Below are 91,415 nucleotides of genomic sequence, written 5' to 3'. Positions count from 1 at the left end.
GTCCCCCTGCGACCCGCCCGCCACCCCGCGCGCCCGCCTCGGCTGGGCGCTGGTCACCCTCGGCCTGCGCCTCGCGATACCACCGGCCGCACGCCCCGCCCTCCGGTGACCGCCGACGCCCTCGCTCCCCCACGCGACCGCCGCCCGCTCGCCCTCACCCTCGCCGCCAACACCGTCTCCATCACCGGCAACGCCCTCACCCTGATCGGCGTCCCCTGGTTCGTCCTCCAGACCACCGGCTCGGCGACCCGGGCCGGGGTGGTCGCCCTCTGCGCGACACTCCCCGTCATCGTCTCCGCCCTCTTCGGCGGTCCGCTGATCGACCGGATCGGCCGGCGCCGGGCCAGCGTCCTCTCCGACCTGGTCTGCGCCCTCGCGGTCGGCGCCGTCCCGCTCCTGCACCACCTGGACGCGCTCCCCTTCTGGCTGCTCTGCGCCCTGATGGGGACCAGCGGCCTCTTCCACGCCCCCGGCGAGACCTCCCGCAGCTCCCTCCTCCCGGCCCTCGCGGCCCGCGCGCACACCCCGATGACCCGCGCCGCCAGCCTCTACGACGGGGTCTCCCGGGGCGCGAGGATGCTGGGCGCGGCCCTCGGCGGTGTCCTCATCGCGGTGCTGGGCCCGACCTCGGTCCTCGTCCTGGACGCGGCCACCTTCGCCGCCTCCGCCCTGCTGATGGCGTACGGCTTCCGGGACGTACCCGAGGCGCGGCCCCTCCCCCGGACCGCCCGCAACGGCTCGTACCGGGCCGAACTCGCCGAGGGGTACCGCTACTTGGCGCGTACGCCACTCCTCCTGGCGATCTGCGCCATGGTCATGATGACCAACGGCCTCGACCAGGGCTGGTCCGCCGTGCTGCTCCCCTCCCACGCCGCCACCCACCTCGGCGGCGCCACCCAGCTCGGCATGCTCTCGGCGCTGTGGGGCGCGGGCGCGCTGACGGGGACGTTCCTCTACGCGGCGTTCGGGCACCGGCTGCCCCGGTGGCCGGTCTTCACCGTCTGTTTCCTGCTGATCGGCGCGCCCCGGTTCGTCACCGCCGCCTTCACCGACACCGCCCTCCCGCTCGCCGTGCTGCTGCCGCTGACCGGGCTCGGCGCGGGCGCCCTCAACCCGATCCTCTCCACGGTGACCTTCGAGATCGTCCCCGAGCGGCTGCGCACCCGCGTCCTCGGTGCCACCACCGCCGCCGTCCTCCTCACCACCCCGCTCGGCGGCCTCTTCGCCGGCCTGATCACCGACCACCTCGGCCTGCGCACCGCCTTCCTCGTCGTCGGCACCGGCTACTTCCTCGCCACCCTCGGCCCGCTGGTCTTCCCGGTGTGGCGCACCATGGACCGCACGGGCCCCGGACCCGCCACCACGGAACGGAAACCGGTGGACACCCCCGCCCCCGCACGGTCGGATGGTGCCCCATGAGCACCCCTCCCCCCACCCTCCCCCTGGTCGACGAAGCCCTCGTACGGCGGCTCGTGGCCGCCCAGTTCCCCGAGTGGGCCGGGCTGCCGGTCGAGCGGTTCCCGTCCGGCGGGACGGTGAACGCGATGTTCCGGCTGGGCGGGGAGCTGGCCGTCCGGCTGCCGCTCACCGAGGGCGGGGCCGGCGACGTCCCGCTGGAACGGGAGTGGCTGCCCCGGCTCGCGCCCCTGCTGCCCTGCCCCGTGCCCGAGGTGGTGGGCACCGGGGAGCCGGACGAGGGGTACCCGTGGCCGTGGTCGGTCGGGCGCTGGCTGCCCGGGCGGAACCCGGAGGCGGGCGCCGTAGCTCAACCCCGCGCGCTGGCCGAGGACTTGGCGGAGTTCGTGCGGGCGATGCGCGCCGTCGGCCTGCCGGGCGCCCCGGTCGCGCACCGGGGCGGGCCGCTTGCGGCGCTGGACGCGGAGACCCGGAAGGCGCTGGCGGTGCTGGGCCGGAACCCGGAGGAGGGCGTGGACGCGGACGCCCTGACCGCCCTCTGGGACGAGGCGCAGAGCCTGCCCGGCCCCTCCGGCCCTCCGGTGTGGCTCCACGCCGACCTGATGCCCGGCAACCTCCTGGTGGACGGCGCCGGGCGGCTGAGCGGCGTCATCGACTTCGGCTGCCTGGGCGCGGGCGACCCGGCCTGTGACCTGTTCCCCGCCTGGAACCTGCTCCCGGCCGAGGCCCGCCCGGTCTTCCGCGAGGCCCTCGGCGTGGACGAGGCGACCTGGCTGCGCGGCCGGGCCCGGACCCTCTCCCAGGCCGTGATCGCCCTGCCGTACTACCGGCGCGGCCGGAACGAGGCGATGGCCGCCAACGCGCGCCACGTCCTCCGCGAGGTGCTGGCGGAGCGCTGACGGGCCTGGGCCCGTGCCCACACCCGTACCCGGGCCGTCAGCAGGCCGGGACCTTGCCGCCGTGCTCCAGTGCCCGCAGCGAGTCGATCGCACCGTTCAGCGTGGTGACCGGGATGAGCCGCATCCCGGAGGGCAGCTCGGCCTGCGCGTCCCCGCACTCGGCCTTCGGGACGAGGAAGACGGTGGCGCCGTCGCGGGAGGCGGCGCGGGTCTTCAGCGAGACGCCGCCGACCGCGCCGACCTGGCCGTCGGCGGTGATGGTGCCGGTGCCCGCGATGGAGCGGCCGCCGGTCAGGTCGCCGCCGCTGCCGTCCCCGTCCAGCTTGTCGACGATGCCGAGCGAGAAGAGCAGCCCGGCACTGGGCCCGCCCACGTCGGCCAGCTCCAGCCGCACGTCGACACTGCCGGGCTCGCGGCCGAGCTGCTTCAGGGCCGCCTCGACGGCGACGTTCTGCGACTGGACCATCTGGTCCCGGTTGTACTGCTGGATCTCCTTCGGGGTGTCCCCGCTCGGGTAGACCGCGTCCACCGGCATCACCGCCTGGTCGGTGCGGAACCAGCCGTCCACCACCTGCCCGATCCGCACCGGGGTCTGCGGCCCGGTCGCCTCGATCGTGGTCATCCGCAGTTCCCCGGTGGTCTTCCGGGGCTCCTCGCCCTTGATCGTGATGACCTCGGTCCCGTCCCGGGAACCGAGCACGTCGGCGGTCATCCCCGGCTGCGCCACCGCGAACGGCAGCGGCGCGAGCGCGGTCACCGCCAGCAGCGCCACCGCGGGCGCGGCGCAGATCGCGAGGGCACGGGGGCGCGGAAGAGCGGCGAGCTTGGAGAACACGCGCCCCAATCTAGTCGCCCGGGTGCGCGGGCGCGGGCAGGGGCGTGGGCGTCGTGAGGCGGGCCCACTCCCAGGGGTCGTGCGCGCTGAAGACGGTGACCCGGTCCCCGTGGTCGCGGCGCAGGGCGCGCAGCCGGTCGCGCGTGGCCCGGACGGCCCCGGCGTCGGTCTGGGCCCCCTGCTGGACCGGGGCGAAGGCGGGGTGGGCCGACGGCGGGGTCCGCTCGATCTCGCCGTGGTACAGGTACGCGTCGCCCGCGTGCAGGAGCCACCGGCCGGCCCCGTCGCGGACGGCGACGCCCGCGTGCCCCGCCGAGTGGCCGGGCAGCGGCACCAGCAGCACCTCGCCGGCGAGTCCCGCCACCCGCGCCGCCCCCGGGAAGCCGAACCATTCCGCGCTCCCGTCCGCCACAGCGGGTGTCAGCAGCGGGCCGTGCGCCCGGTGCGCCGGCAGGAAACGGTCCAGGCTGTGCCGGTGGTGCGGGTCGGCGGGGTCGGTGACGGCGCGGTACTCGGCGGGGTGCACATGGACCCGCGCGCCCGGGAAGTCGGGCAGTCCGCCGGTGTGGTCCCGGTGCAGGTGGGTGAGGACGAGGTGCCGCACGTCGCGGGGGTCGAGGCCGAGCCGCACGATCTGCCGCAGGGCGCTCTCCTCCGGGTCCCGGGCGGGCTGGGCGTACGCCACCCACTCCGCGCCCAGGCGCCCCTCCGGATCGTGCCGGTCCGCGGTGCCGAGACCGGAGTCGACCAGGACCAGCCCGTCGGCCTCCGTCTCGAGGAGCAGGCAGTGGCAGACGGCACGAGGGCCACTAACCCCGCCGCGCCCCTACCTGGTGGGCCACGCCGGTGGCCACCGCGAGCAGCAGGGCCGCGACGGCCAACTGCCCGCCTACAGGGGCCAGTAGAGACGCCGGGCCGGTGTCCGCCGAGAGGAGGTGCAGGAGCCGGTTGACGGGCGGCAGGCCCTGCGTGAACAGAGCGGCCAGGACGAGACCGAGGGCGGCGGCCGGGGCGTACCCGGGCCGGGGCAGCACCTGCGGGGAGCAGAGCACACCGACGGCGCACCCGGCGAGCGCCGCCGTGGCCTGCGCCGCCGCGCCGACCAGCAGGCCCGCCGGCGTCACCTCGTACGAGCCGGTCCACAGCGGCAGCAGCAGGCCCGGCACCATCAGGGCGGTGCAGCAGGCCAGCGCCGTGGCGACGGAGGCGAGCAGCACCTTCCACGCCCCGCCCGCGCTCACCGCGAGGATCGCCCGCCGTGCCGGGTCGTCCAGGCCGGTCACCACCACGGTCAGCCAGGTCGCGCAGAGGAAGAGGGCTCCGGCCGAGGAGGCGTAGGCGGAGGGGAGGGAGCCTCTCCCGTTGACGGTCAGCACGGTGAGGACGCCGGTGAAGAGCAGGACGGGGGCCAGGTAACGCTGGCTGTGCAGCAGGGTGGCGGCCGTGCAGCGGACGAGGGCGATCACCGGGCGGCCTCCGTCACCCGGGCGACCGACCAGCCCTCGCGCAGGGCGGCGAGGAGCAGGGCGTCGGCGTCTTCCCGGGGGACCCGCAGGGCGAGTTCCCCGTCCGGGCCGGGCTCGGCGCGTACGCCCGGAAGCGCCGCCGGGGGCCGGGGGCCGGAGCCCCGCCAGGCCAGGAGGACGTCCACCAGGTCGCGGGGTCGGCTCTCCCCGTACGGCGTGACCCGCCCGTCGGCCACGTGCAGGCTCCGGGTGGCATGGGTGCGGGCGACCGACTCGCGGTGGTCGGTGAAGAGCACCGTCCCGCCGCTCGCGGCCACCTCGGCGAGCAGTCCGGCGAGGACCTCGTGGGCGGAGGCGTCCAGGCCGGACCACGGTTCGTCGAGCACCAGGAGGCCGGGCGGGACGAGGAGGGCCTGGGCGACGGCGACCTTCTGCGCGTTGCCCTTGGAGAGGGTGGCGAGCGGCGCGTCACGGTCGCCGGAGAGCGCCAGCCGGTCCAGCAGTTCGCCGGCGCGGGCGGCCGACCGTGCCGTGCCCAGTCCGCGGACCCGGCCGAGGTGGGTCAGGTAGGCGGTGGCGGACATCCGCCCGGCGGGCGGGAAGCGGTCCGGTACGTACCCGACCACGCGCGGCCGTCCCGTGACCGTGCCCCGGGTGGGGCGGGTGAGCCCGGCCGCGAGCCTCAGCAGCGTCGACTTGCCCGAGCCGTTGCGGCCCACGACGGCGACGGTCTCCCCCGCCCGGCACGCGACGTCCACGCCCCGGAGCACCCAGCCGCCCCGCAGGCCGTACCGCTTGCCGACCCCTTCCAGCCGCACCCGCAGCCCTTTCCCCGCTCAGCGCAGCGCGTCGGCGACCTCGCGGGCCGCGTCCACGACCCGGGGGCCGACCCGCTCGGGTACGGCGTCGGACAGCATGACCACGCCGACGCTGCCCTCGATCCCGGTCAGCCCGAGCAGCGGGGCGGCGGCGCCGCAGGCCCCAGCCTCCAGTTCGCCCTGGGTGAGGGTGTAGCCGGGGTCCGGCAGCTCGTTCTGGCGGACGGCGAGTATGGCCCGGCCGGCCGCGCCCCGGTCGAGGGCGTGCCGGAAGCCGGTGCGGTAGGCGACGTGGTAGTCGGTCCAGGTCGGCTCGACCACCGCGACCGCCAGCGCCTCGGCGCCGTCGACCAGGGTGAGGTGGGCGGTGGCGCCGATGTCCTCGGCGAGCGACCGCAGGGCGGGCAGTGCCGCCTCGCGCACCAGCGGGTGGACCTGGCGGCCGAGCCGCAGCACCCCGAGCCCGACCCGGGCCCGGCCGCCCAGGTCGCGTCTGACGAGGGCGTGTTGTTCGAGGGTGGCCAGCAGTCGGTAGACCACCGTGCGATTGACGCCGAGCTTGTTGGACAGCTCGGTGACGGTCAGGCCGTGGTCGGTGTCGGCGAGCAGCTTGAGGACCCTGAGGCCCCGGTCGAGCGTCTGAGAAGTCTCCGCGGTCACGACGCCCACTCCTTAGGTGTGAGGGTGCGGCAGTGGTGAGGTGCGGCGGCATCCGGGTGGGGCGGCGGCGCCGGTCCCAGCGGCGACGCGCGTCAGAGGCCGCCGAGCGCAAGGCACCGGCTGCGCTCCGCGGCGACGCTGCCACGGGGCGTGTACGTTGCCGGGAATGTAGCGAGCGGTCCCGCTCAGCGGAAGGGTCCGTCCAGAATCCGGGCGATCACCGGGGAGTGCGCCCCGGTTTGCCCTCGGTGTCCCCGGCCGCCGGCGAAGGCCGGATCGCCGCAGGCCGCTCGTGGCCGAGCGCCGAGGTCGCGGCCAGCAGCACGTGGTCCCGCGCGTTCTGCCCGTCCCAGCAGGGCCGGGCCTGCGGGTCCGCGCGCCCCATGTCCTCCAGCATCTCGTTGTGCTGGACCGCCTGAGGGTCACGGTCCGGGCGCCTGAAGGCGGCGGCGCTGAGCTGTCGCGGCCCACGCACCCGGAGCGAGGAACCGGGCGGATGCCTGTGCAGTTCCTCCTCGGTGACCCGCTGCACGGGCGCACTCCCGGCGGCGGCAGCCGGGGCCGGGGTGCGCGGACTGACCGATCAGGAAGGGCAGAAGCTGCAGCAGATCGTGCGCCGAGGCAGTACCGGGCTCGGTGCGCTACCGGCGGGCGATGATGCTGCCGGCGTACGCCGGCGGGAACCGCGTACCGGTGATCGCGCAGCTGGTCCAGGCCGACGAGGACACGATGCGGGAGGTGATCCACCGGTTCAATGAGATCGGTCTGGCCTGCTTGGACCCACGGTGGGCGGGAGGCCGTCCCCGCCTGCTCAAGCCTGATGACGAGGACTTCGTCGTGGCGACGGCCACCACCCACCCGCCAAGCCCGGTCAGCCCTTGGCCCGTTGGTCGATCCGCAAACCCGCCGCCTACCTGCGCCGCGTCCAGGGACGTGCCCGGTGCCGCTTTGTGTACGACCAAGTCACCGCGGTCATCAGGGCCGGGATGGCGAACAGCGGGGCGAAGGCGACCCCCCAGACGGCCTGTGCCGTACCGCTCGACATGTACGTCTGGCTCTCGACGGTGAAAGCGACCACGAGTTGCCACAGTGCCACCAGAACCAGGACGCCCGAGGCGGTCCAGGCGAGCGGAGCGAGGACCCTGGGGTGCAGCGGCCTCCACCGGTCGTTGACGAGCAGCAGCGGAAACATAGCGGCCAACTCAGCGAGGACGGAGAGGCCGACGACGTATGCGATGCCCCAGCCTGGGATGTCGAAGACATCACGCAGCACCTGGTCGCTGTAGCCCACATGGACACCGGATGCCATGGCGATGCGCCACAGGCCGGACGGGACGGCGCACAGAGCGATGGCGTGGGCGACGCGGCGAGCCCAGACAGGCGCAGGTGCGGAGGCGAGGAGAGGAGCGGTCGCTGTCGTCATGACGTACATGCTGGCCCTGGGCATGGCGGCCACGCTTCATCCGCTACGGCGGACCGTATCCGCCCTGCGGATGAAGGTGCACCCGCTGAGGGAGACCCGAGAAGGACTCGATCGCCGGACGGTCTGGGCCATTCAACCGTCCAGCGATCGAGGACATCGCGACCAACCCGGTGAACGTTCGCGGGCACAGCACTAGGGGTGTATCGAAAGTGGCTGGTTGTGACTCTGTGGCCTGTGTTTCTATGCCGGAGTGAACATCGAGTGCTCCGGGGTGCCGGATGAGAGGCCGAGCCGCTGGGTCCGGCAGAGGGCTGATGGCGATGTGGAGGAGTGCGTGCGGGTCCTGGCGGAGGTCCATGCGCGCGACGGCTATCCGGTGAACTGGCCGGATCGGCCCGGCGAGTGGCTGTCACGCGTTCCCCTGCTGGGCTCCTGGGTTGCCGAACTCGAAGGCGGCCTGGTCGGGCATGTCAGTTTGTCTCAAGGCGGCGAGGGCGATCTGGCCCCGATGTTGTGGAGCGAGCGGAACGGGGCGACGCGGGGTATGACCGCCGTGGTCAGCAGACTGTTCGTCGCCCCGCAGGCGAGGGGACATCGGATCGGTGGACTGCTGATCGGCCGGGCAGTGGAGGAAGCGCGGCGTCATGGCCTGCATCCGGTGCTCGACGTCGTCGCATCCGATGCCGCGGCGGCAGCCCTGTACGAGCGGCTGGGCTGGGAGTTGATGGCCACAGTCGACCAGCAGTGGAGTCCGCACCAGACGGTGGCCATCCGCTGTTACGCAGCGCCATCGTGACGTGGTCAGTCACAGCCACTCGTTGATGGCCGCGACGAGGACGGTCGCCTCGTAGCGGACCGCGAGCTTGTCGTACCTCGTGGCCACGGCCCGGTGCCTTTTGAGGCGATTGATGCCGCACTCGACCGCGTGCCGAGCCTTGTAGTCCTGTGGGTCGAACTTCGGCGGCCGGCCGCCGTGCGAACCGCGTTTCTTGCGGTTGCCGGCCTGGTCTGCCTTGTCCGGAATGGTGCAGCGGATCCCGCGCCGCCGCAGGTAAGCGCGGTTCTTCCGGGAGGCGTACGCCTTGTCGGCCCGCACGCGATCGGGCCGGGTGCGCGGCCTGCCCGGCCCAAGACGCGGGACACGGATCTTGTTCAGGACGGGCTCGAACTGCGGGGAATCGCCCCCCCTGCCCGGCCGTGATCACGATGGACATGGGCTTCTGGCCCTGTTCGACGGCCAAGTGCAGCTTGGTGGCCAGGCCGCCGCGCGAGCGCCCGAGCCCGTGGTCGTCCGGCTCGACGGCGACGCCGCCGGGCGGCTCCTTCTGAAGCTCCCCTTTTCCTCGCCCCGGCGGCGTGCTGGTGGGCCCGGCCCACCGTGGAGTCGACGTTGATGTCCCAGGTGATCAGCTCTTGCGCGTCCGCCCGTGCCTGCAGGTCGGTGAAGATCCGATGCCAGGTGCCATCCCGTTGCCAGCGCCGGAACAGGTCGTACGCCCGGCCCCATGGCCCGTACTCGGCGGGCAGGTCCCGCCACGGGATGCCGGTGCGGACCCGGAACCGTATGCCGTCGATCAGCTGCCGTCTGGCCCACGTCGCAGGTCGTCCGGGCTTTTCACCCTTCGGCAACAGCGGTGCCAGCGCCGCCCATTGGGCGTCCGTCAGGTCTCCACGTGCCACGAAACAAGATCATCCCACGGTCAAGATCCACTTTCGATACACGCCCTAGGAGCCCACCCGCCCGTCGACCAGTTCCCGCACCACGTCCAGGTGCCCGTTGTGCCGGGAGGTCTCCTCGACGAGGTGGAGCAGAATCCAGCGCAGATCGACGTGCCGCCCGTCCCGGATGGGCCGCTTCGCCTTCGCGTCCAGGCTGTGCCCGGCCACGAGCTCCCGGAACCGCGAGCTCTGTTCCTCGTACTCCGCGACCAGCTGCGGCAACGGCACCTCCACCGCCGTCCGCATCTCGGGGTCGGGGTCCTCCTCGGTGGCATGGACCAGCGGCCCGGCCTCCTCCCCGTCGAGGAACACCTCCTCCAGCCAGTAGTACTCGACCCACCGCAGATGGCTGATCAGCCCACAGAGCGTCATGAGCGGCGAGCCGGGCAACGGCGCCTTCACCGCGCCCTCGGCCGACACCCCCTCACACTTGGCGACCGCGGTGGCCCGCGCGTAGTCGAGGAAGGTGGTGAGCTGGGTACGTTCGTCCCAGGCGGCGGGGGTGTCGGTTCGTTGAGTCGTCATCGCGTGGAGTCTGGCCTACGGGGTGCTCTGCGGCGAGCGAATAATCGCACCGGCACGCCCCGAGCACACGAAGAGGCCCCGCCACGCACCTTGCCGGTGCGCCGGCGGGACCTCCACCGAACCGATCAGACGGCCCGAAACGCACCGTCCTTGACCCCGCCCACGAAGGACGCGAACGCGACAGCGGGGAAGCCGAGCACCGGCCCGGCCAGATCCTTGGAGTCACGGACGGGAACCAGGCCGTCCGTGGCGACGAGGTTGGTGGCCACCTCGACGCACTGGCCGCCGTTCTCGCTGTACGAGGACTTGAACCAACGGGGGGATTCACTCGTCACGATGTGCCCTTTCGTAACTGGCTGATCATGGCCACGGACGCCGCTCGCGTCAGGGCCTCGGCCTGAAGCTGATGGTAGTCCGTCAGAAGAGGCAGGACTGAGTCACTATCTCGTTCAAGATGGCCCCTGTTGGCGGACTCGGCATACGACATGACCGAGCGGTCAGGCATCGTGAGCAACGTCACCGGCAGTGTCATGGGACGCCGGACTCCGATGTCGAACGGGGCCACCTGGAGGACCGTGTTCGGCATCTCGGCGAACTCGATAAGCCGGTTGAACTGGGCGTCCATCAGAGCTGCGTCACCGATGGGACGGCGTAGGCAACTCTCATCCAGCACGACGAAGATCAGCGGCGGCGGTACCCGAGCTATGCAGGCTTGCCGACGGGCGATGAGCGCGACGCGTTCGTCGGCCTGATCCCTCGTGACCACACCTCGCCTCACGGCACTGTCACCGAGCGCCGAAGCGTACTCCTGAGTCTGGAGCAAGCCGGGTATCACCCCGACCTCGTACAACCGCACCTCCATGGCTCGTTCTTCGTACCCGATGTACTGCGGAAAGCCCTCGATGAGCGCCGTGTGCCGGACCGCCTGACTCTGGCTCACCAGGCGCCCACGCGCACCCAGCGCCTGGTCACACCTTGCCGCGAGCCGCTGGGTTGGTGGACGTCGACCAATTTCCAGCGCCGAGATGTGGGCTCCCGAGCAGCCCACGTGTTCGCCCAGTTGATCCTGGGTCCAGCCGCGTTCGTCGCGCAGCCTGCGGAGAAGCACGCCGAAGGCCGCGCTCGGCGACCGCTCGGGGTCCAGCTCTCTACGGTTGACCATGGTGCACCCAACTCGTCTGCCGTTTTGCGTCAGTTGATGACGCTCTGAACGATAGGCCAAGCTGTGCGCTCCCGGTAGCGAAATGGCTACAGAGAGGAGCATTCATGCCTGTGGAACCCGAGCGTCCGGCCCCTTGCCACACCTGCCAGGAGTTCGCGCTCGCCGAAGCGGTGGCCAACGGGGAACGTGACTACAGCAGGGGCACCGACTGTCGCGTTCTCCTCAAGCGTCACCAGCAGAGCGGCACGTGCACGGCACCCCAGGAGGAGGGGTGACCGGCGAGGAGCCGGCGCCCGCACAGGGGCCGCCGGAGTTCAATCCGCTCCGCTACCCGCCCTGCGCGTGCCCGCGCCACTCCCCGGGACCCGGCCTCGAACCGGACAAGGACGATGCCGAAGACTCCGCCCTCCTGCGCGAACTCCGCACCCGGATGAACGAGGAGAACCGCTTACGCCGGTGGGCGCGGGGGCAGTCGTGACCGGCGTCGAGCACGTCGAGTACCTGGCAGACGCGCACGGCGGGAGTGGCGCCCGGAGCGTCTTCCTCGGGGGAACCCTCGCCCCGACCCGCCGCCTCGCCCTCCGCTGGCTCCGCCGCCAGGCCCATCGCCTCGCCGACGCCCTCGACCCTGACCCGCGCACCACCCATCTCCCGGCCGGCGCCCTGCGCCCTGCACCACCCGGAGCGGAGCACGCGCCCTCCCAACTCCGTTTCTGGGCAGCCGACCTGACGTATGCCGAGGACGTCACCGACCGCCTCGCGACCGGCTACCCGTACTGCTTCACCGCCCGTGAGGGCCCGGCCTGGTACCGGCTCACCGCACGCCCCCTCTTCACGACGGCGCGCCCCTCCCACTTCGCCCGGTCGTCGATGTGACGGTCGCCGGCCCGGCGAGGCTCGTAAACACACACAACACGCAACACCCCACACACAAGGAGAAGCATGAAGACCGACCTGCACGCGAGTGGCGGCGACGACGGCCTGCCCGGCGAGCCCTACCCCGGACCGCACCAGCCGCCGAGCCCGGACGGCGGTCCGGGCGTGCCGAACCCGCCCAAGAAGGCCGCGTGACCGTGGCCGACCACGTACAACAGGGACGCCCCAGCCACACCGGGCTGGGGCGTGCCCTCATGGCCGGCGGGGCCCTCACGCCCGACTGGTTGCCCGCCTTCACCGAGGTGCCGCGCTCGGCGTTCCTGCCCGAGCTGATGTGGCCCTTCGCCATGGAGGCGGCCCGCAGCGTCCCCGTCTCACGGTCCGGCGATCCGGAGTCCTGGCTCGCGTACGCCGACGCCGACGTGCCGATCGTCACCCAGTGGGACGACGGACGGCACCGGGGTACGGAGCCGGGTCAGGTGTCGACCTCGTCGGCGTCCATGCCCAGCGTGGTGTTCCGGATGCTGCGCGCGCTGGACGTGCGCGCGGGGCAGCGCGTGCTGGAGATCGGCACGGGGACCGGGTGGAACGCCGCCCTGCTCGCACACCGGACCGGCGCCGGGAACGTCGTCACCGTGGAGGTGGACGGCGCCGTGGCCGAGCGGGCCCGGCGGGCCCTGCGTGCGTCCGGGGCGCCGGTGCGCGTGGTGCACGGCGACGGGTTCCGGGGCTTCCCGGAGGGTGCGCCCTACGACCGGATCGTCGCGACGTGCGGGCTCCGGTCGCTCCCCTTCGCCTGGGTGCGCCAGGCCCGGCCCGGCGCCGTCATCGTGGCCCCCTGGGGGACGCACTACAGCAACGCGGACGCGATCGCCCGGCTGGTCGTCGCCGAGGACGGGCGCAGCGCGTCGGGGACCTTCGCCGGGCCGGTGGAGTTCATGAAACTCCGGTCCCAGCGGCTGCCACCCGTGGAGCACCGCGCGTACGTGCCGGACACGGTGGCCGTCGGTGAGGAGACCACGTCCATGGCGGCGGAGGAGGCGTTCACCGGGGACCGATTCGGAGCCGGGCGGTTCGCGCTGGGGCTGCGCGTCCCCGCCTGTGTGAACGTGGCCGCCGAGAAGCGCGACGGCGCCCGGCCGGTGTGGTTCTACGGGCTCAGCGACCGTTCCTGGGCGTGCGCGATGTTCCGCGACGGCGACACGGCCCGCGTCTGGCAGTCCGGCCCGCGCCGGTTGTGGGACGAGGCCGAGGCGGCGCTCGCCTGGTGGGAGGAGCGGGGCCGGCCGGGCCATGAGCGCTTCGGGCTGACCCTGACCGAGGCGGCGCAGTCGGCCTGGCTGGACGACCCTGCCGACTCCTGGGAGGTCTGATCCCCCCCCCAGGAGCCTGCCGGGTCAACCCCCCTGCCCCCGCCTCCGTGCCGCGTACGTACGGGACTTGTTGCGGTTGCCGCAGACCTGCATGGAGCACCAGCGGCGGCTGCGGTTCTTCGAGACGTCCCAGAAGACCCAGGCGCAGGTGTGCTCCGCGCACCGCTTGAGGCGGGCGGCGTCCCCCGTGGCGACCAGGCTGCTCCAGGCGATCGCCAGCCGGGTCAGGGGCAGGCGGTCCGCCGGGGTTCCCGGGGCGGGTCGTAGTGCGCCGGTGACCGAGACGGCGACGGGGTGTGCGGCCAGTGCCTCGTCGGCCGCCGCCAGCAGGGCGGGGTCGGGGACGTCGCCGACCCGGGCCCCCATCTCCTCGCGGAGACCGGCGCGGAGCGCCAGGTAGTCGCGGTGGGCCTCGGGCGAGATCGCGTCCGGGGCGTCGAGCTCCTCGTACTCGCGGAGCCAGGCGGCGAGTTCCTCCGGGGTGGCGAGGGCGTCCGTCACCTCGTCCACGTCGAGGGTGTTGGCGAACGCCTCCACCAGTGCCGCCAGGGCGGGCGTTGCGAGCATGACCTGCGCCTTCCGATCGCCGTTCCGCGTCCCCCATCGTCCCGCACTCCCACCCACACTACCGGCTAACCGTTTTACCGGTTGCGGAGCCGGGCGCCCCCGTGCCATCGTCCACTCACCAGCTAACGCGATAGACGGTGAGCAGAGCCGACGAGCGTCGGAGCCAAGGGGGCGGCCAGGATGACCATCACGAGCACACCGGGGCGGACAGAACCGAAGAAGCCGTCGGAACCGGAGGGACCGGAGGCGCACGGCGACCGGCGGCCCGTACCGCCACCCGACCCCTCCCGCCGCAACGGCGCCGTGCTGGTCGGCTTCACCGCCGTCACCAACCTCGCCGACGGCGTGATGCGGCTGGCGCTCCCCCTCCTCGCGGTCCGCCTCACCGACTCCCCCGCCCTCGTCACCACGGCCTCACTCGCCCTGACGCTGCCCTGGCTGCTCACCGCCCTGCACATCGGCGTCGTCGTCGACCGCTTCGACCGGCGGATGCTGCTCTGGCTCGCGGGCGCCGCCCGGGTAGCCGCGATGGGCGGCCTGTTCGCCGCCGCCGTCACCGGCCATCTCACCCTCGGCCGGCTCCTGGCCGCCGGGGCCGTGCTCGGCGTCGCCGACGTGCTGGCCGCGACGGCCGGCTCCGCCCTGGTCCCGGCGGCGGTGACCCGCGAACACCGGCCCCGCGTCAACGCCTGGATGGTCGGGGCCGAGACGGTCGGCCAGGAGTTCGCGGGCCCCTTCGTCGGAGGGCTGCTGCTCGCCGCCGGTACCGGCCTGGCCCTCGGCGCGATCGGCGTCACCTACGCGGCGGCCGCCCTCCTCCTCGTCCTCCTGGCCGGCCGCTTCCGCCCCGCCGCCCCCGCCCCGGGCACGCCCGCGGTCCCGGTCAACACCCGCATCGCCGAAGGGCTCCGCCTCCTGTGGCGGGACCCCGTCCTGCGCACCCTCTCCCTGACCGCCGCCGCCCTCAACGCCGTCTGGGGCGCCTGGCTCGCCCTCATGCCGCTCCACGCCCACCAGGCGATGGGCCTGGGCCCCGGCGAGTACGGCTTCCTCCTCAGCGGCCTCGGCATCGGCGGCCTCGTCGGCGCGGCCACCGTGACCTGGGTCAACCGCCTCCTCGGCCCGCGCCGCGCGATGCTCGCCGACCTCCTGGGCACCTGCGCCATGACCGCCCTGCCGGCCCTCACCACCAGCCTCTGGGCGGTCGCCGCCGGCGCCTTCCTCGGCGGCATGGGCGGCACCCTCTGGGCCGTCAACAGCCGCACCCTCACCCAGCACAAGGTCCCCGACGCCCTCCTCGGCCGCTACACCGCCGCCTCCCGCCTGCTCTGCTACGGCGCCCTCCCGATCGGCACGGCGGCAGCGGGCCTCCTGGCCGAACTCCTGGGCACGCGAACGGTGTTCGCGGTCATCTCCGTCCTGGCCCTGACGACCGTGATCCCGTTCCTCCGCCGGGTGAAGGCGGCGGACCTGACAGGCACGAGCGCGCCCTGACCGCCCGGTCGCCATCAACCGACCAGACTCAGCCCGGCCGGCGCCTGAGGCCCGTTCAAGCCCGGCCGGCGTTTGAGGCCACCCCTCCGCAAGGCCCGCAGGGCCGAGCCGAAAGGCCGAGCCCCGCACAGGGCACCCCGTAAAAGGTCAGCCCCGCGTCGCCCATTCCCGCACTTTGTCGATCCGCTGCCGGATCTGCCCAGCAGTGGCCTCCGCGCTGGGCGGCCCCCCGCACGCCCGCCGCAGCTCGTTGTGGATGACCCCGTGCGGCTTCCCGGTCTGGTGGACGTACGCCCCCACCAGCGTGTTGAGCTGCTTACGCAGTTCCAGCAGCTCCTTGTGGGAGACGACGGGCCGGCGCTCGGCGGGCAGTTCGAGCAGGTCGGCCTCGCTGTCGGGCTTCTTGCGGCTGTGCGCGATCTGCCGGGCCTGCCGCTTCTGGAGGAGCAGCTGAACCTGGTCGGGTTCGAGGAGCCCGGGGATGCCGAGGTAGTCCTGCTCCTCCTCGGAACCGGGGTGGGCCTGCATGCCGAACTCGGCGCCGTCGAAGAGGACCCGGTCGAAGACGGCCTCGGACTCCAGGGCTTCGAAGGAGAACTGCTCCTGCTCCCCGGTGTCCTCGTCCTGCTCCTTGTTGGCCTCGTCCATCTCCTTCTCGGACTCGGCGTACGGGTCCTCCTCGCCGTCCTTCTTCGGCTTGTCGAGGACGTGGTCGCGCTCGACCTCCATCTCGTTGGCGAAGCCGAGCAGCATGGGGACGGTCGGCAGGAAGACCGAGGCGGTCTCGCCGCGCCGCCGGGACCGCACGAAACGCCCGACGGCCTGCGCGAAGAAGAGCGGGGTGGAGATGGTGGTGGCGTAGACGCCGACGGCCAGGCGCGGCACGTCGACGCCCTCGGAGACCATCCGGACGGCCACCATCCACCGGTCGTCGCTCTTGCTGAAGTCGTCGATGCGCTGCGAGGCGCCCGAGTCGTCGGAGAGGACGAGGGTCGCCTTGTTCCCGGTGATCTCGCGGATCAGCTTGGCGTAGGCGCGGGCCTGGTCCTGGTCGGTGGCGATGACCAGCGCCCCCGCGTCGGGGATGGCCTTGCGGACCTCGGTCAGCCGCTGGTCGGCGGCGCGCAGCACGTTGGGCATCCAGTCGCCGCGCGGGTCGAGCGCGGTGCGCCAGGCCTGCGAGACGGCGTCCTTGGTCATCGGTTCGCCGAGCCGGGCGGCGATCTCGTCGCCCGCCTTGGTGCGCCACCGCATCTGCCCGCTGTAGCTGAGGAAGATCACGGGGCGGACGACGCCGTCGCCGAGCGCGCTGCCGTAGCCGTACGTGTAGTCGGCGGCGGAGCGGCGGATGCCGTCGTTGCCCTCCTCGTACGTGACGAAGGGGATCGGGTTGGTGTCCGAGCGGAACGGGGTGCCGGTGAGGGCGAGCCGGCGGGTGGCCGGCTCGAACGCCTCCAGGCACGCCTCGCCCCAGGACTTCGAGTCACCGGCGTGGTGGATCTCGTCGAGGATGACGAGGGTCTTGCGCTGCTCGACCCGGTTGCGGTGGAGCATCGGCCGGACGCCCACACCGGCGTAGGTGACGGCGACGCCCTGGTACTCCTTGCTGAGCGGCCCGGCGCTGTACTCCGGGTCCAGCTTGATGCCTATCCGGGCGGCGGCCTCGGCCCACTGCTTCTTCAGGTGCTCGGTCGGGGCGACCACCGTGACCTGCTGCACGACGTGGTGGTGCAGCATCCAGGAGGCCAGGGTGAGCGCGAAGGTGGTCTTCCCGGCGCCCGGCGTGGCGACCGCGAGGAAGTCGCGCGGCTGCTCCTGGATGTACTTGTCCATCGCGGCCTGCTGCCAGGCCCGCAGCTTTCCGGCGGTACCCCAGGGGGCCCGTCCGGGGAAGGCGGGTGAGAGGTGATGGGAGGCGGAAGTAGTCACGGTCTCCGATTCGGTGCTCTCGGCTCGGGCCGGGTCGCGCCCCGGCCCACGTACGACAACCGGGCCACCCTACCCGTGCGCGGCCCCTCTCCCGTCCGCCGAACCGGGAGCGCCGGACGATGCGACAGGGGTCACAGCGATGCGGGCGCGGCCGGGCCGGGGCGCGGTTGTGTCGGCAGTGTGGCAGTCGCGTTGCGTGGCCGCCCGATCGCTTGAGGCCGCCTGCCGCACGGGCCTAACGTCGTGAGTGCGCCGGGGAGATCCCCCAGATTTCCCCGGTCAGGACCGTGTGCCCGAGAGGCTCAGGGACTCGTCTGCAAAGCGAGGAACGCGGGTTCGAATCCCGCCACGGTCTCGGTCCCGGCCGCCACCCGTCGACGGCCCCGCCCCAGGAGAAGGGGGCGGGGCCGTCGAGGTGTGCGGGGAGGCCGTGCGGGGACCCGGAATCCGGGCCCCCGTACCTCTCTCAGCTCTGGGCCACCGCCGCCTGCGGGCGGATCGGCAGGCGGTTGACAGGGCGGCCGGAGGCGGCGCGGACGGCGGAGGCGACGGCGGCCGGGGCGGTGACGACCGGCACGGCGCTGGCGGCCTTGGCGCCGAACGGCGCGACCACGTCCCGCTCCTCGACCAGGCGGACGATCCGGATGTCGGGGGCGTCCAGCGCGGTCGGCAGGGCGTACCCGGTGAGGTCGGGGTGGCGCAGGACGCCCTGGGGCGCGCGCAGGTTCTCGGTGAGGGCGGCGCCGAGGCCCTGGGTGAGCCCGGCCTCGATACGGGCGGCGATCTGGGCGGGGTTGAGGACCCGGCCGACGTCCTGGGCGACGGCCAGCTCGACCACCCGGACCGAGCCGATCTCCACGTCCACGTCGACCACGGCCCGCACGGCGCAGAAGACCAGGCCGACGAAGGCGTCCCCCTGCCCGGCGCCGTCCAGCGGCTCGGTGGGGTGCGGGCGGCACTGGGCGGTGGCCCAGAGTTCCTTGCCGTCCATCGCCTCGGTGACGGTGGTGGAGAGCACCCCGTCGTAGGAGGTGATCTTGCCGTCGGTGATCTGGAGGAGTTCGGTGGACATGCCGAACTGGTGGGCCAGCGGCTGGAGCAGCTGCGTACGGACCATCTTGGCGGCGCGCTCGACGGCTCCGGCGGAGACCCAGGTGTGGCGGCTGTGGCAGGAGGGCCCGGCGGGCGGCTGGTCGGTGTCGACGGGGGCGACGGCCACCTCGTCGATCCCAAGGGTCTCCTGGACGATCTGCCGGGCCAGCGTGGTGAACCCCTGCCCGGTCTCGACGGCGGCGCAGATGACGGTGGCCCGGCCGTCCTGGACGCGGACGGTGGCGGTGGAGACCTCGTCGGCGCCCTCGGCCCCGAGCATGTGGACCATGCCCAGCCCGTAGCCGACGCCGCGCCGCACGGCACCGGGCTCGCCGGCGCCCTCGGGGCCGCCGGGCAGCAGCCACTCCTCCTCGGGGGTGTCCTTGGGGAGCGCGGGCAGCGGGAAGTCCTGGACGGCCTGGAGGAGTTCGGCGACCGGCGCGGGGCAGGTCACGGTCTGGCCGGTGGGCAGCACGTCACCGGTGGCCAGCACGTTACGCGCCCGGACCTCGGCCGGCTCCAGGCCGAGCTTCTTGGCGAGCTTGTCCATCTGCGCCTCGTACGCCGCGCAGACCTGGAGGGCGCCCTCGCCGCGCACGTGCCCGGCGGGCGGGTTGTTGGTGCGCACCGCCCAGCCGTCGATGGTGGCGTGCGGGACGACGTACGGGCCGCAGGCGAAGGCGACGGCGGCGGCCAGCGACTCGCGGGAGGAGTCGGTGTACGCGCCGCAGTCCATCAGGATCTGCGCCTCGACCCGGACCAGCCTGCCCTCGGCGTCGGCGTGGTGGCGGTAGCGGAGCAGGGTGGGGTGGCGGTGGGCGTGGCCGAGGAACGACTCCTCGCGGGTGGCGGCCAGTTTGACCGGGCAGCCGGTGCGCATCGCGAGCAGGCCGAGCGGCAGCAGGAAGCCGGGGTCCTCGCGGTCGGCGGTGGCCCCGGGGACGCCGGTGACGACGACCTTGACCCGCTCCGGGTCGAGCCCGTAGACGGCGGCGGCCCGGTCGCGGTCGGCGTGCGGGTCGGTGGAGGCGGCGTACAGCTCGACGCCGCCGTCCGGGCGGGGCACGGCGAGGCCGGCCTCGGCGCCGACGGGGGCGGGGTCCTGGCGGCCGATGCGGTAGACGCCCTCGACCACCGTCTCGCCGGTGGCCTCCTGGTCGCCGTGGCGCAGCGGGATGTGGCGGACCACGTTGCCGTCGGGGTGGAGCGGTTCGGCGGTGAAGGCTTCCTCGGGATCGGTCTGGGCCGGGAGCACCTCGTACTCGACCATGATCGCGGCGGCGGCCATCCGGGCGGTGTCCGGGTGGTCGGCGGCGACGGCGGCGAGCGGTTCGCCGTGGTGGCGGACGACCTCGGAGGCGAAGACGGGCCGGTCGGCGCCGTAGCGGCCGTGCAGCCCCTCGCCGGGCACGTCCTCGTGGGTGACGATCGCGTGGACGCCGGGCATCCCGGCGGCCTGCCGGGTGTCGATCGAGACCACCCGGGCGTGCGCGTGCGGCGAGCGCAGCACGGCGGCCCAGAGCAGCCCCTCGGCCCACAGGTCGGCGGCGTACGGGAAGGTGCCCTCGGTCTTGGCGCGGGCCTCGGCGAGCGGCAGCGAGACCCCGAGCCCGTGCGGGGCCGCCTCGGCGTCGGCCTGGGCGGGGATACCGGTGGCGGTGTCGTGGCTCACGCCTGGCCTCCGTGCTGCTCGTGCGGGCCCTGCTCGTCGTACCCGTAGCCGTCCTGGCCGTGGTGGGGCGGGTAGCCGCCGGTGTCGTACGAGGGCGGGGGCTGCGGCAGGCCGTCGTAGCCGTCGGGCAGGGCGCCGTACGGGTGGCCGGGGGCCTCGCCGTCGGCGGGTCCCGCCTGGTGCGGGATGGCCACCTCGGCCTGGTCCGCCCCGGCGGGCTCGCCGTCCTCGGCCTCGGCGCTCGCGTCGTCGTGGGCGGCGACGTCGGCGGCGGCCTCGGCGGACGCCTCGCGTTCGCCGACGACGTCGCGGACCGACTCCAGGATGGCGCGGTAGCCGGAGCAGCGGCAGAGGTTGCCGGAGAGCGCCTGGCGGGTCTCCAGGTCGGTGGGGCGGGGGTTGCCTTCCAGCAGGTCGTGGATGGTCATCGCCATGCCGGGGATGCAGAAACCGCACTGCACGGCGCAGTGGCGGGCCAGCGCGCGCTGCACGTCGGAGGGTTCGCCGGGGCCGCCGTCCTCGGCGGCGCCGAGCCCCTCGACGGTGTGGATGTCGCTGCCCTCGGTGGTGGCGGCGGGCACCAGGCAGGAGGCGACGACGCGCCCGTCGACGCGGACCGCGCAGGCCCCGCACTCGCCCTGCGAGCAGCCGTCCTTGGCCCCGGCGAGCCCGAGCCGCTCCCGCAGCACGTGCAGCAGCGACTCGCCGATCCACGCCTCGGTGACGGGCCGGTCGATGCCGTTGACGTTCAGCGTGTACGAGACGACCGGCCGCTCGTCGTGGAGCCCGCCGGCCTCGGGAGCCTCCTCGCCGGCCGCCTCCACGGCGCCGCCGGGCTCCTCGCCCGCGCCCTCCGCCTCAGCTTCCGTTTCGGCTTCCGCCTCGGGCTCGGGTGCGGGCGCGTCGGCCGTCTCCGGGGCGCTGTCGGCTTCCGGGGCGGATTCCGCCTGCTCTTCCGCTTCGGGGCCGTCGGGGGCGCTCTGAGCCTCCCCGGGGGCCTCCTCGGCGCTCGCCTCGGGTGCTGCCTCCGGTGCCGGTTCCGGGGCGGTCGCCTCCGCCTCTCCGGCCCAGGGCGCCGTCGCCCCGCCGGGGAGCGTGGCGGGGGCCTGGTGGGTCGGGGCGGTGGCCCAGGCGCCGGTCCGCGGGGCGGCCTCGGAGAGCGGGTACTCGCCGGACTCCTCGGGCACGTCCTCCGGGGCGAGCGGCACCGCCCACTGGCCGGTCCCGCCCTGCGCGGGCGGGGCGCTCTCGCCGAGGGCGGCGGTGAAGTCCCAGTGCCCGGTGGCGTCCTGGCCGGCGGAGCCGGGCCCCTGCTGCTGGCCGGGGATGCCGGGCCGGCCGTGCGGCTGCCCGGCGCGCTCGGCGCCCCCGAAGGCGGCGCCGAGGTCGGGCCGGGGGCCGTCGGGGGAGAGCCCGGGCGGGATGGTCAGGGGGCGGGTGTCGCCGAAGGCGTCGGTGGCGGCGAAGGCGTCGGCCGGGGGCTGCCGGTAGCCGTCGGCGCCGGGGACCTGCGCGCCGTCCGGGTAGACGTCGGCGACGACCTGGCCGGGCGCGGCCTCGGGCACGTCCTGCGGCGGCAGCGTGCCGTACGGGTCGGGCCCGTGCCCGGCCTGCTGCGCGTACGGGTCGGGCGCGGGGGCGCCGCCCGCGACGGCGCCCGGGATGGACCAGACGCCGGTGGCGGCCGGGTCGGCGGGGCCGGTGGCGGGGGTGACGGTGATCGGGGGCACGTACCCCTGGCCGGGGGCGGCGAGAGGGATGTCGGCGATGCCCTCGGGGAGCTGGACGAAGGCGGTCGCCCCGTCGTCGTACTCCTCGCCGCCCTGGTGGGGGATGGCGCCCCAGCTCAGGGAGGTGCCGCGGGCCGCTCCGGTCCCCTCGCCCCGCTCGTCGTCGGTCATGACAGCGCTCTTCCCAGTGCTCGTCGGGCCAGCGCGGCGACGGTGCGCCGCAGGTGCAGTACGGCGGGCGGCAGCTTCGGCGGCTCGCCGCCGTCGGCCGGGACCTCCGGGTCCGGCACACAGGCCGTGGCCACGTACGTCCCGAAGGCGGTCAGGGCCTCCTGCGGCAGGCCCCGTTCGCCGTCCCAGTCGATGAGGGAGGCGGCCCAGCGTTCCGCCTCCAGGGGCCGCAGCGGCATCGGGGCGATGGCGCCGATGGCGCACCGCACCTCGCGCCGGGCCGGGTCGACGACCAGGGCGACGGAGGCGGTGGCGCGGCCGGGGCCGGTGCGGCCGGTGGCCTTGAGGAAGACCTGCGGGGCGTGGAGCAGCGGGACCCGGACCCAGCCGATGAGTTCACCGCCGCGCAACATGTCCATGCCCGCCAGCAGATGGGAGACGGAGACCTCGCGGCGCCCGCCGCCGGGCGAGGCCACGACGAGGGTGGCCTCCAGGGCGGCGAGGACGGGCAGGGTGTCGCCGGAGGGGGCGGCGGTGGCGATGTTGCCGCCGAGCGTCCCGGCGTTGCGGATCTGCGGGGGCCCCGCGGCGCGGGCGGCGGCGGCCAGCGCCGGGATGAGCGCGGCGAAGTCGGGGCGGCCCATGCGGGCGTGGGTCAGTCCGGCGCCGAGCAGGGCGTGCCCGTCGAGGTACTGCCAGCCCCGGATCTCGCGGACCCGGCCGAGGCCGACGAGAGCGGTGGGGCGCAGCTGCCCGGCGTTGACCGAGGTCATGAGGTCGGTGCCGCCCGCGACGGGGACGGCGGCGGGCGTGGCGGCGAGCGCGGCCACGGCCTCGTCCAGGGAGGCGGGCAGCGTCACCGACGCTGCCGCCTGCGGTGCGTGCGTGGTCAAAACCGGCTGCCCCTTCCGTCACCCCGCCTGGTCCCGGCTGTTGCGCCGTACGGTACGTCCTCACAGGCGGGACGTGGCAACTCTGGCACATCTTGCCGTTGCCTCGGAGCGGGGGTCCGCTAGGGGAGTTTTGCCCTTTCTGGCCACCACGTAAGGGGTTTCGCCGTTTTGTGCGGGCTGCGGAGAGGCGCCCCGGTTCCGCGATCGAGGGGGCGCACGCCGGGGGCGCGCGGGCAACCGGCGAGAGCCGCTCCCACTCCCCGGAGCGCGCCGGGCCGTGCGGTGCCGGCCGGGGCACCGCACGGCGTTCCGGTCCGGCTCAGCCCGGCTGCGGCGCGCCCTCGAACGGGCGGCCCAGGACGCCGGGGCGGCGCTGCCAGGGGTGCGGGCCGGACGGCGGGCGGTAGGCGACGCCGAGGGCGTCGAGGCGGCGGAAGTGGGTCTCCATCCGGACGTCGAAGCCGGCGAAGTCCCGCTCCTCGGAGGCGGGCAGCGGCGACCAGGCGACCTCGGCGAGGGCGGCGAGGCGCGGGTAGAGCTGGTAGTCGACGCGGTCCTGGTTCTCCAGCACCTCGGTCCAGACGTTGGCCTGGACGCCGATGACGTGCGCGGCCTCGGCCCCCGTCAGCTCCGGCGGGACGGGCTCGAAGCGGTAGACGTCCTCCAGGGTGCGGACGTAGCCGATCGGCACCGGCTCGTCGGGCCCGCCGTCCTCCCGGTAGTTCAGGTAGACCTGCTGCTCGGGGCACATGATGACGTCGTGGCCCGCGCGGGCGGCGGCGATGCCCCCGGCGTAGCCGCGCCAGGAGGAGACGGTGGCGCCCTCGGCGAGGCCGCCCTCCAGGATCTCGTCCCAGCCGACGAGGCGGCGCCCCCGCGCGCCGAGCCAGCGGTCGAAGTGCCGGATGAACCAGGACTGGAGGCCGTCCTCGTCACCCACACCCAGTTCGGCGATGCGCGCCTGCGCCGCCGGCGAACGCCTCCATTCGTCCTTCTCGCATTCGTCGCCGCCGACGTGGATGAAGCGGGACGGGAAGAGTTCCAGGACTTCCTCGAAGACCCCTTCGTAGAAACGCAGGGTGTCCTCGGTCGGCGCCAGCGCGTGCGGATTGATGCCCCAGGTGTCCCAGACGCCGAGGCTCGCGGTGTCCGTCACATCGGTGTTGCCGAGTTCCGGATAGGCGGCGATGGCGGCCTGCGAGTGGCCCGGAATCTCGATCTCGGGGACGACGGTGATGTGGCGTTCGGCGGCGTAGGCGACGATCTCGCGGATGTCGTCGTGGGTGTAGTAGCCACCGTGCGGGGTGTCGTTCCACAACTCGGAGGCGCGGTGCCCCCATTTGCTGCGCGGCCGCCAGCTGCCGGTGCGGACGAGTTCGGGGTGGCGGCGGATGTCGACGCGCCAGCCCTGGTCGTCGGTGAGATGGAAGTGGAAGACGTTGAGTTTGTGCGCGGCGAGCAGGTCGAGATGGCGCAGCACCCCGTCCTTCGGCATGAAGTGCCGGGCCACGTCGAGCATCATGCCGCGCCAGGCGAACCGCGGCGCGTCCTCGATCCTCACGTGGCCGAGCTGCCAGGCCCGCCCCGGGTTGAGCGGCGCCCGCCGGAACGCGTCGGGCCCCAGCAGCTGACGCAGGGTCTGCGCGCCCCAGAAGACTCCGGCCGCGTCACCGCCCTCGATCAGCACCCCCTCGGCGGAGACGGTGAGCCGGTACGCCTCGGCGCCCAGCCCGCCCGCCTCCCCCGTGATCCGCAGGTCGACGACGGGTCCGGGGTTCTCGGCGGCGGCCTCGGGCAGGGCGAGCCCGGTGGCGGCGCCCACGGTGGTACGCAGCCAGCGCGCGGCCGTGCCGGTGCCCTCGCCGGTGCGCAGGGCGGTGTCGGGGCCGAGGGTGAGCCGGGTCTCGGGGCCGCTCTCGGGGCGGTGGTGACGGGGGGCGGGGATGAGGTGGTGCACGTCAGTCCTTGACCGCGCCGCCGAGTCCGGAGACCAGGCGGCGCTGAACGAGTACGAAGAAGACGAGGACGGGAACGGTCATGACGGTGGACGCGGCCATGATGCCGCCCCAGTCGTTCTCCTCGGGCTTGAAGAAGAGCAGCAGCGCCATCGGGAGTGTCGACTGGGAGGTGTCGCTGATGATGAAGGACTTGGCGAAGAGGAAGTCGTTCCAGGTGCTGATGAAGGAGAACACACTCGTCGCCACCAGGCCCGGGAAGACCAGCGGGAAAAGGATCTGCCAGAGAAAGCGGGTACGGCTCGCGCCGTCGATGAGCGCGGCCTCCTCCAGCGCCTCGGGAACGGCCTTCACGAATCCCCGCAGCATCCAGATGGCGAACGGCAGCGAAAACGCGAGATGCGGCAGGATCAGCGCGCCGAGCGTGTTCAGCAGCCCGAAGTCCCGCATCTGGAAGAAGAGCGGAATGGTGAGCGCCTCGACCGGCACCATCTGCGCCACCAGGAACATGATGAGCAGCGTGGTCCGGAACCGGAACTTGAACCGCGTCACGGCCGTCGCCGCGAGGAACGCGATCAGCGCCGAGAGCACCACCACACTCCCCGCCACGAAAAGGCTGTTGAGGAAGTAGCGCCCGAATTCCTCCTGCTGGAACACCCGCCGGAACGAGTCGAGCGAGGGCGCCAGCGTCCAGGGCCGCGGCGTGTCCGACTGGATCTCCCCGGCCGGCTTGAACGCCGACAGCACCATCCAGTACAGCGGAAACGCCACGACGACGGCGGCCAGCAACGCGAACGCCTCGGCGGCCAGGCGCCAGGGGCGGTGGACGAGCTTCACAGTTCTTCTCCCTGGCGTCGCATCAGCCGGAGGTACACGAGGGTGACGGCGAGCAGGATGAGGAGCATGACGACGCCGATGGCGGCGCCGAGGCTGTACTCCGAGGAGGCGAACGCCTGCTGGTAGGCGTAGACGTTGAGGACGAGGTTCTGGCCGGCGATGCCGCCGCCGTCCGTCATGACGTAGATCTGGGTGAAGATCTTGAAGTCCCAGATCACCGACTGGATGGTGACGACCAGGAGGATCGGGCGGAGCATCGGGGCGAGGACCGAGCGCCAGACGCGCCACTGCGAGGCGCCGTCCAGCGAGGCGGCCTCCAGGACCTCGGTGGGGACGGCGCGGATGCCCGCGTAGACGGTGACCATCACGAACGGGAAGGAGCACCAGACCACTTCGAGCAGGACCAGGGCGAAGGCGCTGTAGCGGCCGTACGTCCAGGAGAAGTCGCCGAGGCCGAGGAGCCGGTTGACCGGGCCGAAGTCGGCGTCGAAGAGGAACATCCAGACCGTGGAGCCGGTGATGGCCGGGGTGGCCCAGGCGCCGAGCGAGGCGATGAGCAGGGCCAGGCGGGGCAGGGCGCGGATGCGGGTCAGCAGGACGGCGAAGGCGCAGCCGACGAAGAGCGTGGAGAGGACGCAGAGCGCCGCGAAGACCACGGTGGCGGTCAGGACCTGCCAGAACTGCGGGTCGGTGAAGAGCTGCCGGTAGTTGCCGAGCCCCTGGAACGAGGTCGGCTCGCCGCCGCTGACCTGGGCCTGGGTGTACTCCAGGACGGATATCAGGCCGAGCTGGTAGACGGGGTAGACCAGCAGGCCGGCGAGGACGACCAGGGCGGGGGCGAGGTAGAGCCAGGGCGTCCAGCCGGGGCGGCGGGAACCGGATCTCGGGGGCCGGGCGCCCCCGCCGCCCTTGCGGACGGGCGGGGTGGCCGGGGCGGTCAGGGTCTGGGTCACGGTGGTGCCGTTCTTCCGGTACGCGGGGGCGTCAGCCCGCGCTCGCGAAGGCGTCGTCCATCTTCTTGGCCGCGTCGCGGGAGGCTGCGGCCACGTCCTTCCGGCCGCTGACGATCTCCTGGAACATCGTCGGCAGCACCAGCGAGGAGTCGATCCGCGCCCAGGCCGGGGAGGCGGGCACGAAGGTCGCTCCGGCGTCGAGGGTCTGCACGAAGGGCTTGACGAAGGGCTCCTCGGCGGCGGCCTCGGCGCGGGTGTCGGTGAAGGTCGGCAGGAAGCCCATGGCGTCGAACAGCTCGCTCTGCGCCTTCTTCCCGGCCAGTTCCTTGACCAGGTCGACGGCGAGGGAGCGGCGCTCGGTCGACTTGAGGACGCCGAGGTTGTTGCCACCGGCGAAGGCCGGGGCGATCTCGCCCTTCTCGGTGCCGGGCAGCGGGACGACCGCGTACTTGCCCTTGACCTTGCCGTCCTCCATCGCCTGGTGGCTGAAGTCGCCGCCGATCGCCATGCCGGCCTTCCCGGCCGCGAACGCCGTCACGGTGTCGTTGCCGCCCATCTGCGCGCACTTGGCGGCCGGGCAGTTGTCCGGGCCGAAGAGGTCGGTGTACGCCGCGATCCCGGCCTGCGACTTCTTGTCGGCCAGCGTCGAGGTGTACACACCGTCCTTCTCCTCGGCGAGGCCGCCGCCGTGCGCCCAGAGGAAGGGCATGGCGCCGTAGGTGTACGCGCCGCCGACCGCGATGCCGTACAGCCCCGGCTCGGCCTTACGGATCTTCTTCGCCGCGGCCGCCACCTCGTCCAGGGTCTCGGGCACCGCGACGGAGTGCTTCTCGAAGAGGTCGGTGCGGTAGTACAGGGCGCGGACGCCGACGAAGTAGGGGGCGCCGTACGTCTTGCCGTCCACGGTGACCGAGGCGCGGGCCGCCTCGTCGGTGTCGGCGGCCTCGTCCCAGGCCGCGAACTCCTCGCTGATGTCGGCGAGTCCGCCGTCGCGGACGTACCCCGCGGTGTCGGTGTTGCCGTACTCGATGACGTCCGGGGCGCTGCTCGGGTCGTTGAAGGCGGCCTTGATCTTCTCGGCCCGGGAGTCGACGGGGATGTACTGGACGTCGACCTTGCTGCCCTGGTGGGCCTTCTCGTAGGCGGCCACGGCCCGGTCGACCACCTTGGCCTTCGGGCCGTTGTTGACCTCCTGGAAGAGCCAGACCCTGAGGTCCCCGGTCTTCTCGTCCTTGCCGGAGGAGGTGTCGGAGGTCTGCGGGGCACAGGCGGTGGCGGTGAGTCCGGCGAGGACGAGGGCCGCCACGGGGGCGGCCAGGCGGGGCAGGAGCTTCATCCGGGGTCCCTCACATAGGCACGTTGCATTCTCTGCAACGCTTGTTTCGCGCTGCACAACAGCAGGAGCGTAGGGCGGCTGTCGCCGCCCGACAAGGGGGGACTCGTCAGTAGGGGGTCAGGGGGGTGGGGGGAGTTGAGCTCCCGCTCTCAACTGGGGTGCGCTGTGCGGGCGTTCACCCGGGGGGCGCCCCCGGTCCGGCCCTCGCGGGCACATGGGGCTTGAGCCGCTTCCGGCCGCGGCACGAACGAACTCGGCCTGGCGGCCGGGCCGGGGGCCCTTCGGGCGCCTCCTGGGCGGGGCCGGCGAGGTGGCCTCAAGCGCCGGCCGGGCTGCGAGAAGGGGGCGGCCCGACCCCGCCGCCACGCGGCCTGAAGATGGCCTCAAACGCCGGCCGGGCTGGGAGCGATCCGGCTGCGCTCCGACACCCGCGCCCGCGTCACAGATGGCCTCAAGCGCCGGCCGGGCTAGGAATGACCCCGCTGGGCTCCGGCGCCTACGCGCACGTCAAAGACGGCCTCAAGCGCCGGCCGGGCTAGAAGGGTGAGGCCCGGTCAGGAGCGACGCGGCCGGACCGGCCGCCGCAAGGCGCGCGTCACAGATGGCCTCAAACGCCGGCCCGGCTCGGTGGCCTCAAACGCCGGCCCGGCTTGAGGAATCGCCAGCCGAACTCCGCCACAGAGCGCGGCTCACCGACGGCCTCAGTCGCCGGCCGGGCTTCGGGTCGACAGCCGGACACCCCACCCCAGCCCAATTCCAGCCCGGCCGGCGCGTGAGGCCAAAATCAGCCCGGCCGGCGCTTGAGGCCACTGAGCCCGGCCGGCGCTTGAGGCCACCCCACCCCAGCCCAGCAAAAAGCCCCCGGCAGCACCCCCCGTAAGGGGCGCCCCGGGGGCCGAGTCCGCGCGGGCAGAGCAGGGATGGGGAGATGGGGAAAGGGATACGGGAAAGGGGTCGAGGACGTGCAGAGGGGCCCGGTGAAAGGGCGGCCCTACTTCTTGTCCTTGTCCCCGCCGCCCTTGCCCTTGTCGCCGCCCGGGCCCATGGACTCGTAGATCTCCTTGCACATCGGACACACCGGGTACTTCTTGGGGTCCCGCCCGGGGACCCAGACCTTGCCGCAGAGGGCGACCACGGGAGTGCCGTCGAGGGCACTGGCCATGATCTTGTCCTTCTGGACGTAATGGGCGTAGCGCTCGTGGTCGCCGTCGCCGCTGGAGGTCTGCGGCGTCGGCTCTACGAGGGTCCCCGTACCTGCCCCGCGCTCGGGCTCAAGAGTGCTCATGGAGTCCAAGGGTACCCAGCCCCGGCGCGTCCCCGGGCTGGCGCCCGCCGCGTGGGGGCGGGTCAGTTCAGCGAGGGGTCGTCGGGGTAGGTCGCGATCATCGCCAGCTCGCTGCGCTGGCGGCGCAGGACCGCCCGCCACAGACCCTCGGGGCGGGGGGCGGAGATGTCCCCGGGCTCGGACTCCACGACGTACCAGGCGCCTTGGACCAGCTCCTCCTCCAGCTGGCCGGGGCCCCAGCCCGCGTACCCGGCGAAGATCCGCAGGGAGCCGAGGGCGGCGGCGAGGAGTTCGGGCGGGGCCTCCAGGTCGACGAGGCCGATCGCGCCGTGCACCGGGCGCCAGCCGAGCGGCGGGTCCGTGCAGCCGGGTCCGCCGGGGATGACGGCGACGCCGAGGGCGGAGTCGAGGGAGACGGGCCCGCCCTGGAAGACGACGCCGGGGTCGCCCGCCAGCTCGCCCCACCCCTCCAGGATGTCGCCGACCCCGACCGGGGTGGGCCGGTTGAGGACCACGCCGAGGGACCCCTCGGCGTCGTGGTCGAGGAGGAGGACCACCGCCCGGTCGAAATGCGGGTCGGCGAGTGCGGGGGTGGCCACGAGCAGTCGCCCTGTGAGCGAGGACACCTCGGTCATGTCGCCCATGATCCCGCATGGGGGGTGCGCGCGGGGAGCGCTCCGCGCCATCCGTGGGTGCGCAGCTCAGGGCGCACGGAGGCGCGGTGGGCGCGCACGCGGGCCGGTGACCGTCCGCGACCGGTTCCGAACCGTACGTGTTGTGGCGAATTCATGACGCTTCCGGGCACCCCTCGGCCTTACTCAAGGGGGGTGGCGGGCCATTACGCTTGCCTGGTGCCGTGGCAGGCGGTGTCCGCCCGCCGAGGAGCGGCGCCCGGGGCGGATCACGCGTGCCCGGGCCCGGTCCTCGGCGGGCGAGCGCCGCGTGCCGGGCACGGCCCTGCCCCTTTCATCGGAACGCGAGATTCATGACCGTCAACGACGATGTACTGCTGGTCCACGGCGGAACCCCGCTGGAGGGCGAGATCCGGGTCCGTGGCGCGAAGAACCTCGTGCCCAAGGCGATGGTCGCCGCGCTGCTCGGCAGCGCCCCGAGCCGGCTGGGCAACGTCCCCGACATCCGCGACGTCCGGGTGGTCCGCGGTCTGCTCCAGCTGCACGGCGTGACCGTGCGCCCCGGTGACGAGCCGGGCGAGCTGGTCATGGACCCGTCGCACGTGGAGAGCGCCAACGTCGCGGACATCGACGCGCACGCCGGCTCCTCGCGCATCCCCATCCTCTTCTGCGGCCCGCTGCTGCACCGGCTCGGCCACGCCTTCATCCCGGGGCTCGGCGGCTGCGACATCGGCGGCCGGCCGATCGACTTCCACTTCGAGGTGCTGCGGCAGTTCGGCGCGAAGATCGAGAAGCGCGCGGACGGCCAGTACCTGGAGGCCCCGCAGCGGCTGCGCGGCACCAAGATCGAGCTGCCGTACCCCTCGGTCGGCGCGACCGAGCAGGTGCTGCTGACCGCGGTGCTCGCGGAGGGCGTCACCGAGCTGTCCAACGCGGCGGTGGAGCCGGAGATCGAGGACCTGATCTGCGTCCTCCAGAAGATGGGTGCCATCATCGCGATGGACACCGACCGGACCATCCGGGTGACCGGTGTCGACAAGCTCGGCGGCTACCGCCACCGGGCGCTCCCGGACCGCCTGGAGGCGGCCTCCTGGGCGTCGGCCGCGCTGGCCACCGAGGGCAACATCTACGTGCGCGGCGCCCAGCAGCGCTCGATGATGACCTTCCTCAACACCTACCGCAAGGTCGGCGGCGCCTTCGAGATCGACGACGAGGGCATCCGCTTCTGGCACCCGGGCGGCCAGCTCAACGCCATCGCGCTGGAGACGGACGTGCACCCCGGCTTCCAGACCGACTGGCAGCAGCCGCTGGTGGTGGCGCTGACCCAGGCCACCGGCCTGTCGATCATCCACGAGACGGTCTACGAGTCGCGGCTCGGCTTCACCTCCGCGCTCAACCAGATGGGTGCCCACATCCAGCTGTACCGCGAGTGCCTGGGCGGCTCGGACTGCCGCTTCGGCCAGCGGAACTTCCTGCACTCGGCGGTCGTCTCCGGCCCGACCCGCCTCCAGGGCGCCGACCTGGTCATCCCCGACCTGCGCGGCGGCTTCTCGTACCTGATCGCGGCACTGGCCGCGCAGGGCACCTCCCGGGTGCACGGCATCGACCTGATCAACCGGGGTTACGAGAACTTCCTCGACAAGCTGGTCGAGCTGGGCGGCAAGGTCGAGCTGCCGGGCAAGGCCCTGGGCTGACCCCCGGGCCGGTGCTCCGGCCCCGCTGACCAGCGCTGAGGCGGCCGTACGCAGGCGCGTACGGCCGCCTCAGCGCTGTGCGGGGGCTGCGGGTGTCCGGGCCCCGCCCCGGTCGCCGCGTGGCCCTGAACGGGCGTACGGCCCTGCTCAGAGCCCTGCCGGGGTCCGGGCACGCCGAAGGGGGGCGGCCACCCACTGCGGGTGGCCGCCCCCCTTCGCTGTCCCTGCGGCGCGCGGTCCACGGGCTGCCGCTCTCCGCCGCTGGGGCGGTGCGGCGGCCGGCTGGCGCGCCCTTCGGGCCTTACTTGCCCTTGGCGGCTTCCTTGAGCTTGGAGCCCGCGGAGACCTTGACGCTGTAGCCGGCCGGAATCTGGATCGGCTCGCCGGTCTGCGGGTTGCGGGCGGTGCGAGCGGCACGGTGGGTGCGCTCGAAGGTCAGGAAACCGGGGATGGTGACCTTCTCGTCGCCCTTGGAGACGATGTCGCCGACGACCTCGGCGAACGCGGCCAGCACGGCGTCGGCGTCCTTGCGGGTCACCTCGGCGCGGTCGGCCAGGGCGGCCACCAGCTCACTGCGGTTCATGTTTGTACTCCCGTGTTCATCTTGCCGTTGAGGCGTGAGATCGAAGCCGATGCTGCCAGGGCCCCCCGAGGAGCCCTGTAACCGGGTCCGTCGTCGGACTCTCTTCCGCCCGGGTTCACCCTGGACGTAGCCCTCGAAGAGGCATCCTGCCCCCACCTGCGGCGCGAAAGCCAATCCGGCACCCGTGAGAGTCACACGGACAGCGCCACGGCCTCGGATCGTGACGCTCCGTCCGCTCTCGGCAGCGGACCGCAGGGCCGGGCGCCCGCCCGTGAGGGCGGCTCCCGCGCCGTTTCGCCACCCTAGAGCGGGGGCGGCCGGGCTCTTCCGCGACGCGCCGGTCCGCCGCCCCCGTGCGCCACCCCCGTTCAGGCGTACGGCGGGGGCGGCGGCACCCGGGCGGGTGTCAGACGGCGCTGGGGGCGGGGGCCGCGCCGACCGCCTTGGCGGCGCTGCTGACCGCGTCGGCGACCGCGCCGGCCACCTTGTCGTTGAAGACGCTCGGGATGATGTAGTTGGCGTTGACCTCGTCCTCGGCGACGACGTCGGCCAGGGCGCCGGCGGCGGCCAGCATCATCTCGGTGTTGACCGTGTGCGACTGGGCGTCCAGCAGGCCGCGGAAGACACCCGGGAAGACCAGCACGTTGTTGATCTGGTTGGGGAAGTCCGAGCGGCCGGTCGCGACGACGGCGGCGGTCTCGCGGGCCACCGCCGGGTCGACCTCCGGGTCCGGGTTGGCCAGCGCGAAGACGATGGCGCCCTCGGCCATGGCGGCCACGTCGGCGCCGTCCAGGACGTTGGGGGCGGAGACGCCGATGAAGACGTCGGCGCCGACCACGGCCTCCTTGAGGGTGCCGGTGACGCCCTCGGGGTTGGTGTTGTCGGCGATCCAGCGCAGCGGGGAGTCCGCCTCGGCGCCGACCAGGTCGTCGCGGCCGGCGTGGACGACACCGTGGATGTCGGCGACGACGGCGTGCTTGACCCCGGCGGCCAGCAGCAGCTTGAGGATGGCGGTGCCGGCCGCGCCCGCGCCGGACATGACGACCCGGACGTCGCCGATGGACTTGCCGACCACGCGCAGCGCGTTGGTGAGCGCGGCGAGGACGACGATGGCGGTGCCGTGCTGGTCGTCGTGGAAGACGGGGATGTCCAGCGCCTCGCGGAGCCGGGCCTCGATCTCGAAGCAGCGCGGCGCCGAGATGTCCTCCAGGTTGATGCCGGCGAAGCCGGGGGCGATGGCCTTGACGATCTCGACGATCGCGTCGCTGTCCTGGGTGTCCAGGCAGATCGGCCAGGCGTCGATCCCGGCGAACCGCTTGAAGAGCGCCGCCTTGCCCTCCATCACCGGCAGCGCGGCCTTCGGGCCGATGTTGCCGAGGCCCAGGACGGCCGAGCCGTCGGTGACCACGGCGACCGAGTTGCGCTTGATGGTGAGGCGGCGGGCGTCCTCGGGGTTCTCGGCGATGGCCATGCAGACCCGGGCGACGCCGGGCGTGTAGACCATGGAGAGGTCGTCGCGGTTGCGGATGGGGTGCTTGGACGCCATCTCGATCTTGCCGCCGAGGTGCATCAGGAACGTACGGTCGGAGACCTTGCCGAGCACGACGCCGTCGATGCCGCGCAGGCCTTCGACGATCTCGTCGGCGTGCGCGGTGGAGCTCGCGGCGATGGTGACGTCGATCCGGAGGGCCTCGTGGCCGGAGGCGGTGACGTCGAGGCCGGTCACCGAGCCGCCGTGGGACTCCACGGCCGTGGTGAGCTGGGAGACCGCGGTGCCGCTGGCGGGCACTTCCAGCCGGACCGTCATCGAGTAGGAGACGCTGGGCGCCGTTGCCATGGCCGACTTCCTCTGCTTTCCCTGGTTCGCATACACACCGGCCACCTCTGTGCGTGGCGAGTGCTGTCCGATCGTCGCACCTACCGGGCAGTACGTGGTAGCCGCCTGAGTTACGGACGTTTTGTTCCCGGCCGGAGACCCGTTCGAAGCCCTCTGGCGGAAAACGGATTCCACCATACGAGAATCCGGCTCCACGCGGAACCCCCGGCCCCGGTGGCGGGCGCCGGAACGGGGCGACGGGCCACGGACGGGCCGGGCGGCGGAAAGCGGTGGGGACGAACGGCGAAGGGCCCGCCTCCGTCGGTGACGGAGGCGGGCCCTTCGCGCTCAAGTCATGACACCGGCCCGCCATGCTCGCCTCGCGGCAAGTGGTCGCTCGAAGCGACTATGGTTGGGCCCGGGGGCTTGGATCGAGCCGGTGCCGTCTCCCAGGCTAACAAACCTCCCCGATCCGTCCACTCCTGCGGAGCAACGGATTCCGCGCCGCCTCCGGCGCCCCTCACTCCCCCAGCAGCTCCGCCGGCACATCGTCACGGAGCAGGTCCGGCACGCCGTCCGCGTCCGGCTGGTCACGGCGCCCGGAGACCACCGTCAGCTCCTGCGTCGCCCGGGTCAGCGCCACGTACAGCACGCGCAGCCCGGCCGGGGACTCGTCGGCCACCTCGGCCGGGGAGACCACCACCGTCGCGTCGTACTCCAGCCCCTTGGCCTCCAGCGAGCCGAGCGCCACCACCCGTTCGCCGAGCCCGGCGACCCAGCGGGCGGCCTGCTCGCGCCGCTCCATCGGGACCACCACACCGATCGTGCCGTCGACCGTCTCCAGCAGCCGGGCCGCCTCGGCGCGCACCGTCTCGCCCATCCGCTCCCCGGCCACCACGAAGCGCGGCTCGACTCCGGTGGAGCGGACGGCGCGCGGGGAGTCGGAGCCGGGCATGGCGAGGGCCAGCACGCGGGAGGCGAGTTCGGCGATCTCGGCGGGGTTGCGGTAGTTGACGGTCAGGGTGAAGCGGCGGCGGGGCCGCCGGCCGAGCGCCTCGTCGCGGGCCTCGGCGGCCTCGTCCGGGTCGGACCAGGAGGACTGGGCGGGGTCGCCGACCACGGTCCAGGTGGCCTGGCGGCCGCGCCGGCCGACCATCCGCCACTGCATCGGCGTGAGGTCCTGAGCCTCGTCGACGATGACGTGGGTGTACTCGGTGCGCTCCTGGGCCAGCCGCTCGGCCCGCTCCCACTGGGTCTCCTCGCGGACCGGCATCAGCTCCTGAAGCCCCGTGAGGTGGTCGAGCGGATCGGCCTCACGCTTCCGGCGCGGGCGCGGCGGGGCGCCGAGGACGGCCTCCAGCTCGTCGAGGAGGGCCACGTCGTGGACGGAGAGCGGGCCTTCCCCCATCGGGCCGAGCCGGGCCAGCGAGCGGGCGACGCGGCGCACCTCGCCCTGGTTGAGGACCTTCCGCGACCAGCGGGCCAGCCGCTTCTCGTCGGCCATCGCGGCGAGCACGGCGCGCGGGGTCAGCTCGGGCCACCAGGCGTCGAGGAAGGCGGTGAAGGAGTCCTCGGAGAGGATGTCCTCGTCGAAGCCGGAGCGCAGTTCGGCGGCGAGTTCCGGGTCCTGGTGGCGGCCCGAGGCGCCCGACCTGGCCCACAGCGCGTCGAGCAGCAGGCGGCGGGCGCGGGGCCGGAGCAGGTTGACGGGGGCGGTGCCGCTGAGCGCGTTGCGCCGGATGCGGCCCAGTTCGGCGGCGTCCAGCTCGATCCGGCGGCCGAAGGCGACGACGCGCAGCCGCTCGGGCGGCCCGGCGGGGGCGGGCAGGCCGAGGTCGAGCTGCCCCTCGGGGACCTCCTCCCGCTCCTCGTCCTCACCGGCCGGGGCGGGCCGGGCGGTGCCGAGGTCGAGGGCGCCCCGGGCGGCCCGGCGCAGCACCTGGACCATGCGGGCGGAGCCCTTGGCGCGGGCGGCGGCCGGGGTGTCGTAGGCGGTGGCCTCGGCGCCGTCGACCAGGGAGCCGAGGGCGCGGATGGCGACCTGGCCCTCCTCGCCGAGGGAGGGCAGGACGCCCTCGGTGTAGGAGACGAGGAGCGGGGTCGGGGAGACGATGAGGATGCCGCCCGCGTACCGGCGCCGGTCCTGGTAGAGGAGGTAGGCGGCGCGGTGCAGGGCGACGGCGGTCTTGCCGGTGCCGGGGCCGCCCTCGACCAGGGTGACGGAGGCGGCGGGGGCGCGGATGACGCGGTCCTGCTCGGCCTGGATGGAGGCGACGATGTCGCGCATGGTGTGGCTGCGGGCCTGCCCGAGGGCGGCCATCAGGGCGCCGTCGCCGACCACGGCGAGCGGTTCGCCGTCGAGCCGCGCCGTCAGTTCGGGGCGCATCAGGTCGTCCTCGACGCCGAGCACCTGGCGTCCCTTGGAGCGGATGACGCGGCGGCGCACGACGCGGCCGGGCTCGACGGGCGTCGAACGGTAGAAGGGCGCGGCGGCTGGCGCGCGCCAGTCGATGACCAGCGGCGCGTAGTCGGCGTCGAGGACGCCGATGCGGCCGATGTGCAGGGTCTCGGCGATGTCGGCGGTGCCGTCGGGGCGTACCGCGTCGTCGGCGGGTTCGACCGAGGTGTAGGCGCCGTCGGGGCCCTTCTCGCCGTCCTTGCCGAGGAGCAGGTCGATGCGGCCGAAGAGGAAGTCCTCGAACTCGTTGTTGAGCCGGTTGAGGTGGATGCCGGCCCGGAAGACCTGGGCGTCGCGTTCGGCGAGCGCGCCGGGCGTGCCGACCTGGCCGCGGCGGGCCGCGTCCCGCATCAGGAACTCCGCCTCGTGGATCTTCTCCTCCAGGCGCCGGTACACCTGGTCGAGGTGGTCCTGTTCGATGCTGATCTCACGGTCGCGTACGTCGGCCACCGACGCCCCCTTCTCACATGCGCTGGGCAGCCGTCCAACTTACGCGACCGGCGGGGCCGTGCGCACGCCGCACACGCAATTGGAGATCTCCGTTCCACTTGCCCGGGGCATGGCACGACCCCGGTCAGCCCCGGCGGCTGCGCCGGTGGCGGGCGACGCGTTCGCGGTTGCCGCAGGTCTCGCCGGAGCACCAGCGGCGCCGGCGGCCGCGCGAGGTGTCGAGGTAGACCAGCGGGCAGTCCTGCCCGGCGCAGCGGCGGAGCAGGGCGCGGGCCCCGGGGTCGGTGAGCAGGTCCACCGCGTCGCGGGCGACCGCGCCCAGCAGCGCCTGGCAGTCGGGGTCGCCGGACAGGCCCCGGCCGAGGGTGCCGTCGGCCCTGCGGACGGCGCGCGGCGGGGGCGGCGGGTTACGGGCGACGGCGTTGACCCGGTCGAGGGCGTGGCCGGGCGGGCGGCCGTCGAGTTCGGCGCCGACCACCGCGGCGATCTGGGTGCGCAGGTCCCGGAAGGCGGCGAGCCAGCCGGGTCCGGCGCGCTCCAGCGGGGTGCCGGGCGGTACGAGTCCCGCGCCGGCCAGCCACTGCCGCAGCCGGTCGGGCCCGTCGAGCCGCTCGACCGGGTGCGCGGTGGCGGCGAGGTCCAGGCAGACCCGTCCGCAGTCGAACCGCAGCACCCGTGCGCTCGCCCCTGCCCGGTACGCGTGCCCCGTCATCCTGCACCTCCGCCCGCCGAGAGCCGGGGCCACCCGCCGCGGCCCCGCCCCGTCCACCGTGCCCGCCACCTGGGCGCCGGGGAAGCCCCCGGGCGCCGGACGGCACCAACCACCCTCCGGCGCCGCCCTGTTGACCGGCCCTGTACGTCTTCCCCCGTAGCCTGTCCCCATGTACGCGCCTGTGAGCATGCCCGCCTTTCTCCCGGCAGGACCGGGGCTCTCGCTGCGGCCCTGGCGGGCCCGCGACGCCCGGGAGCTGATCGACGCCTACCGCGATCCGCTGCTGCGGCAGTTCACCCGCGCCTGGCCGGAGGACGAGGCGGGCGCGCGGGCGTGGCTGGCCCGCGAGGAGGCGGGGGCGCGGGACGGCAGCCGCTACTCCTTCGCCGTGGAACTGGCCGCCCAGGCCCCGGACGGCACCGGCCCCGCACCCTCCGGCGTACGGGACCCGGCGGCGACGGGCCTGCTCGCCGGCTGCGTCGTCCTCAAGGTCTTCCCGCACGACGACGACCGCCCGGCCCGCACCGACACCGCCGAGGTCGGCTACTGGACGACCGCCTCGGTACGCGGCCGGGGCCTGGCGGGCCGCGCCGTCCTGGCCCTCGCCGACTGGGCGTTCACCGCCCTGCCCGCGCTGACCCGCCTCGAACTCCTCCACCAGGTCGACAACGAGCCCTCCTGCCGGGTCGCCGAGAAGGCCGGCTTCCCGCACCACGAGACGCTGGCGCCGCAGCCGCCGGTGTTCCCGCTGCCGGGCCACGTCCACGTACGGCCGCGTCCCGCCGCCTGATCACCCCTCAGGGTCGTCGACGGCGAGCCGGTAGCCGCGCTTGACCACGGTGCGGACGAGTTCCGGCGCGCCCAGCGCCGTGCGCAGCCGGGCCGTCGCCGACTCCACGGCGTGCTCGTCGCGCCCGGCACCGGGCAGCGCCCGCAGCAGTTCGGCGCGGGCGACGACCCGGCCCGGCCGCCGGGCCAGCGCCCGCAGCAGCGCCATGGGGGCGGGCGGCACGGGCCGCGCCTCACCGTCGACCAGCACGGCGTGGCCGCGCAGCTGTACGCGGTGCCCGGCGACGGCCAGCTCCGGGGTACGGGCGGGCAGTTCCTCGCAGAGCCGCTGCACCATCGGCCCCAGCCGGAACCGCTCGGGCTGCACCGGCTCCACCCCCGCCTCCTGGAGCGGCCGCGCGGTCACCGGCCCCACACAGACCACCGCCACGTCCCCGTTCACGGCGTCCACCAGCGCCTCCCGCAGCCCCAGCGCCTCGGCCCGGCGGAGCACCGAGACGACGGCGGGCGCGCTGGTGAAGGTGAGCGCGTCCAGGGTGCGCCGCACGGTCGCGTCGACGAGCCGGTCGACGGGGGTGAGGTCGGCGGGCGGCAGCCACCGGTAGACAGGCACCCCGACCACCTCGGCCCCGGCCGCCCGCAGCGCCTCCGCGAACCCGGGCACCGGCTCCCCGTGCAGCTGCACGGCCACCCGCAGCCCCGCGACCCCGTCGGCCAGCAGCCGCTCCCGCACCTCCTCCATCGCCTCGGACCTGGGCGACCAATCCTCCCGCAGCCCCGCGGCCCGCACCGCCCCCGTCACCTTCGGCCCGCGCGCCAGCAGCCGGGCCCCGCCGAGCGCCTCCCGCAGGGCCCCGCCGACACCCCACCCCTCAGCCGCCTCGACCCACCCCCGGAACCCGACCGCCGTACTGGCCACCACGATCTCCGGCGGGCGCGCCACGAGCTCCTCGGTGGCCTCCCGCAACTCCCGGTCGTCGGCGAGCGGCACCACCCGCAACGCGGGCGCGTACACCACCTCGGCCCCCCGCCGCACCAGCAACGCCCCTAGCTCCTGCGCCCGCCGCTCCGCCGTCACCCCGACCGTGAACCCCACCAGGGGCGACGCCTCCCCCACACCCGCATCACTCATCGCACGTCCCGCACTCGTCGCCCGGCGAGTAGGCCAGGTCACCCGTCACTCAGCACCCCTTACGATGCCATTCCGGCGGGGCCGGCTTCCCGCCCTTGTCCGCGTAACCCGCTCTCCGCCGCACGCCGCCGACACCAGGACCGTCAGGTGGCCCGGCCGGTCACCGGTTGATGGACTGGATCTCCTGGACCGTCATGTCCTGGGTCGTCTCGAAGGTGCCGTCGGGCAGGTCGCCGCCCGTGCCGCCGGTGCCCTCCCAGCTGATCTCCCAGGTGATGGAGGCGCTGAGCTGGTACGGCTTGTCGCTCGCCCGCAGGTAGGTGATGCCGCACGGCGGGTCCTGGTCGGCGCTGCCCTTCTTGTACGGGCTGCCGATGCTGCCGTCGTCGTTGATGCGGCAGGTGCCGTCGGCCGGGAAGGTCTCGGCGTCCTCGGTGCCGGGTTCCAGGGTGAGGCTGACGGGGTGGGCGGTCGTCTCCGCGTACAGGTTGGTGCGGGGCAGTTCGGCGCGGACCACCACGTCCTCGAACTTGCCCTTGTCCAGCCAGACCCAGGTCGGCAGGTTGACCGTCGACCTGGCCTGCGGCCGGACCTCGACCTCGGTGTCGGGCACCTTGACGTGCTCGTAGGCGTACTCGGCGAGCATCTGGGGGGTGGGGGCGTTGGGGATCTGGGGGACCTGGTTGTCGGGCGCCCAGAACATGATGCGGCCGCAGTCCCAGGAGTCCGGGTGGGAGTCGTCGGGGGCGACGCTGCGCCAGAAGTTGCCGTCCTTGCCGATGTTGTAGTTCTTGTAGCCCTCGGCCTCGGTGCGGTCGTCGTCCATGTTGTCCTGGACCTCGCCGTCGCGGTAGTGGTCCGTCCACAGGCCCTTGCCGTACCAGGACTGGTGGATGCCGACATCACCGTGACCGCCGGTCCGGTCCACGAACTCCTTCAGCTCCTCGGGCGTGAAGACCGGCTCGTACCAGCAGGCGGGAGGCTCCCAGTCTGCGTCGATCGGCGCCAGGTTGCCCTGCTTGCCCGAGCCGCCCCCCTTGACCTGCGAGATCCGGATCTGGGAGACGCCTGCGGAGACCTTGCCCTTGCCGTCGGTCGAGCCCGAGGGGCCGCTGCCGCGTTCACCGCCCTCGCCGAACGCCGCCGCGCTGCCCGGCAGAAGCAGGACGATCGCGCAGGCGGCCGCCACCGGCATACCGGTCTTCGGCCGCATCAGCATGCTCCTCGTTCCGACTTCACGTTGTCGGTCTGCCAGACGCCTTCCTCCGACTTCCGGAGCGTGGTGACGTACTGGACGGTCGGCTCCGTCCCTTCGGGGTTGCCGACCTTCTTCCCGGTCTCCCGGTTCTCGGTGTACGCCTTGCTCTCGTCGGTGCAGTACGTGAGGGAGGCCAGGTTGTCGCCCTTGCCGACCAACGCCGCCTTGGCGTCGTAGACGGGCAGTTCACCGATGACGGTGACGTTCTTGTCCGAGTAGCTCTTGATCCACTCCTTGCCCCCGCTCAGGCCTACCTTCGTGTTGTAGAAGGCGAAGTAGTCGGCGTCGGGGTCACCTTCACCGATCGCCGCATAGCCGGCGCGCAGCTGCTCGCGGCCGTCGTCGAGGATCGCCTGCTCGCTCGGGTCGTCGCTGCGCCAGTCGCGGAACTCCAGCTTGAACGACTTGGGCATCGTGAAGCTGGGCCGCCCCTTGTCCGAGCCCTCGGGCTGCTCACTCGGCTCGGCCGAAGCCGACCCCCCGGCCCCCTTGATGTCGTCGGGCTCCCCCGACCCCCCGCAGGCGGTCAAGGTGAGGGCGGCGGCTGCGGTCAGCGCCGCGAGGGGCAGGGTGCGACGGGCCACGGTGGGGCTCCTTCTCGTACTGCTCGTGGGGAAACGGAAGGGATGCCCGGCCTGTGGCCGGGCATCCCAAGACGGTACCAACGGACGGAAAGGGGTCCACGGGACGTACGCGGTTCCTTCACGCCGCGCGGGCGAGGTTCACTTGCGGTGGGTGTTCCCCGGCTTGGCGGCGGAGCCCCGCCTCGTCCCGTCCGGCCACAGGCGCGGCGGGCGTTTGGCGGCCAGGTCCTCGACCCAGCCGACGGCCAGCACCATGAGCCCGATCAGCGGCCAGACCAGGACGAACATCCACAGGCTGTAGGTGGTGGAGAGGGCGTTGCCCCACTGCGGGTCGTCCATGAGGGGGAGCCGGTAGAGCAGGTCGATCAGCGGGACCGTCGCCATGATGAGCAGGTTGTGCCAGAGGTAGATCGTCACCGCGCGGTTGTTGGAGAGCGTGATGAGCGGGTCCCACTTGGCGAGCCGGCCCGGCAGGGTCTGCCAGGAGGGCGAGTACAGCAGCAGGAGGGTGACGAAGCCGAAGGACCAGGTGGCCTGGGCGAGGGGGATGTCGTTGAGGTCCCAGCCGTCGGGGCCGAGGTGGCCGGAGGCCCACCACAGGCCGAAGGCCATGACGAGGCTGGCCAGGGAGACGGCCAGGTAGCGCGGGATCTCGCGGAGCAGCCCCTGCTGGTGGGCGAAGCCCAGCATCCAGCACCCGGCGTAGACGGTGAAGTCGGTGACGGCGTTGCCGAGTTCACCGGGGATCTTCACCAGGCCGGTGCCGACGACGGCGGTGAGGGCGAGCGGCGCCAGCATGGTGGGCCACGGGGCGCGCCGGAAGGCCCAGAGCAGGAGCGGGGAGGCGAGGACGAACCAGAGGTAGGCGCGCAGGTACCAGAGGGGACCGGCGGCCTGTACGGCCCAGGTCTGCTCCAGCAGGCCGGAGGCGTCGCCGATCGACCAGGGGTAGGGCGGGGCGCCGACCGGCACCAGGTAGTTGAACAGTTTGGCCCAGCCCCAGGCGCCCTCGGACTGGCCCGGGTTCCAGCCCGCGTAGGCGAACATGGCGAGCATCAGGGCGCCGAAGACCCACATGGGCGGGAGCAGGCGGCGGACGCGGCTCTTGATGACCCCGGCCGCCGGGCGGGCGAGCGAGCGGGCCATCAGGGAGCCGGCCAGGGCGAACATGACGCCCATGGAGGGGAAGAGGACGGTCAGCCAGGCCCAGCCGAAGATGTGGTAGAGCACGACGCGGACCAGGGCGATGGAGCGCAGGAGGTCGAGGTAGCGGTCGCGGCCGGGCTTCTTGGGGGCGGCGGGCGCCGGGGGTTCCTCGGGGGCCGGTACGACGGCGGCGGGCGCGGGGGCCGTCGCGGTGTACGGGCCGGGGGCGGTGTACGGGCCCGGGGCGGCGGGCATGCCCGGGACCTGCGGGACGCCGGGGGCGCCGGGCTGGGGGTAGCGGTCGGGCCAGGGGGTCTCGGTCATGCGACGGGCCTCCGCTCGGGCTCGGCGGGCCGGCCGGCCGGGGCGGCGGCGCCGGGCATCTCGACGACGCCGGTGCGCCGGAGTTTCTGCCAGCGCAGGCGGCCGCCGGTGAGGGCGGTGATCCAGGACTGGAGCAGCACGACGTACATCAGCTGCCGGTAGAGGATCTGCTGGAGCGGCAGGGAGACGAGGTGGGTCATGCGTTCCTTGTCGAGCCGGAAGGCGTAGGCGGCGCAGACCGCCTGGATCGCGAGGACGCCGAGCCAGGCGAGGACGGTCTTGCCGGTGTCGCCGAAGACCAGGCCGTAGAGGAGGAAGACGTCGATGAGGGGGGCGAGCAGCGGCGCCAGGACCATGAAGAGGGAGACCAGGGGCAGGCCGACGCGGCCGAAGCGGCCGGAGGGGCCCTTCTCCACGAGGGCGCGACGGTGCTTCCAGATGGCCTGCATGGTGCCGTAGCTCCAGCGGTAACGCTGGGACCAGAGCTGCTGGACGGACTCGGGGGCCTCGGTCCAGGCGCGGGCGTTCTCCGCATAGACGACCTTCCAGCCGTCGCGGTGCAGGGCCATGGTGACGTCGGTGTCCTCGGCGAGGGTGTCCTCGCTCATGCCGCCGATCCGTTCCAGGGCGCTGCGGCGGAAGGCGCCGACCGCGCCGGGGATGGTCGGCATGCAGCCGAGCACGTCGTACATGCGGCGGTCGAGGTTGAAGCCCATCACGTACTCGATGTGCTGCCAGGCGCCGATGAGGGTGTCGCGGTTGCCGACCTTGGCGTTGCCCGCGACGGCGCCGACCTTCGGGTCACCGAAGGGCTGGACCAGTTCGCGGACGGTGGCGGCCTCGAAGACGGTGTCGCCGTCCATCATCACGATGAGGTCGTGACTGGCGTTGGCGAGGCCGCGGTTGAGGGCGGCGGGCTTGCCGGCGTTCTGCTGGCGGACCACGCGGACGTTCGGGATGCGCAAGTCCTCGACGATGCGGGCGGTGCCGTCGCCGGAGCCGTCGTCGATGACGATGACCTCGACCGGATGGTCACTGGCGGTCAGCGAGGTGACCGTGTTGACGATGCATTTCGCCTCGTTGTACGCGGGCACCAGCACGGTGACCGGTTCGGTGACCGGCGGGCCCCAGCGGAATTTCCGCGAGCGCACCTTGCGGGCGTGGACGAAGGAGAGCACCAGCATCAGCCCGAAGCGGGCGAAGACGAGGACGCCGATGACGGCGAGCCCGGCGACCAGGACCCCGGTGACGTTCTCGGAGATGCCGACCGCGGTGACCCAGGCGACGCCCTGCCAGCGGGCGGCGCCGGTGACGGGGGTGTGGGCGCTGGGCGCGTTCAGGGCCTCGGTGAGGTTGGTGAACTCGTACCCCTTCTCCTTCAGCGAGGGCAGGAACCGGTCGAGGGCCTCGACGGTCTGCGAGCGGTCGCCGCCGGAGTCGTGCATGAGGACGATGGCGCCCTCGCCGCCGCGCGGGGTGGCGCGGCGGATGATCTCGTCGGCGCCGGGGCGCTTCCAGTCCTCGCTGTCGGTGTTGTTGACGACGGTGAGGTAGCCGAGCGAGCCGATGTACTCGGTGACCGGCCAGGACTTGTTGTCCATGGCGTTGGAGAACGAGGAGTACGGCGGCCGGAACAGCGAGGTCCGCACTCCGGCGGCGCCGGCCAGGGCCAGCTGGTTCTGGGTCAGCTCCCAGTCGATGCGGCTCCTGGACTGGAAGGAGAGGTCGGGGTGGTTGAAGGTGTGCAGCCCCAGCTCGTGTCCCTCGTCGACCATCCGCTTCACCAGGTCGGGGTGGCGGGAGGCCATCGTCCCGGTGACGAAGAAGACGCCGTGCGCGTCGTGTTCGGCGAGCACGTCGAGGACCTTCGGGGTCCACTCCGGGTCGGGGCCGTCGTCGAAGGTGAGGACGAGCTTGTGGTCGGGGACGGAGAAGGTGGCGGGCTCGCCGTCGCGCTGGGCGATGACCGGGCCGCCCTCGGTGATCTCCTCCGGCACCTGGTCGGTGGCGGCGGGCGGCTGGACGCGGTGGTCGGCGAGTATCTCGCTGTGCACGTAGCCGCGGAGCATCAGCATGGCGCTGAGGGCGACGAGGAAGAGCGAGGGCAGCAGATACCTGAGCGGCAGTCTGCGGCGCCGCGCCGCACGGGAACGGGAAGTCATGGCGATACGGCCTCAGGCGGCCTGGTTCTCCTCGGGCGGGGCGGTGCGCGCCAGGGTGTGGACGGCGGGCGGTGCGGTGGTGGCCGAGCGGGCCTGCGGAACGGTGCCGCCGCCGTCGCCGGACGGCGTCTCGGGCTCGGCCGGCGGGTCCTCGGACTCGGCCGGGGGCTGCTCGGGCTGGGTCGGCGGGTCGACGGGCGTGCCGGGGCCGCGGGTGTCGGAGGGCTTGGGGTCCGGGGCGGCCGGGGTGGTCGCGGTGGGCTCGGGGTCCGTGCCGGTGCCCGGGCCGCCCGGGGTGCCCGCGGGCCCGTCGCTGCGGGCGGTGCCGTCCGACGGGGTGTCCGGGGCCTCGCTCGTCCCGGCCACGGGGGCGGTGCCGTCGGCGGGCACGGTCGCGCCCCCGGGGCCTTCCGTGGCCCCCGCGGACTCCTCGGGCAGGCCCGGGGTGTCGACGGTGGCCGGGCGTTCGGCCTCCGGTCCGGGCAACGGCACCCAGGGCGCGGAGGAGTTGCCGGAGAAGAGGGTGGCGACGACCACCACGGCGTACCCGGCGAAGGCGATGCCGCAGGCCAGCCCGATCCGCCGCAGGTGGCGGCCGCGCCGGCCCGACTCGTCGACGAAGACCGGTCCGTCGGCGGGCTCCTGGAGCGGCCGGGGCTGCGGTTTGGCGTGGGCGCCGCGGGGCCGCCGGGCACCTTCGAGGTGGCGGCCGATGCCGTCCATCTGGATGGTGACTTCGAACGGGTCGTGAACGTGATGTGCGGAGGGCGGCCTGCCCCCGCCCGGCCCGTCGGCCCCGTCGTCGATCCGGTTCACGGGTGCTTCTTCCGGTGTTACGGCCATGGTGCGGCGCCACTCCCCCACTCAAGGTGTCCGGGCGCACGGAACGAAGAAACGGGCCTGCCGTCGGACCGAGCCCCCACCCCGTCCGAGCGCCCCCCTATCACACAGAGCCCGGACCAAGAATGTAGCGCACGCCGGAATCAGAAGTACTTCTGTGGTGTCACGGTTGACCCATGCTTTGACGATCGGCCTCCGGCAGCCAGGAACCGGGCGGCGCTTCGAGCCAGTGTTCGGCACGGGCGAGGGTGGCGGCCGCGCTCCGTACGGCGTCCAGCGCGGGATGGCGCAGCCCCTTGCGCCACACCAGGGAGACCGGGGAGAGCGGCACGGGGTCGGTCAGCGGGCGCAGCACGCACCCCGGCATGGGCGGGAAGTCGACCACGGCGAGCACCGGATGCCGGTATTTCGCCATGACACGTTCGAATTCCTCGCGGCCGACGGCGAGCGGCGCGGGCGGCGAGACGCGGATGCCCCGCCCGGCGAAGAGCGCGTGGGCGAGGCCGGTCCACTCGGGGGTGCGGGGGTTGCCCGCGCCCGCGTAGACGTACTCCCCGGCGAGCGCGCCGAGCGGCACCTCGGCCAGGGCGGCGAGCGGGTGGTCCTCGGGCAGGACGACCGCCATCGGCTCCAGCCGTACGGGCTGGTGGTCGAGCTGGTCGCGCAGGGCGGGTTCGAGCCCGGCCCAGCGGCCGAACGAGGCGTCGAGGCGCCCGGCGCCGATCTCCAGGGCGGCCCCGGTCAGCCCGCTCTCGTAACGGGCCATCACCTCCAGCTCGGGGACGAGGCGGCGGGCGTGCTCCAGGACGCGTTCGAAGACGAGGCCGGGCGAGTTGACGTCCACCAGCAGGGGCCTCGCCTGCCCGAAGGCACTCCCCAGCTCCTCGTAGGCGGCCAGGACCCGGCGGGCGTACGGGACGAACCGCTCGCCGTCGGGGGTGAGTTCGGCCCGGCGGGTGGAGCGGACCAGCAGTTCGGTGCCGAGTTCCGCCTCCAGCCGCCGCACGTCGCGGCTGAGGGCCTGCTGGGCGACGTAGAGGCGGGCGGCGGCCCGGGTGAAGTGGAGCTCCTCGGCGACGGCGAGGAAGGCGCGGAGCAGGCGCGGCGCGGGCTCGGGCGATGACATCCGGCGAACCTACAACGAAAGTGCGTGAATGCGGGCTCCAGAGGTGTTGGACCCCCGCGAGGGGCCCGCCGCAGACTCCTGCCATGCCCTCCCTCCCCGCGCTCCGGCGCCGCCCCGCCCTGCCCGCCACCGCCCCGCTCCTCGCGGCCACCGGCCACACCCTGGCCGTGGCGGCCCCCGCCGCACCCCCGGGCTCGGGCCCGGGCGGCCCGCCACCACCGCCTCCGCCCCGCCGTCCCCGCGCCACGGCCACCACCGGGTCCGGCCCGTCCGGCTACCTGGCCCTGCTCCGCCTCCCCGGCGCCACCGCCTTCACCCTCGGCGGGCTCCTGGCGCGGCTGCCGGCCGGGATGTTCTCGGTCAGCGCGGTCCTGATGATCGCCGCCTCACGGGACTCGTACGCGCTGGCCGGGGCCGTCACCGCGACCGGGCTGGCCGCCACCGCGCTGGTCGCCCCGTGGACGGCCCGTCTCGTCGACCGCTACGGCCAGCGCCGCGTCGCCCGGCCCGCTGCCGCCCTGGCCGTCTGCGGCGCCCTCGCCCTGGTGGCCTGCGTCCGTCTCGGCGCCCCGGCCTGGACCCTCTTCGCGGCGTACGCGGCGACCGCCACCGTCCCCAACGCCGGGGCGATGGCCCGCGCCCGCTGGCAGGCACTGCTCGGCGAGGACCCGGCCCGCCGGCACACGGCGACCTCCTTCGAGCAGGCGGTCGACGAGGTCTGCTTCATGGCCGGGCCGGCGCTCGCCGCCGTCCTGTGCACCACCCTCTTCCCGGAGGCGGGCACCCTGACCGGGGTGGCGCTGCTGGCCGTCGGGATCACCCTGTTCACCGCCCAGCGCGCCACCGAGCCCCCGCCGCACCCGCGCCCCGCCACGGGGAGCGCCGCCCCGCTCCGCCGCCCCGGCACCGCCCCGCTGCTCGCCGTCTTCCTCGCCACCGGGATCGTCTTCGGCACCCTGGAGGTCACCACCCTCGCCTTCGCCGACACCGCCGGCCACGCGGCGGCGGGCGGCCTGATCGTCGGCCTCCAGGCGGCCGGGTCCTGCGTGGCCGGGCTGGTCTACGGGGCCAGGGCACCGGCGGGCCCGGCGGCGGCCCGGCTCCCGGTCCTGCTGGCCCTGCTCACCGCCGCCCTCGCGCTGCCCGCCCTGGCCGCCACCACCGGTTCGGCGGTGCTGCTGGCCCCGGCGGTGCTGTGCGCGGGAATGGCCACCGCCCCGGTCATGATCACCGCGATGACCCTGGTCCAGCACCGCACCCCGCAGGCCCGCCTCAACGAGGGCCTCACCCTCGCCGTCACCGCGATCCTCACCGGCATCGCCCTGGGCTCGGCCCTCGCGGGCCAGGCCGCCGACCGCCTCACCCCCGGCACCGGCTACACCGTGGCCCTCGCGGCGGCCTGCGCGGCCATCGCCCTCGCCGCCCGCCTGCGCGCCCCGGCGCTGTCCGGCGTACGGGGCTGAGAAGACGACGAAGCCCCTGGTCCGGGGACCAGGGGCTTCGCCTACATGGGAATTGTGGAGATGGCGGGAATCGAACCCGCGTCCAACGGTGCGGAACCAGGGCTTCTCCGAGTGCAGTTCGCTACGCTTTTCTCGGCCCCGGCGATCACGCGAACAAGTCGCCGACAGGCCCAGTCACTGTTTGTTTTCCCACCAGACCCCGTGACCGGGTCTAGTGGTTTAGTTCCCTAATTGATGCCAGGATCCGGGTCGGGAACAGCCCCGGGCTGACACTCCGCAGAGTCTTCGCAGCTACCTAATCAGGCAGCGAGGGCGAAGGCGGAGGAATCGCGCTTGGTATTGGCGATTATTTTTTGCGACATGTGGTTTACGAGATCATTGCCGCTTCCTCGACTCGCTTCCCCTGCTTCGACATCCGCTGTCGAAACCGATCATCCCCATGTGGTGTTTTCAAAGTGGACCGGAATCAGAGAACCGAAGCCTCGGTCCCGAGCTCCCGGCCCGGCTGTCCCGTCGTGCGGGACGTTTCCCATCGTACGTGACCAACGCCTGCCCGTGCCAGCCTATTCCCGGCGGCCCGGCCAGCGGCCGGTCAGGCGCGCTGCTTGCGCCGCACCGCCGACATGGCGCGCTCGGCCTCACGGCGGTCCTGCTTCTCCCGCAGGGTCTGCCGCTTGTCGTACTCCTTCTTGCCCTTGGCCAGCGCGATCTCGATCTTGGCGCGGCCGTCCTTGAAGTACAGGGCGAGCGGCACGATGGTGTGGCCGGTCTCCTGCGACTTCGACTCCAGCTTGTCGATCTCCTCCCGGTGCAGCAGCAGCTTGCGCTTGCGGCGCGCCGAGTGGTTGGTCCAGGTGCCCTGGCTGTACTCGGGAACGTGGACGTTGTGCAGCCACGCCTCGTGCCCGTCGAGCTGGACGAAGCCGTCGACGAGGGAGGCCCGGCCCTGCCGCAGCGACTTCACCTCGGTACCGGTGAGGACCAGTCCGGCCTCGTAGGTGTCGATGATGAGGTAGTCGTGGCGCGCCTTCTTGTTCTGGGCGATGAGCTTGCGCCCTTTTTCCTTAGCCATAGTCCCGCCATCTTCGCATCAGGAGGGGGACCCGAGGCCACTCAATACCTTCTCGGCCCGCTCGGCGACGTCCCCGCCCTCCGCCTCCAGGTCGGGGGTGAGGCCGCGCCCGTCGAGGCCCCGGCCGGAGGGGGTGCGGTAGTGGCCGACGGTCAGCTCGGCGACGGAGCCGCCGGGCAGCCGGGTCGGCATCTGCACCGACCCCTTGCCGTAGGTGCGGCTGCCGACGACGACCGCGCGGCCCCGGTCCTGGAGCGCCCCGGCCAGCAGCTCGGCGGCGCTCATGGTGGCGCCGTCGACCAGGACCACCACCGGGCGCCCGGTGTCCCCGCCGGGCCTGGCGTGCAGGGAACGCGGCTCGCCGCGCACGTCGTAGGTGGCGACCAGGCCGCCGTCGAGCAGGGTGGAGGCGGTGGTGACGGCCTCGGTGACCAGGCCGCCGGAGTTGCCGCGCAGGTCCAGGACGAGGCCGGCCCGGCCGGGGGCGGCGGCGAGCGCCGAGCGCACCTCGTCGCCGGAGCCCTTGGTGAAGGCGGTGACCTTGATCCGGACGGCGCCGTGCGGCAGCCGGCCCACCGTGACGGACTCGGTGTGCAGCCGGGCCCGGCTCAGCGTCTGGACGCGGGCGCGCCCGGAGCGCTCCGTGGCGAGGGCGACCTGGCTGCCGGGGACGGCGTCGGCGCCACCGCGCAGCAGGCGGACCACCTCGGTGCTGGGCAGGCCGGTGACTGTGTGGCCGTCGATGGCGCGGAGCAGGTCGCCGGGGTGTATCCCGGCGCGCTCGGCGGGGCCGGCCTCCTGGACGCGGGCCACCTCCACGGCGCCGTCGGCGCGGGCGCGGACCCGCAGGCCGACCCCGGTGTAGCGGCCGTCGAGGGCCTGCTCGAAGGCGGCGTACTCCTCGGGGTCGTAGACCGTGCCCCAGCGGTCGCCCGAGCGGCTGACGGCCTCGGCGGCGGCGTCGGCGCCGGACTTGCCGTCGGCCTCGGCCCGGGCGGCGGCCTCCACGACGGCGTCGTGGGCGGCGGCGGGGGCCTGGGCGGCGGGGCGGTCCCCGGCGGCCGGGCGGTCGTCGCCGGGGAGGCCGCAGGTGAGCTGGGCCGCGGCGACTCCGGTCGCCACCAGGGTCAGGGCGAGGGCCCCACGGCGTCCGGCCCGGGGCCGGGAGAATGCGCTGAGACCCGACATGCGGGTGAGTCTAGGACAGAGGGAAGCGCCCCACGGAGGGCTCTCCGTGGGGCGCTCGGGGGACATCTGTCACACCTTCAGATACTTGCGCAACGCGAAGAAGGCCGCGAGCGCCGGCATCAGCACACTGGTGGCGAGGATCAGCGGGAGCTTGGTGAGGACCGCGTCCCAGCCGATGAAGTTGATGAGGTTGAGCTTCTCGGAGAGAGCCAGGCCGTTGTCGATGATGAAGTACCGGCCGAGCACCAGCATGGCGGAGGCGCCGATGCCGCCGATGAGCCCGGCGACGGCCGCCTCCATGATGAACGGCGCCTGGATGTAGAAGCCGGAGGCGCCGACCAGCCGCATGATGCCGGTCTCGCGCCGCCTGCTGAACGCCGAGACCCGGACCGTGTTGACGATCAGCATCAGCGCCACCACGAGCATCAGTGCCATCACCGCCCGCGCCGCCCAGTTCATGCCGCCGAGCATGACGAACAGGTTCTCCAGGATGCCCTTCTGGTCCTGGACGGACTGCACGCCGTCGCGCCCGGCGAACGCGGAGGCGATGACCTTGTAGTTCTCCGGGTCCTTCAGCTTGATGCGGTACGACTCCTGGAGCTGGTCCGGGGTGAGCGAGCTGGCCAGCGGCGAGTCCCCGAACTGCTCCTTGTAGTGCTTGTACGCCTCGTCGCTCGACTCGTGGACGACCTTGTCGACCGTCGGCATCTTCTTGAGGTCGACGAGGATCTGCTTCTTCTGCTCGCCGGTGACGGCGCCCTTGGCGCAGTTGGGGTCGGTCTCGCCGTCACTCTTGTTGCACAGGAAGATGGAGACGTTGACCTTGTCGTACCAGAAGCCCTTCATCGTGTTCACCTGGTCGCTCAGCAGGAGCGAGGCGCCGAACAGGGCTAGGGAGAGGGCCACGGAGACGACGACCGCGAAGGTCATCGTGAGATTGCGACGGAGACCGACGCCGATCTCCGACAGGACGAACTGGGCGCGCATGGCGTCCTTTCAGTGATCTGGGTGGTCTCAGTGCTGGTAGCCGTAGACGCCGCGGGACTGGTCGCGGACGAGGCGGCCCTTCTCCAGCTCGATGACGCGCTTGCGCATCTGGTCCACGATCTGCTGGTCGTGGGTGGCCATGACCACGGTGGTGCCGGTCCGGTTGATCCGGTCGAGCAGCTTCATGATGCCGACCGAGGTCTGCGGGTCGAGGTTGCCGGTCGGCTCGTCGGCGATGAGGAGCTTGGGGCGGTTGACGAAGGCGCGGGCGATGGCGACGCGCTGCTGCTCACCGCCGGACAGCTCGCCGGGCATCCGCTCCTCCTTCCCGCCGAGGCCGACCAGGTCGAGGACCTGCGGGACGGACTTGCGGATCTCGCCGCGGGACTTGCCGATGACCTCCTGCGCGAAGGCGACGTTCTCGGCCACCGTCTTGTTGGGCAGCAGCCGGAAGTCCTGGAAGACCGTGCCGAGCTGGCGCCGCATCTGCGGCACCTTCCAGTTGGAGAGCCGGGCCAGGTCCTTGCCGAGCACGTGGACCTGCCCCTGGCTGGTGCGCTCCTCGCGCAGGATCAGCCTGAGGAAGGTGGACTTGCCCGAACCGGACGACCCCACGAGGAACACGAACTCGCCACGCTCGACCTCCAGGGAGACATCCCTGAGTGCGGGGCGGTTCTGCTTGGGGTAGGCCTTGGAGACATTGTCGAATCGGATCACGAAAGCACCACGTGTCGCCGGGGGTAGGTGAGCGTGACCCTACGCGAAGGCGATGTGAGGGCGCAGGCGACGGTCCGTGATGCGCGGTTGTTCCCGGCATCTTCCGGACAATGCGGGTCAAGGGTTCCTGCCGCGCGCCCGTGTGAGGGGATCGTGACGGGGCACGGGGGCGCCCGGACCGCGCCTCGGGGCGCGGAAGCTGGCACAGTGGAAACAGGGCCCCGGGAACGCGTGCGGCGCCGTCGGCGTTGAGCCGGTGGGGCCCGGCCGGACCGGCGCGAGGTCCCGCCCGGGAGCGGGAGAGGAGAGCGGATGACCTACGACAGGCTGGTGTGCGCGAACTGCGCCTCGCCGGTCAGCGAGGGCCGCTGCCGGGTGTGCCGGGCACATCGCGAGCGGATGCGCCAGGAGGGCCCCTTCGGCGGGCTGAGCCCGGCGGTGCTGGCGGCGCTGGCCGCGGTACTGCTGCTGGCCCTCGCCCTGCTGGTCGCCCAGGCCCTCTGAGCGGGCGCCCGCCCGCCCCACGTACCCAGAACAGGCCCGAGGGGCCGGTCCCGGACGCCGGCTGCGTCCGCGGACCGGCCCCTCGGCCTTGCGCGTCTCCTACGGTCCGTACGGGCCCTGGGGCCCCTACGGACGGCTCACCCGGCGTGCCGGGTCACCGCTGCCGAGCCGTGGCTCAGGCGGCGGCGCCGCCGTCACGGCCGCCCACGAGGCGGGGCAGCAGCCGGAAGCCGATGCCGCCCGCGATCATGGTGGCGGCGCCGATCAGCAGGAACGTGGTCTCGGCGGCGCCGGTCTCGGCCAGCTCCTCCTTGGCCTTGCCCTGCGCGACGGGCTGCTGCCCGGCGCTGTCGGGGTTGGTGTTGACGTCGTCACCGGTGCCACCGTCGGGGCCGGTGCCGTCACCCGGAAGGGTCGGGTCGGAGCTCGGGTCCTCGGACGGGTCCGGGGTGCCGGGCTCGGTCGGGTCCGGCGTACCGGGGTCCGTCGGGTCCGGGGTGCCCGGGTCCGTGGGCTCCGGGTCGGTCGGCTCGGGGTCCGTCGGCTCGGGGTCCGTGGGCTCCGGGTCGGTCGGCTCCGGGTCGGTCGGCTCCGGGTCGGTCGGGTCCGTCGGGCCCGGGTCCGTGGGCTCGGGGTCCGTCGGCTCGTCGGTCGGCTCGGTCGGGATCTCGGTCGGCTCGTCGGTCGGCTCCGGGTCCTCGTCGCCGGCCTGGATGCCGAGCTCCAGGCCCTGCTCGTCGGCCTGGACGGAGGCGCCGAGGCCGCCGGCCTCCACATCCACGCTGAGGGCCTGCGCGGCCCCCGCGGCGGTCAGCGAGGCACCTGCGGCGATCACGGCACCGGCCGCGATCCGTGCCACGCGAATCCGCGTCTTCTTGGTCATCTGCCTGCTACCCCCTGTAGCTCATTCGTCTGAGAGGCGGCGCCAGGGGCAGGCGGACACCGGGGGCTCATGAGATCCCGCCCCCCGTTTCGCTCACACATGCCCCAGTGGAACGCATGCCGCGCGTCAGCCTTGCCAGTTTCCGAAGGGGCGTCAAGGCCGTTCCGTACGTGATGTCAGGTATACGACGACTTGGTGGTGTGAGGGTGTGGTGACTGTGACGAAAAAGGCAACTGCCACCTCCTGGGCGGCAGTTGCCTTGTCGACAAAGCGTGCGGGACGGGTACTTACTCCGCCTGCTGCTCGCGCTGCTTGCGCCAGCGGATCCCGGCCTCCAGGAAGCCGTCGATCTCACCGTTGAAGACCGCCTCCGGGTTGCCCATCTCCTCCTCCGTCCGCAGGTCCTTGACCATCTGGTACGGGTGGAGGACGTAGCTGCGCATCTGGTTGCCCCAGGAGTTGCCGCCGTCGCCCTTGAGGGCGTCCATCTTCGCCTGCTCCTCCTGGCGGCGCCGCTCCAGCAGCTTGGCCTGGAGGACGTTCATCGCGGAGGCCTTGTTCTGGATCTGCGAGCGCTCGTTCTGGCAGGAGACGACGATGCCGGTCGGGAGGTGGGTCAGGCGCACCGCCGAGTCGGTGGTGTTGACGCCCTGGCCGCCGGGGCCCGAGGAGCGGTACACGTCGACCCGCAGCTCCGACTCGTCGATCTCGATGTGGTCGGTCTGCTCGACCACCGGCAGGACCTCGACGCCGGCGAAGGAGGTCTGGCGGCGGCCCTGGTTGTCGAAGGGGGAGATGCGCACCAGGCGGTGCGTGCCCTGCTCGACGGAGAGCGTGCCGTAGGCGTACGGGGCCTGGACGGCGAAGGTGGTCGACTTGATGCCGGCCTCCTCCGCGTACGAGGTCTCGTAGACCTCGGTCTTGTAGCCGCGCTGCTCGGCCCAGCGCAGGTACATCCGCTGGAGCTTCTCCGCGAAGTCGGCCGCGTCGACGCCGCCGGCCTCGGCCCGGATGTTCACCAGGGCCTCGCGGGCGTCGTACTCGCCGGAGAGGAGGGTACGGACCTCCATCTCGTCCAGCGCCTTGCGGACCGAGGCCAGCTCGCTCTCCGCCTCGGCGCGGGTGTCGGCGTCGTCCTCCGCCTCGGCCAGCTCGAAGAGGACACCGAGGTCGTCCAGGCGCGACCGCAGGGCCTCGGTCTTGCGGACCTCGGCCTGGAGGTGGGAAAGCTTGCTCGTGATCTTCTGGGCCGCTTCGGGGTCGTCCCAGAGGGACGGGGCCGCTGCCTGCTCCTCGAGCACGGCGATTTCTGCCCTCAGCCTGTCGAGGTCGAGGACGGCCTCGATCGACTCCATGGTGGAGGAGAGGGACTTCAGCTCTTCGGATACATCGACGACTGCCACGCGTCCAGCGTAACGGCTGGGACGGGGTGCCGTGCGGGGCGCCCTTCGGGCGCGGGTCCGTGGGTGCGGCTTGTCACATGGGGGCCCTGGGGCAGGGCGGGCCTTCATGGGGGGCCTTGCGGCTGGGGGCTGGCCTGGTGGGCCTCCGCTGCCCGTGGGTGTCCTCAAGCGCCGGACGGGCTGGGGTGGGGTCCCTGGCGGGGGTGGTGGGATGACTACTGGCCTTGGCCGCCTCCGCCACTGAGTGTCCTCAGGCGCCGGACGGGCTGAGGTGGCGCCTGGCGCAGGTGGTGGGGCGACCATCGGTCGTGGCCGCCTCCGTCACAGATGTCCTCAAGCGCCGGACGGGCTTGATTTTGCCCGTCTCGGGCGAGGGGGATCGGGATGCGCGGCAGGCGCAGCAGGCCGCAGCAGGCGCCGTCGAGCCGTGGCGAGCCGCAGCGCGAGCCGCGCGGGCACGGCGGGCCGCGCGGGGCCCCGCAGGCCGTGAGGGCAGCAGGCCATGGGGGCGGCAGGCCGTGCGGACCGCAGCGGGCCGCGGACACGGACGCCCGGCAAACACAGCCCGCCCGGCGCTTGAGGGCACTGAGCCTGTCCGGCGTTTGAGGACACTCAGCCCGTCCGGCGTCTGAGGACACTCAGCCTGCCCGGCGCTTGAGGGCACCCGAGCCCGCCCGGCGTTTGAGGGCACCCCTGTGGACAGGTCAGGGCCTGGCGCCAGGGCCCTGTTGGCCGGGGGCCGACGGGGGTGGGGGGTCGGAGTGGGTGGCGGTGTAGCCGGCGATGGCGAGGGCGATGGCGGTGGCCGCCGCGGCGAGGGTGAGGCGGAGGCGGCGGCGGCGTTGTTCGGCGCGGTGGCGGGCGGAGCCGGGGCGGGGGGCGCCGGAGGCGCGGGGGGCGCGGGCGGTGCCGCGGGCGCCGCCGGCCAGTTCGTCGGGGGCCGGGACGCGCATGCTGGTGTGGGTGTCGCGGTTGGCGCCGTCACGGGCCGGGGCCCCGGGGACGAGGGAGACGGCGGCCCGGCGCGGCGTCCGCTCGTCCGGAGCCGCGGGCTCCTCGGGGGCGGCGGGCGGCTCGGCCTCGTCGGTCTCGGGCTCGTCGACGTCGAGCGGCCCGATCCTGGCGAGCGAGGGAAGCTGCTCCCGCAGCCGGGTGGCCAGCTCGGCGGCGCGCAGCCGGGAGGCGGGGGCCTTGGCGAGGCACTGGACGAGGAGCTGCCACAGCTCCTCGGGGATGCCGGGCAGCGGCACGACGGTCTCGGTGACGTGCCGCCGCAGCACCGCCCCGGGGTGCCCCCCGCCGAACGGCGTGAACCCGGCCAGCAGCTCGTAGAGCACGGTGGCGAGGGCGTAGATGTCGACGGCGGCGCGCGGCGGCAGCCCCTCGACGATCTCGGGGGCGAGGTAGTCGGGCGTACCGATGATCTTGGTGGCGGGGGCGCGTCCGGCGGCCCGGTCCGGGGTGCGGCGCGGGGTGTCGATGAGCTTAGCCACGCCGAAGTCGGTCAGCAGGGCCGGGTGGGCGCCGCTGGGACCGAGCGGCCCCTCCATGTCGAGGAGGACGTTCTCGGGCTTGACGTCGCGGTGGATGACCCCGGCGGCGTGCGCGGCGGCCAGGCCGTCGGCGATGTCGGCGGTGATGGCGACGGCGGCCTCGGGGGCGAGCCGGCGCTCCCGGTTGAGCCGGGTGCGCAGGTCGGTGCCGCGGACCAGGTCCATGACGAGGGCGAGGTCGTTGCCGTCGACGACCAGGTCGCGGACGGCGACCACGTGCGGGTGGTCCAGGCCGAGCAGCGCGGTCCGCTCCTGGACGAAGCGGCCGACGAGTTCCTGGTCGGCGGCGAGGTCGTCGCGGAGGATCTTCACGGCGACGGGCCCCTCGGGCCCCTCGCCGAGCCACACCGTCCCGGCGCTGCCCCGCCCCAGGATCTGGTGGGCGGTGTACCGGCTGCCGATCTTCCGTGCCAAGACGTGCTCCGACGTGTCGGGCCCCGGGGCCACGCCACGGGGACTGAGGGGGGTGTGGGCACCGCTGGGCGGGGGCGGCCCGCTCCAGGCCCGCCCGGCGTACGTCCGCAGCCGCCCGCCCGGTCAAAATACGCGCCGTCGGCGGACCCCCGTGCCCGGGTCGGCGGACCGGGCCGCCCCGGCGACTGCTTTTGCCCGGATTCCCGGGGGTTCCGGTCCGAAATTGACCGGGTCATATGTCGACTTGTCTGCACGGTCGCTCATCTGAAAAGACTTCCGGGCCGCCCGCGCAGGTGTACGCCGCGCGGGCGGCCCGGTCCGGCCCACGGCCCGGGGCAGGCGGCCCCGGGCCGGCGCCCTAGTTGAAGCTGGAGACCCAGTCGACGACCGACTCCACCCAGCTGCTGATCTGCTCCCAGTAGCCCTTCCCGGCGCCGATCCAGTCCTGGAGCGGGGTCAGCTCCCAGATCAGCCAGCCGGCGACGAAGAGGATCACCAGCGTGAAGAGGCAGCCCTTGAGGCAGCCGAGGCCGGGGATGCGCATCGGGTTGGCGCTGCGGCGGCGCGGCTCGCGGGGCTCCCTCGGCGGCCGCTCGGCGCGCGGCGGCGGCTGCGGCTCGTACCGCTGGGGCTGCGGCTGGGGCGGCGGGGGCGGCGCGTACCGCTGCGGCTGGTGCTGGGGCGGTGCGGCGTACTGCTGCTGCTGGTTCGGGTACGGCTGGGGCGGCGGGGCCTGCTGGTGGCCGCGGTTGTCGTAGCCGCCCTGCTGCTGGCCCTGGCCCTGCCCGGGGGCGGGGCGGCGCTGGGGGCGGCGGCGCAGCGGGTCCTCGCCCGGGTCGAGGTACTGGACCTGGGTCTGTTCGTTGCGGTCGCGGGCGGCGCGCAGCTGGTTCTGCCAGGGGTGCGGGTCGTCCGGGTTCTGGCCGGGCGGGACCGGCGGCATCATCGCGGTCGGGTCGGCGTCGCCGCCGCGTCCGCCCGCGCCGGGGCCGGTGTTCGGCAGGACGCTGGTGGCGGCGGCCGGGTCGTAGGAGCCGGGGGCGCCGGTGGTGGGCAGGACGGTGGTGGCGGCGTTCGGGTCGCCGCCGGGGTCCTGCGGGACCGGGGCCGGGGACGGGTCGGGGGCGAGCAGCGCGGCCACGCCCTCGGCGGCGGCGATCTGCGCGCTGGAGGCGTGCACGCCGACGCCCTGGGCGACGGTGCGCAGGGCACGGGCGAGGTTCTCGGCGCTGGGCCGCTCGTCCGGGTTCTTGCGCAGGCAGCGTTCGACCACGGTCCACAGGGGCTCGGGGACGTTCCCGGGCCGGGCGGGCTCCTCCTCCAGGTGCCGGTGGAGGACCTCGAGCGCGGTGCCGCCGGCGAACGGCGGACGCCCGGTGAGCAGCTCGTAGAGGAGGATGCCGGCGCCGTAGATGTCGACGGCGGAGGTCTGCGGGCGGCCCTCGGCGGACTCCGGGGCCACGTAGGCCGGGGTGCCGACGAACTCGTGGGTGCGGGTGAGCCCCGGCGAGTCGGCGAGGCGGGCGATGCCGAAGTCGGTGAGGAGCGGGTGCAGCTCGCCGCCGGATTCGCGCAGCAGCACGTTGGCCGGCTTGAGGTCGCGGTGGACGACGCCGTCGGCGTGGCTGGCGGCGAGCGCGTCGGCGACCTGCGCGGTCAGCAGGCTCGCGGCGACCGGGGAGAGCGGTCCGTTCTCCCGCAGGTAGCGGTGGAGGTCGGGGCCGTCGACCAGGTCCATGACGAGGGCGAGCAGGTCGCCCTCCACGACGAGGTCGCGGACCCGGACGATGTTCGGGTGGGTGAGGCGGAGCAGGACGGAACGCTCGCGCAGGAAGCGCATCACGATGTCCGGGTCGCTCGCCAGCTCCTCCTTGAGGACCTTGATGGCGACGGTCTCCCCGGGGCTGCCGGTGACGGCCGCCTCGGCTCCGGCGGGCACGGTCTGACGGGCCCGCCAGACGGTGCCGGTGGCGCCGCGCCCGAGCGGCTCCTCCAGGAGGTACTTGCTGCCTACCGGCCGCACGTCATGCGCTCCCTGCTGATCAGGTGGGTCCGGCGTCCGCCCGGGGCGCCGATCCTGGTCGGTGTGGTGTCTCGTGGTCTTCGGTCGGGTGCCTGCGGGTCCGGGGCCCCGCTGGGCTCCGTACCCGCCCGGGGGACCGCTCAGCCCACCGGACCGGACCCGGTAGCCCGGGTGACCGGCGGCCGCCCGGAGGCCCGCGCGGAAACGGACCCGTACGGGCCCCTTCCGGTCACCGGCGAAGCAAACCGTTCCCGGATGTTCCGGTCCACTGTAGTGCCGCGCCGCCCGGGGCGTCCCGGACGAGCACGCCCACCCCCATGGCCACGCACGTGAGCGGGCCCGCGGTTCCGCGCACGGCACAGGTTCCGCCCCGACCCGCGCGTGCTTCCGGCCGTAGTAGGCCGACGCTGCTCCGGTCACTGCGAGCGGTAACTCTCCTTTTGTTCGTGTTTCACCCGAGGGGGAACGTGGCGGTCGCGCGGTGGTCCGGCCGACAGGGACGGCTCCGGCCGATCGGCCGGAGCCGTCGTACCGGGCGTGCTCACTTCGCAGGGAGCCAGCGTCGGGGGAGGCTCCGCCGTGCGCCCTGATGGGCGGGTGCGCCCGGCGGGCGCCGTAGTGCGCGGGTGTGCGCCTGGGCGTGGGACAGAGGGTCCGGGGTGGCGGGTGAGCGGTCCTCGCCGGGACTTTTCCGAGCAGAGACGGCCAATCAAGATCACTTACTGTTGGACGGGGCGCGCGTTGTCACCGGCAAGTGACAGGATGCCTCCGATGTACTGGCCGACGGGCCGGTGAGTGGCGGGTGTTCGGGCTTGCGAGCCTTCCGCCGTCCCGGCGCAGAAGGGACCGCTGACCGCGATGCAGATCCGGCTGACCGTCCTCGGACCGCCCGGCGGCCCGGCCGCCCCCGACGGCTGCGACGTCCTGGTCACCGCTCCCCCCGGCACCCCGCTCGCGGCGGTCTCCGGTGCCCTCGCGCAGGCGGCGCAGGCGGGTGAGGGGCCCGTCGTGCTGTACGCGGGCGGGGACCGGCTCGACAGCCAGCGCTCCCTGCTCGGCGACCCGCCGCTGATCGACGGCGCCGTCCTCTCGCTGCACGGTCCCGGGCCCGCTCCGGTCCCGCCGGACGCCCGTACGCGGCTGCACGTGGTCTCCGGGCCGGACGCGGGCGGCGTCCACCTGCTGCACGGCGGCCGCGCCGGGGTCGGCCGGGCCGAGGACGCCGACATCGCCCTGGACGACCCGGACGTCTCCCGGGCCCACTGCGCCGTCACCGTCGGCGCCGACGGCCGGGTGCTCGTCGCCGACCTCGACTCGACCAACGGCACCACGGTGGACGGCGAGCCGGTCGGCCGCGAGCCGGTCCGGCTGGCCCCGGGCGCCCTGCTGCGCATCGGCGAGTCCGGGCTGCGCCTGGCCGACGAGCCGCCGCCCGCCGTGTCCGCCTCCGCCGACGGGGAGGGCCGCCTCCGCGTCGCCACCCCCGACGCCGGGCCCGCCGCCCCCTTCGCCCCGGCCGAGCAGGCTCCGCCCTCCGCCCCGGCCCCCGACGCCGGTCAGGAGGCGTACGGGACGGAGGAGGAAGCGCCCCGCAGGCGGGGCGGCCTCGGGGCCTGGGCCCGGCGCTTCTCCACGCCCCGTGCCTCCGGCGCGGCCGTGCCGGAACCGGCGGCCCCGGCCGCGCCCGCCCCCCGCCAGCCCGACGCCTGGCCGGACCCGGCCGCCCTGCTGCTGACCGCGCTCGGTCCGGGCCCGCGCCTGTGGGAGCGGGCGCAGGGCCACCCCGAGACGCTCACCGTGCGCCTGGGCACCGCCGACCGTGCCGCCGGTCCCGGCGCGGGCCCGCTCCAGGCGGTGCCGGTCACCGTCGGCCTGCTGGAGGCCGGTTCGCTCGGGCTCGCCGGGCCCCGGCCGCGGCTGACGGGGCTGGCCCGTGCCGTGCTCGCCCAGCTCACCGCCCTGCACGCGCCGGACCGGCTCGACCTGGTCCTGATCTCCGCCGACCGGTCGCGGCCGGTGGAGGAGCGGACCGCCGAGTGGTCCTGGCTGGGCTGGCTGCCGCACGTACGCCCGGCCCGGGGGCAGGACTGCCGCCTGCTCCTGGCCCACGACCGCGAACAGGCCGCCGCCCGCACCGGCGAGCTGCTGCGCCGCCTCGACGACACCCTGCACGAGCAGGCCGCGCGCCGGGCCGCCGGCGGCGTGGTCGACGAGGAGGGGAGCGGCCCGTACACCGTGGTGGTGCTCGACGGCGATCCCGGTACAACCGAGCTGCGGGAGGCGGCCGGGCGGCTCGCCGCGCAGGGGGCGGCGGCCGGTATCCACGTGCTGTGCCTGGCCGAGACGGAGCCCGCCTCGCCGACCTCCCCGCTGGCCGCCACCTTCGAGGCCGCCGCCGGGCAGAATCCGGCGTTCCGCTCCTGCGGGGCCGCCGCCCTGCTCACCGGCGACGTCGCCACCGCGCTCCGGCTGCTGCGGGTCGCCGGGGGCAGCCCGGTCGGGCAGGGCGTGCCCGCCACCGTCGACGCGGTCTCGCCCGCCTGGGCCGAGCGGTTCGCCCGCGCGCTGGCCCCGCTGCGCCCCGACACCCCCTCGGCCGAGCCGCACGCCCGGGTCGCCGCCCCGCTCCCCCGCACCGCCCGCCTCCTGGACGAACTGGGCCTGGCCCGCGCCACCCCGGCCTCCCTGCTGGCCCGCTGGGCGGCCGCCGCCGACCAGCCCGATCCGCCGCAGGGCCCGCCCGGGTGCGTCACTGCGGTCCTCGGCGCCGGACGGCACGGCCCTGTCACCGTCGACCTGGCCGCCGACCACGGCGCCCACCTGCTGATCGAGGGCCCGCCCGGCAGCGGCCGTACCGAACTCCTGCGCGCGCTGGCCGCCTCGCTCTGCGCGGCCGAGCGGCCCGAGCGGCTCGGGCTGATCCTGCTCGACGGGGCGGACACGGGCGGCCCCGGCGTCGGCGAGGGGCTGCGCTCCTGTACGGAGCTGCCGCACGTCACCGCCCGTCTCGGCGCCCACGACCCGGTGGTCATGCGGGAGTTCGCGCAGACCCTGGCGGCCGAGCTGAAGCGCCGCGCCGAACTGCTCACCCCCGCCGCCGCGCCCACCCCCTCGGTGCCCGCGCCGCGGTCGGCCCGGACGACGGCGATAGCCCGCGACGGTGCCGCGTCCCGCCCCGGCACCGTCTCCCACCAGGCGCTCACCGGGGACACCCGGACCGTGCCCGCGACGCTCCCCGCCCAGTCCCAAGGCGAGGTGGAGGCACCGCCGAGCCGCACCCTGCGGCTGCGCACCACTCCCGGTGCCGCCGGTGAACCGACGGCCGCCGCGCCCCCGCCCCGCCTCGTCGTCCTCGTCGACGACCTCGACGCCCTCCTCTCCCCCGCGCTCGGCTCGCCGGGCAGGCCGTCGGCCGGGTCGGTGGTCCGGGCGCTGGAGGCGGTCGCCCGGGACGGCGAACGCCTCGGCGTCCACCTGATCGCCACCACCGCCTCGACGGAACGGGCCGCCACCACCGAACTGGCCCGCCGTACCCTGCTCCGCGTCACCCTGGACACCCCGCTCGGCGGCCCCGAGGACCCGGCCCCGGGGCGCGGCGCCCTCACCGCCCCCGACACCGACCTCCCCGTCCCCTTCCAGGCCGGCCGCGTCAGCGGCCGCATCCCGCGCACTGCCACCCTGCGCCCCACCGTCGTCCCCCTGGACTGGTCCCGCGCCGGCGACCCGCCCACCCGGCGGCCGGTACGCGAACTGGGCAACGGACCCACCGACTTGGCGCTGCTGGCGAGCGCGCTGGAGCGGGCGGCGGCAGCCGGGACGTGAGCGGGGCGGGCCGGTGGCGGCCCGCTCGCCCCGGGGTGAGTCCGGGCGGAGCGTCGCCGAGGGCCGAGACGACGGCCGCGCGGACGGCGTGGCGGTCGAGTGCGGCGATGCGCCGGATGCCGGCCCCGCCGGGGGCGCAGACCTTCTCCCGCAGGGTCGCCACCTCGCGGCTGTCCGCCCGGAGCCAGGCGGCGGTGCCGGTGAGCACCTGGGTGACGAGTTCCCGGGCCAGGTCGCGCGGAACGCCCCGTACCGCGCCCGCCTCGATCATCGCCTCGGCGAGGCAGAGGACGTAGGCGGGGCCGCCGCTGCTGAGCGGGCCCAGGACCGCGTGCTGGTCCTCGGGGACGCGCACCACCTTCCCGGACCGCTCGAAGAGGCCCGCGGCCGCGTCGGCCTGGGCGGCCGAACAGGACGCGCCGGGCGTCAGCAGGGTCAGCCCCTCCCCCGCCCGCGCGGTCAGGCTCGGCATGGCCAGGCCCGGCGCCCACCCCCTCGGGCAGCCCCTCCTCCAGCTCCGCCAGCGGGACGCCGTCCGCGAGCGAGACCACCACGGCCCCGTCCCGCAGCCGCCCCGCGATCTCGTCCAGCACCTGCGCGACCCCGGCGGCCGGTACGGCCAGCACGACGATCCCCGCCTCCGAGGCCGCCGCCGCGTTGTCGGTCGTCCCCCGCACCCCGTGCGAGGCGCTCAGGGCGTCGACGTGGTCCCGGCTCCGGGCGGTCACCCACACCGCGCCGGGATCGAGCCCCCCGGCCAGCGCCCCGCCGACGAGCGCCTCGCTCACCGCCCCCGCGCCGAGGAACGCGACCTTCTCCCGGGCGCCGCCCACGCTGTCGACCGATCGATTCACGCCAGGATCGTATCCGGAAGGGACATAAGGGGCATTCCCGTGCGAGGCGGTGGGGCGGGGTGCCGGCCCGCCCCTTCGGCCGCCCGGCGCGGAAGGCGGTTCCGGTCTCCGGGTGCACGGAGGCCGCGAAGGCCCCGGGCGCGGACGCCGTGGGGCAACCCGGCACGACCGTCGTGAACCCTCCGGAGCTGCACTGACGTCACGTCACAAGCCGATCACATCGGCGAGTTGGCCGTGACCCGCCTCTTGCCGACCCCGGGCCACCCGCGTAGACCGGAACACCACATCGGCGGGTCCCCCTGGACGGGCCCGCCGGACGGAACCCACCAGAACGGGGAAGCCATGAGTGGAGCTTCGCGCATCCGCAGGACGGCCGTGCTGGCGGCGGCCGCCGCCCTCACCCTCAGCGCGTGCGGCGGCTCGGGCGGCGACGGCGGCAAGGACGACGACGCGCCGAAGGCGAAGGGCCCGAACCTGAAGGGCCAGACGGTCTCGGTGGCCGCGGTGTGGAGCGGGCCGGAGAAGGACGCGTTCCGCAAGGTCCTGGACGCCTTCGAGGAGTCGACCGGCGCCAAGGTCACGCTGGTCCCGGCGCAGGACCCGATCATCGGCTTCCTGGAGTCGAAGGTGGCGGGCGGCGGCCAGCCCGACGTGGCGATGCTGCCGCAGGTGGGCGCGATCGAGCAGGCGGTGGCCAACGGCTGGGCCAAGCCGCTCGGCAAGGGCGCCGAGGAGGCGCTCACGACCAACTACAGCAAGGGCTGGGCGGATCTCGGCTCGGTGGACGGGACCCCGTACGGCGTGTACTTCAAGGCGGCCAACAAGTCGCTGGTCTGGTACAACACCGCGGTCTTCGAGAACGCGGGTGTCGAGGAGCCGAAGACCTGGGACGAGTTCCTGAAGGCGGCGCAGACCGTCTTCGACTCGGGCGTGACCCCGGTGTCGGTGGCGGGTGCGGACGGCTGGACGCTGACCGACTGGTTCGAGAACGTCTACCTGTCGCAGGCGGGCCCGGAGAAGTACGACCAGCTGGCGAAGCACGAGATCAAGTGGACCGACGCGTCGGTGACGAAGGCGCTGGAGACCCTCGCGGACCTCTTCGGCAACAAGGACTTCCTGGCGGGCGGCCAGAGCGGCGCGCTCCAGACGGAGTTCCCGGCCTCGGTGACGCAGACCTTCACCGGCGGTGACCAGCCGAAGGCCGGGATGGTCTTCGAGGGCGACTTCGTCTCGATCAACATCGGCCAGACCGACGCGGAGATCGGCACCGACGCCAAGGTCTTCCCGTTCCCGGCGGTCGGCGAGAACTCGCCCGCCGTGGTGGGCGGTGACGCGGCCGTGGCGCTGAAGGACAGCAAGGGCGCGCAGGCGCTGCTGACCTTCCTGGCCGGTCCGGAGAGCGCCGAGATCTGGGCGAAGGAGGGCGGCTTCCTCTCCCCCAACAAGGCGGTGGACACCGCCGCGTACCCCAACGACGTGCAGCGGGACATAGCCGAGGCGCTGATCGCCGCCGGGGACGACATCCGCTTCGACATGTCGGACCAGGCGCCGCAGGCGTTCGGCGGGACGCCCGGCAAGGGTGAGTGGAAGGCGCTCCAGGACTTCCTGAAGAACCCGAAGGACGTCGCGGGTACCCAGAAGGCCCTGGAGCGGGCCGCCGCCGCTGCCTACAAGGAGTGAGGATGGCGGACGGGACGAAGACCGGACCGGCGGCGGCCCCGCCGGCTCCGGCCCGCAGGCGACGCCGCTGGACCCCCGTGCTGTTCCTGCTTCCGGCGCTGGTGCTGCTGGGAGCGCTGGTGGTGTACCCGATCGGGTACTCGGTGGTCCGCAGCGTGCTGGACAAGGCCGGCGAGTCCTTCGTCGGCGTCGACAACTACGTCACCCTCTTCACCGACGACTCCATCCGCACGGCGCTGGCCAACAACCTGATCTGGGTGGCGCTGGCGCCGACCGTCGCCACCGCCCTCGGCCTGGTCTTCGCGGTGCTGACCGAGCGGGTCCGCTGGGGCACGGCGTTCAAGCTGGTCGTCTTCATGCCGATGGCCATCTCGATGCTGGCCTCCGGCATCATCTTCCGGCTGGTCTACGAGCAGGACCCGGACCGGGGTGTCGCCAACGCCGCCTGGGTCGCAGTCCACGACACCTTCAACGAGTCCTCGGCCTTCCCGAAGGCCCACCCGGGCCCGAAGTCCCCGCTGGAGAAGAGCGAGGGCGGTTCCTTCACCACCCGGGAGCCGGCCCGCGCCGGTGAGCCGGTGCTGCTGCCGCTGGTCGGCGTGGCCCCGGACAAGATGCCCGAGGACGCGGCCCCGGCCGCCGAGGCCAAGGCCGACCCGGGGAAGGTGACCGGCACCGCCTGGCAGGACTTCACCCGGGGCGGCGGCGGAACCCCCTCGGTGGTCGACCCGGAGGAGCTGGGCTATCCCGGCATCCGGGTGGAGGCGGTCAAGGACGGCAAGGTGGTCGCCGAGACCCGGGCGGGACCCGACGGCACCTTCGCCCTGCCCGCCGAGGCCGACGGGGCGCAGCTGCGCTTCCCGGCCGACAACTTCCGCGAGCCGTACAACGGCGTCGACTGGCTCGGCCCGTCCCTGGTGACCCTCTCGGTGATCAGCGCGTACGTGTGGATGTGGGCCGGGTTCGCGATGGTGCTGATCGCGGCCGGGCTCGCGGGTGTGCCCCGGGAGCTGATGGAGGCGGCCCGGATCGACGGGGCCAACGAGTGGCAGGTCTTCCGGCGGATCACGGTGCCGATGCTGGCGCCGGTGCTCGGCGTGGTCCTGGTGACGCTGATGATCAACGTCCTGAAGATCTTCGACCTGATCGTGGTGATCGCCCCGGGCTCCTCCCGGGACGACGCCAACGTGCTGGCGGTCCAGCTCTACGACTCGGCCTTCGGCGACCGGGACCTCGGGGTGGCGAGCGCCATCGCGGTGCTGCTCTTCCTGCTGGTGATGCCGGTGATGGTGACCAATGTGCGGCGGCTGCGGAAGGAGGCACGCCGATGAGCGCGCGTGAGCCCGCGCTGGGATCGCGGATCGCGGCCCGGCTGAGCGGCGGGCTGGTGCAGTTCGTCCTGGTGGTGGTCGGCCTGTTCTGGCTGATGCCGACGGTGGGGCTGCTGCTCTCCTCGCTGCGCGCCCCGGGCGACATCGCGGAGAGCGGCTGGTGGACGGTGTTCACCGCCCCGGCCCAGCTGACCTGGGAGAACTACCAGGGGGTGCTGGAGGACGGGGCGATCACCGGTTCGCTGCTCTCCACGGTGGCGATCACGGTCCCGGCGACGGTGCTGGTCATCGTGATCGGCTCGCTGGCCGGGTACGCCTTCGCCTGGCTGGAGTTCCCGGGCCGCGACTGGTGGTTCGTGCTGGTGGTGGCCCTGCTGGCGGTGCCGGTGCAGGTGGCGCTGGTGCCGGTGTCGGAGCTGTTCGGCTGGGTCGGGCTCTTCGAGACGACGGCCGGGGTGGTCCTCTTCCACGTGGCCTTCGGCCTGCCCTTCGCGGTCTTCCTGATGCGGAACTTCTTCGCGCAGATCCCGAAGGAGCTGATGGAGGCGGCCCGCCTGGACGGCGCCGGCGAGGTCCGGCTCTTCACCCGGGTGGTGCTGCCGCTGGGCGGCCCGGCCATCGCCTCGCTCGGCATCTTCCAGTTCCTGTGGGTCTGGAACGACATGCTGGTGGCGCTGGTCTTCGCCGACTCGGACTCGCCGCCGGTGACGGTCGCCCTCCAGCAGCAGGTACGCCAGTTCGGCAACAACATCGACATCCTCGCCCCCGGGGCCTTCCTGTCGATGATCATCCCGCTGGCGGTCTTCTTCGCCTTCCAGCGGCAGTTCGTCTCCGGCCTGATGTCGGGGGCGGTCAAGTAGGCCCATTCCGGCTGGTGTTGGCGGGGCCGTCCGGCGGCAACACCGGGCGGCCCCGCCGTCCTTCGCGCATCTGTCCGTCACCGCGGCGGTTCCCCCGGATGCCGCATTCCGCGTAACCGGCACGCCGGAACGCGCGTTCTGGGGCGGTAGGCCCCAGGACTCGCGTCGACCCATCGGATGTGCCGTGCCCAGGTTCAGTGTGATCGTGCCCGCCCACCGTGTGGAGGCGTACCTCGGCGCCTGCCTGGACTCGGTGCTCGGCCAGTCGTTCGGCGACCTGGAGGTGATCGCGGTGGACGACCGCTCGCCGGACGGCTGCGGGGAGCTGATCGACGCGTACGCGGCGCGCGACGGGCGGGTGGTGCCGGTCCATCTGGCGGAGAACGGGGGGCTCGGCCGGGCGCGCAACGCCGGGCTGGCGCGGGCCACCGGGGAGTACGTGCTCTTCCTCGACGGGGACGACACGCTCACCCCGGACGCGCTGCACACCCTCTCGGACCGGATCAAGGAGACCGACAGCCCCGAGATCCTCGTCTTCGACTACGCCCGCACCTACCTGTCGGGCGAGGTCCTGCGCAACCAGCTCGCCGCCGAGCTGCACGAGGGCGACCCGCAGGTCTTCACCCTCGCCGAACGCCCCGGCCTGCTGCGGCTGCTGATGGTGGTGTGGAACAAGGCGTACCGCCGCGACTTCGTCGAGCGGACCGGCCTCACCTTCCCGCCGGGCTACTACGAGGACACCCCCTGGACCTTCCCCGCCCTGATGAGCGCCGGGACGATCGCGGTGCTCGACCGGGTCTGCGTCCACTACCGGCAGCGGCGGCAGGGCTCGATCCTCGGCACCGTCAGCCACCGGCACTTCGACGTCTTCGACCAGTACGACCGGGTCTTCGCCTTCCTCGACGCCCACCCGGAGCTGGAGCGGTGGCGGCCGGTCGTCTTCCGCCGCATGGTCGACCACTTCACCGCCGTCTACACCAAGCCGGGCCGGCTGCCCGCCGGCGAACGGGCCGCCTTCCTGCACCGGGCCCGCGACCAGTACCGCCTGCACCGGACGCCGCTGCCGCCGCTGGGCCCCCGCGACCGGCTGCGGCACGCCCTGGTGCGGCACGGCAGCCACCGGGCGTTCGGCGCGCTGCGGCTGGCCGCCCGCGCCTCGGGCCGGGCCCGCCGCACCGCCCGCTCCCTCAAGGCCCGCGCCCGGAGGTCCGGCCTACGGGCCCACTACGCGCTCCAGCGCCGCCTCCCCCTGCGCGAGCGGGACGCCCTCTTCGGCGCGGCCGACGGACACGGCTACACCCATCACCCGGCCGCCCTGGAACGCGCCGCCCGCGACCTCGTCACCGGCCTGCGCACCTTCTGGATCACCCGGCCCGAGCACCGGCACACCGCGCCGACCGCCACCCGCCGGGTGACCCCGGGCAGCGCGGCCTACTTCACCGCGCTGGCCCGCGCCCGCTACCTGGTCACCGACGGCGAGCCGGAGCCCGGCCACGTCAAGCGGCGCGGCCAGTGCGTCGTGCAGACCGGCCGGGGTACGCCGCTCAAACGGGTCGGCGCCGAGGTGCTGGACCGCCCGGCCGCCGGGACCACCGACGTGCGCCGGGTGGTGGCCACCGCCGACCAGTGGGACTACGCCCTCTCCGGCAACCGCCACACCACCCTCACCTGGGAACGGGCCTACCCCGCCGCGTACACCGTGCTGGAGTACGGCCAGCCGCGCGCCGACGCCTTCCACTCCCCCGACCCGGCCGCACGCGACCGCCTCCGGGAGACGCTGGGCCTCGCCCCGGACGTCACCGCCCTGCTCTACGCCCCGACCTACCGCGACCACCGCACCGGCCCGCACCACCCGCCGGACCTCGACCGGATGCTGCACCGGCTCGGCCCGCGCTTCGCCGTCCTGGCCCGGGCACACCCCCGCTGCGGGGCGCCCCTGCTGCCGCCCGGAACGGCGCCCTCCACCCGCCTGATCGACGTCTCCGCCCACCCGTCGGTCGAGCGCCTCTGCCTCGCCTCCGACGCGCTGATCACCGACTACTCGTCCCTGATGGTGGAGTACGCGGTGCTGGACCGCCCGATCGTGCTGTACGCCGACGACTGGGCCGCCTTCGAGGCGGCGCGGGGACTCTCGGTCGACCTGCGCGGCTGCGCGCCGGGGCCGGTCGCCTGCGACGAGGACGACCTGACCGCGATCTTCGCCTCCGGCACCTGGTCCGGGCCCGGGTCCGCCGCCCGCCGGGCCGCCTTCCGCACGCGCTTCTGCCCGTGGGACGACGGCCGGGCGGCGGAGCGGGTCGTACGCCGGGTCTTCCTCGGCGAGGAGCCGCCCGACCTCTAGCGGTCGAGGAGGCGGAAGAGGGCCTCCCACCGTTCGAGGACGTGGGCCTCGGAGAAGCGCTGGACGTTGACGCGGGCCTTGTCGCCCATGGTGTCGCGCAGCTCCTGGTCGCCGGTGAGCCGCAGCAGCCGGTCGGCGAGGGAGTCGAGGTCGCCGGGCGGGGCCAGCAGGCCGTCCTCGCCGTCCCGGACGATCTCGCGGACCCCGGGCGCGCAGTCGAAGGCGGCGCAGGGCACGCCGGAGGCCATCGCCTCCATGAGGGCGAGCGGGAACCCCTCGCCGCGCGAGGACTGCACGAAGACCGATCCCTCGGCGAGCGCCGCCGGCACGTCGTCGGTGCGCCCCCTCCACTCCACCGAGGAGTCGAGCCCGAGGCTGGTGCACTGGTTCTTCAGCGCCGTCTCGTCCTCCCCGGCCCCGTAGATCCGCAGCCGCCAGTCGGGCCGGTGCGGGGCGACCAGGGCCCAGGTGTCGAGGAGCATGTCGACGCCCTTCTGGTCGGCGAGCCGCCCGATGCTGACGACATTGCGCCCGGTGCGCGGGGACGGCGTCGCGGGGAGGTGGGCGAGGGCGTTGGGCATGGCGCCGACGTTCTGCATCCCGTCGAGCGTGATCCAGTCGTCGGCGTCCTCCTGGGTGAGCACCAGCCACCGGTCGACGTGCGGGTAGTTCTCCTTGACCCAGCGGTGGCGGTGGCAGGCGCGGGTGTACGCGTACGACTCGTGGCTCATGCCGATCAGCCGGACCCGGGAGGTGTCGGCCTGGCGCAGCCACTCCATCGGCCAGACCTGGGTGACGACGGCGACGGCGCCGGGGGCGGCCTGGGCGAGGATGCCGGAGAGGCGGGCGACGGCGGCCTGTTTGGCGGCGAGGCGGCGCCGCTCGTACAGCCGGGCGGCGGGGCTGAGACGGCGGCGGCCGACGAGGGGGCGGGCGGTCGGCGGGTGGCTCGGGTAGAGCGCGGTGACCGGGTAGTCCGGCGGCCCGGGGAGGGTCAGTTTCAGTTCGGCCTCGTGGATGCCGATGACGTGCACCGGGTGGCCCTGGCGGCGGAAGAGGCGGGCCATCTGGTGGGTCCAGGCGGTGACGCCGCCGAGTTCGTCCACGGTGTTGCCGATGAGGTAGATCTCCCGGGGCCCGGCCTCGGCGGCGGGCGCGGCGGGGGTCTCCTGGGTGGCGGGCGCGGTCATGTGCCGCTCCTCTCTGCGGGGCGCCGCCGGGAGGCGGGGCAGGGCTTCGGGCGGCGCCGGGGGGTGTGGGCGGCGAAGAGGGTGTCGACCACGGCCGCCGCCGCGCCGCCGGTGTCATAGGCGCCGAACTCCTCGGCGAACCGGGCGCGGGCGGCCTTCCAGTGCGGGTCGGCCTCGTCGAGGTGGGCGAGGACCTCGTGGAGTGCGTCCTGGGTGTCCACGACCGGCCCGCCCGCGCGTTCGCGCAGGTCGAAGTAGCTGCCCCGGTCGGCGGTGTAGGCGTCGAGGTCCGGGGCGAAGTGGATGAGGGGCCGGTCGAGGAGGGCGTAGTCGAACATGATGGACGAGTAGTCGGTGACCAGGACGTCGGCGAGGGCGAGCAGTTCGCTGACGTCGTGGTGGCCGGAGACGTCGTGGACGGTGCCGGGCGCGGTGGCGGGCAGGGCGGCGCGCTCCATGTAGTGGCTGCGCACCAGCAGGACGTGGGTGGAGCCGAACTCCTCGGCGAACCGGCGGACGTCCAGCGGCAGTTCGGCGTCCTTGTGGCCGGGCCCGCCGCGGAAGGTCGGCGCGTAGAGGACCACCGTGCGGTCGTCCGGAATGCCGAGGGCTTCGGCGAGCGGCGGGCGGGGCGCGTGCTGTTCGCGGGCGGCGACGAGGCGGTCGTTGCGCGGGTAGCCGGTGGGCAGCAGCTTGTCCGGGTCGAGGCGGTAGGCGCGGCCGAGGGTGTCGGCGTCGTGCGGGGCGCGGATCAGGAAGTGGTCGAAGCGGTCGACGGCCCGCTGGAGCCGGCGCCGCTGCGGGTCGTTCTGCGTCTTGACCCGCGCCTCGTCGAACCCCATCCGCTTGTAGGCGCTGCCGTGCCAGGTCTGGAGGTACGTGGTGTGCCGGGGCTTGTCCAGGGCGTGCGGGAAGCCCTGGTTGTCGACCCAGTACTGGGCCCGGGCCAGCGCCACCAGGTAGGGCCAGGACCAGCGGCGCACCAGGCGGGCGTCGGCGGGGAACCCGTCGGGCTTCTCGGCGTACGACCAGACGGGGCGCAGCGCCAGGCCGCGGGCCATCGCCTCCTCGTGGATCGCGCGGGGGCTGTCGCCGTACTGCTTGCCCATGTGGGCCTCGTAGACGACCTGGCCCTTGCGGACCGGCAGGCGCAACAGCAGGGTGCGGTAGACGCGGGCCTTGACGGCCTGTCCGGCGAGGCGTTTGCGGCGGGCGGCGACGGCGGCCAGGCGGCGGCGCAGGGCGCGGGCGGGCCGGAAGTGGGTGGCGTAGTGGAGGAGTTTCTCGGCGAGCCGGGCGGGCCTGCGGCGGGCCAGCAGGCAGACGGCGAGGCGGTGGTGGGCGGTGACGTAGGGCTGCCAGGTGTCGCCGGTGAGGCGGCCGAGGCGGGGGCGGGCGCGCAGCGCGCCGGCGGGTTTGACCGTCTCGGGTTCGGCGAAGAGCGGGGTGGTCAGCGTCTCGCCGCCGGCGGTGACCCGCAGGGCGGGGTCCCAGACGCGGTCGCCGACGCCGCGCGCCCCGAGCAGCCGGGTGAGGTCGGCGCAGGCCCGCCAGACCAGGGCGTCCTTGGCGTACCGGATGTCGTCCACCGGCAGCGTGAGGGTGCGTGCCGGCTGGTCGCGGCAGGTCAGGACGAGGGTGGCGGTGACCTCGGGCCGGCCGGGCAGGGCGTGGGCGGGCAGCACGATGCGGCCGACCAGGAGGAGGCGGCCCTGGGAGCGGGTGGCGCGGGTGACCGTGTTGAGCAGGTCGAGGCGGGCGAACGGGCGGTACTGGAGGCCGAGTTCGGTGACGTCGAGCGGGTCGGCGCCGGGGGCGGCCTCGGTGCTGGGGGCGGCCTCGGTGCCGGGCCGCCAGTGGACGCGTCCCGCGTGCGCGACAACCGGGGAGACGACGGTGCCGGGGTTGGCCAGCGCGTAGGCGGCGTCCCGGGCGCCGTCGGCGTCGCCGTCGGCGAGCAGCCTCAGGCAGGCGCGGGCGACCGGGTCGAGCGGGGCGAGGGCGTCGGCGCCGAGGTGCCCGGCGAGCAGGGGCGCGACCTGGGCGGCGGTGCGGGCGCGCTCCTCGCGGTCCATGGAGAGCAGGGCGGCGGCGCAGGGCAGCACGTGGTCGGTGAGGAGGGCGCGTTCGCGGGCGGCGGCCAGCCCGGGGTGGCCGTGCCGGGCGAGGAGCCGGGCGGCGCGGGCGGCGGCGGTGATGCGGGCGGGGGCGTCGGCGGCCGGGTCGGGGGCGGCGCGGTGGGTGGTGATCGTGTTGGGGATCAGGGTGACGGTGCGGGCGGCGAGGGCGGCGCGGACGCCGAAGAGGAGGTCGCCGACGGGGGGCGCCTCCTCGTGGCGGACGGCGGGCCGGGCCTCGGGGTCGAGCAGGGAGCGGCGGACGCAGAAGCCGGTGACGAGGGAGTCGTGGACGACGAGGCCGGGGGCGTCGGTCAGGCTGCCGACCGTCCGGGTGCGGGTGTGCAGCGGGCGCTGCCAGGCGGGTTCGGCCTGTTCGGCGCCGCGCGGCAGCTTCTCGCCGGGGGCGGGCAGCCGGGTCCAGGTACCGGCGACGAGGTCGGCTCCGGTGTCGAGGGCGGCGGCGAGGAGGTTGCGCCCGGCGTCCTTCTGGAGGCGTTCGCCGGGGCCGAGGAAGGTGACCCAGGTGCCCCGGGCGTGGTCGGCGCCGGTGTCGCGCGGGTCGGCGCCCCGGGCGGCGGTGACGTGCCGGACCCGCCCGGGGTGGCGTGCGGCGAGGTCGGCGCAGGCCCGGGTGGTGGCGCTGTCGCGTCCGGGGTCGACGAGGACGGCCTCGCTGTGCCGCAGGGTCTGCTCCAGGACCGAGGCGGCACAGGCTCGCAGCGCCTCGGGCCCGGCGTCGGCGGGGACGACGACGCTGAGGTCGGGGGCGTCGGCGGGATGCGGTTCTGTGGTCATGCGGGCTCCCCGGTGAACGCGGCGGTGGGGGTGGCGGATCGGCCGGCCGGGGGGTGCGGGGTGGCGGCCAGCAGTGCGTCGGCGACGCGGGCGGCGGCGGTGCCGTCGTCCAGGTCGCAGAACCGGGCACGGAAGGCGTCGTACGCCTCGCGGTGGCCGGCGGTGGCGGCCTTCGGGTCGCGCAGCGCCTCGACGACCTCCTCGGCGTCGGTGAGGAGCGGTCCGGGGGCGCTGGACTCGAAGTCGAAGTAGAAGCCGCGCAGGGTGTCGCGGTAGTGGTCGAGGTCCCAGGTGTGGAAGAGCATGGGGCGCCCGGTCTGGGCGAAGTCGAACATCAGCGAGGAGTAGTCGGTGACCAGGACGTCGCTGACGAGGAGGAGTTCGGCGACGTCCGGGTACCGGCTGACGTCGCGGACGTTGTCGCCGCCGGGGACCGAGCCGCCGACCAGGTAGTGGCGGCGGACCAGCAGGATGTGGCTGTCGCCGAGTTCGGCGGCGGCCCGGGCCGGGTCGAGGGGGAGGTCGAGGGCGTACCGGCCGCCGCGCTTGGGGCGGTCCTCGCGCCAGGTCGGGGCGTAGAGGACGACGGTGCGGTCCTCGGGGATGGCGAGGCGGCGGCGGACCCGGGCGGCGCGCTCGGCACGGCCGTGGGCGTCCAGCAGGTCGTTGCGGGGGTAGCCGGACTCCAGGACGGGCCCGGTGTAGCCGAAGGCGTGGCGCAGGATCGGCGTGGAGAACCGGTTCGGCGAGACCAGCAGTGACCACTGGGCGCTGCGGTGCGGCAGCGCGGCGATGTAGTGCGGGTCGGCGGCGGGCGACCCGGCCAGGTCGCGGCCGATCCGCTTGAGCGGGGTGCCGTGCCAGGTCTGCACGACGTACTGGCCCTCGGCGCGCTCGAACCACTCGGGGAGCTGGGTGTTGGTGACGATGTGCCGGGAGCGGGCCAGCGCCTCGTACCACTCGGCGCTCCACAGGGCGACGGGGGTGAGCCCCGGCGGCAGGTCGACCTGCTGGTCGCGGACGGTCCACAGGTGGGTGAGGGAGGTGTCGCGGGCGGCCAGTTCCTCGTGGACGGCGCGCGGCGAGTCGGAGTACTGGCGCCCGTCGAAGCTGCTGTAGAGCACGGCGTCACGCAGCGGCCCGCGCGCCCGCTGCGTGGTGTACGCGGCCCGCAGCGCCTTCTGCTGGGTGCGGCCCCGGTCGGCGGCGGGCAGGGAGGAGCCGGAGTGGAGCTGGAGCCGGTCGTAGTGGCGGCGTTCGACGAGGAACTCGCGGCCGCCGAGGTGGCGGGCGAGCGGCAGCCCGGTGTGCAGGACGGGCGCGATGTGCACCGGGGTGTAGAGCGCGGGGTCGGCCTCGCCGGGGCGACGCAGGAACATCGTCCAGTTCCCCTCGGCGAGCGGCAGGGTGCCGCCGGGCCCGTGGACGGCCTCGGGGGTGAGGGAGGCGGTGAAGCGCGGTCCGTCGCGGTGGGCGTCGAGGACGGTCTCCTCGCCGTGGGTGCCGTGGACGAGGACGAGTTCGCGCCGCCTGTCGTCGGCGGCGGGGAAGCTCCCGGCGAGGGTGAGGGGGCCGCGCGGGGGCCAGGTCAGCTCGGTGACGATGGGCCGCACGGGCTGGTCGCGCAGTTCCAGGTTGCCGGCGGAGTTGGCGCCGACGAGCAGTTCGCGGCCCTCGCCGAGCGGGTAGCGGCCGGACTCGATCTCGGGGTGGACGGCGACGGGGCTGGTGGTGCCATCGGCGCGGAACAGCGAGACGCCCCAGGGCTGCGGGCGGCGGACGGGGGCGTCGGGGCCGAGGGGTTCGGCCCCCTCGGCGAGGGCGGCCAGCGGCAGTTCGGCGGTGAAGGTCTTCCCGTCGAGGCCGATCGGCAGGTCGAGGGTCTCCTTGGTGTACCAGTTGGTGGCGCGCAGCCCGGCCCACGCCTCCGCGCCGGTGGGCGGGGTGGCGGCGAGGTGGCCTTCGAGGTGGAGGGTGCCGTCCTCGTCGTGGTGGGCGGCGAGGCGGGAGGGCACGTTCTCGGCGCGCAGCCGCAGCCGCCCGGCGCTGAGGGTGGCCCCGACCCGGCGGAACTCCCCCAGGTAGTGCACGGGCAGCCCGTCGAGTCCGGCCATCCGGACCGGCCCGGTGCGCGGCAGCAGCCCGCCGACGGCGGCCATCTCCAGCTTCCAGGTGGTGCTGGGGCGGCCGGTGGAGAGCCGGGCCGGGTCGACGACGGTGGTGAACCCGGCCCGGTCGTAGCGGTGCAGGGCCTGCCGGGAGCTGTAGGTGGCCTCCCGGGAGCGGACCGGGCGGACCTTCAGCGGGACGACGCGGTGGCGTCCGGCCCGCAGCCACAGGGCCTTGCCGCGGGCCTGGAGGCGGCCGGGTGGCAGGTTGCGGACGTAGGCGTAGCCGGTGAGGTGGAGCTTGCCGTCCTCCCAGTGGGCGCGGGTGACGCGGGCGATGAGCGGCAGGTCGCGGGGGCGCAGCCGGGTCGCGGGGGCGGGCAGCGGGGCGCGGGTGACCGGGTAGGCGGCGCGGCGGCGGGCCAGGCCCCGGACCTGGAAGGCGTCCGGGTTGGCGCGGACGAAGGCCATCAGGTCGAGGAGTTCGGGCAGGCGGCGACGGCGGATGAGGGCCCACTTGGCGCGCAGGTGGAGAGGGAGGGCGGCGAGGGCGGCCGGGTCGGCGTGGTCGGCGAAGGCGTTGGCGTGGTCGAGGAAGGCCTGGTGGTAGGCGTCGTCGCCGTCGGGCAGCGCCTCCATGAACATCCAGAGGTCGCCGGCGAGGACGGACTGGTCGTAGCGGCGCTTGGCCTCGGCCCAGTCGGCCTCGAAGGGGGTGCCGGCGGCTTCGGCGAGGCGGCGGCCGAGGAAGGTGCTGGCGGTGGTGACGGCGGCGGTGCGGTCGTGGACGGCGCGGGGCAGGGCGCGCTTGTTGCTGATGGAGCCGTGCCGGTCGCGCCAGAGGTACACGGTGTCGCTGAGGACGTCGACGCTGCCGGCGAGGAAGTGGGCGGGGACGATGACGGGGATGTCCTCGAAGAGCACCCCTTCGGGGAAGGCGAGGGCGTGCTTGTCCCAGAAGTCCTTGCGGAACACCTTGTTGCAGGCGATCCGGTCGCCGAGCAGGTCCCAGTCGCGCAGGACGTGGGTGGTGAGCCGGGTGGTGGACATGGCCCGCCGGAACATCGGCGACTGCTCGGTGGTGCCGTCGGTCTTGAGCCGGTGGACGTTGCCGGTGACGAAGTCGGAGCCGCTGCGCTCCAGGGTGTCCAGCATCAGCGCGTAGGCGTCCTCGGGGATGACGTCGTCGCTGTCGACGAAGGCGAGGTACGCGCCGGTGGCGTGCCGGACGCCGGTGTTGCGGGCGGCGCCGAGGCCCGCGTTCTCCTGCTGGACCAGGCGGAACCGGGAGTCCCGGGCGGCGTGGGCCTGGGCGATCCGTGCGCTGGAGTCCGTCGAACCGTCGTCGACCATGACGACCTCCAGGTCCCGCATCGTCTGCCGGCCCAGTGAGGCGAGGCAGGCGTCGAGGTACTCCTCGACGTTGTAGACGGGGACGACGACGGTGAGTCGGGGTGTCATGCGCGGCGCACGATCCTTCCGGAGACTGGGGTGACGGGGGGAAGGCGTCCCGCCGGGGCCCGGTGGGGGTGCCCGGCAGCTCCGGTGCGAGGCACCCCTCAAGGGTTAACAACCCGGCACCCCGGCACAGGTCACTTGCGCAGGTCCGTTCGGGTGACGGGCGCCGGGGCGGCCAGGTGGCCGGGCGGGGCGGGGCGCGTCAGGGCTTGACCGCGATGCGGCCCTCGTCCATGCGGAGCAGGAGCAGCCGCTCGCCGGTGGCCTCCAGGAACTCGTCGACGGCCCGGCGCGAGCCCTGCCAGTAGCCGTAGTCGTCGATGAGCAGGACGCCGCCGGAGACCAGCCGGGGGTAGAGGTGTTCCAGCTCGTGCCGGGTGGAGGCGTACCAGTCGGTGTCCAGGCGCAGGACGGAGATCTGCTCGGGCGCCTCGGCGGGGACGGTCTTCTCGACCAGGCCCTGCACGTAGTGGAGCCGCTCCTTGGGGTAGGGCACCTGGTCGAAGCCGGCCTGTACGTCGTCGAGGGAGGCGACGGCCCAGATGGGGCGGTCCTTGCCCTGGGCGGCGAGGAGTTCCCCGGCGGAGCGGCCGTCGCGGCGCAGGTCCTCCTCGGTGGGCGGCGGCATGCCCTCGAAGGTGTCGAAGAGGTAGAGGTCGCGGTCGGCGGCGTCCAGGCTCAGCAGCGTCCGGGCGGCGGCCTGCATCGAACCGCCGCGCCAGACCCCGCACTCCACGACGGCGCCGGGGATCTGGTGGCGCACCACGTACCGGGTGGCGAGGATGAAGGCGTTGAGCCGCTCCGGGGAGGTCATGGTCCACGGCTTGACGGCGCGGACGGTCTCCTTGGCCTCCTCGTCGTAGTCCTCGGGGAGGTGGAACTTCTTCGGCCGGGGCTTCGGCGCCGGCTCGGGGGCGGGGACCGGTGCGACGCGGGGAGCCGGGACGGCGGCGCGGGTGAGGTGGTATCCGGTGAGCTGCTTGAGGACGGAGTTCACCGTGTTCTTCCATGCCATGCCACCTGACAGTACGCACGCCTTGTCCCAGATGTCACGTCTCGTCAACTGAGGGTTGATAAGTGGCTTACGCACCCGCGCGGCCGGGGGCGCCCTGGCGTGTCCGGTCCGGGTCCGGCTCGGTGGCGGGCGCGGGCACCGGCGCGCTCGGGGCGGGCCGGCCGCAGTGCTCGCGGCCGGGGAGCGGCGCGGGCAGCGGGACGGAGTCGACGCCGCCGACGCGGTTGGCCCACCAGAGGGTGGTGGCGCGGACCAGGGCCATGGTCAGGCGGGGGTGGTTGCGGGGCTTCTGGAAGACGCCGACGGAGTCGCCCCAGTAGGCGTGTTTGGCGTCGATGGCGCGGTAGGCGTGCCGGATGCCCTCGGCGGGCGGGAAGTCGGTGTACGCCTCGCGCAGGTCGAGCCGGCAGTAGGCGGCCAGCGCGCGGAAGCCGTCGGGGTAGTACCGCCAGCAGTCCTGGGCGTCGTGGGCGTGGCCGCGCGAGGGGGCGGTGACGAAGGCGAGGCCGCCCGGCTTGAGGACGCGGGTGATCTCCAGCATCGACGCCCAGAAGAACGGGATGTGCTCGAAGGCCTGCCCGGAGAGGACCACGTCGGCGCTGGAGGACTTGACGGGCACCCGGTAGGGGGCGGTCATCACGCGGTCGACGTTGGCGCCGGGGCGCACGTCGACGCCGGTGTAGGCGACGTCGTACCCCTCCAGCAGGGTGCGGTGGGTCAGCTTCTGGCCGTCGGAGACGCGGGAGCCGAGGTCGACGACGTGGACGCGGCGGCCGGTGGGGAGGTAGGCGGCGACGCAGAGCTGCATCTGCTCGTAGGCCGATCGGTGCATGCGCGACTCCTCATGAAGGTCCCCCGCTCCTGTGTGGGAGGAACAACGCCCGAACCCGCCGCAGGTCACCTCCGCCGGTCACCCAGCGCGGCGGACGCGCCGCCCACCAGCGCCGGGCCGGCTCCTCCAGCCCGTGGTAGAGCGCCCCGGCCAGCGCGGTCGCCACCACCGCCGTCCCGATCATGGTGAAGAGCGCCACCCCGCCGGCCGGCTGGTGCCCCCAGCGGTCGGTGATGGCGTAGTTGAGCGTCTGGTGCAGCAGGTAGAAGGCGTATGACCAGAGGCCGAGCCGGACCATCACCGGTGAGGCCAGCCACCCCTCGCCCCGCGTCCCGCCGCCGGTGGCCCGCACCACGCAGGCGACCACCAGCCCCACCGCGAGCACCGCCACCACCGGCCGCACCGTCGCCTCCAGCACCACGGCTCCCTCCCCCGCCCACTCCGCGCGCCGGGTGTACGCCACCGTGTACGCGGCCAGCGCCACCACCACAGGCCAGGCCCGCAGCGCCGGACGCAGCCCCCGGCGCAGGGCCAGGGCCACGGCCAGCCCGAGCCCGAACTCCGGGAGCCGGGCCAGCGGGTGGCGCATCACCCACTCGGCGGCCGCCCCGGAGAGGTGGGTCAGCAGCCAGAGGTTGACGGCGGCCATGACGGCGAGCGAACCGGCGGAGACGGCGAGGAGGGTGCGGGTCCGCAGGGCCAGCGCCCCCCGGACGAGCAGCGGGAAGAGGGCGTAGAAGAAGAGTTCGACGCTGAGGGTCCAGGCGACGCTGTTGCCCGGCAGGGTCGGGGTCACCCCGGGGAACCAGGTCTGCACGAGCAGGACCGAGGCCAGCACCGAGAAGGCGTCGGTGGCCCGGCCGCCCCACCAGAAGAGCAGCACCAGGGCGAGCAGGCTGGCGGCGAGGTGGGCGGGCCAGATCCGCCCGGCGCGCCGCCAGTAGAAGAGCCGGGCGGAGGTGCCCGGCCGATACCCCCAGGCCAGCAGGAACCCGGAGAGCACGAAGAAGAACCCGACCCCGTGCACCCCCATCGTGGTGTACGGGAAGAAGGCCGGGACCCGGGCCACCCCGCTCCCCGGTCCGCCGAGCCCGGTGAAGTGGTGGGCGAAGACGGCGAGCGCGGCGAGGAAGCGCAGCCCGGTCAGCGCGTCCACCCGGCCGCCGGGGGCGAGCGCGTCCGGCGGACTGCCCGGCGGGGCGGGGGCGGGGGACGCGGAGGCGGGGGCGAGGGCAGACATCGCGACCGAAGGTAGTTTCATCATCACGCCGTGTCGATCATTCGCCGCGTGGCTCCGGCGGATAGGCCCCGGCTGGCGGCATCGGGGGGCCGGTCGGGGATACGGTCGGGGCACACGGCCGCCCGGGGCCGCCCCGCGCACCCCGGTACGACGGGCGGCCCGGGACACGACGAAACAGGTGACCATGACCTGGCTGATCACTGGCGGCGCCGGATACATCGGTGCGCACGTAGTCCGCGCCCTGGACGAGGCCGGCGAGAGCGCCGTGGTCCTCGACGACCTCTCCACCGGTGTCGAAGGCCGCCTCCCCGCCTCCGCCACCCTGGTGCAGGGCACCACCCTGGACCGGCCGCTGCTCGACAAGGTCTTCGCCGACCACGCCATCACCGGCGTCATCCACACCGCCGCGAAGAAGCAGGTGGGCGAGTCGGTCTCGGTGCCGCTGCGCTACTACCACGACAACATCGAGGGCCTGCGCGTCCTGCTGGCCGCCACCGTCGCCGCGGGCGTCGACTCCTTCGTCCTCTCCTCCTCGGCCGCCGTCTACGGCATGCCCGACGTCGACCTCGTCACCGAGTCCACGCCCTGCGCGCCGATGAACCCCTACGGCGAGACCAAGCTGGCCGGCGAGTGGCTGGTCCGCGCCACCGGCCGCGCCCACGGCCTGCGCACCGCCTGCCTGCGGTACTTCAACGTGGCCGGCGCCGCCGTTCCCGAACTCGCCGACACCGGGGTCTTCAACATCGTCCCGATGGTCTTCGAGCGGCTCACCGACGGCGTGCCCCCACAGATCTTCGGCGACGACTACCCGACCGAGGACGGCACCTGCGTCCGCGACTACATCCACGTGGTCGACCTCGCCGAGGCCCACGCCGCCGCCGCCCGCGCGCTGACCGCCGCCACCCCCGGCGAGGACCTGACCGTCAACATCGGCAGCGGCCGGGGCGTCTCGGTCCGCGAGCTGATCGACCTGATCAACGACGTCACCGGCAAGCACATCGACCCGGTCGTCCTCCCCCGCCGCCCCGGCGACCCGGCCCGCGTCGTCGCCTCCACCGCCCGCGCCGCCGAGGCCCTGGACTGGCGGGCCCGGCTGACGCCGCGCGACATGGTGACCTCCGCGTGGGAGGGCTGGCCCGGGCGGTAGGCCCGGGACCTGCGGCACCTGCCCCTACGGCCACCGGCCCGCCCCCGCCGAAGCGGGAGCGGGCCGGTGGTCTGTCCGGGGCCGGGTCAGGCGCGGCTGCGGAGCAGGGTGCGCATGGTGCGCATGGCGACCGAGAGGTTGGCCAGGTCGAAGGCGTCGGAGTTCTGGATCTCCTCCAGGGTGGCCCGGGCGCGGGTCAGGATCGCGGCGTTCTGCCGCTCCCACGCCTCGAACCGCTCCTTCGGGCTGGCGTCGGCGCCGCCCGCGTCCAGCACGTCGGCGGTGAGCGCCGCGTGGGCCGCGTACAGGTCCTCGCGGATGGAGGCGCGGGCCATGGACTGCCAGCGGTCGGCGCGCGGCAGCTCGATGATGCGGTCCATGAGCTGGGTGATCCGCAGCCGGTCGCCGAGGTCGTAGAAGACCTCGGCCACGGCGATCGGGTCCTTGTCGGTGCGGTCGGCGATGGCCACCAGGTCGAGGGTGGGGAAGGCCGAGGAGAACCCGGCGACCCGCCCGGCCAGTTCCTCGGGGACCCCGGCCTCGACCAGTTCCTCGAGGATCGACTCGTACCACTCCAGGTCGGAGCCGCGCAGCAGCGTGGGGAGCTGGGCCCAGATCTCGCCGACCCGCTTCTGGAAGAAGTCGATGGTGTCGGCGAGGGCCAGCGGCTGCGGCCGGTTGTTGAGCAGCCAGCGGGTGCCGCGCTCCACCAGGCGCCGCGAGTGGAGCCGGATGCGGGTCTGGACGTCGGCCGGCACCTGGTTGTCGAGCGCCTCGACGGCGTCCCAGACGGCGCTCAGGCCGAAGATCTCGCGGGCGGCGAGCTGGGCCCGGACGATCTCCTCCAGGGAGGCCCCGGTCTCCTCGCGCAGCCGGTGCAGGAAGGTCGCGCCACCGGTGTTGACGGTGTCGTTGACCAGCATCGTCGTGATGATCTCGCGGCGCAGCGCGTGCGCGACGATCTGCTCGGGGAACTTCTCGACCAGCGCCTTCGGGAAGTAGGCGTGGAGCAGCCGCATCAGGTACGGGTCGTCGGGGAGCCGGGTGGAGATCAGCTCCTCGGCGGCGGTGATCTTGGTGTAGGCGAGCAGCACGGCCAGTTCGGGCTGGGTGAGGCCGCGGCTGTTGTTGAGCAGCTCGCGGATCTGCCGGTCGCCGGGGAGGAACTCCAGGGCCCGGTCGAGGGCGCCCTCACGGGTCAGCCGGCGCATGAAGCGCTGCTGGGCGTGGAGGAGCGAGGGGGCCTGGGCGGTGGAGTTCGCCAGGGCGGTGTTCTGCGCGTAGTTGTTGCGCAGCACCATCGTGCCGACCTCGTCGGTCATCTCGGCGAGCAGCGTGTTGCGCTGCTTGACCGTCATGTCCCCGTCGTTGACGACCGCGTTGAGCAGGATCTTGATGTTCACCTCGTGGTCGGAGGTGTCCACGCCGGCGCTGTTGTCGATGGCGTCGGTGTTGATCCTGCCGCCGTCGCGGGCGAACTCGATGCGGCCGAGCTGGGTGGCGCCCAGGTTGCCGCCCTCGCCGACGACCTTGACCCGCAGGTCGGCGCCGTTGACGCGGATGGCGTCGTTGGCCTTGTCGCCGACGGCCGCGTCGGACTCGGCGGAGGACTTGACGTAGGTGCCGATGCCGCCGTTCCACAGCAGGTCGACCGGGGCGGTGAGGATGGCCCGCATGAGGTCGGCCGGGGTCATCTTGGTGGTCCCGGCGGGCAGGCCGAGGGCCTCGCGGATGTGGGCGTTGACCGTGACCGACTTGGCGCTGCGCGGGAAGACGCCGCCGCCCGCCGAGATCAGGTCGGTGTTGTAGTCGGCCCAGGAGGAGCGGGGCAGTTCGAAGAGGCGGCGCCGCTCGGCGTAGGAGGTGGCGGCGTCCGGGTTCGGGTCGATGAAGATGTGGCGGTGGTCGAAGGCGGCGACCAGGCGGATGTGCTCGCTGAGCAGCATGCCGTTGCCGAAGACGTCGCCGGACATGTCGCCGACGCCGACGACGGTGAAGTCCTCGGTCTGGGTGTCGTGGCCCAGCTCGCGGAAGTGCCGCTTGACCGACTCCCAGGCGCCCCGGGCGGTGATGCCCATGCCCTTGTGGTCGTAGCCGGCCGAGCCGCCGGAGGCGAAGGCGTCGCCGAGCCAGAAGTCGTAGTCGGCGGCGACCTGGTTGGCGGTGTCGGAGAAGGTGGCGGTGCCCTTGTCGGCGGCGACGACGAGGTAGGTGTCGTCCTCGTCGTGGCGGACCACGTCGGCCGGGGGCACGACCTCGCCCGCGACCATGTTGTCGGTGATGTCGAGCAGCGCCGAGATGAAGGTCTTGTACGCGGCGATGCCCTCGGCCAGCCACGCGTCGCGGTCCTTGGCCGGGTCGGGCAGCTGCTTGGCGACGAAGCCGCCCTTGGCGCCCACCGGCACGATCACGGTGTTCTTGACCATCTGCGCCTTGACCAGGCCGAGGATCTCGGTGCGGAAGTCCTCACGCCGGTCGGACCAGCGCAGACCACCGCGGGCGACCTTGCCGAACCGCAGGTGGACGCCCTCGACGCGCGGCGAGTACACCCAGATCTCGAAGGCCGGGCGGGGCGCGGGCAGGTCGGGGATGGCCTGCGGGTCGAACTTCATCGAGACGTAGCCGTGCGGCTCGCCGCTCTCGGTGTGCTGGAAGAAGTTGGTGCGCAGGGTCGCCTTGATGACGGTGAGGAAGGAGCGCAGGATGCGGTCCTCGTCGAGCGAGGCGACCTGGTCGAGGGCGCCGTCCAGCTCTTCCAGGATGCCGTCGGTCAGTTCGAGCCCCGCGGCCTGCCGCTCGGGTGCCATCCGCGCCTCGAAGAGGGAGATGAGCAGCCGGGTGGTGTGGACGTTGTTGCGGAGGGTGTCCTCCATGTAGTCCTGGCTGAAGGTCGATCCGGCCTGCCGCAGGTACTTGGCGTAGGCGCGCAGCACCATCGCCTCGCGCCAGGTCAGCCCGGCGCCGAGGACCAGGGCGTTGAAGCCGTCGTTCTCTGCGGCGCCGGTCCAGGTGGCGGCGAACGCCTCCTGGAACCGCTCGCGGCCGTCGTCGCCGAGGAAGTCGTTGGCGTGGCTGAGGCCGGGGACGCGCAGCCCGAAGTCGTAGATCCAGGCGGTGGAACGGTCGGCGCGACGCAGCTCGTAGGGGCGCTCGTCGACGACCTCGACGCCCAGGCGCTGCAGGACGGGGAGGACGGCGCTGAGCGAGACGGGCTCGCCGGTGCGGTAGATCTTGAAGCGGCGCTCGTCGGGGGCGGCGCCGACCGGCTCGTAGAGGCTGAGGGCGAAGTCCCGCTCGCCCTCGCCGCGCAGCCGCTCCAGGTGGACGAGGTCGGCGACGGCGGCGCGCGGGGAGTGGTCGGCCTTGTACCCCTCGGGGAAGGCGCCCTGGTAGCGGCGGAGGAGTTCGGCGGCGCGCTCCTCGCCGCACTCGGCGTTGAGTGCCTCGCCGAAGCCGTCGGCCCAGGAGCGGGCGGCCTCGACCAGGCGGGCCTCGATGCGGTCGTGGTCGGCGTCGGTCAGCTCGGGCAGCTGGGTGCCGGAGGGGACGCGCACCACGAAGTGCAGGCGGGAGAGGATCGACTCGGTGTTCCAGGCGGTGAAGTCGACGTTGGTGCCGCCGAGTTCCTCCTTGAGGATGTCGATGATCCGCAGCCGCACGCCGGTGGTGTAGCGGTCGCGCGGCAGGTAGACGAGGGCCGAGTAGTAGCGGCCGTACTCGTCCTTGCGGAGGTAGAGCCTGAGCCGGCGGCGTTCCTGGAGGTAGAGGACGCTGGTGGCGATCGGCAGGAGTTCCTCGGCGGAGATCTGGAACATCTCGTCGCGCGGGTAGGTCTCCAGGATCTGGAGGAGGTCGCGCCCGTCGTGGCTGTTGGGCGAGAACCCGGCGGCCTTGAGGATGTCGGCGACCTTGCGGCGGATGACCGGGACCCGGCGGACCGACTCGGTGTACGCGGCGGAGGAGAAGAGGCCGAGGAAGCGGCGTTCACCGACGACGTTGCCCTCGGCGTCGAACTTCTTGACGCCGATGTAGTCCAGGTAGCTCGGCCGGTGCACGGTGGCGCGGCTGTTGGCCTTGGTGAGGATGAGCAGCCGGTGCTCGCGGGCCTTGGCGCGGGCGTCGGCGGGGAGCCGCTCGAAGGACGGGCTGACCGGGTGGCGGTCCTCGTCCTGGTGCGGGTCGGCGCGGAGGATGCCGAGGCCGGTGCCGGGGACGGCGGCCAGCGAGTCGTCGTCCATCAGGCGGTACTCGCGGTAGCCGAGGAAGGTGAAGTGGTCCGCGGCGAGCCAGCGCATCAGCTCGCGGGCCTCCTCAACATCCTCCTCGCCGAGGTCGTCGAGCGGCTCGGCGGGCAGGTCCTCGGCGATGTGCAGCGCGGCGCCGCGCATCTTCTCCCAGTCCTCGACGGCCTCGCGGACGTCGGAGAGGACGCGGAGCAGGTCGGCGGTGATCTGCTTGAGGTCGCTCTTGTCGGTCTCGCGGTCGATCTCGACGTGGATCCACGACTCGGTGACCGCGTCGAGCGGCCGCTCGGCGGCGCCGCCCGGCAGCACCTCGACGAGCTTGCCGGCGATGTCGCGGCGGACCACGACCTGCGGGTGGATGACGACGTGGATGCCGCGGTTCTGCCGGGAGAGCTCGTTGGTGACCGAGTCGACGAGGAAGGGCATGTCGTCGGTGACGACCTCGACCACGGAGTGGCTGCTGGTCCAGCCGTTCTCCTCGACGGTCGGGGTGTGCACCCGGACGTTGGCGGTGCCCTGCGGGCGGTTTTCGGCCAGCCGGTAGTGGGAGTAGGCGGCGCCGAACATGTCGACCGGGTCGCGGTCGGCCATGTCCTCGGCGGCCGTGTGCAGGTAGTAGCGCTGGAGGAAGGCGTGCACGGAGTCCTGATCCGGCGCGCCCTCGCCCGTCGCCCCGACGGGGAGGCGTCCCCCTGCCGGGCTGTTCTCAGCGACCTCGGCCGCCCTTTCGAGCAGCTCGGCCTTGGCTTCGTCCAGCTTGGTCTGCATGGTCCTCTGGCTCCTGTCACGCGCCGTTGCGAGACGTTGATGAAACGTGTGGGACGTAACGCCGCGACGCGGGGTCTCCGGTCGGATTCGACGTTATGCCGGGAAGCGGGACGAGCGGGGTGTTATCGGCCATTGTGGGCGGCCCGCTCTCCCGGAGGGGACCAGCACAGCGGGCCCGGGACGGCACAGAAGCCGCACACCGGGCACCGTCCGGGGGCGCCACTGCCCCCGTCGCGTATCGCGCTGATCACGAGGCCAGGCTATCTCGCATCCGGGGGCGGACGTCATGAGCCGCTTTCGTACAAAACCACTGGGGGAACTTGGCCGGTCCGCCCAGCCGGAGCCGGGGCGCGAGAGGGTAGAGGGACACACGAGCCACCCGGGGCACCCGGGACGCACGGGGGTGGCACCCGGGCGGAGCCGCGGGGCGACGCCCCTGCCGCGCGGAACGCGCTCCCGGGGCTGGAACCGGCCCTCCCGGCACCGGCCCGGGAACCTCAGAGGGGTGGGGCACTTTTCAGCCACCGCGGGAGGTCGCGAGGCCGGGTTCCGAGGGCCTGCGAGGGCGTTCCGGCGGCGTTCCGCCGGGCCGGGTGTAACGCAACTCACCCTCGACCGGGGGTGCGGGAGCCCCGGCCGCCACCGGCCCGGCCCCCTTCCGTCACCCCTGTTCGAACGCCCCGTGCGCCACCTCGACGGCCTCCGCGAGCGTGTCGACGACCACGGCCCCGGTCGCCTCCAGCCGCCCCCGGCTGTGCGTCCCGCCGGTGTACAGCACCGCCCGGGCACCCACGGCGTGCGCGGCCACGGCGTCGTCGGCGGCGTCCCCGATCACCACGGTGGACTCCGCCCGTACGGCGTCCAGCGCCCCGAGGTGGCGCACCATGTGCTCGGCCTTGGAACCGCCGGCGGTGCCGGTGCGCCCCTCGACCCGCAGGAAGTGCCGGTCGATGCCGAGTCCCTGGACCAGCGGGACCAGCTCCTCGTGCCCGTACATGCTCAGGATCGACTGGCTGTGGCCCGCCTGCTGCCACCCGGTGAGCAGCTTCTCGGCGCCCTCGGCGAGGCCGCACCGGGTGCTGTGCTCCCCGTAGTACCGGTGGAAGACGCCGTCCATCACCTCCCACTCGGCGCCGGTGGGCGCCCGCCCCATCATCCGCTCGTAGAAGCGCGGGATGGGCACGCAGTACAGCTCCCGGTACTGCTCCAGGGTGATCGGCGCGACCCCGAACTCGGCGAACGCCGCGTTGGTGGCGCCGACGACCGCCTCCGTGTCGTGGAAGAGCGTGCCGTTCCAGTCCCAGACGATGTGCGGCGTGATGGTGGGCATGGTTCGAAGGTAACGGGGTCGGCAACGGCCCGGCCAGCAGGTTTCCGGGCCGCCGGAGCGGGGCCGGAGGCCGTCAGCCGGCGATGAGGTGCTCGATCTCCTGGGTCGCGAACCAGAGCAGCTCGTGGTCGTCGGCGCCGTCCACCACGAACTGGGCGTCCGCGTCGCCGCCGTCGGCCGCCGCCAGCGCCTCGGCCGCCTTGGCGACGTCCACCGCCGCGTCGTCCGCGTCGACGTGGACGGCGGCCGCCTTGGCCAGCGGCACGGCCGCTTCCAGCCGCACCTCGCCGAGGGCGTCCGGGTCGAGCGCCCGGTCGGGGTCGGCGTGGACGGCGCCGTCGGCGATGTCCACCGCGACGACGACCCGCTTGCGGACCGCCCCGGGGTCGGCGGCGAGCAGCCGCAGCGAACCGTGGGCGGCCCGCGTCAGCGCCGCGTACTCCAGCTCCTCGATGTCGTCGGAGACGTACCACTCGCGCAGGCCGGGCGTGACGGCGTAGGCGGTGAGCGGCCCGGGCCCCAGTTCGCCCGCCCGGTGCGCCTGGGCGAGAGCCGGCAGGGTCAGGGGGACGTAGACACGCATGAGGGGCCGTTTCCGTGGTCGGGTCTGGACGGGCCCAGGATACGTGTCCGGGGTCCCCCTTCGGAGGCGGGCGGCGCCGCGTGAACCGTCAACCCGGCGTCGCTCCCTCACCCCCGCAAGCCTTGCGGCGGCAGTGCTCTGCCCCCTGCTTCTCCTCCTGATAGGTGAATTTCCCGGGCTCCTCGGCCGGGCTCTGCCCGGCTTGGCCCGGGGGCGGCCCGGACCTCAGGCTGCGGCGAGCGGTTACCGCCCGGTAGACCGCGTCACCCCGCACACCAGGAGGCGCCATGCACCGGCCCCCGTCCGGCCCCGGCCGGACCACCGCCCGCCGCTCCCCCACCCGTTCCGCGACCACCCGCCGCCCGGCGACCACCCGTCCCGCGACCGCGCGCCGCGACGGCCGCCGCCCCGGCCACGGCACCGTCCGCCGCCCGCGCGAGGCAGTCCCCCGCTACTGGTTCGCCGACCGGCTCCTCGCCGTCCTCACCGGCCGCCGCCCCGTCCACTCCATGCTGAGCCACACGGTCGGCGAGGCGTACGAACAACTGGTCCGGCTGGCCCCGGCGGACGAGCCGTTCCTGCCCCCCGGCCGCGAACCGGCCGTCCGCCACTGCGACGAGTACGCGCCCCGGGACGGGGTCGTCGAGGCGTTCGCCAGGATCAGCAGCGGCGAGCGCGTGCACGCCCTCGCCTTCCGCCTGGAGCGCGGCCCCGACCTGCGCTGGCGGTGCGCCGCCGTCGAGGCGGACGGCCGGCACCGGGAGCGGGCCGAGCCCTGAGGTCAGCCCCGCACGTGGGCCTGCCCCACCTCACGGGCGATCCGCGCGAACTCCCGCTTGCGCGGCGCGTCCTTGGCCCGCAGCCAGGTGAGGGCCCACTCGATGGGGGGCGCGTCCCGGAAGGGCACGTAGACGAGGTCGGGCCGGCTGTAGAACTGCTGGGCCTGGGCGCCGACGATGATGGCGCCGGCACCGGCCCCGGCCAGTTGCAACGCCTCCTGGAAGGTCTGCACGCGCGGCCCGCCGACGATCGCCGCCCCCTCCGGCGTGTGCCCGGGGTGGCGGTCGGTGAGCCACTCGTCGGCGCCTGAACGGGCCGGCCGCAGCAGCGTGATCCCGGCCAGGTCCTCCAGCGACACCGTGGTCCGGTCGGCCAGCCGGTGCCCGGCGGGGACCCCGAGCATCCGGGGTTCGGAGAAGAGGACGGGCCCCACCACGATGTCGGGCGCGGTGACCGGCAGGCTCATCGCCAGCACGTCGACGTGCCCCTCGCGCAGGCTCGCGAGGGACTCGGAGACCTGCACCTCGCGCGTGAGAACCGCGAAGCCCTTTCCCTCCTCCGCGCATTTGCGCGCGGCCCGGTGGATCACCTGGCCGGCGAGGGCACCGATGAATCCGGCCCGCAGCGAATTCCGCGCCCCGCTCGCCGCCTCGGCGGCCCGTTCCATTCCGCGGGCGATCTGCTCATAACCGCTCTGGAGATCCTCGCGGAGTTGGCTGCCGATCTCGGTGAGTTCGACGGTGCGGCTGCTGCGCACGAAGAGGGGCGCGCCGACGCGCCCTTCGAGCTTCTTGAGAAGCTGGCTGACGCGGCCGGTCGTGACGTGCAGCCGCTCGGCGGTACGTCCGAAGTGCAGTTCTTCGGCGAGGGTGAGGAAGGCTTCCAACTCCAGCCGTTCCAGCATGCGTTCTCCCAGTCGAGCAGGTATCCCCCCGCCGCCCCTAAACGAGCGTTTAGCAATCCTAACTTGTTCACACCAACCCCACCCGGCAGGATGTACGAGGCAGGGGCCCACCGGCGACGACGCCCCGCGCCCTTTCCTCATTCACCACCGCATTTCCCCGCACCACACCCCATAAGGCCAATTCCTCATGCGCACACGGAAATCCCCCGGAGCCGAACCCGTCACGGAGAAGCACCCCACCCCCTCCACGACCGACGGCAACGGCCACCTGGCCCCCGGTCCGTAGAGCGCACGGCCTCCCCTCGGAAGTCCGGCCAGCCGCAGACGGCGCCTTCCCGCCGCGCCACCCGGCACACCCGCCTTCCGCTCGCACCACCACCCCACGCGATCCAGCCACGCCCCCGAGCCCGGCTCCGACGCCTCACGCGACCGGCGTCGGAGCAGCGGCGGCGCAGGAGACCACCACCGGCCTGCGAAGCCGGCAGCAGGCGTGCGGGGCCCGATACGGGGGTTCGGGCCCCGCACTCGTGCTGCCGGCTCGGGGGGGCGCGATCACCGGGCCGGAGTTCCGGAGTCTGCGTGAGCGGCCCTGCCCCGCGGTCGCGGTCGCGGTCGCGGTCGCGGTCGCGGTCGTGCGGAAACGCCCACTTACGGGGCGAATTCCCCGCCCGCGTAAGCCAGTCGAGTAGTTCCCGGCCCAGGATTCCCCACACCGGGCACGGCTCCGTAAGCCGGCACCCCAGAGCCGACCACCACTGCTGAAGCCCAGGCAGAACCCGGCCGTACCAACCCGCCCGCCCAACCCACGCGGCACCGGGCGTCTCCTCCTGGCCACACCCGAAGAACACGCCTCACCCAAGCGCCGCCGCCCCCGACCGGCCCACCGCCGGGGCAGGGGCTCGGCCGGCGCCAACCTGCCCTGCCCTGCCCCCCCCCACTCCTGTCTCTTATACACATCTGACGCTGCCGACGACTCCTTACGTGTTGATCTCGGTGGTCGCCGTATCATTAAAA

70 protein-coding genes, 1 tRNA gene, 1 other RNA gene and 4 pseudogenes are annotated in these 91,415 nt (G+C 73.8%); 22 read left to right on the top strand and 54 right to left on the bottom strand.

Going from position 1 to position 91,415, the window contains the following annotated elements:
- Positions 1-105: 105 nt before the first annotated feature.
- Both IF45_RS0122125 and IF45_RS0122120 read left to right on the top strand, forming a co-directional pair.
- Positions 106-1,419, top strand: a complete 1,314-nt coding sequence (locus tag IF45_RS0122125; RefSeq protein ID WP_008404621.1) for an MFS transporter — start codon at positions 106-108, stop codon at positions 1,417-1,419.
- The gene (locus IF45_RS0122120; protein WP_030309103.1) at positions 1,416-2,315 is read left to right on the top strand and encodes an aminoglycoside phosphotransferase family protein; all 900 of its coding nucleotides are present in this window, start codon (positions 1,416-1,418) and stop codon (positions 2,313-2,315) included. Before IF45_RS0122125 ends, IF45_RS0122120 begins: the two co-directional genes overlap by 4 nt.
- A 37-nt stretch (positions 2,316-2,352) precedes the next feature.
- Here IF45_RS0122120 and IF45_RS0122115 read toward each other — a convergent pair whose 3' ends face one another.
- From IF45_RS0122115 to IF45_RS0122090, 6 genes are all read right to left on the bottom strand, one after another.
- Entirely contained in the window at positions 2,353-3,150 is a 798-nt protein-coding gene (locus IF45_RS0122115; protein ID WP_030309102.1) for a S16 family serine protease, read from the bottom strand.
- Positions 3,151-3,160: 10 nt separating this feature from the next.
- Complete coding sequence (locus tag IF45_RS0122110) at positions 3,161-3,901, bottom strand: MBL fold metallo-hydrolase (RefSeq protein ID WP_234344647.1); 741 nt, start codon at positions 3,899-3,901, stop codon at positions 3,161-3,163.
- Positions 3,902-3,959: 58 nt separating this feature from the next.
- Positions 3,960-4,616 (bottom strand): hypothetical protein, encoded by a 657-nt coding sequence (locus IF45_RS0122105; protein WP_030309098.1) that lies wholly within the window; start codon positions 4,614-4,616, stop codon positions 3,960-3,962.
- Complete coding sequence (locus tag IF45_RS0122100; protein ID WP_030309096.1) at positions 4,613-5,434, bottom strand: ATP-binding cassette domain-containing protein; 822 nt, start codon at positions 5,432-5,434, stop codon at positions 4,613-4,615. Before IF45_RS0122100 ends, IF45_RS0122105 begins: the two co-directional genes overlap by 4 nt.
- 18 nt (positions 5,435-5,452) lie before the next feature.
- The gene (locus IF45_RS0122095; RefSeq protein ID WP_003950533.1) at positions 5,453-6,094 is read right to left on the bottom strand and encodes an IclR family transcriptional regulator; all 642 of its coding nucleotides are present in this window, start codon (positions 6,092-6,094) and stop codon (positions 5,453-5,455) included.
- Between the two features lie 217 nt (positions 6,095-6,311).
- Positions 6,312-6,626 carry a hypothetical protein gene (locus tag IF45_RS0122090; protein WP_003950532.1) on the bottom strand — a complete coding sequence of 105 codons (315 nt, stop codon included), beginning with the start codon at positions 6,624-6,626 and terminating at the stop codon, positions 6,312-6,314.
- Positions 6,627-6,660: 34 nt separating this feature from the next.
- On the opposite strand from IF45_RS0122090, the pseudogene IF45_RS32540 reads away from it, so the two are divergent.
- A pseudogene (locus IF45_RS32540) lies at positions 6,661-7,029 on the top strand (helix-turn-helix domain-containing protein); the annotation flags it as partial.
- Here the strand turns inward: IF45_RS32540 and IF45_RS0122080 are convergent.
- A complete protein-coding gene (locus IF45_RS0122080; RefSeq protein ID WP_242534280.1) occupies positions 7,005-7,517 on the bottom strand; it encodes a hypothetical protein in 513 nt (170 codons plus the stop codon). The pseudogene IF45_RS32540 and the gene IF45_RS0122080 overlap by 25 nt on opposite strands.
- A gap of 334 nt (positions 7,518-7,851) precedes the next feature.
- Here IF45_RS0122080 and IF45_RS0122075 point away from each other — a divergent pair, with 334 nt between their 5' ends.
- Positions 7,852-8,313, top strand: coding sequence for a GNAT family N-acetyltransferase (locus IF45_RS0122075; RefSeq protein WP_037638370.1), 462 nt, complete (start codon positions 7,852-7,854; stop codon positions 8,311-8,313).
- A 9-nt stretch (positions 8,314-8,322) separates the two neighbouring features.
- Here IF45_RS0122075 and IF45_RS32535 read toward each other — a convergent pair.
- From IF45_RS32535 to IF45_RS0122055, 4 genes and pseudogenes are all read right to left on the bottom strand, one after another.
- A pseudogene (locus IF45_RS32535) lies at positions 8,323-9,197 on the bottom strand (IS5 family transposase).
- Positions 9,198-9,242: 45 nt separating this feature from the next.
- A complete protein-coding gene (locus IF45_RS0122065) occupies positions 9,243-9,761 on the bottom strand; it encodes a DinB family protein (protein ID WP_003950527.1) in 519 nt (172 codons plus the stop codon).
- A gap of 125 nt (positions 9,762-9,886) precedes the next feature.
- A complete protein-coding gene (locus IF45_RS0122060) occupies positions 9,887-10,096 on the bottom strand; it encodes a DUF397 domain-containing protein (RefSeq protein WP_008404601.1) in 210 nt (69 codons plus the stop codon).
- The gene (locus tag IF45_RS0122055) at positions 10,093-10,923 is read right to left on the bottom strand and encodes a helix-turn-helix domain-containing protein (RefSeq protein ID WP_008404599.1); all 831 of its coding nucleotides are present in this window, start codon (positions 10,921-10,923) and stop codon (positions 10,093-10,095) included. The genes IF45_RS0122060 and IF45_RS0122055 overlap by 4 nt, the downstream gene beginning before the upstream one ends.
- 104 nt (positions 10,924-11,027) lie before the next feature.
- Between IF45_RS0122055 and IF45_RS33415 the strand changes: the two genes are divergently transcribed.
- The 5 genes from IF45_RS33415 to IF45_RS0122030 all read left to right on the top strand — a co-directional run bounded on the left by IF45_RS33415 (position 11,028) and on the right by IF45_RS0122030 (position 13,172).
- Positions 11,028-11,198 carry a hypothetical protein gene (locus tag IF45_RS33415; RefSeq protein ID WP_165395704.1) on the top strand — a complete coding sequence of 57 codons (171 nt, stop codon included), beginning with the start codon at positions 11,028-11,030 and terminating at the stop codon, positions 11,196-11,198.
- A complete protein-coding gene (locus tag IF45_RS0122045) occupies positions 11,195-11,401 on the top strand; it encodes a hypothetical protein (RefSeq protein ID WP_008404596.1) in 207 nt (68 codons plus the stop codon). Before IF45_RS33415 ends, IF45_RS0122045 begins: the two co-directional genes overlap by 4 nt.
- A complete protein-coding gene (locus tag IF45_RS0122040; RefSeq protein WP_030309090.1) occupies positions 11,398-11,799 on the top strand; it encodes a hypothetical protein in 402 nt (133 codons plus the stop codon). Before IF45_RS0122045 ends, IF45_RS0122040 begins: the two co-directional genes overlap by 4 nt.
- A 66-nt stretch (positions 11,800-11,865) precedes the next feature.
- Positions 11,866-11,994 (top strand): hypothetical protein, encoded by a 129-nt coding sequence (locus IF45_RS34020; protein WP_015507185.1) that lies wholly within the window; start codon positions 11,866-11,868, stop codon positions 11,992-11,994.
- A gap of 59 nt (positions 11,995-12,053) precedes the next feature.
- Positions 12,054-13,172 carry a methyltransferase domain-containing protein gene (locus IF45_RS0122030; RefSeq protein WP_051720721.1) on the top strand — a complete coding sequence of 373 codons (1,119 nt, stop codon included), beginning with the start codon at positions 12,054-12,056 and terminating at the stop codon, positions 13,170-13,172.
- 24 nt (positions 13,173-13,196) lie between these two features.
- Here the strand turns inward: IF45_RS0122030 and IF45_RS0122025 are convergent, their stop codons facing one another.
- Positions 13,197-13,739 (bottom strand): CGNR zinc finger domain-containing protein, encoded by a 543-nt coding sequence (locus IF45_RS0122025; protein WP_008404585.1) that lies wholly within the window; start codon positions 13,737-13,739, stop codon positions 13,197-13,199.
- Between the two features lie 180 nt (positions 13,740-13,919).
- On the opposite strand from IF45_RS0122025, the gene IF45_RS0122020 reads away from it, so the two are divergent.
- Positions 13,920-15,233, top strand: coding sequence for an MFS transporter (locus IF45_RS0122020; RefSeq protein ID WP_030309085.1), 1,314 nt, complete (start codon positions 13,920-13,922; stop codon positions 15,231-15,233).
- 147 nt (positions 15,234-15,380) lie between these two features.
- On the opposite strand, the gene IF45_RS0122015 is transcribed toward IF45_RS0122020, so the two are convergent.
- Positions 15,381-17,162 carry a DEAD/DEAH box helicase gene (locus IF45_RS0122015; RefSeq protein WP_030309083.1) on the bottom strand — a complete coding sequence of 594 codons (1,782 nt, stop codon included), beginning with the start codon at positions 17,160-17,162 and terminating at the stop codon, positions 15,381-15,383.
- Positions 17,163-17,445: 283 nt separating this feature from the next.
- On the opposite strand from IF45_RS0122015, the gene IF45_RS0122010 reads away from it, so the two are divergent.
- Positions 17,446-17,517 (top strand) — tRNA-Cys (locus IF45_RS0122010).
- Between the two features lie 111 nt (positions 17,518-17,628).
- On the opposite strand, the gene IF45_RS0122005 is transcribed toward IF45_RS0122010, so the two are convergent.
- The 9 genes from IF45_RS0122005 to IF45_RS0121965 all read right to left on the bottom strand — a co-directional run bounded on the left by IF45_RS0122005 (position 17,629) and on the right by IF45_RS0121965 (position 29,721).
- Positions 17,629-19,926 carry a xanthine dehydrogenase family protein molybdopterin-binding subunit gene (locus IF45_RS0122005; protein WP_008404581.1) on the bottom strand — a complete coding sequence of 766 codons (2,298 nt, stop codon included), beginning with the start codon at positions 19,924-19,926 and terminating at the stop codon, positions 17,629-17,631.
- Positions 19,923-21,827, bottom strand: coding sequence for a (2Fe-2S)-binding protein (locus IF45_RS0122000; protein WP_030309082.1), 1,905 nt, complete (start codon positions 21,825-21,827; stop codon positions 19,923-19,925). Before IF45_RS0122000 ends, IF45_RS0122005 begins: the two co-directional genes overlap by 4 nt.
- Positions 21,824-22,720, bottom strand: a complete 897-nt coding sequence (locus tag IF45_RS0121995) for an FAD binding domain-containing protein (protein WP_030309080.1) — start codon at positions 22,718-22,720, stop codon at positions 21,824-21,826. The genes IF45_RS0122000 and IF45_RS0121995 overlap by 4 nt, the downstream gene beginning before the upstream one ends.
- 319 nt (positions 22,721-23,039) lie before the next feature.
- Positions 23,040-24,677 (bottom strand): beta-N-acetylhexosaminidase, encoded by a 1,638-nt coding sequence (locus IF45_RS0121990; RefSeq protein ID WP_030309078.1) that lies wholly within the window; start codon positions 24,675-24,677, stop codon positions 23,040-23,042.
- Position 24,678: 1 nt separating this feature from the next.
- Positions 24,679-25,512: a carbohydrate ABC transporter permease gene (locus IF45_RS0121985; RefSeq protein ID WP_008404572.1), complete on the bottom strand. Its 834-nt coding sequence runs from the start codon at positions 25,510-25,512 to the stop codon at positions 24,679-24,681.
- Entirely contained in the window at positions 25,509-26,465 is a 957-nt protein-coding gene (locus IF45_RS0121980) for a carbohydrate ABC transporter permease (protein ID WP_003950512.1), read from the bottom strand. The genes IF45_RS0121985 and IF45_RS0121980 overlap by 4 nt, the downstream gene beginning before the upstream one ends.
- A 31-nt stretch (positions 26,466-26,496) precedes the next feature.
- Positions 26,497-27,801 (bottom strand): extracellular solute-binding protein, encoded by a 1,305-nt coding sequence (locus IF45_RS0121975; RefSeq protein WP_003950511.1) that lies wholly within the window; start codon positions 27,799-27,801, stop codon positions 26,497-26,499.
- A gap of 991 nt (positions 27,802-28,792) precedes the next feature.
- Positions 28,793-29,086, bottom strand: coding sequence for a DUF3039 domain-containing protein (locus tag IF45_RS0121970; protein WP_003950510.1), 294 nt, complete (start codon positions 29,084-29,086; stop codon positions 28,793-28,795).
- A 62-nt stretch (positions 29,087-29,148) separates the two neighbouring features.
- Entirely contained in the window at positions 29,149-29,721 is a 573-nt protein-coding gene (locus IF45_RS0121965) for a YqgE/AlgH family protein (protein ID WP_030309076.1), read from the bottom strand.
- A 350-nt stretch (positions 29,722-30,071) separates the two neighbouring features.
- On the opposite strand from IF45_RS0121965, the gene murA reads away from it, so the two are divergent.
- Entirely contained in the window at positions 30,072-31,412 is a 1,341-nt protein-coding gene (murA, locus tag IF45_RS0121960) for a UDP-N-acetylglucosamine 1-carboxyvinyltransferase (protein ID WP_018469724.1), read from the top strand.
- Positions 31,413-31,713: 301 nt separating this feature from the next.
- Here the strand turns inward: murA and IF45_RS0121955 are convergent, their stop codons facing one another.
- From IF45_RS0121955 to IF45_RS0121940, 4 genes are all read right to left on the bottom strand, one after another.
- Positions 31,714-31,995, bottom strand: a complete 282-nt coding sequence (locus IF45_RS0121955) for an HU family DNA-binding protein (RefSeq protein WP_003950507.1) — start codon at positions 31,993-31,995, stop codon at positions 31,714-31,716.
- A 406-nt stretch (positions 31,996-32,401) separates the two neighbouring features.
- Positions 32,402-33,832 carry an NAD-dependent malic enzyme gene (locus tag IF45_RS0121950; protein ID WP_003950506.1) on the bottom strand — a complete coding sequence of 477 codons (1,431 nt, stop codon included), beginning with the start codon at positions 33,830-33,832 and terminating at the stop codon, positions 32,402-32,404.
- Between the two features lie 499 nt (positions 33,833-34,331).
- A complete protein-coding gene (locus IF45_RS0121945; RefSeq protein WP_030309074.1) occupies positions 34,332-36,719 on the bottom strand; it encodes a HelD family protein in 2,388 nt (795 codons plus the stop codon).
- Positions 36,720-36,843: 124 nt separating this feature from the next.
- Positions 36,844-37,431, bottom strand: coding sequence for a CGNR zinc finger domain-containing protein (locus IF45_RS0121940; RefSeq protein ID WP_003950504.1), 588 nt, complete (start codon positions 37,429-37,431; stop codon positions 36,844-36,846).
- A gap of 181 nt (positions 37,432-37,612) precedes the next feature.
- On the opposite strand from IF45_RS0121940, the gene IF45_RS0121935 reads away from it, so the two are divergent.
- Entirely contained in the window at positions 37,613-38,221 is a 609-nt protein-coding gene (locus tag IF45_RS0121935) for a GNAT family N-acetyltransferase (protein WP_037638358.1), read from the top strand.
- Here IF45_RS0121935 and IF45_RS0121930 read toward each other — a convergent pair whose 3' ends face one another.
- The 7 genes from IF45_RS0121930 to IF45_RS0121900 all read right to left on the bottom strand — a co-directional run bounded on the left by IF45_RS0121930 (position 38,222) and on the right by IF45_RS0121900 (position 46,792).
- Entirely contained in the window at positions 38,222-39,352 is a 1,131-nt protein-coding gene (locus tag IF45_RS0121930; protein ID WP_030309070.1) for a uroporphyrinogen-III synthase, read from the bottom strand.
- 160 nt (positions 39,353-39,512) lie between these two features.
- Positions 39,513-40,565 carry a hypothetical protein gene (locus tag IF45_RS0121925; RefSeq protein ID WP_008409208.1) on the bottom strand — a complete coding sequence of 351 codons (1,053 nt, stop codon included), beginning with the start codon at positions 40,563-40,565 and terminating at the stop codon, positions 39,513-39,515.
- Entirely contained in the window at positions 40,565-41,194 is a 630-nt protein-coding gene (locus IF45_RS0121920) for a hypothetical protein (RefSeq protein ID WP_008409209.1), read from the bottom strand. The genes IF45_RS0121925 and IF45_RS0121920 overlap by 1 nt, the downstream gene beginning before the upstream one ends.
- Positions 41,195-41,332: 138 nt before the next feature.
- A complete protein-coding gene (locus IF45_RS0121915; protein WP_015507194.1) occupies positions 41,333-42,664 on the bottom strand; it encodes an acyltransferase family protein in 1,332 nt (443 codons plus the stop codon).
- On the bottom strand, positions 42,661-44,826 hold the full coding sequence (locus tag IF45_RS0121910) for a bifunctional polysaccharide deacetylase/glycosyltransferase family 2 protein (protein ID WP_030309069.1): 2,166 nt from the start codon (positions 44,824-44,826) through the stop codon (positions 42,661-42,663). Before IF45_RS0121910 ends, IF45_RS0121915 begins: the two co-directional genes overlap by 4 nt.
- Before the next feature lie 12 nt (positions 44,827-44,838).
- Positions 44,839-45,642, bottom strand: a complete 804-nt coding sequence (locus IF45_RS0121905; protein ID WP_030309067.1) for a hypothetical protein — start codon at positions 45,640-45,642, stop codon at positions 44,839-44,841.
- A gap of 187 nt (positions 45,643-45,829) precedes the next feature.
- Positions 45,830-46,792, bottom strand: coding sequence for a LysR family transcriptional regulator (locus IF45_RS0121900; RefSeq protein WP_003950496.1), 963 nt, complete (start codon positions 46,790-46,792; stop codon positions 45,830-45,832).
- An 83-nt stretch (positions 46,793-46,875) separates the two neighbouring features.
- On the opposite strand from IF45_RS0121900, the gene IF45_RS0121895 reads away from it, so the two are divergent.
- Entirely contained in the window at positions 46,876-48,255 is a 1,380-nt protein-coding gene (locus IF45_RS0121895) for an MFS transporter (RefSeq protein WP_030309065.1), read from the top strand.
- A gap of 52 nt (positions 48,256-48,307) precedes the next feature.
- Here IF45_RS0121895 and ssrA read toward each other — a convergent pair.
- The 5 genes from ssrA to ftsE all read right to left on the bottom strand — a co-directional run bounded on the left by ssrA (position 48,308) and on the right by ftsE (position 52,219).
- Positions 48,308-48,694: a transfer-messenger RNA gene (gene ssrA / locus IF45_RS32530) on the bottom strand.
- 153 nt (positions 48,695-48,847) lie between these two features.
- Positions 48,848-49,327, bottom strand: coding sequence for an SsrA-binding protein SmpB (smpB, locus tag IF45_RS0121890; RefSeq protein ID WP_003950494.1), 480 nt, complete (start codon positions 49,325-49,327; stop codon positions 48,848-48,850).
- A gap of 18 nt (positions 49,328-49,345) precedes the next feature.
- Complete coding sequence (locus IF45_RS0121885; protein ID WP_165397890.1) at positions 49,346-50,515, bottom strand: S41 family peptidase; 1,170 nt, start codon at positions 50,513-50,515, stop codon at positions 49,346-49,348.
- A gap of 69 nt (positions 50,516-50,584) precedes the next feature.
- Complete coding sequence (gene ftsX / locus IF45_RS0121880) at positions 50,585-51,502, bottom strand: permease-like cell division protein FtsX (protein WP_003950491.1); 918 nt, start codon at positions 51,500-51,502, stop codon at positions 50,585-50,587.
- 27 nt (positions 51,503-51,529) lie between these two features.
- Positions 51,530-52,219 (bottom strand): cell division ATP-binding protein FtsE, encoded by a 690-nt coding sequence (gene ftsE, locus IF45_RS0121875; RefSeq protein ID WP_003950489.1) that lies wholly within the window; start codon positions 52,217-52,219, stop codon positions 51,530-51,532.
- A gap of 312 nt (positions 52,220-52,531) precedes the next feature.
- Here ftsE and IF45_RS0121870 point away from each other — a divergent pair, with 312 nt between their 5' ends.
- Positions 52,532-52,723 (top strand): hypothetical protein, encoded by a 192-nt coding sequence (locus IF45_RS0121870; protein WP_003950488.1) that lies wholly within the window; start codon positions 52,532-52,534, stop codon positions 52,721-52,723.
- A 175-nt stretch (positions 52,724-52,898) separates the two neighbouring features.
- On the opposite strand, the gene IF45_RS0121865 is transcribed toward IF45_RS0121870, so the two are convergent.
- The 4 genes from IF45_RS0121865 to IF45_RS0121850 all read right to left on the bottom strand — a co-directional run bounded on the left by IF45_RS0121865 (position 52,899) and on the right by IF45_RS0121850 (position 58,999).
- A complete protein-coding gene (locus tag IF45_RS0121865; protein WP_030309061.1) occupies positions 52,899-53,606 on the bottom strand; it encodes a hypothetical protein in 708 nt (235 codons plus the stop codon).
- Positions 53,607-53,893: 287 nt separating this feature from the next.
- Positions 53,894-55,009 (bottom strand): peptide chain release factor 2, encoded by a 1,116-nt coding sequence (gene prfB / locus IF45_RS0121860; protein WP_003950486.1) that lies wholly within the window; start codon positions 55,007-55,009, stop codon positions 53,894-53,896.
- Positions 55,010-55,713: 704 nt separating this feature from the next.
- Positions 55,714-56,976 carry a serine/threonine-protein kinase gene (locus IF45_RS0121855; RefSeq protein WP_030309059.1) on the bottom strand — a complete coding sequence of 421 codons (1,263 nt, stop codon included), beginning with the start codon at positions 56,974-56,976 and terminating at the stop codon, positions 55,714-55,716.
- Between the two features lie 358 nt (positions 56,977-57,334).
- Positions 57,335-58,999, bottom strand: a complete 1,665-nt coding sequence (locus tag IF45_RS0121850; protein WP_030309057.1) for a serine/threonine-protein kinase — start codon at positions 58,997-58,999, stop codon at positions 57,335-57,337.
- 858 nt (positions 59,000-59,857) lie between these two features.
- Here IF45_RS0121850 and IF45_RS0121845 point away from each other — a divergent pair.
- Positions 59,858-62,821, top strand: a complete 2,964-nt coding sequence (locus IF45_RS0121845; RefSeq protein WP_030309055.1) for an FHA domain-containing protein — start codon at positions 59,858-59,860, stop codon at positions 62,819-62,821.
- Positions 62,822-62,933: 112 nt separating this feature from the next.
- On the opposite strand, the pseudogene IF45_RS34015 reads toward IF45_RS0121845, so the two are convergent.
- Together IF45_RS34015 and IF45_RS34010 are read right to left on the bottom strand one after the other, a co-directional pair.
- Positions 62,934-63,293, bottom strand: a pseudogene (locus tag IF45_RS34015) (pyrroline-5-carboxylate reductase family protein); the annotation flags it as partial.
- A 115-nt stretch (positions 63,294-63,408) separates the two neighbouring features.
- Positions 63,409-63,609, bottom strand: a pseudogene (locus tag IF45_RS34010) (pyrroline-5-carboxylate reductase family protein); the annotation flags it as partial.
- Positions 63,610-64,017: 408 nt separating this feature from the next.
- Between IF45_RS34010 and IF45_RS0121830 the strand changes: the two are divergent.
- From IF45_RS0121830 to IF45_RS0121815, 4 genes are all read left to right on the top strand, one after another.
- Positions 64,018-65,355 carry an ABC transporter substrate-binding protein gene (locus IF45_RS0121830; protein ID WP_015507199.1) on the top strand — a complete coding sequence of 446 codons (1,338 nt, stop codon included), beginning with the start codon at positions 64,018-64,020 and terminating at the stop codon, positions 65,353-65,355.
- Between the two features lie 2 nt (positions 65,356-65,357).
- The gene (locus tag IF45_RS0121825; RefSeq protein ID WP_030309053.1) at positions 65,358-66,686 is read left to right on the top strand and encodes a carbohydrate ABC transporter permease; all 1,329 of its coding nucleotides are present in this window, start codon (positions 65,358-65,360) and stop codon (positions 66,684-66,686) included.
- Positions 66,683-67,546 carry a carbohydrate ABC transporter permease gene (locus IF45_RS0121820; protein ID WP_003950478.1) on the top strand — a complete coding sequence of 288 codons (864 nt, stop codon included), beginning with the start codon at positions 66,683-66,685 and terminating at the stop codon, positions 67,544-67,546. The genes IF45_RS0121825 and IF45_RS0121820 overlap by 4 nt, the downstream gene beginning before the upstream one ends.
- Before the next feature lie 199 nt (positions 67,547-67,745).
- Positions 67,746-69,887 carry a bifunctional glycosyltransferase/CDP-glycerol:glycerophosphate glycerophosphotransferase gene (locus IF45_RS0121815; protein WP_051720720.1) on the top strand — a complete coding sequence of 714 codons (2,142 nt, stop codon included), beginning with the start codon at positions 67,746-67,748 and terminating at the stop codon, positions 69,885-69,887.
- On the opposite strand, the gene IF45_RS0121810 is transcribed toward IF45_RS0121815, so the two are convergent.
- The 6 genes from IF45_RS0121810 to IF45_RS0121785 all read right to left on the bottom strand — a co-directional run bounded on the left by IF45_RS0121810 (position 69,884) and on the right by IF45_RS0121785 (position 80,645).
- Complete coding sequence (locus tag IF45_RS0121810) at positions 69,884-71,077, bottom strand: glycosyltransferase (protein ID WP_008407583.1); 1,194 nt, start codon at positions 71,075-71,077, stop codon at positions 69,884-69,886. The two genes, IF45_RS0121815 and IF45_RS0121810, sit on opposite strands and share 4 nt — an antisense overlap.
- Positions 71,074-73,992 carry a bifunctional glycosyltransferase/CDP-glycerol:glycerophosphate glycerophosphotransferase gene (locus IF45_RS0121805; RefSeq protein WP_030309050.1) on the bottom strand — a complete coding sequence of 973 codons (2,919 nt, stop codon included), beginning with the start codon at positions 73,990-73,992 and terminating at the stop codon, positions 71,074-71,076. Before IF45_RS0121805 ends, IF45_RS0121810 begins: the two co-directional genes overlap by 4 nt.
- Entirely contained in the window at positions 73,989-77,561 is a 3,573-nt protein-coding gene (locus IF45_RS0121800) for a bifunctional glycosyltransferase/CDP-glycerol:glycerophosphate glycerophosphotransferase (RefSeq protein ID WP_030309048.1), read from the bottom strand. Before IF45_RS0121800 ends, IF45_RS0121805 begins: the two co-directional genes overlap by 4 nt.
- A gap of 199 nt (positions 77,562-77,760) precedes the next feature.
- Positions 77,761-78,573 carry a TylF/MycF/NovP-related O-methyltransferase gene (locus IF45_RS0121795; protein ID WP_026048319.1) on the bottom strand — a complete coding sequence of 271 codons (813 nt, stop codon included), beginning with the start codon at positions 78,571-78,573 and terminating at the stop codon, positions 77,761-77,763.
- Positions 78,574-78,640: 67 nt separating this feature from the next.
- Entirely contained in the window at positions 78,641-79,405 is a 765-nt protein-coding gene (locus tag IF45_RS0121790) for a methyltransferase domain-containing protein (RefSeq protein ID WP_030309047.1), read from the bottom strand.
- Positions 79,406-79,415: 10 nt separating this feature from the next.
- Positions 79,416-80,645 (bottom strand): acyltransferase family protein, encoded by a 1,230-nt coding sequence (locus tag IF45_RS0121785; protein ID WP_030309045.1) that lies wholly within the window; start codon positions 80,643-80,645, stop codon positions 79,416-79,418.
- Between the two features lie 184 nt (positions 80,646-80,829).
- Between IF45_RS0121785 and galE the strand changes: the two genes are divergently transcribed.
- Positions 80,830-81,792: a UDP-glucose 4-epimerase GalE gene (gene galE / locus IF45_RS0121780; protein ID WP_015507204.1), complete on the top strand. Its 963-nt coding sequence runs from the start codon at positions 80,830-80,832 to the stop codon at positions 81,790-81,792.
- 86 nt (positions 81,793-81,878) lie between these two features.
- Here galE and IF45_RS0121775 read toward each other — a convergent pair whose 3' ends face one another.
- The 3 genes from IF45_RS0121775 to IF45_RS0121765 form a co-directional block, all read right to left on the bottom strand.
- Positions 81,879-86,804, bottom strand: coding sequence for an NAD-glutamate dehydrogenase (locus IF45_RS0121775; protein WP_030309041.1), 4,926 nt, complete (start codon positions 86,802-86,804; stop codon positions 81,879-81,881).
- A 661-nt stretch (positions 86,805-87,465) separates the two neighbouring features.
- The gene (locus IF45_RS0121770) at positions 87,466-88,134 is read right to left on the bottom strand and encodes an HAD family hydrolase (RefSeq protein WP_010642834.1); all 669 of its coding nucleotides are present in this window, start codon (positions 88,132-88,134) and stop codon (positions 87,466-87,468) included.
- Positions 88,135-88,207: 73 nt separating this feature from the next.
- Positions 88,208-88,717, bottom strand: a complete 510-nt coding sequence (locus tag IF45_RS0121765) for a DUF6912 family protein (RefSeq protein ID WP_003950468.1) — start codon at positions 88,715-88,717, stop codon at positions 88,208-88,210.
- Between the two features lie 287 nt (positions 88,718-89,004).
- On the opposite strand from IF45_RS0121765, the gene IF45_RS0121760 reads away from it, so the two are divergent.
- A complete protein-coding gene (locus tag IF45_RS0121760; RefSeq protein WP_008409146.1) occupies positions 89,005-89,496 on the top strand; it encodes an Rv3235 family protein in 492 nt (163 codons plus the stop codon).
- Positions 89,497-89,498: 2 nt separating this feature from the next.
- On the opposite strand, the gene IF45_RS0121755 is transcribed toward IF45_RS0121760, so the two are convergent.
- Complete coding sequence (locus IF45_RS0121755) at positions 89,499-90,401, bottom strand: LysR family transcriptional regulator (RefSeq protein ID WP_018895938.1); 903 nt, start codon at positions 90,399-90,401, stop codon at positions 89,499-89,501.
- Positions 90,402-91,415 lie beyond the last annotated feature (1,014 nt).

The sequence above is a fragment of the Streptomyces albidoflavus genome (assembly GCF_000719955.1).
Classification (GTDB): domain Bacteria; phylum Actinomycetota; class Actinomycetes; order Streptomycetales; family Streptomycetaceae; genus Streptomyces; species Streptomyces albidoflavus.
This window is presented reverse-complemented; position numbering and strand designations above follow the sequence as displayed.

Bases quoted from the DNA above. Each gene is read 5' to 3' on its own strand.
- IF45_RS0122120 (WP_030309103.1), top strand. From the start codon at position 1,416: ATGAGCACCCCTCCCCCCACCCTCCCCCTGGTCGACGAAGCCCTCGTA.
- IF45_RS0122080 (WP_242534280.1), bottom strand. From the start codon at position 7,517: ATGACGACAGCGACCGCTCCTCTCCTCGCCTCCGCACCTGCGCCTGTC.
- IF45_RS0122065 (WP_003950527.1), bottom strand. From the start codon at position 9,761: ATGACGACTCAACGAACCGACACCCCCGCCGCCTGGGACGAACGTACC.
- IF45_RS0122055 (WP_008404599.1), bottom strand. From the start codon at position 10,923: ATGGTCAACCGTAGAGAGCTGGACCCCGAGCGGTCGCCGAGCGCGGCC.
- IF45_RS33415 (WP_165395704.1), top strand. From the start codon at position 11,028: ATGCCTGTGGAACCCGAGCGTCCGGCCCCTTGCCACACCTGCCAGGAG.
- IF45_RS34020 (WP_015507185.1), top strand. From the start codon at position 11,866: ATGAAGACCGACCTGCACGCGAGTGGCGGCGACGACGGCCTGCCCGGC.
- IF45_RS0122030 (WP_051720721.1), top strand. From the start codon at position 12,054: ATGGCCGGCGGGGCCCTCACGCCCGACTGGTTGCCCGCCTTCACCGAG.
- IF45_RS0122025 (WP_008404585.1), bottom strand. From the start codon at position 13,739: ATGCTCGCAACGCCCGCCCTGGCGGCACTGGTGGAGGCGTTCGCCAAC.
- IF45_RS0122020 (WP_030309085.1), top strand. From the start codon at position 13,920: ATGACCATCACGAGCACACCGGGGCGGACAGAACCGAAGAAGCCGTCG.
- IF45_RS0122000 (WP_030309082.1), bottom strand. From the start codon at position 21,827: ATGACCGACGACGAGCGGGGCGAGGGGACCGGAGCGGCCCGCGGCACC.
- IF45_RS0121975 (WP_003950511.1), bottom strand. From the start codon at position 27,801: ATGAAGCTCCTGCCCCGCCTGGCCGCCCCCGTGGCGGCCCTCGTCCTC.
- IF45_RS0121970 (WP_003950510.1), bottom strand. From the start codon at position 29,086: ATGAGCACTCTTGAGCCCGAGCGCGGGGCAGGTACGGGGACCCTCGTA.
- IF45_RS0121965 (WP_030309076.1), bottom strand. From the start codon at position 29,721: ATGACCGAGGTGTCCTCGCTCACAGGGCGACTGCTCGTGGCCACCCCC.
- murA (WP_018469724.1), top strand. From the start codon at position 30,072: ATGACCGTCAACGACGATGTACTGCTGGTCCACGGCGGAACCCCGCTG.
- IF45_RS0121955 (WP_003950507.1), bottom strand. From the start codon at position 31,995: ATGAACCGCAGTGAGCTGGTGGCCGCCCTGGCCGACCGCGCCGAGGTG.
- IF45_RS0121950 (WP_003950506.1), bottom strand. From the start codon at position 33,832: ATGGCAACGGCGCCCAGCGTCTCCTACTCGATGACGGTCCGGCTGGAA.
- IF45_RS0121940 (WP_003950504.1), bottom strand. From the start codon at position 37,431: ATGACGGGGCACGCGTACCGGGCAGGGGCGAGCGCACGGGTGCTGCGG.
- IF45_RS0121930 (WP_030309070.1), bottom strand. From the start codon at position 39,352: ATGAGTGATGCGGGTGTGGGGGAGGCGTCGCCCCTGGTGGGGTTCACG.
- IF45_RS0121925 (WP_008409208.1), bottom strand. From the start codon at position 40,565: ATGCGGCCGAAGACCGGTATGCCGGTGGCGGCCGCCTGCGCGATCGTC.
- IF45_RS0121915 (WP_015507194.1), bottom strand. From the start codon at position 42,664: ATGACCGAGACCCCCTGGCCCGACCGCTACCCCCAGCCCGGCGCCCCC.
- IF45_RS0121910 (WP_030309069.1), bottom strand. From the start codon at position 44,826: ATGACTTCCCGTTCCCGTGCGGCGCGGCGCCGCAGACTGCCGCTCAGG.
- IF45_RS0121900 (WP_003950496.1), bottom strand. From the start codon at position 46,792: ATGTCATCGCCCGAGCCCGCGCCGCGCCTGCTCCGCGCCTTCCTCGCC.
- IF45_RS0121895 (WP_030309065.1), top strand. From the start codon at position 46,876: ATGCCCTCCCTCCCCGCGCTCCGGCGCCGCCCCGCCCTGCCCGCCACC.
- smpB (WP_003950494.1), bottom strand. From the start codon at position 49,327: ATGGCTAAGGAAAAAGGGCGCAAGCTCATCGCCCAGAACAAGAAGGCG.
- IF45_RS0121885 (WP_165397890.1), bottom strand. From the start codon at position 50,515: ATGTCGGGTCTCAGCGCATTCTCCCGGCCCCGGGCCGGACGCCGTGGG.
- ftsX (WP_003950491.1), bottom strand. From the start codon at position 51,502: ATGCGCGCCCAGTTCGTCCTGTCGGAGATCGGCGTCGGTCTCCGTCGC.
- IF45_RS0121870 (WP_003950488.1), top strand. From the start codon at position 52,532: ATGACCTACGACAGGCTGGTGTGCGCGAACTGCGCCTCGCCGGTCAGC.
- IF45_RS0121865 (WP_030309061.1), bottom strand. From the start codon at position 53,606: ATGACCAAGAAGACGCGGATTCGCGTGGCACGGATCGCGGCCGGTGCC.
- IF45_RS0121845 (WP_030309055.1), top strand. From the start codon at position 59,858: ATGCAGATCCGGCTGACCGTCCTCGGACCGCCCGGCGGCCCGGCCGCC.
- IF45_RS0121830 (WP_015507199.1), top strand. From the start codon at position 64,018: ATGAGTGGAGCTTCGCGCATCCGCAGGACGGCCGTGCTGGCGGCGGCC.
- IF45_RS0121825 (WP_030309053.1), top strand. From the start codon at position 65,358: ATGGCGGACGGGACGAAGACCGGACCGGCGGCGGCCCCGCCGGCTCCG.
- IF45_RS0121820 (WP_003950478.1), top strand. From the start codon at position 66,683: ATGAGCGCGCGTGAGCCCGCGCTGGGATCGCGGATCGCGGCCCGGCTG.
- IF45_RS0121810 (WP_008407583.1), bottom strand. From the start codon at position 71,077: ATGACCGCGCCCGCCACCCAGGAGACCCCCGCCGCGCCCGCCGCCGAG.
- IF45_RS0121805 (WP_030309050.1), bottom strand. From the start codon at position 73,992: ATGACCACAGAACCGCATCCCGCCGACGCCCCCGACCTCAGCGTCGTC.
- IF45_RS0121800 (WP_030309048.1), bottom strand. From the start codon at position 77,561: ATGACACCCCGACTCACCGTCGTCGTCCCCGTCTACAACGTCGAGGAG.
- IF45_RS0121795 (WP_026048319.1), bottom strand. From the start codon at position 78,573: ATGGCATGGAAGAACACGGTGAACTCCGTCCTCAAGCAGCTCACCGGA.
- IF45_RS0121790 (WP_030309047.1), bottom strand. From the start codon at position 79,405: ATGCACCGATCGGCCTACGAGCAGATGCAGCTCTGCGTCGCCGCCTAC.
- IF45_RS0121785 (WP_030309045.1), bottom strand. From the start codon at position 80,645: ATGTCTGCCCTCGCCCCCGCCTCCGCGTCCCCCGCCCCCGCCCCGCCG.
- galE (WP_015507204.1), top strand. From the start codon at position 80,830: ATGACCTGGCTGATCACTGGCGGCGCCGGATACATCGGTGCGCACGTA.
- IF45_RS0121775 (WP_030309041.1), bottom strand. From the start codon at position 86,804: ATGCAGACCAAGCTGGACGAAGCCAAGGCCGAGCTGCTCGAAAGGGCG.
- IF45_RS0121770 (WP_010642834.1), bottom strand. From the start codon at position 88,134: ATGCCCACCATCACGCCGCACATCGTCTGGGACTGGAACGGCACGCTC.
- IF45_RS0121765 (WP_003950468.1), bottom strand. From the start codon at position 88,717: ATGCGTGTCTACGTCCCCCTGACCCTGCCGGCTCTCGCCCAGGCGCAC.
- IF45_RS0121760 (WP_008409146.1), top strand. From the start codon at position 89,005: ATGCACCGGCCCCCGTCCGGCCCCGGCCGGACCACCGCCCGCCGCTCC.
- IF45_RS0121755 (WP_018895938.1), bottom strand. From the start codon at position 90,401: ATGCTGGAACGGCTGGAGTTGGAAGCCTTCCTCACCCTCGCCGAAGAA.